General features: G+C 71.3%; 109 protein-coding genes (1 of these 109 running past the window's edge). 48 read left to right on the plus strand and 61 right to left on the minus strand.

The genetic code is table 11. The annotated features are described in order from the left end of the window. Positions 1-92: 92 nt before the first annotated feature. Positions 93-701 (minus strand): YdeI/OmpD-associated family protein, encoded by a 609-nt coding sequence (locus Q5425_RS08150; RefSeq protein WP_308671509.1) that lies wholly within the window; start codon positions 699-701, stop codon positions 93-95. 84 nt (positions 702-785) lie between these two features. Between Q5425_RS08150 and Q5425_RS08155 the strand changes: the two genes are divergently transcribed. Further along, the gene (locus tag Q5425_RS08155; protein ID WP_308671510.1) at positions 786-1,319 is read left to right on the plus strand and encodes a GNAT family N-acetyltransferase; all 534 of its coding nucleotides are present in this window, start codon (positions 786-788) and stop codon (positions 1,317-1,319) included. On the opposite strand, the gene Q5425_RS08160 is transcribed toward Q5425_RS08155, so the two are convergent. Then, positions 1,309-1,776, minus strand: a complete 468-nt coding sequence (locus tag Q5425_RS08160) for a nitroreductase family deazaflavin-dependent oxidoreductase (protein WP_308671925.1) — start codon at positions 1,774-1,776, stop codon at positions 1,309-1,311. The two genes, Q5425_RS08155 and Q5425_RS08160, sit on opposite strands and share 11 nt — an antisense overlap. 146 nt (positions 1,777-1,922) lie before the next feature. Between Q5425_RS08160 and Q5425_RS08165 the strand changes: the two genes are divergently transcribed. The 4 genes from Q5425_RS08165 (at position 1,923) to Q5425_RS08180 (ending at position 4,573) form a co-directional block, all read left to right on the plus strand. Beyond that, positions 1,923-2,531 carry a class I SAM-dependent methyltransferase gene (locus Q5425_RS08165; RefSeq protein ID WP_308671511.1) on the plus strand — a complete coding sequence of 203 codons (609 nt, stop codon included), beginning with the start codon at positions 1,923-1,925 and terminating at the stop codon, positions 2,529-2,531. A 115-nt stretch (positions 2,532-2,646) separates the two neighbouring features. Continuing rightward, a complete protein-coding gene (locus Q5425_RS08170; RefSeq protein WP_308671512.1) occupies positions 2,647-3,825 on the plus strand; it encodes a helix-turn-helix domain-containing protein in 1,179 nt (392 codons plus the stop codon). 56 nt (positions 3,826-3,881) lie between these two features. Then, positions 3,882-4,361: a DUF2975 domain-containing protein gene (locus tag Q5425_RS08175; RefSeq protein WP_308671513.1), complete on the plus strand. Its 480-nt coding sequence runs from the start codon at positions 3,882-3,884 to the stop codon at positions 4,359-4,361. Then, positions 4,361-4,573, plus strand: a complete 213-nt coding sequence (locus Q5425_RS08180) for a helix-turn-helix transcriptional regulator (protein WP_308671514.1) — start codon at positions 4,361-4,363, stop codon at positions 4,571-4,573. The genes Q5425_RS08175 and Q5425_RS08180 overlap by 1 nt, the downstream gene beginning before the upstream one ends. Here Q5425_RS08180 and Q5425_RS08185 read toward each other — a convergent pair. Continuing rightward, entirely contained in the window at positions 4,570-5,058 is a 489-nt protein-coding gene (locus Q5425_RS08185; protein WP_308671515.1) for a MarR family transcriptional regulator, read from the minus strand. The two genes, Q5425_RS08180 and Q5425_RS08185, sit on opposite strands and share 4 nt — an antisense overlap. 92 nt (positions 5,059-5,150) lie before the next feature. Here Q5425_RS08185 and Q5425_RS08190 point away from each other — a divergent pair, with 92 nt between their 5' ends. Then, positions 5,151-5,558, plus strand: a complete 408-nt coding sequence (locus tag Q5425_RS08190) for a RidA family protein (RefSeq protein WP_308671516.1) — start codon at positions 5,151-5,153, stop codon at positions 5,556-5,558. A 422-nt stretch (positions 5,559-5,980) separates the two neighbouring features. Here the strand turns inward: Q5425_RS08190 and Q5425_RS08195 are convergent, their stop codons facing one another. Beyond that, positions 5,981-6,478: a hypothetical protein gene (locus tag Q5425_RS08195; RefSeq protein ID WP_308671517.1), complete on the minus strand. Its 498-nt coding sequence runs from the start codon at positions 6,476-6,478 to the stop codon at positions 5,981-5,983. Between the two features lie 271 nt (positions 6,479-6,749). Between Q5425_RS08195 and Q5425_RS08200 the strand changes: the two genes are divergently transcribed. Then, positions 6,750-7,820 carry a DUF3068 domain-containing protein gene (locus Q5425_RS08200; RefSeq protein ID WP_308671518.1) on the plus strand — a complete coding sequence of 357 codons (1,071 nt, stop codon included), beginning with the start codon at positions 6,750-6,752 and terminating at the stop codon, positions 7,818-7,820. Here Q5425_RS08200 and Q5425_RS08205 read toward each other — a convergent pair. Continuing rightward, a complete protein-coding gene (locus Q5425_RS08205) occupies positions 7,817-8,512 on the minus strand; it encodes a class I SAM-dependent methyltransferase (RefSeq protein ID WP_308671519.1) in 696 nt (231 codons plus the stop codon). The two genes, Q5425_RS08200 and Q5425_RS08205, sit on opposite strands and share 4 nt — an antisense overlap. A 160-nt stretch (positions 8,513-8,672) precedes the next feature. Between Q5425_RS08205 and Q5425_RS08210 the strand changes: the two genes are divergently transcribed. Further along, positions 8,673-9,905 carry a glycosyltransferase family 4 protein gene (locus tag Q5425_RS08210; protein WP_308671926.1) on the plus strand — a complete coding sequence of 411 codons (1,233 nt, stop codon included), beginning with the start codon at positions 8,673-8,675 and terminating at the stop codon, positions 9,903-9,905. A gap of 906 nt (positions 9,906-10,811) precedes the next feature. Here the strand turns inward: Q5425_RS08210 and Q5425_RS08215 are convergent. Continuing rightward, positions 10,812-10,994 (minus strand): hypothetical protein, encoded by a 183-nt coding sequence (locus tag Q5425_RS08215; RefSeq protein ID WP_308671520.1) that lies wholly within the window; start codon positions 10,992-10,994, stop codon positions 10,812-10,814. A gap of 3 nt (positions 10,995-10,997) precedes the next feature. After that, positions 10,998-12,680, minus strand: a complete 1,683-nt coding sequence (locus tag Q5425_RS08220; protein WP_308671521.1) for a hypothetical protein — start codon at positions 12,678-12,680, stop codon at positions 10,998-11,000. A 70-nt stretch (positions 12,681-12,750) separates the two neighbouring features. On the opposite strand from Q5425_RS08220, the gene Q5425_RS08225 reads away from it, so the two are divergent. Beyond that, positions 12,751-13,953, plus strand: coding sequence for a polysaccharide biosynthesis protein (locus tag Q5425_RS08225; RefSeq protein WP_308671522.1), 1,203 nt, complete (start codon positions 12,751-12,753; stop codon positions 13,951-13,953). Positions 13,954-14,037: 84 nt separating this feature from the next. Here Q5425_RS08225 and Q5425_RS08230 read toward each other — a convergent pair whose 3' ends face one another. Next, complete coding sequence (locus Q5425_RS08230; RefSeq protein ID WP_308671523.1) at positions 14,038-18,054, minus strand: alpha-(1->3)-arabinofuranosyltransferase; 4,017 nt, start codon at positions 18,052-18,054, stop codon at positions 14,038-14,040. 93 nt (positions 18,055-18,147) lie between these two features. On the opposite strand from Q5425_RS08230, the gene Q5425_RS08235 reads away from it, so the two are divergent. Further along, positions 18,148-18,822, plus strand: a complete 675-nt coding sequence (locus Q5425_RS08235) for a class I SAM-dependent methyltransferase (RefSeq protein ID WP_308671524.1) — start codon at positions 18,148-18,150, stop codon at positions 18,820-18,822. Between the two features lie 29 nt (positions 18,823-18,851). Here Q5425_RS08235 and Q5425_RS08240 read toward each other — a convergent pair whose 3' ends face one another. Further along, positions 18,852-20,600 (minus strand): hypothetical protein, encoded by a 1,749-nt coding sequence (locus Q5425_RS08240; RefSeq protein ID WP_308671927.1) that lies wholly within the window; start codon positions 20,598-20,600, stop codon positions 18,852-18,854. A gap of 10 nt (positions 20,601-20,610) precedes the next feature. Next, positions 20,611-22,191 carry a substrate-binding and VWA domain-containing protein gene (locus tag Q5425_RS08245; protein ID WP_308671525.1) on the minus strand — a complete coding sequence of 527 codons (1,581 nt, stop codon included), beginning with the start codon at positions 22,189-22,191 and terminating at the stop codon, positions 20,611-20,613. Positions 22,192-22,453: 262 nt separating this feature from the next. Here Q5425_RS08245 and Q5425_RS08250 point away from each other — a divergent pair, with 262 nt between their 5' ends. Continuing rightward, the gene (locus tag Q5425_RS08250; protein ID WP_308671526.1) at positions 22,454-23,254 is read left to right on the plus strand and encodes a hypothetical protein; all 801 of its coding nucleotides are present in this window, start codon (positions 22,454-22,456) and stop codon (positions 23,252-23,254) included. Positions 23,255-23,257: 3 nt separating this feature from the next. Here Q5425_RS08250 and Q5425_RS08255 read toward each other — a convergent pair whose 3' ends face one another. Next, positions 23,258-24,658: a PLP-dependent aminotransferase family protein gene (locus tag Q5425_RS08255; protein WP_308671527.1), complete on the minus strand. Its 1,401-nt coding sequence runs from the start codon at positions 24,656-24,658 to the stop codon at positions 23,258-23,260. A 47-nt stretch (positions 24,659-24,705) separates the two neighbouring features. Here Q5425_RS08255 and Q5425_RS08260 point away from each other — a divergent pair, with 47 nt between their 5' ends. Then, entirely contained in the window at positions 24,706-25,164 is a 459-nt protein-coding gene (locus Q5425_RS08260; protein ID WP_308671528.1) for a carboxymuconolactone decarboxylase family protein, read from the plus strand. Between the two features lie 252 nt (positions 25,165-25,416). Here the strand turns inward: Q5425_RS08260 and Q5425_RS08265 are convergent, their stop codons facing one another. Both Q5425_RS08265 and Q5425_RS08270 read right to left on the minus strand, forming a co-directional pair. Next, positions 25,417-25,893, minus strand: a complete 477-nt coding sequence (locus Q5425_RS08265) for an SDR family oxidoreductase (protein ID WP_308671529.1) — start codon at positions 25,891-25,893, stop codon at positions 25,417-25,419. 158 nt (positions 25,894-26,051) lie between these two features. Further along, positions 26,052-26,774, minus strand: coding sequence for an SDR family NAD(P)-dependent oxidoreductase (locus Q5425_RS08270; protein ID WP_308671530.1), 723 nt, complete (start codon positions 26,772-26,774; stop codon positions 26,052-26,054). A 153-nt stretch (positions 26,775-26,927) separates the two neighbouring features. Between Q5425_RS08270 and Q5425_RS08275 the strand changes: the two genes are divergently transcribed. Then, complete coding sequence (locus Q5425_RS08275; protein ID WP_308671531.1) at positions 26,928-27,941, plus strand: sigma-70 family RNA polymerase sigma factor; 1,014 nt, start codon at positions 26,928-26,930, stop codon at positions 27,939-27,941. A 116-nt stretch (positions 27,942-28,057) separates the two neighbouring features. Here the strand turns inward: Q5425_RS08275 and Q5425_RS08280 are convergent, their stop codons facing one another. Then, entirely contained in the window at positions 28,058-29,518 is a 1,461-nt protein-coding gene (locus Q5425_RS08280) for an MFS transporter (protein ID WP_308671532.1), read from the minus strand. Between the two features lie 86 nt (positions 29,519-29,604). Here Q5425_RS08280 and Q5425_RS08285 point away from each other — a divergent pair, with 86 nt between their 5' ends. After that, entirely contained in the window at positions 29,605-29,979 is a 375-nt protein-coding gene (locus Q5425_RS08285) for a MarR family transcriptional regulator (RefSeq protein ID WP_308671533.1), read from the plus strand. On the opposite strand, the gene Q5425_RS08290 is transcribed toward Q5425_RS08285, so the two are convergent. From Q5425_RS08290 to Q5425_RS08320, 7 genes are all read right to left on the minus strand, one after another. Further along, a complete protein-coding gene (locus tag Q5425_RS08290; protein WP_308671534.1) occupies positions 29,976-31,280 on the minus strand; it encodes a trypsin-like peptidase domain-containing protein in 1,305 nt (434 codons plus the stop codon). The genes Q5425_RS08285 and Q5425_RS08290 overlap by 4 nt on opposite strands. Before the next feature lie 95 nt (positions 31,281-31,375). Next, positions 31,376-33,802 carry an FAD-dependent oxidoreductase gene (locus Q5425_RS08295; protein ID WP_308671535.1) on the minus strand — a complete coding sequence of 809 codons (2,427 nt, stop codon included), beginning with the start codon at positions 33,800-33,802 and terminating at the stop codon, positions 31,376-31,378. An 11-nt stretch (positions 33,803-33,813) separates the two neighbouring features. Beyond that, positions 33,814-34,656, minus strand: coding sequence for a formyltetrahydrofolate deformylase (purU, locus tag Q5425_RS08300; protein WP_308671536.1), 843 nt, complete (start codon positions 34,654-34,656; stop codon positions 33,814-33,816). Beyond that, the gene (locus tag Q5425_RS08305; protein WP_308671537.1) at positions 34,653-35,129 is read right to left on the minus strand and encodes a sarcosine oxidase subunit gamma family protein; all 477 of its coding nucleotides are present in this window, start codon (positions 35,127-35,129) and stop codon (positions 34,653-34,655) included. The genes purU and Q5425_RS08305 overlap by 4 nt, the downstream gene beginning before the upstream one ends. Then, entirely contained in the window at positions 35,119-37,653 is a 2,535-nt protein-coding gene (locus Q5425_RS08310; RefSeq protein ID WP_308671538.1) for a 2Fe-2S iron-sulfur cluster-binding protein, read from the minus strand. Before Q5425_RS08310 ends, Q5425_RS08305 begins: the two co-directional genes overlap by 11 nt. Next, a complete protein-coding gene (locus tag Q5425_RS08315) occupies positions 37,650-37,928 on the minus strand; it encodes a sarcosine oxidase subunit delta (RefSeq protein WP_308671539.1) in 279 nt (92 codons plus the stop codon). The genes Q5425_RS08310 and Q5425_RS08315 overlap by 4 nt, the downstream gene beginning before the upstream one ends. An 8-nt stretch (positions 37,929-37,936) precedes the next feature. Beyond that, positions 37,937-39,151, minus strand: a complete 1,215-nt coding sequence (locus Q5425_RS08320) for a sarcosine oxidase subunit beta family protein (protein ID WP_308671540.1) — start codon at positions 39,149-39,151, stop codon at positions 37,937-37,939. Positions 39,152-39,217: 66 nt separating this feature from the next. Between Q5425_RS08320 and Q5425_RS08325 the strand changes: the two genes are divergently transcribed. Next, positions 39,218-39,865 (plus strand): GntR family transcriptional regulator, encoded by a 648-nt coding sequence (locus tag Q5425_RS08325; protein WP_308671541.1) that lies wholly within the window; start codon positions 39,218-39,220, stop codon positions 39,863-39,865. On the opposite strand, the gene Q5425_RS08330 is transcribed toward Q5425_RS08325, so the two are convergent. Next, a complete protein-coding gene (locus Q5425_RS08330; protein ID WP_308671542.1) occupies positions 39,862-40,983 on the minus strand; it encodes an aromatic ring-hydroxylating dioxygenase subunit alpha in 1,122 nt (373 codons plus the stop codon). The two genes, Q5425_RS08325 and Q5425_RS08330, sit on opposite strands and share 4 nt — an antisense overlap. 128 nt (positions 40,984-41,111) lie before the next feature. Continuing rightward, positions 41,112-41,690, minus strand: coding sequence for a TetR family transcriptional regulator (locus tag Q5425_RS08335; RefSeq protein ID WP_308671543.1), 579 nt, complete (start codon positions 41,688-41,690; stop codon positions 41,112-41,114). 90 nt (positions 41,691-41,780) lie between these two features. Between Q5425_RS08335 and Q5425_RS08340 the strand changes: the two genes are divergently transcribed. The 6 genes from Q5425_RS08340 to Q5425_RS08365 all read left to right on the plus strand — a co-directional run bounded on the left by Q5425_RS08340 (position 41,781) and on the right by Q5425_RS08365 (position 48,688). Next, entirely contained in the window at positions 41,781-43,208 is a 1,428-nt protein-coding gene (locus Q5425_RS08340) for an aldehyde dehydrogenase family protein (protein ID WP_308671544.1), read from the plus strand. Positions 43,209-43,238: 30 nt separating this feature from the next. After that, on the plus strand, positions 43,239-44,807 hold the full coding sequence (locus tag Q5425_RS08345; protein WP_308671545.1) for an amino acid permease: 1,569 nt from the start codon (positions 43,239-43,241) through the stop codon (positions 44,805-44,807). A gap of 9 nt (positions 44,808-44,816) precedes the next feature. After that, positions 44,817-46,472: a choline dehydrogenase gene (gene betA, locus Q5425_RS08350; RefSeq protein WP_308671546.1), complete on the plus strand. Its 1,656-nt coding sequence runs from the start codon at positions 44,817-44,819 to the stop codon at positions 46,470-46,472. Positions 46,473-46,683: 211 nt separating this feature from the next. Beyond that, positions 46,684-47,004, plus strand: coding sequence for a bifunctional 3-phenylpropionate/cinnamic acid dioxygenase ferredoxin subunit (locus Q5425_RS08355; protein WP_308671547.1), 321 nt, complete (start codon positions 46,684-46,686; stop codon positions 47,002-47,004). Beyond that, entirely contained in the window at positions 47,001-48,134 is a 1,134-nt protein-coding gene (locus Q5425_RS08360; protein ID WP_308671548.1) for an FAD-dependent oxidoreductase, read from the plus strand. Before Q5425_RS08355 ends, Q5425_RS08360 begins: the two co-directional genes overlap by 4 nt. A 38-nt stretch (positions 48,135-48,172) precedes the next feature. Next, positions 48,173-48,688, plus strand: a complete 516-nt coding sequence (locus Q5425_RS08365; RefSeq protein WP_308671549.1) for a putative immunity protein — start codon at positions 48,173-48,175, stop codon at positions 48,686-48,688. Positions 48,689-48,870: 182 nt separating this feature from the next. Here the strand turns inward: Q5425_RS08365 and Q5425_RS08370 are convergent, their stop codons facing one another. From Q5425_RS08370 to pdhA, 5 genes are read right to left on the minus strand one after another with little or no spacing between them, the layout of a single operon-like run. Further along, positions 48,871-49,845 carry a hypothetical protein gene (locus Q5425_RS08370; RefSeq protein WP_308671550.1) on the minus strand — a complete coding sequence of 325 codons (975 nt, stop codon included), beginning with the start codon at positions 49,843-49,845 and terminating at the stop codon, positions 48,871-48,873. Continuing rightward, a complete protein-coding gene (locus tag Q5425_RS08375) occupies positions 49,842-50,390 on the minus strand; it encodes a hypothetical protein (RefSeq protein ID WP_308671551.1) in 549 nt (182 codons plus the stop codon). Before Q5425_RS08375 ends, Q5425_RS08370 begins: the two co-directional genes overlap by 4 nt. 55 nt (positions 50,391-50,445) lie before the next feature. Further along, entirely contained in the window at positions 50,446-51,621 is a 1,176-nt protein-coding gene (locus Q5425_RS08380; RefSeq protein WP_308671552.1) for a dihydrolipoamide acetyltransferase family protein, read from the minus strand. Continuing rightward, a complete protein-coding gene (locus tag Q5425_RS08385) occupies positions 51,614-52,609 on the minus strand; it encodes an alpha-ketoacid dehydrogenase subunit beta (RefSeq protein WP_308671553.1) in 996 nt (331 codons plus the stop codon). The genes Q5425_RS08380 and Q5425_RS08385 overlap by 8 nt, the downstream gene beginning before the upstream one ends. Beyond that, positions 52,609-53,685 (minus strand): pyruvate dehydrogenase (acetyl-transferring) E1 component subunit alpha, encoded by a 1,077-nt coding sequence (gene pdhA, locus Q5425_RS08390; RefSeq protein ID WP_308671928.1) that lies wholly within the window; start codon positions 53,683-53,685, stop codon positions 52,609-52,611. The genes Q5425_RS08385 and pdhA overlap by 1 nt, the downstream gene beginning before the upstream one ends. Positions 53,686-53,846: 161 nt before the next feature. Here pdhA and Q5425_RS08395 point away from each other — a divergent pair, with 161 nt between their 5' ends. After that, on the plus strand, positions 53,847-54,305 hold the full coding sequence (locus tag Q5425_RS08395; RefSeq protein WP_308671554.1) for an Lrp/AsnC family transcriptional regulator: 459 nt from the start codon (positions 53,847-53,849) through the stop codon (positions 54,303-54,305). Positions 54,306-54,311: 6 nt separating this feature from the next. On the opposite strand, the gene Q5425_RS08400 is transcribed toward Q5425_RS08395, so the two are convergent. Further along, complete coding sequence (locus tag Q5425_RS08400) at positions 54,312-54,476, minus strand: pentapeptide repeat-containing protein (protein WP_308671929.1); 165 nt, start codon at positions 54,474-54,476, stop codon at positions 54,312-54,314. Positions 54,477-54,970: 494 nt separating this feature from the next. Between Q5425_RS08400 and Q5425_RS08405 the strand changes: the two genes are divergently transcribed. The 4 genes from Q5425_RS08405 to Q5425_RS08420 all read left to right on the plus strand — a co-directional run bounded on the left by Q5425_RS08405 (position 54,971) and on the right by Q5425_RS08420 (position 61,876). Beyond that, positions 54,971-57,562, plus strand: coding sequence for an exo 1,3/1,4-beta-D-glucan glucohydrolase (locus tag Q5425_RS08405; RefSeq protein ID WP_308671930.1), 2,592 nt, complete (start codon positions 54,971-54,973; stop codon positions 57,560-57,562). Between the two features lie 119 nt (positions 57,563-57,681). Then, positions 57,682-59,310 (plus strand): DUF885 domain-containing protein, encoded by a 1,629-nt coding sequence (locus Q5425_RS08410; RefSeq protein WP_308671555.1) that lies wholly within the window; start codon positions 57,682-57,684, stop codon positions 59,308-59,310. Positions 59,311-59,370: 60 nt separating this feature from the next. Further along, entirely contained in the window at positions 59,371-60,066 is a 696-nt protein-coding gene (locus Q5425_RS08415) for a response regulator transcription factor (RefSeq protein WP_308671556.1), read from the plus strand. Beyond that, complete coding sequence (locus Q5425_RS08420; RefSeq protein ID WP_308671557.1) at positions 60,056-61,876, plus strand: HAMP domain-containing sensor histidine kinase; 1,821 nt, start codon at positions 60,056-60,058, stop codon at positions 61,874-61,876. Before Q5425_RS08415 ends, Q5425_RS08420 begins: the two co-directional genes overlap by 11 nt. Here the strand turns inward: Q5425_RS08420 and Q5425_RS08425 are convergent. The 7 genes from Q5425_RS08425 to Q5425_RS08455 all read right to left on the minus strand — a co-directional run bounded on the left by Q5425_RS08425 (position 61,866) and on the right by Q5425_RS08455 (position 68,729). After that, the gene (locus tag Q5425_RS08425) at positions 61,866-62,135 is read right to left on the minus strand and encodes a hypothetical protein (RefSeq protein ID WP_308671558.1); all 270 of its coding nucleotides are present in this window, start codon (positions 62,133-62,135) and stop codon (positions 61,866-61,868) included. The two genes, Q5425_RS08420 and Q5425_RS08425, sit on opposite strands and share 11 nt — an antisense overlap. 6 nt (positions 62,136-62,141) lie before the next feature. Further along, complete coding sequence (locus Q5425_RS08430; protein WP_308671559.1) at positions 62,142-63,197, minus strand: LacI family DNA-binding transcriptional regulator; 1,056 nt, start codon at positions 63,195-63,197, stop codon at positions 62,142-62,144. Positions 63,198-63,244: 47 nt separating this feature from the next. Continuing rightward, the gene (locus tag Q5425_RS08435; RefSeq protein WP_308671560.1) at positions 63,245-63,652 is read right to left on the minus strand and encodes an FAD-dependent oxidoreductase; all 408 of its coding nucleotides are present in this window, start codon (positions 63,650-63,652) and stop codon (positions 63,245-63,247) included. A gap of 212 nt (positions 63,653-63,864) precedes the next feature. Beyond that, complete coding sequence (locus Q5425_RS08440; protein ID WP_308671561.1) at positions 63,865-65,016, minus strand: 4-hydroxybenzoate 3-monooxygenase; 1,152 nt, start codon at positions 65,014-65,016, stop codon at positions 63,865-63,867. Positions 65,017-65,086: 70 nt separating this feature from the next. Further along, positions 65,087-65,842 carry an IclR family transcriptional regulator gene (locus Q5425_RS08445; protein ID WP_308671562.1) on the minus strand — a complete coding sequence of 252 codons (756 nt, stop codon included), beginning with the start codon at positions 65,840-65,842 and terminating at the stop codon, positions 65,087-65,089. Positions 65,843-65,887: 45 nt separating this feature from the next. Beyond that, the gene (locus Q5425_RS08450) at positions 65,888-67,660 is read right to left on the minus strand and encodes a glycoside hydrolase family 18 protein (protein ID WP_308671931.1); all 1,773 of its coding nucleotides are present in this window, start codon (positions 67,658-67,660) and stop codon (positions 65,888-65,890) included. Positions 67,661-68,171: 511 nt separating this feature from the next. Then, a complete protein-coding gene (locus Q5425_RS08455) occupies positions 68,172-68,729 on the minus strand; it encodes an AAA family ATPase (RefSeq protein ID WP_308671563.1) in 558 nt (185 codons plus the stop codon). Between the two features lie 283 nt (positions 68,730-69,012). On the opposite strand from Q5425_RS08455, the gene Q5425_RS08460 reads away from it, so the two are divergent. Then, positions 69,013-69,435 (plus strand): hypothetical protein, encoded by a 423-nt coding sequence (locus Q5425_RS08460; RefSeq protein WP_308671564.1) that lies wholly within the window; start codon positions 69,013-69,015, stop codon positions 69,433-69,435. Here the strand turns inward: Q5425_RS08460 and Q5425_RS08465 are convergent. Genes Q5425_RS08465 through Q5425_RS08480 form a run of 4 tightly spaced genes read right to left on the minus strand, consistent with a single transcriptional unit; the run spans position 69,413 to position 72,643 of the window. Next, positions 69,413-71,134 carry a serine/threonine-protein kinase gene (locus Q5425_RS08465; protein ID WP_308671565.1) on the minus strand — a complete coding sequence of 574 codons (1,722 nt, stop codon included), beginning with the start codon at positions 71,132-71,134 and terminating at the stop codon, positions 69,413-69,415. The two genes, Q5425_RS08460 and Q5425_RS08465, sit on opposite strands and share 23 nt — an antisense overlap. Continuing rightward, a complete protein-coding gene (locus tag Q5425_RS08470; RefSeq protein ID WP_308671566.1) occupies positions 71,131-71,919 on the minus strand; it encodes a hypothetical protein in 789 nt (262 codons plus the stop codon). The genes Q5425_RS08465 and Q5425_RS08470 overlap by 4 nt, the downstream gene beginning before the upstream one ends. A gap of 40 nt (positions 71,920-71,959) precedes the next feature. Next, on the minus strand, positions 71,960-72,253 hold the full coding sequence (locus tag Q5425_RS08475; RefSeq protein ID WP_308671567.1) for a hypothetical protein: 294 nt from the start codon (positions 72,251-72,253) through the stop codon (positions 71,960-71,962). Between the two features lie 15 nt (positions 72,254-72,268). Continuing rightward, a complete protein-coding gene (locus Q5425_RS08480) occupies positions 72,269-72,643 on the minus strand; it encodes a hypothetical protein (RefSeq protein ID WP_308671568.1) in 375 nt (124 codons plus the stop codon). Here Q5425_RS08480 and Q5425_RS08485 point away from each other — a divergent pair. The 5 genes from Q5425_RS08485 to Q5425_RS08505 all read left to right on the plus strand — a co-directional run bounded on the left by Q5425_RS08485 (position 72,618) and on the right by Q5425_RS08505 (position 78,103). Beyond that, positions 72,618-72,866 (plus strand): hypothetical protein, encoded by a 249-nt coding sequence (locus Q5425_RS08485; RefSeq protein ID WP_308671569.1) that lies wholly within the window; start codon positions 72,618-72,620, stop codon positions 72,864-72,866. The two genes, Q5425_RS08480 and Q5425_RS08485, sit on opposite strands and share 26 nt — an antisense overlap. 78 nt (positions 72,867-72,944) lie before the next feature. Beyond that, entirely contained in the window at positions 72,945-73,721 is a 777-nt protein-coding gene (locus Q5425_RS08490) for a metalloregulator ArsR/SmtB family transcription factor (protein ID WP_308671932.1), read from the plus strand. A 210-nt stretch (positions 73,722-73,931) separates the two neighbouring features. Continuing rightward, positions 73,932-75,089 (plus strand): EfeM/EfeO family lipoprotein, encoded by a 1,158-nt coding sequence (locus Q5425_RS08495; RefSeq protein WP_308671933.1) that lies wholly within the window; start codon positions 73,932-73,934, stop codon positions 75,087-75,089. Positions 75,090-75,258: 169 nt separating this feature from the next. Continuing rightward, complete coding sequence (locus Q5425_RS08500; protein ID WP_308671570.1) at positions 75,259-76,455, plus strand: Dyp-type peroxidase; 1,197 nt, start codon at positions 75,259-75,261, stop codon at positions 76,453-76,455. Between the two features lie 25 nt (positions 76,456-76,480). Then, complete coding sequence (locus Q5425_RS08505) at positions 76,481-78,103, plus strand: alkaline phosphatase family protein (protein WP_308671571.1); 1,623 nt, start codon at positions 76,481-76,483, stop codon at positions 78,101-78,103. A 76-nt stretch (positions 78,104-78,179) separates the two neighbouring features. Here the strand turns inward: Q5425_RS08505 and Q5425_RS08510 are convergent, their stop codons facing one another. The 3 genes from Q5425_RS08510 to Q5425_RS08520 are packed head-to-tail and all read right to left on the minus strand — an operon-like array spanning position 78,180 to position 80,841. After that, a complete protein-coding gene (locus Q5425_RS08510) occupies positions 78,180-78,374 on the minus strand; it encodes a ferredoxin (protein ID WP_013222786.1) in 195 nt (64 codons plus the stop codon). Positions 78,375-78,410: 36 nt separating this feature from the next. Beyond that, positions 78,411-79,607 (minus strand): cytochrome P450, encoded by a 1,197-nt coding sequence (locus tag Q5425_RS08515; RefSeq protein ID WP_308671572.1) that lies wholly within the window; start codon positions 79,605-79,607, stop codon positions 78,411-78,413. 10 nt (positions 79,608-79,617) lie between these two features. After that, positions 79,618-80,841: a cytochrome P450 gene (locus Q5425_RS08520; protein ID WP_308671573.1), complete on the minus strand. Its 1,224-nt coding sequence runs from the start codon at positions 80,839-80,841 to the stop codon at positions 79,618-79,620. Positions 80,842-81,021: 180 nt separating this feature from the next. Between Q5425_RS08520 and Q5425_RS08525 the strand changes: the two genes are divergently transcribed. Together Q5425_RS08525 and Q5425_RS08530 are read left to right on the plus strand one after the other, a co-directional pair. Next, positions 81,022-81,666, plus strand: coding sequence for a helix-turn-helix domain-containing protein (locus Q5425_RS08525; protein ID WP_308671574.1), 645 nt, complete (start codon positions 81,022-81,024; stop codon positions 81,664-81,666). A gap of 265 nt (positions 81,667-81,931) precedes the next feature. Then, on the plus strand, positions 81,932-82,606 hold the full coding sequence (locus Q5425_RS08530; protein ID WP_308671575.1) for a GH12 family glycosyl hydrolase domain-containing protein: 675 nt from the start codon (positions 81,932-81,934) through the stop codon (positions 82,604-82,606). A 36-nt stretch (positions 82,607-82,642) separates the two neighbouring features. Here the strand turns inward: Q5425_RS08530 and Q5425_RS08535 are convergent, their stop codons facing one another. The 5 genes from Q5425_RS08535 to Q5425_RS08555 all read right to left on the minus strand — a co-directional run bounded on the left by Q5425_RS08535 (position 82,643) and on the right by Q5425_RS08555 (position 86,853). Further along, the gene (locus Q5425_RS08535) at positions 82,643-83,524 is read right to left on the minus strand and encodes an aldehyde dehydrogenase family protein (protein WP_308671576.1); all 882 of its coding nucleotides are present in this window, start codon (positions 83,522-83,524) and stop codon (positions 82,643-82,645) included. Next, positions 83,517-84,950 carry an aldehyde dehydrogenase family protein gene (locus tag Q5425_RS08540; protein ID WP_308671577.1) on the minus strand — a complete coding sequence of 478 codons (1,434 nt, stop codon included), beginning with the start codon at positions 84,948-84,950 and terminating at the stop codon, positions 83,517-83,519. The genes Q5425_RS08535 and Q5425_RS08540 overlap by 8 nt, the downstream gene beginning before the upstream one ends. Next, positions 84,950-85,924, minus strand: a complete 975-nt coding sequence (deoC, locus tag Q5425_RS08545) for a deoxyribose-phosphate aldolase (protein ID WP_308671578.1) — start codon at positions 85,922-85,924, stop codon at positions 84,950-84,952. The genes Q5425_RS08540 and deoC overlap by 1 nt, the downstream gene beginning before the upstream one ends. Positions 85,925-86,018: 94 nt before the next feature. Further along, complete coding sequence (locus tag Q5425_RS08550; RefSeq protein WP_308671579.1) at positions 86,019-86,213, minus strand: hypothetical protein; 195 nt, start codon at positions 86,211-86,213, stop codon at positions 86,019-86,021. Between the two features lie 28 nt (positions 86,214-86,241). After that, positions 86,242-86,853 carry a DUF1707 domain-containing protein gene (locus Q5425_RS08555; RefSeq protein ID WP_308671934.1) on the minus strand — a complete coding sequence of 204 codons (612 nt, stop codon included), beginning with the start codon at positions 86,851-86,853 and terminating at the stop codon, positions 86,242-86,244. A gap of 85 nt (positions 86,854-86,938) precedes the next feature. On the opposite strand from Q5425_RS08555, the gene Q5425_RS08560 reads away from it, so the two are divergent. The 3 genes from Q5425_RS08560 to Q5425_RS08570 all read left to right on the plus strand — a co-directional run bounded on the left by Q5425_RS08560 (position 86,939) and on the right by Q5425_RS08570 (position 88,590). Then, positions 86,939-87,373, plus strand: a complete 435-nt coding sequence (locus Q5425_RS08560; protein ID WP_308671580.1) for a protein-tyrosine phosphatase family protein — start codon at positions 86,939-86,941, stop codon at positions 87,371-87,373. 5 nt (positions 87,374-87,378) lie between these two features. Then, positions 87,379-88,002, plus strand: coding sequence for a uracil phosphoribosyltransferase (upp, locus tag Q5425_RS08565; protein ID WP_013222797.1), 624 nt, complete (start codon positions 87,379-87,381; stop codon positions 88,000-88,002). Between the two features lie 222 nt (positions 88,003-88,224). Beyond that, a complete protein-coding gene (locus tag Q5425_RS08570; RefSeq protein ID WP_308671581.1) occupies positions 88,225-88,590 on the plus strand; it encodes a hypothetical protein in 366 nt (121 codons plus the stop codon). Here the strand turns inward: Q5425_RS08570 and Q5425_RS08575 are convergent. Beyond that, entirely contained in the window at positions 88,563-89,180 is a 618-nt protein-coding gene (locus Q5425_RS08575) for a TetR/AcrR family transcriptional regulator (protein ID WP_308671582.1), read from the minus strand. The two genes, Q5425_RS08570 and Q5425_RS08575, sit on opposite strands and share 28 nt — an antisense overlap. A gap of 84 nt (positions 89,181-89,264) precedes the next feature. On the opposite strand from Q5425_RS08575, the gene Q5425_RS08580 reads away from it, so the two are divergent. The 8 genes from Q5425_RS08580 (at position 89,265) to Q5425_RS08615 (ending at position 97,824) form a co-directional block, all read left to right on the plus strand. Beyond that, the gene (locus tag Q5425_RS08580) at positions 89,265-89,666 is read left to right on the plus strand and encodes a MerR family transcriptional regulator (protein ID WP_308671583.1); all 402 of its coding nucleotides are present in this window, start codon (positions 89,265-89,267) and stop codon (positions 89,664-89,666) included. A 50-nt stretch (positions 89,667-89,716) separates the two neighbouring features. Then, positions 89,717-90,640, plus strand: coding sequence for an aldo/keto reductase (locus Q5425_RS08585; protein WP_308671935.1), 924 nt, complete (start codon positions 89,717-89,719; stop codon positions 90,638-90,640). A 167-nt stretch (positions 90,641-90,807) separates the two neighbouring features. Then, entirely contained in the window at positions 90,808-92,349 is a 1,542-nt protein-coding gene (locus Q5425_RS08590) for an NAD(P)-binding domain-containing protein (RefSeq protein WP_308671584.1), read from the plus strand. Next, on the plus strand, positions 92,349-93,419 hold the full coding sequence (locus tag Q5425_RS08595) for an alpha-hydroxy acid oxidase (protein ID WP_308671585.1): 1,071 nt from the start codon (positions 92,349-92,351) through the stop codon (positions 93,417-93,419). The genes Q5425_RS08590 and Q5425_RS08595 overlap by 1 nt, the downstream gene beginning before the upstream one ends. Further along, the gene (locus tag Q5425_RS08600) at positions 93,416-94,645 is read left to right on the plus strand and encodes a cytochrome P450 (protein ID WP_396135137.1); all 1,230 of its coding nucleotides are present in this window, start codon (positions 93,416-93,418) and stop codon (positions 94,643-94,645) included. Before Q5425_RS08595 ends, Q5425_RS08600 begins: the two co-directional genes overlap by 4 nt. Next, a complete protein-coding gene (locus Q5425_RS08605) occupies positions 94,642-95,922 on the plus strand; it encodes a cation:proton antiporter (RefSeq protein WP_308671586.1) in 1,281 nt (426 codons plus the stop codon). Before Q5425_RS08600 ends, Q5425_RS08605 begins: the two co-directional genes overlap by 4 nt. Before the next feature lie 64 nt (positions 95,923-95,986). Then, a complete protein-coding gene (locus Q5425_RS08610) occupies positions 95,987-96,634 on the plus strand; it encodes a response regulator transcription factor (RefSeq protein WP_308671937.1) in 648 nt (215 codons plus the stop codon). Continuing rightward, positions 96,631-97,824, plus strand: a complete 1,194-nt coding sequence (locus Q5425_RS08615) for a HAMP domain-containing sensor histidine kinase (RefSeq protein WP_308671587.1) — start codon at positions 96,631-96,633, stop codon at positions 97,822-97,824. Before Q5425_RS08610 ends, Q5425_RS08615 begins: the two co-directional genes overlap by 4 nt. 234 nt (positions 97,825-98,058) lie before the next feature. On the opposite strand, the gene hisS is transcribed toward Q5425_RS08615, so the two are convergent. The 8 genes from hisS to Q5425_RS08655 all read right to left on the minus strand — a co-directional run bounded on the left by hisS (position 98,059) and on the right by Q5425_RS08655 (position 105,498). Continuing rightward, on the minus strand, positions 98,059-99,348 hold the full coding sequence (hisS, locus tag Q5425_RS08620; protein WP_308671588.1) for a histidine--tRNA ligase: 1,290 nt from the start codon (positions 99,346-99,348) through the stop codon (positions 98,059-98,061). A gap of 23 nt (positions 99,349-99,371) precedes the next feature. Then, positions 99,372-99,761 (minus strand): hypothetical protein, encoded by a 390-nt coding sequence (locus Q5425_RS08625; RefSeq protein WP_308671589.1) that lies wholly within the window; start codon positions 99,759-99,761, stop codon positions 99,372-99,374. 112 nt (positions 99,762-99,873) lie between these two features. After that, positions 99,874-101,049: an amidohydrolase family protein gene (locus Q5425_RS08630; protein ID WP_308671590.1), complete on the minus strand. Its 1,176-nt coding sequence runs from the start codon at positions 101,047-101,049 to the stop codon at positions 99,874-99,876. Between the two features lies 1 nt (position 101,050). Beyond that, positions 101,051-102,175, minus strand: a complete 1,125-nt coding sequence (locus Q5425_RS08635; RefSeq protein ID WP_308671591.1) for an MAB_1171c family putative transporter — start codon at positions 102,173-102,175, stop codon at positions 101,051-101,053. Next, positions 102,172-102,693, minus strand: coding sequence for a hypothetical protein (locus Q5425_RS08640; RefSeq protein WP_308671592.1), 522 nt, complete (start codon positions 102,691-102,693; stop codon positions 102,172-102,174). Before Q5425_RS08640 ends, Q5425_RS08635 begins: the two co-directional genes overlap by 4 nt. Beyond that, positions 102,690-103,118, minus strand: coding sequence for an XRE family transcriptional regulator (locus tag Q5425_RS08645; RefSeq protein ID WP_308671593.1), 429 nt, complete (start codon positions 103,116-103,118; stop codon positions 102,690-102,692). Before Q5425_RS08645 ends, Q5425_RS08640 begins: the two co-directional genes overlap by 4 nt. A 296-nt stretch (positions 103,119-103,414) precedes the next feature. After that, on the minus strand, positions 103,415-103,867 hold the full coding sequence (locus Q5425_RS08650) for an NAD(P)H-dependent oxidoreductase (protein WP_308671594.1): 453 nt from the start codon (positions 103,865-103,867) through the stop codon (positions 103,415-103,417). Next, positions 103,867-105,498: a phospho-sugar mutase gene (locus Q5425_RS08655; RefSeq protein WP_308671595.1), complete on the minus strand. Its 1,632-nt coding sequence runs from the start codon at positions 105,496-105,498 to the stop codon at positions 103,867-103,869. Before Q5425_RS08655 ends, Q5425_RS08650 begins: the two co-directional genes overlap by 1 nt. A gap of 30 nt (positions 105,499-105,528) precedes the next feature. On the opposite strand from Q5425_RS08655, the gene Q5425_RS08660 reads away from it, so the two are divergent. Beyond that, positions 105,529-106,692, plus strand: a complete 1,164-nt coding sequence (locus Q5425_RS08660) for a glycosyltransferase (RefSeq protein ID WP_308671596.1) — start codon at positions 105,529-105,531, stop codon at positions 106,690-106,692. 87 nt (positions 106,693-106,779) lie between these two features. Here the strand turns inward: Q5425_RS08660 and Q5425_RS08665 are convergent, their stop codons facing one another. Genes Q5425_RS08665 through Q5425_RS08675 form a run of 3 tightly spaced genes read right to left on the minus strand, consistent with a single transcriptional unit; the run spans position 106,780 to position 108,913 of the window. Continuing rightward, complete coding sequence (locus Q5425_RS08665) at positions 106,780-107,559, minus strand: purine-nucleoside phosphorylase (protein WP_308671597.1); 780 nt, start codon at positions 107,557-107,559, stop codon at positions 106,780-106,782. After that, positions 107,556-107,975 (minus strand): ABA4-like family protein, encoded by a 420-nt coding sequence (locus tag Q5425_RS08670; protein ID WP_308671598.1) that lies wholly within the window; start codon positions 107,973-107,975, stop codon positions 107,556-107,558. Before Q5425_RS08670 ends, Q5425_RS08665 begins: the two co-directional genes overlap by 4 nt. Continuing rightward, positions 107,972-108,913, minus strand: coding sequence for a hypothetical protein (locus Q5425_RS08675; protein ID WP_308671599.1), 942 nt, complete (start codon positions 108,911-108,913; stop codon positions 107,972-107,974). Before Q5425_RS08675 ends, Q5425_RS08670 begins: the two co-directional genes overlap by 4 nt. Positions 108,914-109,027: 114 nt before the next feature. Between Q5425_RS08675 and Q5425_RS08680 the strand changes: the two genes are divergently transcribed. Continuing rightward, positions 109,028-109,657 carry a MerR family transcriptional regulator gene (locus Q5425_RS08680; RefSeq protein WP_308671600.1) on the plus strand — a complete coding sequence of 210 codons (630 nt, stop codon included), beginning with the start codon at positions 109,028-109,030 and terminating at the stop codon, positions 109,655-109,657. Here Q5425_RS08680 and Q5425_RS08685 read toward each other — a convergent pair. Continuing rightward, positions 109,654-111,396, minus strand: coding sequence for a serine/threonine-protein kinase (locus Q5425_RS08685; RefSeq protein ID WP_308671938.1), 1,743 nt, complete (start codon positions 111,394-111,396; stop codon positions 109,654-109,656). The two genes, Q5425_RS08680 and Q5425_RS08685, sit on opposite strands and share 4 nt — an antisense overlap. Positions 111,397-111,534: 138 nt before the next feature. Between Q5425_RS08685 and Q5425_RS08690 the strand changes: the two genes are divergently transcribed. Continuing rightward, positions 111,535-112,064 carry the 5' end (the start) of a methylmalonyl-CoA mutase family protein gene (locus Q5425_RS08690; RefSeq protein ID WP_308671601.1) on the plus strand. Its footprint extends 1,306 nt past the window's final position, so 530 of the gene's 1,836 nt are visible here — the first part of the coding sequence; the start codon lies at positions 111,535-111,537; its stop codon lies off the right edge, out of view.

The following is a 112,064-nucleotide window of genomic DNA, read 5'->3' on the forward strand; positions in this document are numbered from 1 at the left end:
CCCGCCTTACCACTCACGACCGGCCGCGGGAGAGCTCGCAGCCACCCGCGGTGATCCTCCGCCTGGCGGGTCAGTGAGTGGTAAGGCGGGTTCTAACCCGCCTTACCACTCACGACCGTCCTTGCGAGCGGGTGGGCGGCCCGGCGGTTCTGCCGCGCCAGCTCGACCGTCGTCGCGATGCGGCGCCCGCGGGTCTCCGGCCGCTTGGCCTTCGCGATCCACTCCAGGATCAACCGCCGCGACGAGGGCGGGAAGCCCTCGAAGTTCCCCGAAGCCACCGCATCCGCCTCGAAGGCACGCCGCAGATCCGCCGGCACCACCCCGTCCTGAGCCTCGGCCAGCACGTCCCAGGTCCCCGTCCGCCGGGCGAGGTCCACCACCGCCTGACCCGCCGGCGTCATCAACCCCGCCGCGGTCAGCCGCGACACCCGTTCGCGGTTCACCCGGCTCCACGTGCTCGACGGCTTCCGCGGCGTGAAGCACAGGTACGTGCTCTCCGCGTCGCGCCGCAGCGCCTTGCTGTCGATCCAGCCGAAGCACAGCGCCTGCTCCATCGCCTCGTGGATCGCCACCCCGGGCCGCGCGCTCCCCTTGCGCCGGATCACCAGCCACACCGAGGTCCGGTCCGGAGCCGCCAGCCACCTCCGCCACTCCCCGGCCGATGTGACCTCCAGCACCGCGATCCCGTCGATCTTCTCCATGCCCTCATCGTCCCGGCTTAAGTGTTCATCTTCTGAGCACTTTCGCCCGGGAACAATCACCGGCCTTCCGACGTAGCGTCCTGTATGGAGACCCCGTTGAGCACCGACCGGCTCGTGATCCGGGACTGGACGGTGGACGACGCCGAAGCCGCGTTCGCCATCTACGGCGCGGAGGACGTCACGCACTGGCTGACCCCGGCCATGGACCGCGTGGGCGACATCGGCGCGATGCGCGCGGTGCTGCACGCCTGGCAGGAGGCGCAGCCGAACCTGCCGCCGCCGCGCGGCCGCTGGGCCGTGGAGCGCAAGGAGGACGGTGCGGTGATCGGCGGCCTCGGCATCCGGCTGCTCCCGCCGTTCGAGGAGGACCTCGAACTGAGCTGGCAGCTCAGCCCCGGCGTCTGGGGCAAGGGCTACGCGTCCGAAGCGGCGACCGCGCTCATCGAGTGGGCCTTCACCCAGGACACCGAAGAGCTGTTCGCCGTCGCGCGGCCGAACAACACCCGCGCGATCGCCGTCGCCAAGCGGCTCGGGATGAACTGGGTCGGCGAGACGGACAAGTACTACAACCTGCGGCTGCAGGTGTACCGGATCCGGCACACCGACCTCATCGGCTGACCGGCTCCAGCAGGAAGACGCGGATCTCGCGGTGGCCGGCCCGCACGGCGTACCGGTCGTACGCGGGCCAGTACGCCGCGACCGCGTCCCACATCTCCTGGCGCTCGTCCCCGGTCAGGAGTCGCCCGGTGACCTCGACGGTCCGGCCGCCGATCGCGACCGTCGCTGCCGGGTGGGCCAGCAGGTTCGCCGACCACGCCGGGTGGGCCTCGCCGCCCCAGTTCGAGCCGATCACGACGTAACCGCCGGCCCGCTCGACGTACAGCAGCGGCACCTGCCGGGGCTCGCCGCTGCGGCGGCCGATGGTCGTGAGCAGCAACGTCCGCAGCCCGACCGCCGCGCCGACGCCGACGCGGCCGCCGCTGATCCGCAGCAGCACCCGGTCGGCGGGCACGAGCGCCCGCCCGAGCACCGCGAACGCCCTGCTCTTGCCGAACCCGGCGAAAACACCTCGCAAACCGGTCACGGCCGAACCCTAGCGCCGCCGGACCGATGCGCACCGGGCCGCCCGCGAAGCGTCGCGAATGACTCATTCGCGACGTCGCAGGTCCCGAATGAGTCATTCGCGACGTTGGGGAGCCGGGTTTCTGGCAGGGTCCGCTCATGACCCGCCCCGAAACCGCCGCCGAGGTCTTCGACGCTCTCGGCACGGACTACGAACACGCCTTCCGCACCGCGACCGCGCAGCGGGCCGCGCTCACCGACCTGCTCGCGGCCCTGCCCCCGGAGGCGAAGGTGCTGGACCTCGGGGCGGGCACCGGGCGGCCCACCGCGGAACTGCTGGTCGCGGCCGGCCACGACGTCACCGGCTACGACGTCGCCCCGAAGATGGTCGAGATCGCGCGGAGCCAGGTGCCCGCCGCCCGCTTCGAACTCGGCGACATGCGCGAACTGTCCTTCGCGGACGGCACGTGGGACGCGATCACGGCGTTCTTCTCGATGCTGCAGCTCCCCCGGCCCGAGCAGGAAACCATGATCGGCCGTCTCGCGGCCTGGCTGAAGCCCGGCGGCCTGCTCGTCTTCGCCACCGTGCCCGCCGACGTCGACGGGTCGACATCGTCTTCATGGGGCACCCGGTCCGCGCGAGCAGCTTCACCGCCGCCGCGCTCGCCGGGCTGCTGCGCGGCGCGGGGCTCGAAATCGTCCGCGAGGACCAGGCGGAGTTCGTCCCCGACCACCCGGGCGCCGGGCCCGAGCCGCACGTGTACCTGACCGCCCGCAAGCCCGCCTGAGCCATCAAGACCCCACGACCTCGATCACCCGACGGACATGAATTTTGCTCAACTTCGTGCATGTCCCGGGCGGGGGACCCGAGCTAAAGTGAGGGATGGGCATCGAAGCTCTGGCCAAGCCGGTACCTCGCGAACACCGCGAGCTCGTGCGCGAGATGCTGGCCAGGCTGCCCGAGTTCGCCGATCGCCTCGCCCGGCTGCTCGGCGAGCAGGACGAGTTCTACCGGCAGGTGGAAGAGGCCGCCCCGGGCGAGCTGCGGCAGGTCTGCGAGGCCAACCTCGAACGCGCGCTGACGGCGCTGGCCGAAGGCCGCGGGCTCGCCCTCGACGCCGCCCGCAAGACCGGGCTCGTCCAGGCGCGCCAGGGCATCCCGCTGCCCGCCGTGCTGCGCGCGTTCCGGATCGGCGGCACCTTCGTCTACGAAGCCCTGCTGGAGCTCGCCGGCCCGGAGTTCCTCAACCCGACCCGGACGATCGAGATCAACTCCTACGTCTGGAAGGCGATCGACCTCTACTCCGACGCGCTGACCACGGCGTACGAGCAGGTCGCGGCCGAGCCGTCGCACGCGAACGCGCGGCTGCTGGACGACCTGCTGCGCGGCCGGCTCGTGAGCCAGGCGGACATGGAAGCCGCCGCACGGGAGCTGGGCCTGCCGACCGCGGGCATGTTCGTCGCCGTGGTGACGGAGCGCGTCGAGCCGGACGAGCACGACTCCGTCGAAGCGCTGCTGCGGGCGCGGCGCTGGCGGTCGGCGTGGCGGCCCGGCGGCGAGGCGGGCCTGGTCGCGATCGACCGGATCGAGGACCTCCGGCGGCTGCGCGAAGTGCTGGGGTCGCTGCCGCTGGCGGCCGGGATGAGCAGGCCGTTCACCGGGTTCCCCGACGTCCCGGACGCCCTGCACCGGGCCCGGATCGCCCGCCGCTCGCTGCCGTCGGCGACCGCGGGCGTGGTGGTGTTCGGCGATTCGCCGGTGACGACGCTGGTGGCCGCCGCACCCGGGATGGCCCGCGACGTCGTGCGGTCGGCGCTGGCCGGCGTGCTCGCCCTGCCGGGCGCGGAACGCAAGGTCCTGCTCGACACGCTGCTGGCGTGGTTCGCCGGCCACGGCTCCGCGAAGGACGCCGCGGACCGGCTGTTCGTGCACCCCAACACGGTCCGCTACCGGTTGCGGCGCGTGCAGGAGCTGACCAAGCGCCACCTCACCGACCCGGTGGACATCGGCGAGCTGTACGTCGCGCTCGAGTCGGTGCGCCTGGACCCGGAGCCGGATTGATCGCTTTTCGATTACTACCGATTGACTTTCGATAGGAACCCGGCGATAGTCGGCGCATGATGACCGAGAAATGGGCCGTTGCCGCGCTCAGGTTCTTCCTCGTGGTGCTGTTCGGCGTCCTCGTCGTGTTCCAGACGATGTCGCTACCGGGCGCGATCGCCTACCACGCCCAGCAGAACCCGCACGACGCACCGCTGCGCTGGCCGCTGACCGCCGTCGCGGTGTTCCTGGTGCTGTGCGTGCAGGTGGTGGTCGTCGCGACGTGGAAGCTGCTGACCCTGGTCAAGAAGGACCGGATCTTCACCACCGCGTCCCTGAAGTGGGTCGACGCGATCGTGTGGGCCGTCGCCGCCGCGTGGGTGGTGTTCGCCGGCATGCTGCTGCTCGTCGGCTTCAACGCGGACGACCCGGGGATGCCGATGCTGCTGTTCCTGGTCACCGTCGCGATCACGGTGATCGGCCTGCTGATGGTGGTCATGCGCACCCTGCTGCGGCAGGCCACCACGCTCCGGTCCGACCTGGAAGCGGTCATCTGATGCCGATCGTCGTGCGCATCGACGTCGAACTGGCCAAGCGCAAGATGAGCGTCGGGGAGTTCGCCGAGAAGGTCGGGCTCACACCGGCCAACATCGCCGTGCTGAAGAACGGCCGCGCGAAAGCGGTGCGCTTCAGCACCCTGGAAGCCATGTGCCGGGTCCTCGGCTGCCAGCCCGGCGACCTGCTCGAGTGGGTCGAAGACGAGCTTTAGCCCAGGTCGGCGGGCCGCACACGCAGCTTGGCGGCGATCCGGGCGAGCGCTTGCTGATCGGCGGCGGTGAGCGGGTCGAGCACGGCCAGGACACTGCGCACGTGCGTCGGCGCGGCCGCCTCGACCACCTCGAACCCGGCATCGGTGAGAGCGACCAGGGTGTACCGGCCGTCGTCGGGGTCGGGCGAGCGCCGCACCCAGCCGCGCTGCTCGAACCGCTTGACCACATTGGACAGCCGGGACAGGGAACCGTTGGCGAGGAAGGCCAGCTCACTCATCCGCAGGCGGCGCTCCGGCGCTTCCGAGACGTGACTGAGCGCGAGGTACTCGAACAGCGTCAGGCCCGCTTCGTGCTGCAACGGCGCCTCCAGCCGTCCCGGGAGCAGCAGGATGAGCGAGACCAGCCCGGTCCAGGCTTCCTTTTCGGCCGGGCTGAGCCAGCGCGGCCGGTCCGCGCCTGCGCCGCCCGGTGCGGTTTCGGCCATGACGGAACCCTACCCATCCGGTCGTGACTTCACGCTTGAAGTAAGTCCGTGGTACGTTGACTTCAAGCGTGAAGTCAATCGGAAGGTGTTCCATGTTCTTCGTGACCCCGGGCTACGGCCCGCGCCACCTGGCGGCCCTGCACTACAGCCAGGCGGTCCGGATCGGCGATCGCGTCGAGATCTCCGGCCAGGGCGGCTGGGACGACGAGACGAGGTTCCCGGAGGACCTCGAGAAGGAGATCGTCCAGGCGTTCGACAACGTGGAGCGCACCCTCGCCACGGCGGGCGCGACCTGGGCCGACGTGGTGGCGGTGGATTCGTTCCACATCCCCACGGCCGACGACACCATCGGCGACGACCACACGCGGGTGATGGTGGAGCAGTTCCGGCAGCGGATGGGCGACCGCGCCCCGATCTGGACCCAGATCGGAGTGGCGGCGCTGGGAGCACCGGGAATGCGCGTGGAGATCCGGGCGACCGCGGTCGTCGGCCAGGGCTGAGCAGTAGCCGCAGCCTGGGGTTCCCCAGGTCGCCGGGGACGGTCCCGCCTCAAGCGCCCCAATGTGGCGTTCGGTGCGTCCAACGCACCCAATGTGGCGTTCGGTGCGTTGGACGCAACCAACGCCACATTGGGGCGCATGGACCGGGTCGTGAGCGTCGGCCGCGCTGAGCCGGGTGGCCGCGCGCGCGTTCGGCCGAGCCGGGCGGGGCGGGCGGGCGCGCCGGACGGGGCGGGCGGGCGGGCGTGCCGGGCGGGGCGGGGCGGGGCGGGCGGGCGTGCCGGGCGGGGTGGGCGGCCGAGCCGGGCGGGCGGGCGGGCGGGCGACCGTGCCGCCGGGCGAGCGGCCGTGCCGGGCGGGCGGCACAGCCGGGCGAGCGGGCCGCCGGGCGGGCGGCGTGGGTGGGGCGAGGGGTGGGGGCGCTAAGCCGCGTCGGTCTCGACCAGGCGGGCCAGCTCCAACAACGTTCGCTCGAAGCCCGGGCCCGCGGTCAACGCCACCGTCAGCGGGCCGCCGCGCCGATCCCTTCCCACCGGCAAAGCCACCGCCGGCTCCGTCCACTGGGGACGGTCCATGACCGCCGAGACCACGACGTCCGGGCGGGGTGGGCGGTGGCGGCGGCCGCCCGCGTCGAGGTCGAGGACCACGTTTCCGTGCAGCGACAGCAGGGCCGCGACGTCCGCCACCGCGTCGCGCAGCTCGCGGTCGGCGATCGAGTCCGAATGGGCGCCGATCGCCGGGTGGGCCGGCTCGGCGTTGCGGGTCAGGCGGGGGACGATCGCGCCGAGGTCGCCCGAGGCGCACGTCAGCACCCGGATGCCGGGCACGCCCGCCAGGGGGTCGGCGAGCGTGATTCCCGCGCTCGCGGCCGCCGCCACGATCCGGGCCCGCCAGCGCGCGGTCGCCGCGATGGCGACCATCGAAGGGTCCTGGGGCAAAAGGGGATTTCTCCTTTGCGGTCCGGCGCGGCGGAGTGCGGATCGTCAGATGGTGGGCCCGCGCCCGTTGTGCCCGGGAACAAACATGTTTGGTCGATTGGTCCGAACGGGGGTGCCCGTACGACCTTCCGGTCGCCTCGGGTGTCTGTGACCGCCGGTCACACTTTGACGCGCGACGTGGCGCGGGCCACTATCCGTGCACCTGATTACCGCCGGGTAATTTGGGTGTCCGCAGTACGACCCAGGAGGACCGTTGCGACGAGCTTTCGGCCTGATCTTGCTGGCACTGGGGGTTTTCGCGGTCGCCGGTGCAGCGCTGCTGCCGACCTACGTCTACCCGAAGCTCGCCAAGGTGCCGCTCGACCAGGATTCGACGTCGGTGCTGGAAGGCACCGCGAGCAAGGTCCTCGCCGTGACCGACGACGGCTCCGGCCCGGTCACCGAGATCCGCGAGAACAGGCGGCTCACCGCGACCGCCCGCGTCCAGGCGAACTTCGCCCGGCCCGAGATGCACCAAGACACCGATTACGCGGTCTGGCTGCTCGCGGTGCAGGTCAAGGACGACGCCGACGGCACTGTGCTCAGCGCGAGCAAGCGCCAGGTCTGCTTCGACCGGCGCACCTCCGAGGGCTACGACCCGCGTGGCGCTGCCGACCCGAAGTGCACCCGGGAAAGCAGCTACGTCACCGACCTCAAGGAGAAGGCCGACAAGGAGGGCGAGAAGCCCCCCGAGGAGAACGACTACAAGGCCCAGCCCGGCCTGAACTTCAAGTTCCCCTTCGGCACCGAGCAGAAGGACTACCCGGTCTACGACGACAACACCGGCCAGGCCGTCACCGCCCGGTTCACCGGCACCGAGACGGTGAACGGGATCGAGACCTACAAGTTCGTCCAGAACATCCCCGACACCAAGCTCGAAACGAAGCAGGTGCCCGGCTCGCTCGTCGGCGCCACCGGTTCGAGCGTCGACGCGGACCTGTACTACCGCGGGGTCAACACGATGTGGGTGGAGCCGGTCACCGGGGTCGAGGTGAAGCAGCAGCAACAGCAGCACCAGGAACTGCGCCCCGCCACCGGCAGCCCGACCGTCGTGTTCGACGGGACGCTGACCTACAACGGCAAGACGATCGCGCAGATGGTCGACCAGATCGACGAGAACAAGGGCAAGCTGGAGTTCCTGTCCAGCACCGGCCCGCTCTGGCTCGGCATCGGCGGCGGCGTGCTGATCGTCGTCGCGCTGTACCTGCTCCTCCGCCGCCGCCCGGCCGCCCCGCCGGCCCCGCCGCAGCGCCGGCACCGGGTGCCGGTGGGCGCCGACCGCTAACGCCTTCGCAGCACCAGAACCAAATTCCAGGAAGCAATTTCCCGGAGGCCGGGAATCCGCACGATCCACATCGCCCAGCTCGGGTGGTACCGCGGATACCCGGCCACCAGGTCGGCGAGCGGCGTCGCCTTCGCCCAGCGAAGCGCGGCGCCGACCGAAACCGGGAACAGGCTTTCGCCGAATTTGTTCTTCGGCTGCTTGCCGAATTTCCGCCCGTAACGCTCCCGGGCGTAGTGACCGCCGAGGAAATGCCACGGGGCCGTCTCGTGGCCGCCCCACGGCGAATACCACGGCGTGAACGACGCGAACACCGTGCCGCCGGGCTTGGTCACCCGGCACATCTCGGCGAGCATGACCCACGGCTCGCTGACGTGCTCCAGCACGTTCGACGAGTAACAAACGTCCACGGATCCGCTGCGCACCGGCAGTTCCGTGCCGCTGGCGCGGATCATGTTCTCCCCCGGCTCACCGCGGGCGGACAGCTCGCCGACGTCCGGGTCGAGGCCGAGGTAGACCGCGCCCGCCGCGCGGAACGCGTCGGAGAAATAGCCCGGCCCGCCGCCGACGTCGAGCACCGTGCGGCCGGACAGCGGAGTGTGCGCCGCCAATTGCCGGACGGAGTCGGCGGCCAGCGCGGAATAGAAGCCGTCCGGGTCGGTCTGCTCGGTGAGGAATGTCCGGAAGAGGGTCACCGAACGACGGAGCGTGGCGCGATGCGGCTGCGCCGTCGCGGCGATAACCGGATTACCTACCATTGAACCGTCGCTTTCCCGAATACGTTCATCTACTGTGTACGCACCAGTAACCTAGCACCGTCGCTACAGTTTGGATAACCCGATGGAACGTCCTCGTGTGCTCCTCGTCAACTGGCGCGACACCGGCCACCCCGAAGGCGGCGGTTCGGAGCGGTACGTCGAGCGCATGGCCGAAGGCCTGGCCAGAGCGGGCTACCGGGTCGAGATCCAGTGCGCCGCCTACCCGGGCGCGACGGCGGGCGAATGGCGCGACGGCGTCCGCTACCGGCGGCGGGGCAACAAGTTCGGCGTCTACGCGCACGCGCTGCGCGCGATCCGCCGGGCCCGCGCCGATCTTGTGGTGGACGTCCAGAACGGCCTGCCGTTCTTCGCCCGGCTGGTCGCCGGCTGCCCGGTGCTGGTGCTCGTGCACCACGTCCACGAGGAACAGTGGATCAGCGCGCTCGGCGAGACGCTGGGCCGGATCGGCTGGTGGATCGAGTCGCGGCTGGCGCCGTGGCTGTTCCGCGGGTGCCGGTACGTCACGGTTTCCGAGGTCACCAAGGCGGAACTGGCGGAGCTGGGCGTCGAGCGCGAACGCGTCACGGTGGTCCCGAACGGCCTCGACGAGCCACCGCCGTGCGCGTCCGAACGGGACCGCGAGCCGATGCTGGTCGCGGTGAGCAGGCTGGTGCCGCACAAGCGGATCGAGCACGCCATCGACGTCGTCGCGCAGCTCGCGCGGCGCTGGCCGTCCCTGCGGCTGGAGGTCGTCGGCCAGGGCCCGTGGGACGACGTGCTGCGCGCCCACGCGGCTTCGCGCGGCGTCGCGGACCGGGTCGTCCTGCACGGCTGGGTCGACGAGCAGGCCAAGCACGAGATCCTCGCGCGGTCGTGGGTGCACCTGTGCCCGTCGGTCAAGGAGGGCTGGGGCATCGTCATCATGGAGGCGGCGGCGCACGGCGTGCCCTCGGTCGCCTACCGCGCCGCCGGTGGTGTCACCGAGTCCATTGTGGAAGGCCGGACCGGCCTGCTGGCCGACGACTTCGACGATTTCACCGCCCAGGTCGACCACCTGCTCGCCGACGGGCTGCGACGCGCGGAGATGGGCTTGGCGGGCGCCGAGCGGGCCGGGAAGTACAGCTGGGACTCCAGCGCCGGGCAGTTCGAGTCACTCGTGCGGGAGGTCTCCGGACGGCCGGTGCCCCGGCCGCGGACCCTGGTCCCGTACCGCGTCCCGGAACTCGCCCAAGAGCCGGGCGGCGGCGGGCGCGTCGAAGTCCTTGCGGCGGGCGCGCACGGTCACGGTGGTGGTGGCGCCGGTGGTCGCCGCGCCGAACGCCACGCCTGACCGCCCGCTCGCGGCGGGGTAGAACGCCAGCGACCGCACGGTGTCCCCGGTGTCGACGACGCCGAGGTTCGACACCAGGAACGTCGAGCCCAGCCTGCTCGCCAGCAGCCGGGTGCCCAGCCGGGCGAGCCGGCTGCTGCGGGCGGGGAAATCCGGCTCCGGCGGCTGAGCCTCGAGCACCTCGGCGACGTCCGCGCCGCGGCCGAGGCGCAGCCGGAAGAAGGCGCTGTCGTGCACCGGTTCCGGCGCGGCACCGGACCGCCGTGACGCGCCCAGCGCGGCCACGACCCGGGCGGTGCGGGCGCCGTGCGCGCGGTTCCAGCGTTCGGTGGTGCGGACGGCGGCCGCGACGAACCCCGCGGCACCCAGCCGCAGCCGCGGCTCGTGGCACGCCACGAAGACGTCTCCCGCGGCCTCGCGGTCGCGGTCGGGGGTGATCCGGCCCGGTGGCGCAAAAAGCGCCTCGGCGAGCCGCTGGAGAGCCGAAAGGGCAAAGGGTTTGCCGCCCGCCCGCTCGCCGATCCCCCGCGCGCCCGAGGAAACCGGGACGTCGAGGAGGATGCCGAGCAGGGCCAGCAGGCCGAGGCCGTCGAGAGCGCCGTGGTGCGCGGCGACGAGGAGGGTGGGTTCGCCGACGGCGACGCGCACCAGAGGCGCGCCGCGTTCGTAGGGCGCCGAAGCGAAGCGGTCCCGGACGGTCGCCAGGTCGCCGATCCGCTCGATTTCCGGCACCGCACCGAGGTGCGGGTACTGCTGGACCGCGGCCGCCAGCCGCGCACGGAGTTTCTCCGGTTCCGGCGCGGCCGCGCCGAGGTCCGCTTCGAGGAGGATGCTCCAAGAAACGGTGGGGTCGCCGTAGAGCCCGATGACGCGGTGCGCGTGGTCGGAGGCGAGCCGGGTCACGCGTCAGCGGTCCCCGTAGATCTTGAGCGGATGGTCGGCAGGGTTGTACTTCACCTGCGCGTTGAGCTTCTGCTGCACCGGAGCCGCCGTGTCCGGGTCCGCGCTTTTGATGAGGGCGAAACCGCCCGCGGTCGCCGCTCCGCCGCCGATGATGACGGCGACGATCGCGCCGATGACCGTGCCCACGTGTCACTCCTTCCGCGGCGGGGAAATCCTGCCGCGGCCCAATGTACGCATCGGTAACATGCGGCACAACAGTGCGACGCACAGCAATGTGAGCGCTACTCCGTTCGCCAGCAAGGCGGGCGTCCACGAGATCGCTTTCACCGCCGGCACACCCGGGGTCCGGTACAGCGTCAGCCATTCACCCGACCACACCCGCGTCGCGTCGGCGAGCAACCGCGGGTCGACGTAACCGGGTGTCCCGTGTTCGACGAGGATCCAGCCGATGCCGGCGGCGGTGAGCTCCCGCGCGGACGTCGCGGCCCGGACGTCGCCGATCCTCGGGTCTTCGCCGGCGATGCGTTCGGCGCCGACCTGCAGGGTGTCGTCCATCAGCACCGGTTTCGGCAGCACGCGCGGCGCCGGGTCGAGCTGGGTGCGGCCATCGTTCCAGGCGAACCCGCGGAACGCCGAGAGCGGCAACGCCAGCACGTCACCGGGCCGGTCACCGAGCTTTTCGGACACGACTCGCCAGTCGGCCGGGTACTGCGCGGTACCGAGCCGTCCCCAGCCGCCCCACGCCAGGTCCGGCATGGTCAGCAGCGGGAAAACGGCCGCCGCCGTCACCAGGGCGACGCGGCCCTGCGCGGTTTTCAGTTTCGCCGCGGCGGCTTCGACGGCCAGCGCGAACCCGACGGCGAGGGGCAGGGCCCACCACGCCACCCACTTCTGGGCATCACGCAGCAGTCCGGCGCCGGGCAGGTACCGCGTCGCGGCGGTGAGCAGCGCGTCCCCGCCCGGCAACGTCGCCAGCGAAGCCAGCAGAACGCCCAGGACGCCGAGAGCGGTCAAGGAGCGGACCGGCGCCTTCCCCCACCGCTGCGCCAGCGGCCACAGGCCGGCGATCGCGAGGGCGACGATGACGAGCGTCAGCACCGGGACCAGCGGCACGGCCCGGCTGCCGGGCACCGTTTCGGCGTTCCAGATGCCACCCAGCCCCAGCACGCTCAGCAGCGCGGGACCCCAGCTTTCGGCGCGGGCGCTGAACGCCGTGACGCCGTCCGGGTCGGAGAACGTGCCGCCGGCGTTGAGGAACGTCGGCACCAGCCAGGGCAGGTTCAGCGCGATGGCGAGCGGAACGGTCTGCCACAGCCGCCGGGAACCGGCGGCCACCACCATCACGGCGGCCGCGAGGATGCCGCCCGGCGGGGTCAGGACGGCCGGCGCGCAGGCGATCACCAGCTTCGGCAGGGAATTCGGTTCGTGCTTGCGCGCGGCGAGCCCGGCGAGGGCGATCCACGGCAGGCACGCGTACGTCAGCAGCAGCGGCCAGTGGCCGATGAACAGCCGTTCCGCGATGTACGGCGTCCAGGCGTAGGCCGTCGCGGCGACGAGCCGGGTGCCCAGGTGTTCGGTGGGGACGAGCCGTCCCGCCCCGAAGGCGGCGAAGAAGATGGCCAGGAGCAGGACGATTTTCTGGACGATGTCCCCGGGCAGCACGGTCGTGGCGAGCGCGACGGCCGCGTCGGCGGGAACGGACCGCGGGAGCGTGCTGCCGAGCCCGAAGGCGTCCGGCACGAAGTACTGCCGCGGCGCGAACACCATGTCGTAGCTCAGGACGAACCCGCGGCCGAGCAGCGGCGCGCAGACGGCGAACGCCAGCACGGCGGACAGCGCCGGGAGGGCGAGCCGCCTGCTCGGTGCGTCCACGGCCCTTCCTTTCCGTTGCGCGCGCGGTTAGGGTCCCTGGTCATTACCCGCCGGTAATGGGAGCCCGCCGTTGAGCGTAGACACCGAAGTCCCGGCGCGGACCGGCAACCGGGTCGCGGCGATCCTCGTCTCGCTCGCGCTCGCGGGCAACAACGCGGCCAGTTACGTGCTGAGCCTGGCGGCCGCGCGGATCCTCGCGCCGGGCGCGTTCGGCGAGCTGAGCTCGCTGCTGGCGGTGCTGGTGATCGGCGTCGTCCCGGCGATGGGCCTGCAGACGGTGGTGGCCCTGCGGGTGGCGCGCTCGCCGTCGCTTTCCCAAGGTTCCTTGTTCGCGCTCGGCCTGGTGACGAGCGCGATCGTCGCGACGACGGCGTTGACGCTGAGCCCGTTGCTGGTGCTGTTGCTGCACCTGGGTTCGCTGGCCCCGGCGCTGCTGGTGACGGCGGCGCTCGGGCCGTTGACGCTGCTCGGGGTGTTCCACGGTCTCCTGCAGGGCAGCCACCGGTTCGCGGTGCTGTCCGGGCTGATCGCGCTGGAGGGCGTCGGCAAGGTCGGCGGTTCGCTGGTGGGGCTGGTGGTCTCGGGGTCGCCGACCGGGGCGCTGGCCGGGGCGGCCGTCGGTTCGCTGGTGGTGGTCGTGGCGGGCTGGCAGCTCTGCGGCCGCCCGCGTCCCCGCTGGGCCGACCGCCACGGCGGCGAGGTGCTCCACACGGCGCAGGCGATGCTGGCGCTGGTGCTGCTGGTGAACCTCGACCTGGTGCTGGCCCGCCACACGCTGCCGGCGGGGGCGGCGGGCGAGTACGCGCTGGGGGCGATCGTCACGAAGATCGCGTACTGGCTGCCGCAGGCGGTGGGGGTGCTGGTGCTCCCCCGGTTCGCCGTGTCCGACCGGCGTCGCCGGGTCCTGCCGGTGGCGCTTCTGGTGTGCGGCGGCCTGGACGCGTTGGTGCTGCTGACGTCGCTGGTCCTGGGGCCTTCGTTGCTCGCCGTGATCGGCGGCGCGCGGTACGCCGGGAGCACGATGCCGGTGTGGCCGTTCGCGCTGGCGGGCTCGATGCTGGCGCTGGTCCAGATCCTGCTGTACGCCCGCCTGGCCGACGGCGACCGCCGCGTGACGGTGCTGATGTGGACGGCGGTGGCCGTGGAGGCGTTGCTGATCACGACGTGGCTCCACGGCTCACCCACCCAGGTGGTCACGGCCGCGGCCTGCACCGCCGGCGCGTTGGCCGCGGCCGGCGCCCTCCTGGAGCTCCGCCCGCGCAAACCGGCCTGAGCAGCCCCGCGCCCTCCGGCGGAAGCGTCACTTTCCCTATGAAAGTGACGCTTCCGAATCTGTAGTCAGGAGGGCTTCGGGAGGCTACGTCGTCGTGGGTTCCGTGGGGTTTTCCTTGCGGGTGAACCAGTCCACGCATGTGGACACCATCGCTGCCGCGGCCAGGAGCAGGGCCGCCTGGGTCACCGGGCCGTAGGCCCAGTCCTGGCCGTGGCCCAGTACCCGGCCCGTCACCGACACGGCCGCCGCCACCGCCATGCCGCCGAACGCCAGGTACCTCGGGGCCCGCTCCGAAAACTGGCGGGCCAGCAGGCACGCGATCAGCAGCACCACCGGCAGCATCCCGCCCAGCACCACCAGCAACCCGATCAGCACCACCGGTGTCCACGAACCGCCCGGGGAGATCGTGAAGCGACGGCGGTGGGCCGGCCACGCCACGCCCACCAGCAGCGCCAGCACCGCCGCCGCGCCGATCAGCAGGCTCAGGCGGTAGTGCGTGTCCGGGGTGAACGACAACAACACCACCCCGCCCGCGCCCGCCGGGACGATCCACGCCTGCTGCCAGCCGTCCACGCGGGTGCGCGTCAGCTGCTGACCGTCCAATGTGGCCACCCAGCCCGCGTTCGCGTTCTCCGGGACCGCCAGCACCGCCTCCGCACCCGGCCCGACCGTCACCGACCGCGACGTCGCGTCCCAGCCGCCCACCTGCACCGCCCGGTGTGCCGGCGGGGCCGCGGTGACGTGCGCCGGACGCAGCCACAGATCCTGGACCACGAACGACTCCGACCGGTCCGTCCGCAGCTCGTGCCCGCCCGCCGGCAGCGCGATGCCGCCCTCGGAGTCCCGGCACATCCCCAGCGCCAGCGGCCGGTGCGCGGTGATGTCGGACAGCTTGCCCTGCACCGACGTCCGGTAGTCGAGGCCGTCCAGGTGGACGTTCGGCCCCGACCCGCACGGCACGGTGAACGCCGGGTCCGGCGCCGGCAGCAGGTCCGGGCTGCCGGACAGCGCCAGGCTGCCGACGCCCACGACCGCACGGGCCGCGGGATCGTCGTCGTCGCCCGGCAGCACGATCTGCAGCTGGTCGGTGTCCAGCGGCTCGAACGACGCCGACCCACTCGCGTCGAGCTGCACGGTCCGCGTCCCCGACCGGCCGGCCAGCTCCACCTGCCGGGGCGCGCGAGCCCCGCTCGACGGCGGGACTTCGATGCGCAGTCCCGAAATCCGCTTCGGCGACGGCCACCCGAGGGTCAGCGTGGGCCGCAGGTCGGTGACGTCGGGGCGCCACGTCGTGCCCGGATCGCCGTCCACGGCCGCGAACCCCGCCGCTGCCGGGTCGCCGCCCAGCTGGGACGTCGACGCCACGGTGACGCCGGGCAGCGACACGGGGTTGCGCCCGCCGCCCGCCGGCAGCACCGAGCCGCCGACCAGGTACGTCTCCTCGGCCGACGTGCTGAACAACCGCCGGATCCCGTCGGGTTCCTCGCCGTCACGGGCGGCGGAGGCGTCGCACCGCACGGCGTCGCCGGCCGGCAGGCACGCGTACCGCGGCTGCGCACCGCGCGTGAACACGAACCCGGGCGCCGAGCCGGTCGGCAGGTCCGCGGGCACTTCCAGGGCCCGCTGCGGCTCGGTGCCGGGGATCTTCAGCTCCGCGATGCCGACGTTGCCGTCCTGGCGCCCCACCACCAGCGACAGCAGCGTGATCCGCACCTTGCGGGTGACCCCGGCGGCGACGGAGTACTCGTGCGGCCCGGCGCCGCGGATCACCTGCTGGTCGACCGAGCCGTTGTCGGTCGTGATCCGGATCCGCGTGGCCGGCCAGCCCACGCGCAGGTCGTCCACCAGCTGCAGCTCCACCGAGTTCACCAGCCGCGGGGTGTCCAGCTCCACCTCGAGCCACTGGCCGATCGGGCCGGTGAACGACGACGAGTGCCACGCCGTGCGCGGGTCGCCGTCGATCGCGGCGAACGGCTGGTGCCCCGGATCCGAGCCGCCGAAGGCGTCGGCGAACGAAGCCGCGGTCGACGCCGTCACCGAGCGGATGCCCCGGTAAGCGGCCACGGTCTGGTGCTCCGCCCCGGGGAACGGCAGCAGGTCGCCCGCGGCCCGCTGCTGGCGGTAGGCCTCACCGGCGGTCAGGGTCTGGCTGAGGTTGTCGCGGACGCCGCCGACGTTGCGTTCGGCCCGGCGCAGGCCGTCGGTCACCAGCCGCGGGCCGCCGGGCGACCCGCCGTCGCCGGTCAGCACCGTCGGCGTCGCCGGGCCGAGCTGGCCGGAGCCGATGAGCGGCAGCAGGTTCTCCGGACCGCCGCTCACCGTGGGGACGTCCTCTGTGGACGTCGCGGTGGCGAGCGGCACCGGCCGCTGCACCTCGTAGACCTCGAGTGGCCCGAACTCCGCCGCCTTCGCGATGCCCGGCGAGCCGGCCAGCCCGGCGCGCAGGGTCGCGATGGGCGGGGCCGTGGTCCGCTCGCGGTCGATGTCGTTGCGCAGCAGCAGGAACCGGTAGCCGGAACGCGCGAGCAGCGCGGCGAGCCCGGGGTCGCCGCGGCCGTCCGCCAGCGCCGCGTCGACGGAGTCCATCAGCCGCGTGTTCCCCTCGGACCCCAGCGGCACCTGGTTGCGGACCGCCCACGGGCTCCGCGCGATCGCCTGTGCGGGCTCGTCGACCGTGCGGCCCCAGTCGTATTCGCCGAAGCCGGTGGCCGGCAGCAGCAGCGTCCGCGCGTTCGGATCGGCCTTGGCGACGTACGCAAGAGCGTCGTACCAGTAGCCGGGCACCGCGTCCCAGCCCGGCCCGGACCGCAGGTTCAGCAGCCACGCCGGCGCGGCCATCACCAGCACCAGCAGCAGGCCCAGCGCGGGCCGCAGGAAGCGCCGCGGCGACTGCACCCGCACCGGGCTCGAAATGCCGTGCACGAACGCCAGCATCAGCGGCAGCCGCAGCACCGGCTCGAACTTGTGGACGTTGCGCAGCGGCGCGAGCGGCCCGTCGAGCAGGTGCCGGACCTGCTCGGCCAGCGGGCTGTCGAGCGTGCCGACGTAGCCGATGGTCAGCAGGGTCAGCCCGGTGGCCACGCCGAGCACGAGGAACCGCCGTTCCGGCAGGCCCCGCCGGGTCAGCCCGAAGAGGCCGACACCGGCGACGAGCCCGGTGGCGAGCATCAGCACCGGGTTGTCGATCAGCGACCAGCCGCCGGGCCACCACGGCGTGCCCTGCACGACGTAGGCGACCCACTGGTTGGTCCCGCGCAGCACCTCGAACAGCGACATCGGCGCGGTGGTGTTCGTCGCGGACTCGATGTAGTCGAGGAACGGCAGGCTGTACTCGCCGAGCAGCAGCAGCGGCAGGATCCACCACAGCGTCGCGCCGACGACGAAGACGAACCACCACAGGACGAGCTCGACGTGCACCCGCGTCCAGCGGCGGGTCAGCAGCCACAGTCCCGGCAGGACGAGGGCCATCACGACCATCGCGCCGTTGACGCCGCCCATGCACAGCACGGCCACCGCGGACAGCCCGGCGGCCCGCCGCGGCGAGCCGATCGCCCCGGCCCGCACGAGCGGCACCAGCACCCACGGCAGCAGCACCGCGGGCAGCATTTCCGCGGACAGCCCGCCGATTTCGGTCAGCATGCGCGGCGCGAGCGCGTACCCGAGCGCGCCGATCAGCCGTGTGCGCTCGGTCCCGATCTTCATCGCCCGCGCCAGCAGCAGCGCGCCGCCGAACGCGGCCGACAGCAGGACCGCGCCCCAGAGCCGTTGCGCGATCCACGCGGGCACGCCGGTGGCCTGGCAGAGCGCGAAGAACGGGCCCATCGGGAAGAGGTAGCCGTACGCCTGGTTCTGCAGCTCGCCCGCGGTGGCCTGCGGGTTCCACAGGTGCAGGGCCCGGCCGAGGAAGGCGAGCGGGTCGACGGCGAGGTCCAGTTTGGTGTCGAACGTCGTCTTCCCCGGCAGCTGCAGGAATGACAACGTGGTCAGGGCCAGCACGATCCAGGTGCTCGGCCGGCGGAGGAACGCACCGGGCGAGAACTTCCGGTCGCGTCCCGAAGGTGGGGCGTCGTCCCGGGTTCGTGCACGGGTGCCGGTTACCATCCGGTAGATACTAGGCGGAAACCTGGCTACCATGTGCCGACGATCCTCCCGAATTCAGGCAGGTGCGCCATCTCGTTCGAAGATGCCTGGGCCTTGGCCGAGCCGGTCAAGGGCTGGATGACGCGCGCGCAGGGCGAAGCGCTGTGGAACGCCGCGTGCCGGCTCGAAAAGGGTGACGTCATCCTGGAAATCGGCAGCCACCAGGGCCGGTCCACGATCGTCCTCGGCGCCGCCGCCCGCACGGCCGGGGCCACGGTGATCGCGGTCGACCCGTTCGTCGACGGCAGGCTGTTCGGCGGATCGCCGACGCGGCAGCTGTTCGAGCGCAACATCCGGCGGGCCGGGCTGGACGACGTCGTCGAGCTCGTCGCCGGTTACAGCACGGAACTGCGGCCTGACTGGGACCGCCCCATACAGCTGCTTTACATCGACGGCAAGCACGACTACTGGACCTACACCGACGACCTGCGCTGGTCGGCGCACCTGCCGCCGGGTGCCGAAATCCTGGTCCACGACTGTTTTTCCTCCATCGGCGTCACGCTCGGCACGATCGCGAAGGTCCTCTTCGGACGGCGTTACACCTATGTGGACCGGGCCACGTCGCTGGCGCGGTTCCGGCTGGCGCCACCGTCCACGGCGGACCGGCTGCGCGTGCTGGCCCAGCTGCCGTGGTTCCTGCGCAACGTCGGGATCAAGGTGCTGCTGCGGCTGCGGTTGCGGCCGGTGGCGAGGGTGCTCGGGCACGACAGCCCGTACGACCCCTACTGAGGTCGTGAGTGGTAAGGCGGGTTAGAACCCTACTTGCCACTCACGACGGGCTTGCCCACCTCGACCTTCGCGACGCACACCGGCGCGCCCGGGCTCGACAGCTGCACGCCGATGTGGTCGAACAGGCCGTCCACCGGCAGGTACAGCGTGTGCAGCCCGGCCTGGAACCACACCGGCGTCCGCTCGACCAGCCCTTCGCCACCGTCCGAAGTGTAGTAATCGAGCTTGAGCAGGTGCCGGCCGAGCACCGGGGTGTCCAGCGGGATGCGCACCGGCGTTTCGCCGATGGTGTTGCCGCAGTTCGGGACCGGGCCGGGCACGCCGCGGGAAACCGGGTCCACGCCGGTGATCCGGTGCGGGGTGCCGGTCGCGTCGAGCACGTGCAGCCGGCTCGACGGCTGGTCGAAGTGCGTGCCGGGCAGCAGGCCGACCACCCGGGACGCGCGCGAGTCCGCCCCGAACCATTCGTGCACCACATCGGACGGGACGAACGTGTCGTAGAAGACCAGCTCGGGATCTTCCGCGATCGCGGCGCGCACATTGCCGATGTACTGCCCGGAATGTTCGAACCGCAGCGGCGCGGAAAGCCGCGGAAATCCCACCGCGGAGCTGACGAGCAGGAGCACGCAGACAACGAGCGCGATCGGCCGGGCACGGTTGCCGCCGGACGGCGCAATTCCTCCGGGCGGCAGGAAGGCGAAAGCGCCGCAAAGGGCGGCCACCAGCACCAGGTCGGCGACGTACCGGGGGTCGTCGCCCGCCCCGGGGCCGACTTCGCGCAGCCGGGTCAGCGCGAGCAGGGCGACGTCCACGGCGAACACGGCCGCGAGCAGCGCCCAGGCGGCCCACGCCCGCCGTCCGCCGGTGCGCACTCCGGCGATCACCACGGCCAGTGCGGCCGCCAGCAGCAGGACGACCACCGCGAACGGCAGCGGCGCCCAGGTCGCACCCGCACCGGCGCCCGACCACGGCCCGCCGGCCAGTCCCGGCAGCAGGGTGTCGCCGAGCATCCGCCCGGTCAGGTCGGCGACGGTGCCGGCCGACATCGGCTGCGCACCCGCCCCGACCTGGCTCGACGTCACCACGAAGAAGACGGCCGCGAACCCGGCCAGCAGCACGGCGTGCCCCGCCCAGTAGCGGACGTGCTCCCGGAACGACCGGCCCAGCAGGACGGTCACCCCGGCCAGCAGCACCGGGATCACCGCGGCCTTCTCGTAGAAGGCCAGGCCGAACAGCGTCCAGGCGAAGGCGCCGAGCCACCAGCGCCCGCCGTCCTGGACGAACCGGACGTGGGCGTGCAACGCGCCGGCGGCGGCCAGCACCACCGGCACCAGCTGGACGCCGTAGGACCACCACAGCGTCGGGACCAGCAGCAACGTCGACGCCGTGAACACGGTGAACGGCACCAGGATCGCCCAGCGACGGCCGAAGCAGCGCACCAGCAAGCACCAGAACAGCACCGTCGCGACGGCCCGCATCAGCAGCAGCGGCGCCATCAGGAGCGGGAAGTCCAGCGGCGCCCACCACGTCAGCACCGCGGCGAGGAAGAACCCGCCGGGCTGCAGGTGCCCGTGGTAGTCCTGGAACAGGTAGCCGAGGTCGAACGGCCCGGCCGCGGCCGCCCGGTAGGTGACGACGAAGTCGTCCTGGGCGAGACTGCCGTGCAGCGCCGCCCACGCGTGCAGCGCGAACGGCACCACGCCGGCCACGAACGCGGCGATGACCAGAGCGGACGGTCTTCGGATCGCCCGTGGCGCGGGCTTCTCGGTCTCCAGCAGCACGGGGTCCTCACTTCTTGCACGCGGGCGGCTGGCACATGAGCTTGCTCAGTGCCTGGTAGAAGACGTCGGAGATCTTGCGCGGGTCCGGCGTGGTGAAGGACTCGCCGCCGGTCGCGGCGGAGACCTGCGCCAGCTCGCTCGCGTCGATGTCGGGACCGATGCCGATCCCGATCACGGGCAGCGGTTTGCGCGGGTCCTGCAGCCGGCCGAGCTCGGCGAGCAGGCCGGGCAGCCCGATCGAGTCGCCGTCCTCGTTGCGCCCGTCGGTGAGCACGACGACGACGTTGATCCGGCCGAGCTGCCAGCTCTGCCGGGCGTTCTGGTAGGCGGCGAGGATGGCGTCGTACAGCCCGGTCGCGCCGCCGGGCTTCGGCTTGACCGCCTGCAGCGTCGCCACCCCGCCCGCGGCGAGCTGCTGGGAGATCGGCCGCATCGGCAGCAGTTCCTTGTAGTCCTTGTCGCCGTCCAGCTTGGTCGAGAACAGCCACAGGCCGATCTCGGTCGTCGGCTTGAACAGCCCGAGCCCCTGCGTCGCGGCTTCGAGCGTGAGCGCCATCCGGCTGCGGCCGCTGCCGGGCACGGTGGCGGCCATCGAGCCGGACACGTCGAGCAGCACCTGGACGCGGGCGCTGAGGTTCGCCCCGGCCCACGCCTGCAGCACGCCGTACATCGCTTCGGGCGCGGGCGGTCCGGCCGGGCGCGGGGCCGCGTTCGTGCGGGTGTCGCGCGGCCGGTCGCCGAGCAGCTGCCCGGACGGCGTCCGGAACCCGCCGTCGGCGAACGTCTGGGTGGCGGTCTGGTCGAGCAGCAGCCGCAGGAACCGCTCGGCCGCCGAGCGGGAGGCCTCGGAGGCCCGCGGCAGCACGACGTAGGGGTAGTCGAAGCTCGGCACGCCGGCGGCGGGGTACGCGGCGACGAGCTTGCGGGCCAGCACGGACTGCTCCGACGCCGGCCACGCGGTGTAGGGCTCCTTCACCGCCGACAGCCTGCGGATCTCCTCGGTGAAGGCCGCGGCCGGGTCGGGGGCGTCCTTGGTGACCTGCTGCAGGCCGATCAGCGCGGCGATGGCGGCCGGGTCCCGGCCGGGGTCGGGCAGCCCGACCGGGCTTCCCGCGAGGACGTCCGACCAGGACGGTGACTTCGCCGGCCAGCCCGCCTGCTTCGCCACGTCGTCGGTGAGCGCCAGCACCACCGGCGAGCTCGCCACCGGCTGGCCGGACTCGGGGAGGTTCCACGCGCCGCCGTCGCGGGCCTGCAGCAGCCAGGTGCTGGACTCCGGCACCCAGACGTCCGGCCCGTTCGCGCCGTTGGCCTCCAGCGCCGTCGCGGTGGCCGTCGACGGGCTCGCGGTGACCTCGACGGCGTAGCAGTCCCGCTCGGGGACGGTCCGGGCGAGCGTCGTGAGCACCGGCGCGATGTCCGGCGCGGCCGTGACGAGCACCGCGGTGGTGGTGTCGCAGCCGCTGCCGGCCAGCCGGTCCTTCAGGTAGTCGACCCCGGCCCAGGCGAGCAGGGCGACCACGAGCAGCGCGCTCAGGACGACCACCCGTGCGTCGATCCGCCGGGCCCGCGCCGGGTGTGCCGCCATGCACGTCCCTTCCCTCGTGAGGTGGTGGCAGCTTGCCAGCCGGGTGAGCGGGAAGCCAGTACCGGAAGCGGAACGTCACCACCGGCGCGTGAGCCGGCGGTGAAGGAATTGCGTCGTGCGGCCGTTTTGGTGACGGACAATGCGGGAGCCGCATTTTTCGCTTAACGACCTTCAGACGCGGGTATCTGCACGATGGCGGATCGCGGAATGTGATTTCGCCGTCCCCGAAACGGCGATACGGCACCGAACGGAGACGCAACCCGTGCGCACGATGTACGACGCGGTCACGGCCGCGAACATCCCCGCCGATGCCCGGATGGTCGCCGGGTACATCGACAAGATCAAGCTGGAACCCTGGTCGGCCGCGGACTGGGGGCGGTTTCCCCACGCGGTCAAGGTCACCATCGTCAAGAAGGCCGGGACGAACGACGGGCACGTCCTCGACGTCGAGCCCGGCGACGCCACCCCGGCCGAGGCGCCTGGCTGGGTCCGGATGCGCCGCGCGGCGGGCGCGGACCCGACGATCTACTGCAACCTTTCGACCTGGCCGTCGGTGCGGTCGGCGTTCTCGTCCGCGGGCGTCGCGGAGCCGCACTACTGGATCGCGCACTACAACGGCGATCCCGCCATCCCCGCGGGCGCGATCGCCAAGCAGTACCTGGGAAACATCGCCCCGGGCTACGACGTGTCGTCCGTCGCCGACTACTGGCCCGGCGTGGACGGAACCGACCCCGTCTCGACTGGAGTGGAGATCATGGAACGCATCACCGTCACCCCGCCGAACGCCGAGGAGAACGCGGTGCGGGTGTTCCTGTCCGGCAGCCCCGGCGCGGCGGTCGTCATCCGGCCGCGCCTCGGCGGCGACGGCTTCTCGAAGCCGATGTGGGTGGGCAACATCTTCGCGTGGGGCAACGACCGCCAAGGCGTCGGCCACAACCCGGCCCAGACGGGCGGCTACAACGCCAGGCTCACTTCGCACCGGCGCTACGACCTGCCGGGCGCGGTGTGGGCCGACATCAACTACAGCTCGGCCGACCCGTTCGAGATCGACATCGTCGGGTAGCCCTCACGCGGGCGGCAACGCCCGGCACAGTGCGTCGAGAGCCGCCCCGTAGGCGTGTTCCGGCGGCGTCGCGTAGCCGACCACCAGCCCGTCCATTGTGGACATGGTGCTGTCCGGGTGCCGGAAGGCGGCCAGTCCGTCCAGCGCCAGCCCCTGCCAGGCCGCGGCCTTCAGCGCCGCCTTTTCGGTGCCCGGCGGGAGGCGGAGCACGGCGTGCAGACCGGCGGCGATCCCGGTGACCGTGACGTGCGGCGCCCGCTCGGCGAGCGCCGTCACGAGCCGGTCGCGACGGCGGCGGTAGCGCTGGCGCATCCGGCGGACGTGCCGGTCGTACGCGCCGGAAGCCAGGAACTCGGCCAGGGTGAGCTGGTCGAGCACGCCCGCCCACGCCTCGCGCTCGCCCTTCACGGCGAGCACGGGGTCGACGAGGTGCCCGGGCAGCACCAGCCAGCCGAGGCGCAGCGCGGGCGAGAGGCTCTTGCTGACCGAGCCGACGTAGACGACGTGCTCGGGGTCGAGGCCCTGTACCGCGCCGACCGGCTTGCGGTCGTAGCGGAAGTCGCCGTCGTAGTCGTCTTCGACGAGCACGCCGCCGGTCGCCCGGACGTGCCCGGCGACCGCCGTGCGGCGGTCGTGGTGCAGCGGGCCGCCGGTCGGGAACTGGTGCGCGGGCGTCAGCAGCACGGCCGGGACGGTCAGGTCTCCGACGCGCGCACCGTGCTCGTCCAGGGCCAGCGGGACCGTGCGGACACCCACGTCGGCGAAGAGCGAGCGGTGGAACGCGAGACCGTAGGACTCGACGGCGAGCGGCCCCGGCAGCACCGCCGGGAACAGCAGCCGCAGGGCGTGCGCGACCCCGGAGCACACGACGATCCGCTCCGGTGACGTCCGCACGCCACGGGCCCGTGCGAGGTACTGGGCGAGGGCTTCCCGCAGTTCCCGCCGGCCGCGCGGATCGCCGGGGCCGAAGGCGTCGTGGGGCGCCTCGTTCAGCGCGCGGCGCGCGGCGGCGAGCCATTCGGTGCGCGGGAACGACGTCGTGTCCGGCTGGCCTTGCCGGAGGTTGTGGACCGGCGCCGGCGCTCGCGGCGCCTTCTTCGGCACCCGCACGGGTTCGAGCGGCTCGGCGCGCTCGGCGACCCGGGTGCCGGAGCCCTGGACGGCGGTGAGCCAGCCCTCGGCGACCAGCTCGGCGTAGGCGTCGGCCACGGTGTTGCGGGCGAGCCCGAGATCGGCGGCCAGCGACCGGTAGGGCGGCAGCCGGGTGCCGGGCGCGAGCCGCCCGGCACGGACGGCGTCCCGCAGGGCGGTGATGAGCGCGGCTCGTTTGCCACCCGGGCGCGGCAGCTCCAGGTGCAGGTCGGCGCCGAGCCGCTCCCCGGAATTGACCCACTCTTTTGCCACAGAAATGCACCCTACAGGTGGGTCAACCGGGCCGTAGATTTCTGGTCATGACGAACCGAGTGAACTTCGCCAAGACCGCCCCGAAGGCCTTCAAGGCCCTGATCGGCTTCGACGCCGCCGCCCGCGCCGGGCTCGACCCCGCGCTGGTCGAGCTGGTCCAGATCCGCGCGTCCCAGCTCAACCGCTGCGCCTACTGCCTGCACGTGCACACGTCGGACGCCCGCAAGGCCGGCGAAAGCGAGGAGCGGCTGCACATGATCGCGGTGTGGCCCGAGGCCACGAGCTTCTTCAGCGAGAAGGAGCAGGCCGCGCTGGGACTGACCGAAGCCGTCACGCTCCTTTCGGAGGGCGGCGTCCCCGACGACGTCTACGCCCGCGCCGCCGGTCAGTTCGGCGAGGAGGAACTGGCCCAGCTGCTGGCGCTGATCTTCACGATCAACACGTGGAACCGCATCGCCATCACGACCGCGAAGGTGCCGGGCACGGACGAGCGGGCGGTCCGGTGAAGCGCCCCGATGCGGCCTTGGTTGCGTTCGACGCGCCCGTCCCCGTGGACCGAGACCAACTGTGGTCCGGCGGGGTGGGACACGGTTGCCGGCAACCCTGTCCCATCCGGCCGGATCGACCGTTCAGCAGCCACCTCGCGAGAGGCGCAGCAGGCGTTCGCCCCCACCTACCGGACGCGCGACCGAAGCACCTGCCTCGGCGAACGCGGTCCTGCCCGTGATGTCGGTCATGATCGCGCTCCTCCGGGCGGCTTAGTCGGGGATGGCTCCGAGGCTCATGTTGGCCATGGTTCCGGCGATACCGGTGGCCCGGTCCGAGGCGATGAACGTGACGACCTCGGCCATCTCTTGGAGGCTCGGCAGGCGTTTGCGGTGTGTCCGCTCGGCCACCATGGCCTGGAACTGCTCGCGAGCGATTCCGTGGGCCTTGGCGTGGATGCCGAAGACCTCTTCGATCGTGCCGCTGTCGGGCATGCCCTGGGTCCGGACGCCGGCCACGCGTACGCCGGACGGCGCAAGTTCGACGGAAAGGTCCCTGATCAGGGCTTCCCCGGCGGCCATGTGCCGGCCGGCCAGGCGTGCGGTCAAGAAGCCGGCGCGTACGTGCTCGTTGACGGGTCGCATGAACTCCTCGACGTCGAGCTCGACGAGCGGAACGCCCTGCAGCGTGGTGTTGCGGAGCCCGACGGCGTTGAACGAGATGTCGATGCGTCCCGCCTTCCCGATCACTGTGTCGAGGTGCTCGGCCTGCGCCCGGTGAGAAAGAGGCGTGCCCCCTCGCGCGCGAATGTTCTGGCGACGGCGTTACCGATGGCGCCGCCGGCTCCGTAGATCACGGCCGTCTTGTTCCGGAGCAGCAGACTCGTGCTCATGGGCATGCCCTTCCGCTACCGGTTCCCGGCCGCGCCGACGAGCGTCGCGTTCTGACGTTCGAGCGCCTTGATCGCCCCGCTGTTCCAGCTGTCGGCAAGCGTCTGCGAGAAGGGATCGGGGAAGATCTCGTCCTCTCCCTTGGCCAGCCCGTCGAGGATGGCTGCGGCTACCGACTGCGGTGACGACTTCGGGATCTCGAGGTCGCGCACCATGTCGGTGTCCACGGGACCGGGCAGCACGGCGTGGACGTCCACGCCCTGGCCGGCGAGAGTGGCACGCAGGGACTGCGTCAACGAGAAGGCAGCCGCCTTGGAGATCGAGTACGCAGGACTGATGGGCACGGCAGCCACCGCAGCCAAGGACAGCACGTTGACGATCGCGCCTTGCGACTCGACGAGCCGGGGCAGGAAGGCCTGCGTGACGGCGTAAGGTCCGAAGAGGTTGACCGCGAGGTGCCGCTCGAGGGCGGCTCGATCAGCCAGCTCTTCGTAGCCGTAGACGCCCGCGTTGTTGATCAGGACATCGAGCGAATCGACGGCCTCGGCGGCGAGGTTGATCCGGGCGGCGTCCGTCAGGTCCAGGACCAGCGGCGTGACGCGCTCGTCGGTGGGGTTCACGGCCTGCCGTGTGCCGGCGTAGACCCGTTCGGCGCCCCTGCTCAGCGCCTCCTCGACCAGCGCCCTTCCGATGCCGCGATTGGCTCCGGTGACCAGGACTGTCTTGCCCGTGAGTGTCATGCGTGCTCCTCATGAGGTGGAATCGAGCTGTCGATGGTGCAGACACCACGCTGCGGAGGAATTGGGCGGGCACGGTGCGCCCAGTTCTCGGCCGGCCCGGTGTCTGAACCGGAAAAGGGCCGGCAAGAACCGACACCGGGTGGGTGATGAGACGTGACAGGGAGCGAGCTGATCGCGAGGGCGCAGGCCGGCGACGGCGAGGCGTTCCGGCAGGTGACCGAGCCACATCGCCGGGAGCTGCACATGCACTGCTACCGGCTGCTCGGCTCGTTCCAGGACGCCGAGGACGCTTTGCAGGACACGCTGCTCGCGGCGTGGCGGGCACTCGACCGGTTCGAGGGGCGTGCCTCGATCCGCACCTGGCTGTACCGGATCGCCACGAACCAGTGCCTCAACGCGATTCGCTCGGCCGGCCGTCGCCCGGCAAAGGAGTGGGATGTGCCCGAGGTCGAACCGCCCGAGCCGAGCCGGCTCGGCGAAGTCGTGTGGCTGGAGCCCTACCCGGACGCTCTCCTCGACGGCGCGATCGCCGCGCCGCTCGGACCGGAAGCGCGCTATGAGCGGAAAGAGGCCATCTCGCTGGCGTTCGTCACTGCGCTCCAGCTCCTGCCGGCGCGCCAACGTGCCGTCCTGATCTTGCGCGAGGTGCTCGGCTACCCGGCGGCCGAGGTCGCCGGCATGCTCGGCGCTTCCGTCGATTCGGTCAACAGCGCACTCAAACGAGCTCGCGCCACGCTGGAACGGCGGCTCCCGCCGAGCGGGATGGCCGGTTCACCACCGGCGCCCGCCTCGCCGGCCGAAGAGGCACTCGTGGCGAAGTTCGCCCGCGCCTACGAATCCGGCGACGTCGACGCCCTGATCGGCCTGCTCACCGACGACGCTCGCGTCTCCATGCCGCCGATGCCGCTCGAATACCTCGGCCGCGACGCCGTCTCCGGGTTCTACGCCGCGCTCATGAGCGCCAACCGGAAGTACTACCTGGTGCCTACGCGCGCGAACAGCCAACCGGCGTTCGGTACTTATCTGCGCTCGGGCAGCGATGGCATCCGGCGTGGGACGGGACTCGTGGTCCTCACCTTGGCCGGCGATCGGATCAGCGCCGTGACCCGTTTCGACAACAGCGTCCTTCCGTGGTTCGGGCTTCCGCGGTCCCTGCCCGGCAACTGACCTCCTGCTGGTTGTCCGTGCCCGGGAACCCGAACCGACGCGGCCCGCCTACGACAGGCGGCCGTGGGAGTCCAGAACCCACGGCCGCCTGCCTTGACCAGCAGTAACCTTGTCGGTCAGTCCGCGAGGGCGAGCAGATCCTCTTCCACGACCGGTTCCACGGCGGTTTCCCGCTTCCGGGCCACCAGGCCACTGGCCGCGATGAGCAGGCCCAGCACCGCGATCCCGGTGACCACGCTCAGCGCGGGTGTCAGCCCGGTCAGCAGCGCGGCGGGCGAAGCCTCCCGGCCGCCGTTGGCCGTCAGGACCGCCGTGACCACCGCCAGCCCGATCGCGCCGCCGACCTGCAGGGATGTGTTCAGCAGCCCGCCGGCCAGGCCCTGCTCGTCGTCGGCGATGCCCGCCGTTGCCTGGATGTTGAGCGAGGAGAACGCCAGCGTGAAGCCGATGCCGAGCAGGATCATGCTCGGCAGGACCGCACCCGCGTAGCCCGAGTGCTCGTCGACGCGCAGGAACAGCGCGTAGCCGATGACGTGCGCGACCACGCCCGCGAAGATCGTGCGGGGCGTGCCCACCCGGTCGATCAGCGGCTCGATGCGCGGGGAGCCGAACGCCACGATCAGCGCCGCCGGCAGGAAACCGAGCGCCGTCTGCAGCGCGGACCAGCCCAGCACCCGCTGCAGGTAGAGCATCACGACGAACTGGAACCCGATGTACGCGCCGAAGAACAGCGCGCCGCCGAGGTTGGCCCTGGCCAGCGGGCCGGACCGCAGGATGCCCAGCCGCAGCAGCGGGTGGGTGCTGCGCTTTTCGATGATCACGAACGTCACCAGCAGCGCCGCCGCGACGACGAACGTGATCAGCGTGCGCGGTGCGGCCCAGCCGATTTCCGGGGCCTCGACCACGCCGTACACCAGCAGCAGGGAGCCGGCGGCGCCGGTGATCGCCCCCGGGAAGTCGTAGCCGCGGCCCTCTTCGCGCCGGTAGGACGGGATCAGCTTCCACGCCGCGACCAGTGCCACCAGCGCGATCGGCGCGGGCAGCAGGAACGTCCAGCGCCAGCCGACCTCGGTCAGCAGGCCGGAGAACACCAGCCCGGCCGAGTAGCCGCTGGCCCCGAACACGGCGAAGATGCCGATCGCCTTGTTGCGGGCCGGACCTTCCTGGAACGTCGTGGTGACGATGGACAACGCGGCCGGCGCGGTGAAGGCCGCGGCCAAGCCCTTGATGAAGCGGCTCGCGATGAGCAGTGCGCCGTCGTCGACGAGACCGCCGAGCAGCGAAGCCAGCGCGAACACCGCGACGGCAATGAGGAACACGCGGCGGCGGCCGAGCAGGTCGGCGGTGCGGCCGCCGAGCAGCAGCAGCCCGCCGTAGCCGAGCACGTACCCGCTGACGACCCACTGCAGCGCGTTGGTGGACAAGCCGAGGTCGGCCTGGATGGCGGGGAGCGCAACCCCGACCATCGACACGTCGAGCGCGTCGAGACCGATGACGATCGAAACGGTGAGCAGGACACCCCAGAGACGTGCGTCCCACCGGGTCGAGGTGGTGGACAAGGACACGGAAGAACTCATGGCGGCGATGTTACATGCACGCGCATCTAATGTCCAAGCATTTAATGCAGTTGCATCTGATGTGTGTGCATGCTAAGTTGGTCGCCGTGAGCGACGTCGCCGAGAAGGAACTGGTCCAGGAGTGGCACGACCTGCTGGCCCGCTACTCGGCCGTGTTCAGCACGCTCGAGTGCCGCCTGCAGGAGCGCCACGGCATCGGCGCGAACGAGTTCGAGGCCCTGGAGCGGGTCGCGACCGGCGAATCCAAGTGCCGGTCGGCCGACCTCACCGAGGCCATCCACCTCAGCCAGAGCGCCACGTCCCGCCTGGTCGCCCGCCTGGAGAAGGAAGGCCTGGTGGAGCGCGCGCTCTGCGAAGTGGACCGGCGCGGCATCTTCGTCACGATCACCGACGCCGGCCGGGAGAAGTACCTCGCGGCCAAGCAGACCCACCGCGAAGTGCTGCGGGAAACCCTGGGCTAACCGACCGGCCCTTCGATCGCCTTGACCTGCACCTGCTGCCGGCCACCGGCGGCGCCGGTCACCGACAGCGTCAGCTCGTCGCCCGGGTGGTGGGTGTCCATCACGTTCGTCAACGTCGTCGCGGAGTCGACCGGCTTGCCGTTGATGGCCGTGATCACGTCGCCGGCCGCGAGGCCCGCCTTCTGCGCCGGTCCGCGCTGGACCACCTCGCGGACCTTTGCGCCGCCCTGGCCGTCGGACACCGAGACGCCGATGAACGCCGTCTTGCCGATGTGGATCTTGTCCGACGCCTGGCCCGCGACGATCCGGTGCGCGATGTCGACGGCCTGGTCGATCGGGATGGCGAACCCCTGGCCGGCGCCGCCGCTGCGGCGCCCGTTCAGCTGGTAGCCGGTGGACGCGGCGGTGTTCACGCCGATGACCTGCGCGTCCGCGTTGACGAGCGGGCCGCCGGAGTCACCCGACTCGATGTTCGCCCGGACCTGGATGAGCCCGGTTAGCTGCTCGGACGACCCGCTGGACTCGTCCGAGGCGGTGATCGACTGGTCCAGCGCCGTCACCGTGCCGGGTGCGGGTACCGGGTCGCCGCCGCGGCCGCCGGCGTTGCCGAGACCGAGGATCTGGTCGCCGACCTGGACCGTGGACGAGTCGCCGATGGACGCCGTGGGCAGGCCGGACGCGCCCTTCAGCTGCAGGACCGCGATGTCCTCGGTGCGGTCGTAGCCGACCACTTCGGCCGGGTAGGTGTCACCGGTGCCGATGCTGGTGACCTTGATGCTGGTCGCCCCGGCGACGACGTGGTTGTTGGTCAGCACCTCGCCGTCGGCGGTGAGCACGATGCCGGTGCCCGCCGCGGCCGCGCCCTGCAGCCCGAGCTGGGTGTTGATGTTCACGATGGCCGGGTTGACCTTCGCCTTCACGGCGTCGACGTCGAGCACCGTCTTGGCCGCACTGGGCTGCCCGGAGAAGCCGAAGTTCTGGTTCCCGCCCGCGGTGGGGGCGGCCGCCCCGGAGATCAGGTGCCCGATCCCGAGCCCGGCGACCACCGCCAGCGCGATCGCGGCAACCGCGACGGTCAGCGCCCGCAGCGGGTGGCTCCGGCGCGGGGGTGGCTGGTAGGCGGGCTGCTGCGGGTAAGCGTAGATCGGTTGGGTGTACGGCTGTCCCCACTGGTCCCGGGGCTGGTCGTACTGCTGCCGGGGGTACCCGTTCTGCCCGTAGTACTCCGGCGGGTACCCGCCTTGGCCGTAGCCGTACGGGTACTCGCCGCCGCCTCGCGGTCCTCGGTCGTCCTCGCTCATGCGCAGCTCCAGCTCTCGGCCAGCCTCCGGCTCTTACCAGGAAACGCCCCTTTCCTGAGAATTTCCTTGCCCGGTTCCGTGGACTTGCTGTGGATTCACCGCCGGATCCGTTCCATGCCGGGGTCGACCAGCGGCTCGGCGGCCACCGTGGCCGCGACCCGGCGGCCGAAGTACTCGATCTCCACGCTGCGGCCGACGTCCGCCGTCGCCGGGAGCCACGCGTACGCGATCGGACGGCCGACGGTGTACCCGTACGCGGCACTCGTGACGTACCCCGAGGCCACGCCGTCGACGAACACCGGTTCCTTGCCCAGCACCACCGTGCGGCCGTCGTCGATCGTCAGGCACCGCAGCCGCCGCGTCGCGGTCCGGCCCTCGAGCGCGTCCCGGCCGAGGAACTTCCCCTTCGCCGGGCGCACCGCGAAGCCGACGCCGGCTTCGTACGGGTCGTGCTCGGTCGTCACGTCGGTGCCCCACAGCCGGTAGCCCTTCTCCAGCCGCAGGCTGTTGAACGCCGCGCGGCCGGCCGCGATGACGCCGAGGGGCCGCCCGGCCGCCCACAGCGCGTCCCACAGCCGCAGGCCGTTGTCCGCGCCGGTGTAGATCTCCCAGCCGAGTTCGCCCACATAGGACAGCCGCATGGCGACCACCGGCACCCCGGCGATCCGCGCCTTCAGAGCCCGGAAGTACTTCAACCCCGTGTGTGAGAAGTCTTCGCGCGACAACGGCTGCACGAGGTCCCGCGCCAACGGACCCCAGACGCCGACGCAGCAGGTCCCGCCGGTGATGTCCCGGACCCGCACGCCAAGGGGCGCGTGCTTGACGAAGTGGTCGACGTCGATGTTGCCGTTGATCCCGACCTGGAACAGCTCCGGTTCCAGCCGGGCGACCGTGACGTCGCTGCGGATGCCGCCGGCGTTGTCGAGCATCAGCGTGTAGGTCACCGAGCCGACCGGCTTGTCGAGCTGGTTGGTCGTCAGCGACTGCAGGAACTCCAGCGACCCGGGACCGCTGATCTCCACCCGCTTCAACGGCGTCATGTCGTACAGCGCGACGCCGTTGCGCGTGTGCCACGCCTCGGCCGCCGCGATCGGCGAGTGGAACTGCGCCGACCACGAGTCCCGCGCCGGCGGGAGCGCGTCGTGCGGGAGCTTCTTCAGCAGCGGCGCGTTGGCCTCGAACCAGTGCGGCCGCTCCCAGCCGCCCGCTTCCAGGAACACCGCGCCCAGTTCCCGCTGCCGTGCGTGGAACGGCGTCACGCGCAGGTCGCGCGGGGAAAGCTTGGGCTGCAACGGGTGCAGGATGTCGTAGACCTCGACGAAGTTCTGCTGCGCCGTTTCGTGCACGTACGACGGCGCGAGCTGGACGTCCTCGAAGCGGTGGACGTCGATGTCGTGGGTGTCCACTTCGGAATGCCCGTCGACGAGCAGCTGGGCGACGGCCTTCGCGATGCCCGCGGAGTGCGTCACCCAGATCGCCTCGGCCAGCCAGAACCCGCGGACGCCGGCCGACTCGCCGACCAGCGACTGGCCGTCCGGGGTGAAGGAGAAGATGCCGTTGAAGCCCTCCTCGACCTTGGTCCGGCGCAACGCGGGCAGCAGCAGCTTGCTTTCCTCCCACGACGGCGCGAAGTCGTCCTCGGTGAACGGCAGCATGGACGGCATCGCCGTCCCGGTCACCGACGGGTCCAAAGTGGACTCGTCGACCGGCATCGGGCGGTGGGCGTAGGAGCCGATGCCGAGCCGGTCGACGTGCTCGCGGAAGTACAGGTCCTGGTCCTGGTGACGCAGGATGGGCAGGCTCGCCTCGGCTTCTTCGGAGTTCCGGCCCACGAGTTCCGCGACCGGCCCGGTTTTGGCGTACTGGTGCGCCAGCGGCAGCAGCGGGACGTCCACGCCGGCCATCGCGCCGATCTCGCGGCCCCAGAACCCGGCGCACGACACGACGACGTCGGCCGGGAAGTCACCCTGGCCGGTCCGGACGCCGGTGACGCGCCCGCGTTCCTGGAGCACGTCGGTGACGCGGGTCGAGCCGATGAACTTCGCGCCCCGCGAACCCGCTCGGGCGGCCAGCACTTCGACCACCTTGGCGGCCCGCGCGAGGCCGTCGGTCGGCGTGTGCAGCGCGCCGAAGATCCGGGCACCGTCCAGGAGCGGCCACCGCCGGACGCACTCGCCGGCGTCGATGAGCGAGCCGGGAACGCCCCACGACGTCGCCCAGCCGTGCTTGCGCTTGAGGTCCTCCCAGCGCGCCGGGGTGGTCGCCACCTCCATGCCACCGACCTGGAGGAAGCAGTCCAGCTCCAGGAACTTCTCGACGGTGTAGCGCGCGAAGTCCGTCATCGCCTTCGACGGGTTGGTCTGGAAGACCAGGCCCGGCGCGTGCGACGTCGACCCGCCGGTGCGCGGCAGCGGGCCCCGGTCGAGCACGGTGACGTCGGTCCAGCCGCGGGCGGTCAGCTCGTCGGCCAGGTTCGCGCCGACGATGCCGGCGCCGATGATCACGACTCGCGGTGAAGGCATGGCGGGACTCCTTAGCGGAAGACGACGGTGCTGTTGCCGTTGAGCAGGACGCGGCGTTCGCAGTGCCAGCGCACCGCGCGGGAGAGGGCCAGGGCTTCGGCGTCGCGGCCGACGGTCACCAGCTCGCGCGGTGAATACGTGTGGTCGACGCGCTGGACCTCCTGCTCGATGATCGGGCCCTCGTCGAGGTCGGGCGTGACGTAGTGCGCGGTCGCGCCGACGTACTTGACGCCGCGGTCGTAGGCCTGGTGGTACGGCTTGGCGCCCTTGAAACCGGGCAGGAACGAGTGGTGGATGTTGATCGCGCGGCCTTCGAGCTTCTGGCACAGCTCGTTCGACAGCACCTGCATGTACCGGGCGAGCACGATCAGGTCCGCTTCGTGTTCCCCGACGAGGTCGAGCAGCCGCTGCTCGGCCTCGGGCTTGGTGCCGGGCGTGACCGGGACGTGCACGAACGGGACACCGGCCGCCTCGGTCATCGGCCGCAGGTCCTCGTGGTTGGAGACGACGACGGCGATCTCGGCGCCGAGGCCGCCCGCGCGCCAGCGGAAGAGCGGGTCGTTGAGGCAGTGCCCGAACTTCGACACCATGACCAGGATCCGCGGCGGGGTGCCGTCGGAGAACCCGAACTCCATGGCGAAGTCCCCGGCCACGGGGGCGAACGCGCGGGTCAGGTCGTCCACGGTGGGCTGTCCGGCGCAGGTGAACGACGTGCGCAGGAACAGCGAGCCGCGGACGTCGTCGTCGAACTGCTGGTGCTCGACGATGTCGCAGCCCTGCCCGACCAGGAACGTCGTGACGGCGTGGACGATCCCGGCGCGTTCCGGGCACTTGAGCGTCAAGGTGAAGGTCACGAGACGTACTCCAAGCTCGCGTCGGCCAGCCAGGCCGTCAAGTAGTCCGAGAACGACTGCCGCACGAGGATGGTGAAGCCCTCGTCCCGGACCATCAGCACGATCCCGGTCCGCGCGCACAGCGTCTGCACGCACGTACCCGGCGGCGACACCTCGAGGTCGATCGAGCACCCGTGCGCCAAAACGTCCCGGGCGTGCTCACCGCTGAGCCGCACAACGTTCCGCTGCGCCGACACGTCGACCACGGCCGAGCTTTCACGTGAAAGCTCGGCCTCCAGGTCGGAGCTTTCACGTGAAAGCTCGGGTTGGGCGAGGACGAGGTATTCGTCGGGGCCCATCCAGAGGACGTCGACGCCGTTGCCGCTGGTGAAGGTGCACGGGCCGGGCAAGGCGACGCCGAGCAGCGTGTCACCCGCCCGGAGGCGGACGGTGAACTGGGTGCGGAACGGTTCTTCGACCGCGTCAACCGTCACGGCGGGCTCCTTCCTTGTCGAAGAGCACGGATTCGGTCACGGTCACCGGCACGACCTGGTCCCCGACCGGCACGTAGAGCGTCTCGCCGATCCGCTCCCGGCCCGAGCGCACCAACGCGAGCGCGAAAGTGCGGCCGAGGGCGACGCTGTCGTAGCTGGAGGTGACGTGCCCGAGCATCCGCACCGGCGGTTCCGGCACGACCTCGGATTCGATGAGCTGCGAGCCCTCGGGCAGCAGCACCGATGGGTCGACCGGCAGCAGCCCGACCAGCTGCTTGCGATCGGGCCGGTTGTTCTCGGCACGGGCGAACGACCGCTTGCCGAGGAAGTCGGCCTTCTTCTTCGACACCACCCAGGACATCCCGAGGTCCTGCGGGGTGACCGTGCCGTCGGTGTCCTGGCCGATGATCGGGTAGCCCTTCTCGGCCCGCAGGACGTGCATGGTTTCCGTGCCGTACGGCGTGGCGCCCTCGTCCGCGATGGCCTCCCAGAGTGCGAGCCCGTACCAGGACGGGACGTTGATCTCGTAGGCCAGCTCGCCGGAGAAGCTGATCCGGCAGACCCGGGCCTTGATCCCGGCGACCTCGGCGTCCTGCCAGGTCATGAACCCGAAGGCGTCGTTCGAGACGTCGAGGTCCGGCGCCAGGCGGCCGAGCACCTCCCGCGACCGGGGGCCGACCAGGGGAATCGTGGCCCAGTGCTCGGTCACCGACGTGGCGAAGACGTCGAGGTTCGGCCACTCCGTCTGCAGCCACTCCTCCATCCAGTCGAGGACCTTCGCCGCGTTGCCGGTCGTCGTGGTGACCAGGAACCGGTTCTCGGCGATCCGGATGACCGTGCCGTCGTCGAGCACCATCCCGTCGACGCCGCACATCACCCCGTAGCGGATCCGGCCGATCTTCAGGGTGCTCATCAGGTTCGTGTAGAGCATGTCGAGGAACCAGCCGGCGTCCGCGCCCTGGACGTCGATCTTGCCCAGCGTGGACCCGTCCATGAAGGCCACGTCGGTGCGTGCCGCGCGGCATTCGCGCCGCACGGCGTCGTGCATCGGCTCACCGGGCCGCGGGTAGTACCACGGGCGCTTCCACTGGCCGACGTTCTCGAACTCGGCGCCGTGCTCGACGTGCCACGGGTGGATCGTCGTGACGCGCACGGGATCGTGCAGCGCACCGCGGTCCCGGCCGGCCAGCGCGGCGAAGGAAACCGGGGTGTACGGCGGCCGGAACGTCGTCGGGCGCTGGGTCGCGAGGTCGACGCCGAGGGCTTCGGCGGTGATGCCCGCGGCGAGCATCCCGGACGTCTTGCCCTGGTCGTGCGCGGTGCCGATGGTCGTGTAGCGCTTGATGTGCTCCAGCGAGCGCAGCCCGGCACCGGTCGCCCGCAGGACGTCGGACACCGTGGCGTCGCGCTGCAGGTCGACGAATCGCGTGTCCACTTCGGACTCCGGGGCGGGCACCTGCCAGAGCACCTTGGTCTCCGGCAGGCCCGCACCCGCGGCGGCGCCGACGACGCTCACGTGCGGGAGATCGCCGTCCGGGACGTACGCGCCCAGCCCGGCGTCGTACCGCAGCTTGCCGCGGGCCTGGCTGAACAGGTGCACGGCCGGGTTCCAGCCGCCGGACACGAGCAGCAGGTCGCACTCGACCCGCTCCCCCCGCAGCTCGCCCAGTTTCGCGAGGTGCGCGGCGGTGATGTGCCCGTCGGCACCGCCGTCGGTGCCGATGACGCCGTAGCCCTCGCGAGCGTCGGCGATCCGCACGACCTCGGCCCCCGCGCCGGCCAGTTCGGCGGCGGCGTCGAGCGCGGAGTCGTTGGTGGTGAACACGACCACCCGCCGCCCGGCCAGGACGCCGTAGCGGTTCAGGTACGTGCGCGCGGCACCGGCGAGCATGATGCCGGGCCGGTCGTTGTCCGGGAAGACGATCGGCCGCTCGTGGGCGCCGGTGGCGATGACGATCCGCTTCGCCCGGATCCGCCACACCCGCTGCCGCGAGATCCGTCCGGGCTCGCCCCGGCGCTCCAGGGCCAGCACGAAACCGTCGTCGTAAATGCCGAACGCCGTGGTGCGCGAGAGGAACCGGACACCCTCGGGAGCTTCGCCACCGGGCTGGTCGTCCACGAGCAGGACCCGGCCGGAGGCGGCGCGGGCGGCGGCGAGCCCGGCGGGGCCGGCGCCGATGACCAGGACGTCGCAGTGGGCGTGCTTGGTGTCGTACCGCGCCGGGTCCGGTTCGGTGGCGAGCCGTCCCCGGCCGCGCAGGCCACGGGCCGCCAGGCCGTCGTACAACTCGACGGTCGTCGCGCTCAGCATCGGCTCGGGGAACGGCTTCTCGATCTGCACCAGTGCGTTCGAGTCCTCGACGCCGGCGGCGACGATGCCGCGCGGCCGTCCGTGCCTGATGCTGGTCGCGACCTGGTGGATGCCGTTGGCCAGCAACGCGGAAGCCAGGGTGTCGCCGCGGAAACCGGTCAGCTCGCGGCCGTCGAAGGTGAACTTGAGCGGGACGCCGGACAGCCGGGTCATCGGATCACCGGCCGGGGTTCGTCGAGGCGGTAGACCGCCAGGAGGTCGTGGGTGCGGGTGTCGCGGACGGCGTTGAACCAGCGGCGACAGCCCGCGGCATGGCTCCACCGCTCGGGATGAGGCCCGCTCGGGTTGTCGCGGAAGAAAAGGAACTTCGCCCACTCTTCGTCGGACAGCGCCGAGGGATCCGGCGGGTAGGCGACGTGCGCTTGGCCGCCGTAGTGGAACTCGGCCTCTTCGCGCGGCCCGCACCACGGGCAAGGGATCAGCTGCATGAGGACTCCTAGTGCGCGACGGCGGCGGCGCCGTGTTCGTTGACGAGGGCACCGGTGGTGAACCGGTCGAGGGCGAAGGGCTCGGCGTACTCGTGCGGTTTGCCGCGGGCGACGGTCGCCGCGAAGACGTCACCGACGCCGGGAGTGGCCTTGAACCCGCCGGTACCCCAGCCGCAGTTGAGGAACAGGTTCTCCACCGGCGTGAGCCCGATGATCGGCGAGGCGTCCGGGCTGACGTCGACGATCCCCGCCCACGTCCGCAGCAGGTGCGCCCGCGCGAACACCGGGAACAGCTCCAGCGCGGCCGCCATCTGCTGCTCGATGATGTGGAACGAACCCCGCTGCCCGTAGCCGTGGTAGCTGTCGATGCCGGCGCCCATCACGAGCTCGCCCTTGTGGGCCTGGGAGACGTAGACGTGCACGGCGTTCGACATGACGACCGTCGGGTGGATCGGTTCCAGCAGCTCGGACACCAGTGCCTGCAACGGATGCGACGTCAGCGGCAGGTCGAGCCCGACCATGCGGGCCAGCACGGAGGTGTGCCCGGCCGCGCACAACGCCACCTTGCCCGCGGCGATCCGGCCCCTCGACGTCTCGACGCCGGTGACCCGGCCGTCCACTGTGGAGATGCCGGTGACCTCGCAATTCTGGATGAGGTCGACGCCCAGTTCGTGGGCCGCCCGCGCGAAGCCCCAAGCCACGTAGTCGTGCTTGGCGATGCCCGCGCGCGGCTGGAAGGTCGCACCGAGCACCGGGTAGCGGACGTCCGGCGAGGTGTTGACGATCGGGCAGATCTCCTTGACGCCGTCGGCGTCCACCCATTCGGCGTCGATGCCGTTGAGCTTGTTGGCCTCGACGCGGCGGACGCTGTCGCGGACGTCCTGCAGGCTGTGCGCCAGGTTCAGCACCCCGCGCTGGCTGAACAGGATCGGGTAGCCGAGGTCCTCTTCGAGGCCTTCCCACAGCTTCAGGGAGTGCTCGTAGATGCCGGAACTCTCGTCCCAGAGGTAGTTGGACCGGATGATGGTGGTGTTGCGGGCCATGTTGCCCCCGGCGAGCCAGCCCTTCTCCAGCACGGCCACGTTCGTGAGGCCGTGCACCTTGGCCAGGTAGTACGCGGTGGCCAAGCCGTGCCCGCCGCCGCCGACCACCACCACGTCGTACGCCTTGCGCGGCTCGGGGTTGGCCCAGAGGAAGTCCGGGTGGTCCGGCAGGTCGGTCATCGGGCACTCCGTCCGATCCATCTGATCGACTTCTGATATATCAATCGTCGATGTAGGCTAAGCGGCGTGCACCCCCAGGTCAATCCCCCCTCGCTGGCGGAACAGGCGTACCTCTTCCTCCGCGACCGGCTCGTCATGCTCGACATCCCGCCCGGCTCCCCCCTCAACGAGGAGGAGCTGGGCGGCACGCTCGGCATGGGCCGGACGCCGATCCGCGAGGCGCTGAAACGGCTGGAGTCCGAACGCCTGGTCGTCGCCTACCCGCGACGCGGGACGTTCGCCACCGACGTCAACATCTCCGACCTCGCGCACATCTCCGAGGTCCGGCGCACGCTGGAGCCGATGGCGACGGCCGCCGCGGCCGGGCGGGCGACCGCGGCCGACCGCGCCACGCTGACCGAGCTGCGCGCGCAGCTCGACGCGGGCGTCCCGGGCGGGGACAACGCCGAGCTGCTGCGCACCGACCTCGCCCTGCACCGGGCCGTCTACCGGTGCGTGCACAACCCGTTCCTCGAAGACACGCTGATCCGGTACGACAACCTCGCCACCCGGATCTGGTGCGTGTTCGTGCCCCGGCTGTCCGGGATGGCCGGCCACGTCGACGAACACGTCCCGCTCCTCACCGCGATCGTCGAGGGCGACGCCGAGAAGGCCGCCGCCCTCGCGCTCGAGCACGTCACCGGGTTCGAGGCCGCCATCCGGGCGCTGATCTAGACCGCCAAGCGGGCGCGGACCCAGTCGTGGAACGCGCCGATGTGGTGCTCGCTGGGCACGAGCACCCCGCCGTTGGCGTACGAGCGCGAGTCCATCGCCAGCTGGCAGCGTTCGCACGCCTCGAAGTCCTGCAGGTTGACGCGGTGGAACAGCTCCACCGACCGCGTCAGGTCCCGCCCGGACTCGACGACTTCGGGCCGGTAGAGCCAGTCGCAGCGCACCAGCGTGCGGTCCGGGGCCAGCGGGAACATCCGGTGCACGATCACGTGGTCCGGGACGAGGTTGACGAAGACGCCCGGTTTGACGGTGATCGCGTAGTACTTGCGGTCCTGGGCCTCGGTGACACCGGGGAGCCGGTCGACGCCTTCGCTGCCGTCGACGGTGAAGCCCTTGATCCCGTCGCCGAACTCGGCGCCGTGGCCGACGTAGTACTGCGCGGCGTAACCGCCGGCGAACTCCGGGAGGACCTCAGTGAGCTCCGGGTGGATCGTCGCGCAGTGGTAGCACTCCATGAAGTTCTCGATGATCTGCTTCCAGTTCGCCCGCACGTCGTACTCGATGCGCTTGCCGAGCGCGAGGCCCTCGATGCCGTAAGCGTCGATTTCGGTGGGTCCGCCGAGGCGTTCGGTGACGGCGCCGATCACGGTCTCCTCGAACGACGGCGGCTCGTCGGCCAGGCAGATCCAGGCGTAGCCGAGCCATTCGCGCAGGTGGAGTCTCGTCAAGCCGAACGCGGTGCGGTCGACGTCCGGCATCCCGGTGAGGTTCGGCGCGGCGATCAGCTTGCCGTCGAGGCCGTAGGTCCAGGCGTGGTACGGGCACTGGAAGGCGCGCTTGACCGTGCCGCTTTCCGACGTGCAGAGCCGGGCGCCGCGGTGGCGGCAGACGTTGAGGAACGCGTTCAGCTTCCCGTCCCGCCCGCGCGAGACGAGCACGCTCTCCTTGCCGATCCGAACGGTCTCGAACGAGCCGGCGGCCGCCAGGTCGGCGCTGCGCACGGCGCAGAACCAGTCCGCTTCGAAGATCTTCGCCTGCTCCAGCGCGAAGACCGCCGGATCGGTGTAGGAGCTGCCGGGCAGCGTGGCGAGCAGGCTCGGTGGCAGATCGGTTGTGGTCACCGGCGGGGTCCTTCCGCGGATCAGGACGGGAGCAGTTGCGCAGAACGCGTCTTGTTGCTCACTCCGGAACAGAGTGACTCCCGTCCCGACCGCCTGTCAACCCGGCTTTTTCAAGGACACACGGCGATTCAGGCCGCCGGGCCGTCGATCGCCCGCCGGAACAGTGTTTCGATCTCCGCGCGCGTCGGCCGCGGGTCGGCCAAGGCCGCCTGCATGAGGAGGCCGCAGAACAGGCCGGCCAGCAGCCGGCCGGTGAGCGGGTCGGTGCGGGCGCCGAAGAACGCGATCAGAGCGTCGTCCCAGGCCGCGCTCGCCTTGCGCAGCGCCGGCCGGTGCAGGGCGGCGACGTACAGGTCGTACTCGACGACGGTGTCGCGGTACTGCTCGTTGATGTAGCCCATCACCAGGTCGGCGAGCGCCGCGGCGAAATCCGCGTCCGGCGGGAGCGTGGATTCCCACTCCTTCAGCGCGTGGACGTTCTTCTCGGCCGCCTCGTGCAGAGCGACCTCCAGGAGATCGTCCAGCGTCGCGAAGTGGTAGGTCGTCGAGCCGAGCGGGACGCCGGCCGCCGCCGCGACCGAGCGGTGGGTGACCCCGTCGATCCCCCGCTGGGCGACCACCTCGATCGCCGCCTTGGCGATCCGCGCCCGCCGTTCGGGGTCGTTCGGACCGCGGCGCCGGGTCGCGCCGGGTTCGCTCTTCGCCATCGAGCCCCCTTGTGGACATCTGTACACACTTCGCGTACAAATGTACGCACTCACGGCAGCAGCAGCCACTACCGATCCGGGAAGGGCCGCATGAAGGACCGCCACATCGACGTGCTGAACCCGGCCACCGGCCAGGTCATCGAGACGGTGGCCGCGGCAGGCCGCGAGGAGGTCGACGCCGCCGTCAGAGCGGCGCGAAGGGCCTTCGACGAGGGCCCGTGGCGCCGCACCACCGCCGGCGAACGCAGTGCCTTGCTGCGCCGGACCGCCGAACTCCTGGTCCGCGACCGCGAGGAGCTGGCCCGCACCGAGAGCCTCGACACCGGCAAGACCCTCGGTGAAGGCCGCATCGACGTCGACGACGTCACCAACGTCTTCCGCTACTACGCCGACCTCGCCGACAAGGACGCCGGACGCCTGGTCGACGCGGGCAGCGCGACCGTCGTCAGCCGGATCGTGCACGAACCCGTGGGCGTCTGCGCGCTGATCGCGCCGTGGAACTACCCGCTGCTCCAGATGTCCTGGAAGGTCGCGCCCGCGCTCGCCGCGGGCAACACCGTCGTGCTCAAGCCCAGCGAGGTCACCCCGCTGACCACGATCAGGCTGGTCGCGCTCCTCGAAGAGGCCGGTGCGCCACCCGGGGTCGTCAACCTCCTGCTCGGCGACGGCCGCGTCGGCGCGGCGATGGTCGAGCACCCGGCCGTCGACCTCGTCTCCTTCACCGGCGGCTACACGACCGGCGAGAAGATCATGACGGCCGCCGCCAAGGGCGTCCGCCGGGTCGCCCTCGAGCTCGGCGGCAAGAACCCGAACGTGGTCTTCGACGACGCCGGCTACGACACCGCCTTGGACCACGCCCTGATGGCGGCGTTCGTCCATTCCGGACAGGTCTGTTCGGCGGGCGCGCGATTGATCGTCCAAGAGGGAATCCATGATCGGTTCGTCGCCGACCTCGCCGCGCGCGCCGACCGCATCCGGGTCGGTGACGGCCTGGACCCCGAGACCGAAACCGGGCCGCTCGTCTCGGCCCAGCACCGCGCCAAGGTCGAGGGCTGCATCAAAAGCGCCCTCGCCGAGGGCGCCACGCTCCGGGCAGGCGGCAAGCGACCCGAAGGACCGGAGTACAAAACCGGTTTCTTCCTGCGGCCCACCGTGTTCTCCGGCTGCACCCGGGACATGGCGATCGTCCGGGAAGAGGTCTTCGGCCCGGTCGTCACCGTGGAACGCTTCGCGGGCGAGGCCGACGCGATCGCGCTGGCCAACGACACCGAGTACGGGCTCGCCGGAGCCGTGTGGACGTCGGACGCGTCCCGCGCCCAGCGGGTCGCCGGGGCCCTGCGCCATGGCACCGTGTGGATCAACGACTACCACCCCTACCTGCCCCAGGCGGAGTGGGGTGGTTTCGGCAAATCGGGCATCGGCCGCGAACTCGGGCCGTCCGGACTGGCCGAATACCAGGAGAGCAAGCACATCTACCAGAACATCGATCCCGTTCCGCAGCACTGGTTCAAGGGCTGATCCCTCCCCCACCACGTGAGGACGCACGCGATGACCACTCAGGAAAAGCCGGCGGGCGGGGGGCCTGCTCCGGACGACAGCTCCGAACTCGAGAAGTTCGGCTACCGCCAGGAACTCGAGCGCTCGCTCGGGTCGTTCTCCAGCTTCGCTGCCGGGTTCAGCTACATCTCCATCCTCACCGGCGTGTTCCAGCTGTTCTTCTTCGGCTTCGGCTCGGGCGGACCGGCGTTCATCTGGACGTGGCCGCTGGTCTTCATCGGCCAGGCCGCGGTCGCGTTGTGCTTCGCCGAGCTCGCCGGCCAGTTCCCGCTCGCCGGCTCGGTGTACCAGTGGGCCAAGCAGATCGCGAAACCGGCGACGTCGTGGCTGGCCGGCTGGATCATGATCATCGGCGCGATCGTCACGGCGGCGGCCGTCGCGGTCGCCTACCAGATCATCCTGCCGCAGGTCTCCACCGCGTTCCAGATCGTCGGCAGCGACGAAGACGCCGGCCTGACCTCGACGCCCGGCGGCGCGCAGAACGCCATCATCCTGGCCCTGGTGCTCGTGGTGTTCGCCACGATCGTCAACATCATCGGCGTCAAGCTGATGGCGAAGATCAACAACTTCGGCGTCGCGGTGGAGCTCGGCGCGAGCGTCCTGCTCGTGATCGCGCTGGCCATCCACATCAAGCGCGGTCCCGGCCTCGTCTTCGACACCCACGGCACCGGCGAAGGTCACTCGCTCGGGTACCTCGGCGCGTTCCTGGTGGCTTCGCTGATGAGCGCGTACGTCTTCTACGGCTTCGACACCGCGGGTTCGCTGGCCGAGGAGACCACCCAGCCGCGGCGGCACGCGCCCCGCGCGATCCTGCGCGCGATCACCGCGGCGTTCATCGTCGGCGGGCTGATGATGCTCGTCGGGATGATGGCCGTCGGCGACCTCAACGCCGAGGAGCTCAGCACGTCCGGCATGCCGTACCTGCTGAAGAGCACCCTCGGCGAAGGACTCGGCAACGCGTTCCTGATCTGCTCGGCGATCGCGATCACCGTCTGCTGCCTCGCCGTGCAGACCGCGGCCATCCGGATGACCTGGGCGATGGCCCGCGACGGCCGCCTGCCGTTCAGCCGCGCGATGGCGAAGGTGTCGCCGCGGTCGAAGACCCCGGTGCTGCCCGCCCTGCTCACCGGCGGCCTCACCGTCGTCGTGCTGCTGATCAACCTCGGCAACCAGCGGGCGTTCTTCATCCTGACCTCGACGGCGATCATCCTGTTCTACATCCCCTACCTGATGGTCACCGGCCCGATGCTGGTGCGCCGCCTGCGCGGGCACTGGCCGCGCCCGGAGCACGGCCCGTACTTCAAGCTGGGCCGCTGGGGCACGCTGGTCAACCTGGTCGCGGTGGTCTACGGCGCGGGGATGACGGTCAACCTGATCTGGCCGCGGGCCGAGGTCTACGGCTCCGACCACTGGTACTTCCAGTGGGGCGCGGTGATCGTCACCGGGCTGATCGTGATCATCGGTGCGATCATGCTCTACGTCCGGCGGCGCACCTGGGGCTCGGCCCACACCAGCCCGGAGCACCTGCCCGGCGCGACCCCGGATTCCCTGCCCGGCTGAGGAGGACGCATGAGTACCGGAACCTACGACTTCGTCATCGTCGGCGGTGGTTCGGCGGGCTGCGCGCTGGCGAACCGGCTGTCCGCCGACCCGGCGAACCGGGTCCTCGTCCTGGAAGCCGGCCGGTCGGACTTCAAGTGGGACGTCTTCATCCACATGCCGGCCGCGCTGACCTTCCCGATCGGGTCGAAGTTCTACGACTGGGGCTACCGCAGCGAACCCGAGCCACACCTGAACCGGCGCCGCATCTACCACGCGCGCGGCAAGGTGCTCGGCGGGTCGTCCAGCATCAACGGGATGATCTTCCAGCGCGGCAACCCGATGGACTACGAGCGCTGGGCGAGCGATCCCGGGATGTCCACTTGGGACTACGCGCACTGCCTGCCGTACTTCAACCGCATGGAGAACTGCCTCGCCGATCCACCGGACGGCCAGTGGCGCGGCCACGACGGTCCCCTGGAGCTGGAGCGCGGCCCGGCGGCCAACCCGTTGTTCAAGGCCTTCTTCGACGCCGCCGAGGAAGCGGGGTACCCGCGCACCGACGACGTCAACGGCTACCAGCAGGAGGGCTTCGCGGCCTTCGACCGGAACGTCCGGAAAGGACGGCGGCTGTCGGCGGCGGGCGCGTACCTGCACCCGGTGATGGACCGGCCCAACCTCACGGTGAAGACCCACGCGTTCGTGTCGCAGATCCTCTTCGACGGCACGCGCGCGGTCGGCGTCGAGTATGCGCAGGGCCGGGGTGTGCCGGGCGAGGTGTACGGCAAGGAGATCATCCTCTGCGGCGGCGCGATCAACACCCCGCAGCTGCTGCAGCTCTCCGGCGTCGGGAACGCGGCGGAGCTGGAGAAGCTCGGCATCGACGTCGTGAAGGACCTGCCGGGCGTCGGCGAAAACCTGCAGGACCACCTGGAGGTGTACATCCAGTACGCCTGCAAGCAGCCGGTGTCGATGCAGCCGTCGCTGGCGAAGTGGAAGCGGCCGTACATCGGCGCGCAGTGGCTGTTCCTGCGGTCCGGGCCGGCCGCGACCAACCACTTCGAGGGCGGCGGGTTCGTCCGCTCCAACAACGAGGTGAAGTACCCGAACCTGATGTTCCACTTCCTGCCGGTGGCGATCCGCTACGACGGTTCGGCGCCCACGGAAGGGCACGGCTACCAGGTGCACGTCGGCCCGATGTACGCCGACACCCGCGGCTCGGTGAAGATCACCTCCACCGACCCGCGGCAGCACCCGGCGATCAAGTTCAACTACCTGTCGACCGAAAACGACCGCCGCGAGTGGGTCGAGGCCGTGCGGGTGGCACGGAAGATCCTCAACCAGCCCGCGCTGGAGCCCTACAACGGCGGGGAGATCTCGCCGGGGCCGTCCGTCGAAACCGACGACGAAATCCTCGACTGGGTCGCGAAGGACGCCGAAACCGCGTTGCACCCGTCGTGCACGACGAAGATGGGCGTGGACGACATGTCCGTCGTCGACCCGCAGAGCATGCGGGTGCACGGCACCGAGGGCCTGCGCGTGGTCGACGCGTCGGTGATGCCCTACATCACCAACGGCAACATCTACGCCCCGGTGATGATGACGGCCGAGAAGGCCGCCGACCTGATCCTCGGCAACACTCCCCTGGCCCCCCTCAAGCTCCCCTTCTACCGCCACGCCGAGTAGCCGACGCGGAGCTTTCACGTGAAAGCTCCGCACCCGGACCCGAGCTTTCACGTGAAAGCTCGGGTCCGGGGCTTCGGCGTGCGCGGAAACAGCGTTACGCGGCAGCGGGAGACTACCCTCGCGTATCCCCTTGACGCGGCTCGGGAGCGACGCTCAGACTTGTTGCGTATCACAGTTGATGTTCCCCCATGCGCAACTACTCGGAGGCGTCATGATTCGCGCGTGCACGGTGGACGAGCTGCCGCCCGGTGAGTCCGTCCGCATTCCCGGGCCGCCCGCCATCGCGGTGTTCCGCACCGAGGACGGGCAGCTGTACGCCATCGGCGACACGTGCACCCACCAGGACGCTTCCCTGGCTGACGGCTGGCTCGAGGGCTGTTTCGTCGAGTGCCCGCTGCACGCGGCGATGTTCGACCTGCGCACGGGCGTGCCGACCTGCCTGCCGGCGAAGGACCCGGTGCGCACGTACGCCGTGGTCGTCGACGAAGGCGTCGTCTACGTCGAGGGCGTGGCCGACGAGGACGCCGCGTGAAGCGCGTCGCGGTCGTCGGCGCTTCGCTCGCCGGGGTCCGCGTGGCGCAGGAGCTGCGCGCGCAGGGGTACGACGGCGGTGTCGTGCTGATCGGCGACGAGCCGCACCTGCCCTACGACCGGCCGCCGCTGTCCAAGGCCTTCCTGGCCGGGACGGCGTCGCGCGAGTCGCTGGAGCTGCTCGACACGGGCGACCTGGCGTCGCTGGCCCTGGACTTCCGGCTCGGCGTGCGGGCGACGGCGCTGGAGCCGGCCGAGCGGCGCGTCCTGCTGTCGGACGGCACGTCGGTGCACGCGGACGGCGTTGTCATCGCCACCGGCGGCCGCGCGCGCACGCTGCCGGGCTTCGAGGGCGCCCACACGCTGCGGACGGTCGACGACGCGCTCGCCTTGCGCGCGGCTTTGGTACCCGGGGCGCGAGTGGTCGTCGTCGGGGCCGGGTTCATCGGGGCCGAAGTGGCCTCGACCTGCCGGTCCCTCGGCCTCGACGTGGTCGTCCTGGAAGCTCTGGCCGCTCCGTTGGCGCCGGTGCTGGGCCCGGAGCTGGCGGCGGTCTGCGCCCGCCTGCACACCGACCACGGCACCGACCTGCGCTGCGGCGTGTCGGCGACGGGCATGGACGAGGCGGGCGTCCACCTGGCCGACGGTTCCCTCGTCCCGGCCGACGTGGTCGTCGCCGGCGTCGGGATGACCCCGGCGACGGAGTGGCTGGCCGGATCCGGGTTGGCGGTCGGCAACGGCGTCCACACGGACGCGGGGCTGGTCACGGACCTGCCCCAGGTGGTCGCGGTGGGCGACGTGGCCCGGTTCGGGGGACAGCGGCACGAGCACTGGACGAACGCGTCGGAGCAGGCGCCGGTCGCGGTGGCCAACCTCCTGGCCGGGCACACCTCGCGGACCTACACCCCCAGCGGATACGTCTGGTCGGACCAGTATTCGGGGACTTTGCAGCTGGCGGGCCACCCGCGTCCCGGCGACTTGCTGTCGTTCGTGGACGGCGACCCGGCGTCGACGTCGTTCGTGGCCACCTGGCAGCGCGACGGCTCGACGGTCGGAGTCTTCGCTCTGAACAACGCCAAGTTGTTCACCCGCCTGCGGCGCCAAGCCCTGCGCCGCCCGGCCGTCGTCTGAAAGTCTCAACCGGGCTTTCAAGGATACGCTTCACCCACATGGAGCTGAGTCTTGACGAGCTGCGGGTGTTGACGGGCTGGGCCGCCGGCTGCGCCGCGCGGGTCCTGCCGCTGTACGAATCCCGCGTCCCCGCCGATGCTCGCCCTCGCGCGGCGATCACGGCGGCGGAGGAGTTCGCCTCGGGCGGCCCGCGCACCAAGGTCTTGCGCACGGTGGCGTGGGCGGCACTGGCGGCGGCCGGCGAAACGGCCGATCCGGTGGCTTCGGCGGCGGCCCGCGCGGCGGTCGGCGCAGCGGGCGCGGCTTACCTCCACCCCTTGGCGTCGCCACACCAGGTGAAGCACATCGTGGGCCCGGCCCAGCAGGCGGCCATGGCCTGCGAGCTGTCCGGCGGCGACGCGGAAGCCGAGATCGCGTGGGCCCTCTCGCAGGCCCCACCCGGGGTGAGCACCCTCCTGCGCCGCTTCCCGCCGGGCAAACCGGGCCGGACCCGCCTGGGCGAGTTCCACCGACAACTCGAGTCCGTGCTCCGCAGCGGCATCCCCCGTGATTGAGGGGGCATCACCCGTGTCCGGAGGGGGCATCACCCGTGATTGGAGGGGCATCACCCGTGTCTGGAGAGGCATCACCCGTGTCTGGAGAGGCATCACGCTGATGCCCGCCCAATCACGCGAGATGCCCCTCTGATCACGCGTGATGCCCCTTCAGACACGCGTGATGCCCGGCTGGACACGGGCTAGAAGGCGAGTTCGTCCAGGTCGGATTCCAGACGGGCTCGCCAGGTCCACCGCCGCTCCGTCGGATCCGCGTCTCCCAGCGGCGGCGGGCCGAGCGGGAGGGCCGGATCGGTGACCCCGAACGTCACCCGGTACGCCAGCACCGACGCCGCCGTCCGGATCCACGTGTCGCCCGACGTGCCCGACGGTGGGGCGACGCCCAGCGCGTGCCCGAACCACAACGGCAGCAGTGCGTTCGAGCCCAGCGCGTCCGTGATGCGGGTCCGCAGCCGCACCTGCAGGTCCTGCCACGCCCGCTCGGCCCGCTCCAGCTGCGGCACCACCCGCGCCTCGACCGCGTCCGCCTCGCGCAACGCCAGCCGCGCCGTCTCCGCGGCCGCTGAAGCCGCCGGGATCTCCTCGTCCAGCAGCGTGCGGCGCCTGGTCGACAACGCCCGCAACAACGACTCCGCGTCACCTCGGGCTCGCGCGCCACGGTCCGTCGACGCCAGGACGCGGACCACCTCCAGCAGGTCGGCGTCGCACCGGGAAAGCGCCGCGCGCACCGCGTCCAGGTGCGCGATCTCCTCCGCGTACCGGGCCCGCTGCGCCTTCGTGACGAGCTCCTTGTGCAGGTCGTCCCAGCGCGCCGCCTCCGCCGCCAGCGCCCGGGTCTCCGCGCCGACGTCGTCGAGGTTCACCTGCGGGACCCCGTCGGACACGCGGACCGCGCGCTCCAGGACCCGGACCTGCTGCTGCAGCCGTTCCAGCTGCCGTCCGAGCAGGTCGAGCCGGTCATCCTGCCGGTTCGGGCCGCCGCTCTCGAGCCGCTCGGTCAGGTCGGCGACGTCCTGACCCAAGCGGTCGCCGGCGGCGCGCAGCCCGTCGACCGCCGCGAACAGCTCGTCGAGGTCGCGCCGGGTCGGGTCCGCGGACTCGAGGTACTCCTGAGAGAACTCCGGGTCGTCGCCGTAGGTGGCGTAGCCGTGGCTCACGGGAGCCGGCTTTCCCGCCACAGCAACACGATCGTGCTCGCGGCACCCAGCGCCGTCAGGATCGTCAAGACGACGGCGGCCGGCCACGGGAGCAGCGCTCCGGCCAGCAGCAACGCCGTGACGCCGCCCGCCCACGCCGCCCGGGTCCGCTCACGGATCACCGCACCGGCCCGGCGGACCGGGCCGAAGCCGATCCACAGACCCGCACCGAACAACGGCACCAGCACCGGCAGCCACAGCGGCGAAAGCACCTCGAACAGCACCAGCGCCCCGGCGACCAGCGGCACCAGCACCGGCGCGGCGGCGAACCAGACGACCGCGCGCTGCGTCGCCGCGTGCCGGGACTCGAGCTCGGCGTCGGCGAGCCGGTGCTTCGCCTCGTCGAACGCCACCTCGGCGTCGAGCAGCCGGTGGGCCGTCGCCACGAGCTCGTCCATCACCCCGACGTCCCCGGGCGGGGTCGCGAGCCCGTCCCGCAGGTCCTGCTTGAGCCGGGCGACGCGCCCCTCCGCCCGGTCGCGGTCGTGCTGGGCCGGTGTCGTCACGCAACCACTTTAGGTGCCACCACCGCGCCTACCGGCCAACTCGGCCGGTGAGTCGTCACAGGTCGCCGAGTGCGGTGACCGGCGACTCCACGCAGTCGGCGACGAACCGCAGGAACCCGCCCGCCGTGCCGCCGTCGCAGACGCGGTGGTCGAAGGCCAGCGTCAGCTCGCAGATCTTCCGGGCCGCCAGTGCCCCGTCGACGACCCACGGCCGGTCGATGATCCGGCCGATGCCGAGGATCGCCGCCTCGGGGTGGTTGATGATCGCGGCCGAGCCGTCGACGCCGAAGACGCCGTAGTTGTTCACGGTGAAGGTGCCGCCGGTGAGGTCCGCGGGCGCGAGCTTGCCGTCCCGCGCGGTCCGGGCGCGCTCGCCGATCGCCGCCGACAGCTCGCGCGTGGACAGCTCCCCGGCGTCCCGCACGACCGGCACCACCAGCCCGCGGTCGGTCTGCGCGGCGAAACCGAGGTGGATCTCGTCGAGCAGGACGATTTCGCCGCCTTCGACGCGCGAGTTCAGCGCCGGGTACTTCTTGAGCCCCGCGACGGTGAACCGCGCGATCAGGCCGAGCAGGCTGACCGGCCGATCCGGCTTGGCGTTCAACGCCGCGCGGGCGGCGACCAGCTCGGTCGCGTCGACGTCCACCCACACCGTGGCCTCGGGAATCTCCCGCCGGGACGTCGTGAGCTTGTCGGCAACAGCTTTGCGAACCCCGGTCAACGGGATGCGCTTGCCCTTCGCGACCGGCTTCTTCAGCGCCGCTTCGACGTCGGCGCGGCGGATGATCCCGTCCGGGCCGGTGGCGGTCACCTTCGCGAGGTCGATCCCGTTGTCCGCGGCCAGCTTCCGGACGAACGGCGAAATCACGCCGGGCGCCTTGGCCTTCGGGGCGGGCGCTTCGACGCGGCGGACGCGCTTGCGCCGGGTGGCCGGCGCGGTCCCGTACCCGATGAGGACGTTGCCGCTGCCGGACGAGGTCGTCACCCCGGGCTCGCCGAACCCGCCGACGCTCAGCAGCGGCGCGCCGACCGGCAGCAGCTGCCCCGGCTCGCCGTGCAACGCGGACACCACGCCGGCGAACGGCACCGGCACCTCGACCGCCGCCTTCGCCGTCTCCACCTCGACGACGACCTGGTCGACGTCGACGGTGTCGCCGACCTTGACCCGCCAGTCCACGATCGCCGCCTCGGTCAGGCCTTCGCCGAGGTCCGGCAGCAGGAAGTCAGGCACCGGCCACCACCGGCGTGTCGTCCCACTGCAGGCGCGCGATCGTGTCGAGGATCCGGTCGACGTCCGGCAGCTGGTGGCGCTCGAGCTTCGGCGCCGGGTACGGGATGTCGAGCCCGGTCACGCGAAGCACCGGCGCGTGCAGCTGGTGGAAGCACTGCTCGGTGACGCGCGCGACGACCTCGGCGCCGTAGCCGCCGAAGCCGGCGGCCTCGTGCACGACGACCGCCCGCCCGGTGCGGCGCACGGAAGCCGTCACGGTTTTGTCGTCGAACGGGGACAGGGAGCGGAGGTCGACGACCTCGACGTCCCAGCCCTCGGCCGTCGCGGCTTCCGCGGTTTCCAGCGCGGTGGCGACCATCGGGCCGTACGCGATGAGCGTGACGTCCTTGCCGTGCCGCCGGACCACGGCCTGGTCCATCGCGGGACCGCTGCGGGTGAAGGTGACCTCTTCGCTCGACCAGTAGCGGCACTTCGGTTCGAGGAAGATCACCGGGTCCGGCGACTCGATGGCGTCGCGAAGCAGGTCGTAGGCGTCCTGCGCGGTGCCGGGCGTGACGACGCGCAGGCCCGGGGTGTGCGTGTAGTAGGCCTCGCTGGAGTCGCAGTGGTGCTCGACGCCGCCGATGCCGCCGGCGTAGGGCACGCGGATGACCATCGGCAGCGAGAGCGCGCCGCGGGTGCGGTTGCGCAGCTTCGCCACGTGCGAGGTGATCTGCTCGAACGCCGGGTACGCGAAGGCGTCGAACTGCATTTCGACGACCGGGCGGAACCCGCCCATCGCCATCCCGACGGCGAACCCGACGATGCCCGCTTCGGCCAAGGGCGTGTCGAAGCAGCGGTCCTCGCCGAAGTCGGCGGTGATGCCGTCGGTGACGCGGAAGACGCCGCCGAGCGTGCCGACGTCCTCGCCGAACACGAGCACGCGGTCGTCGTCCTTGAGGGCGTCCCGCAGGGCCGCGTTGAGCGCCTGCGCCATGGTGGTCGTCATCAGGCCTCCAGTTCGGCTTCGAGTGCCGCCCGCTGCCGCCGCAGCTGAGGTGTCGGCTCGGCGTAGACGTGGTCGAACAGCGACAGCGGGTCGAGCTCGGGCTCGGCGTTCAAGGTGTCGCGGACGGACTGGGCGAACACCTCGGCGTCCGCCGCGAACTGCTCGACTTCGTTGTCATGCAGGAGGTTCTCGGCCTTGAGGTAGGTTTCGAGCCGCTTGAGCGGGTCCGCTTCGCGCCACTTCGCGACTTCTTCGGCGTCGCGGTAACGGGTGGCGTCGTCGGCGTTGGTGTGGGCGTCGATGCGGTAGGTGTGGGCCTCGACGAGGACCGGTCCCTTGCCTTCGCGCGCGTGCTTCACCGCGTCGCCGAGCACGGCCAGCACGGCGACGGCGTCGTTGCCGTCGACCTGCTCCGAGCGCATGCCGTAGCCGATGCCCTTGTACGCCAGCGCGGCGGCGGCGCTCTGCTTCTCGAAGGGCACCGAGATGGCGAAGCGGTTGTTCTGCACGAAGAACACCACGGGCGCCTTGAAGACGGCCGCGAAGTTGAGCGCCTCGTGAAAGTCGCCTTCGCTGGTGGCGCCGTCCCCGATGAGCGCGAGCGCGACGGCGTCTTCGCCGCGTCGCTGCATCGCGTGCGCGAGCCCGACGGCGTGCAGGGTCTGCGTCGCGAGCGGAGTGCACTGAGGCGCTACGCGCGTCTCGACCGGGTTGTAGCCGCAGTGCGCGTCGCCGCGAAGCAGCGTCAGCACTTCGCCGGGCTTCAGGCCGCGGGCGACGAGGGCGACCGAGTCGCGGTAGGTCGGGAAGAGCCAGTCCTGCTCTTCGAGCGCCAGCGCGGCGGCGACCTGGCAGGCCTCCTGGCCGGCACTGGAGGGGTAGACGGCGAGGCGGCCCTGCTTGGTGAGCGCGGTCGCCTGGACGTCGAACCGGCGGCCCAGGACCATCAGCCGGTAGGCCTCCTTGAGCTGGCCTTCCCCGGGCGCGGCGTACTCGCCGTGCTCGTCGGCGCGGCTCCCGTCTTCGGCGACGAACCGCACCGGGGTAGCGGACGGCAACAGGGTCTCCGAGGACATCACAGCCATGACGCACACCACCTCTCCCAGACATATGATGTTGAAATGGTGGTTCTCGGCGGTGTTGTGTACAAGAGTCAGCGAAAATGAGCGACAAACGGACCTCGGATGCGGCGTCTGACGACCAAACGTCCACCGGCGTCCTGGCTCACGCGGGTCTGGTGGGACGAACGGTCCCGTCCCTCGACGACGTCGACCGCGCCATGCTCGCGGAGCTGTCCGCGGACGGCCGCTTGGCGGTGCGCGCACTGGCGGAGCGCCTGCACATCTCGCGCACGAACGCGTACGCGCGCTTGGAGCGGTTGCTGGCGGAGGGGGTGATCACGGGCTTCGGCGCGCGGATCGACCCGCGCCGGGCGGGCCTGGGCACGTCGGCGTACATCATGGTGACGGTGGAGCAGACGTCCTGGCGCACGATGGCCACGGACCTGCACGAGATCCCGTACGTCGACCACGTGGCCCTGGTGGGCGGCGACTTCGACATCCTGCTGCTGGTCCGGACGCCGGACAACTCGACGCTGCGGGACGTGGTCCTGGAGCGGCTGCAGGCCCTGGAGGGGGTGCGCTCGACGCGGACCTGGCTGATCTTCGAGGAACTGCCGGGGTCCGTGCTCGGCTGAGGCCGGTCAGCCGAGGTCCTCATACTCCGGCCGCGGCTGCCACTCCGCCTCGCTGAAGATCACCTTGCCCGCGAACTTCGCCTTGTCGAACCGCGCGTCACCCTGGAACCGAGCCCGGCGGAACACTGTCGCACCGAAGAACGTGGCTTCGTCGAACCTGGCATCGGCCAGGACGCGGCACCGTCGAACCTCGTACTGTCGCTGAACTCCGCTTCCGCGAACCGTTCTGCAGTGAGCAGTCGTGGAACTCCAGGTCGATCAGCACCGCCCCGCCGAGGTCTTGCCCACGGCGATCGTCCGGTTCGAAAGCAGCCGGTTCCCCCTCTGGGCTTCCCCCATCCACCCAGGATCGCAGCTCAGCGGGCGCGTTCGGGAAGTTCACCCGGTCGGCAGCCGGTCGCGGCACTCCGACGAACGGGCAAAACCGCTGCCCCCGAGCACCCTTGCCCGCCACCACCTCACCGGCTAGACAGGAGCGCACGTCACCAGGTCGCCGGGCGACTCTTATTTTATGTCGAGAAATAACTACCTCGAAACCTATTGACGCCGTCCCCGTCGCCCGGTGAGGATCGGCCGGTCCGCCGTTCATCGCAGAATGGACCAGACCAATGGCCAGAAGATCCCGCGCGTGGTCCCGTGCGCGCCGAAGTTCGCTCGTCACCATGCTGAGCCTGAGCCTGCTGGGCGGGATCGCCCAGGCGACGCCGGCCCAGGCCGAGGCCCCGGCTCAACCCGTCATCGGCCAGCCCGCCAAGGACAAGGACGGCTGCGCCAAGATCGAGAAGAGCCTGCCGACCCTCGCGGACTGGCCGAAGGTCGACAGCAGGCTCAAGGGGAAGGCCGGCGACGAGCAGCGGATCGCCGAAATCCTCAAGGGCATGACCCTGGAAGAAAAAGTCGGGCAGATGACGCAGCCCGAGATCGCCGCCATCACCCCCGACGAGGTCCGCCAGTACGCCATCGGCTCGGTCCTCAACGGCGGCGGCTCGTGGCCCGGCGCGAACAAGCACGCCACCCAGCAGGACTGGCTGACCCTCGCCGACGCCTACTGGAACGCCTCCAAGACGAGCCGCACGAAGATCCCCGTCATCTGGGGCATCGACGCCGTGCACGGCAACAACAACGTCTACGGCGCCACCGTCTTCCCGCACAACATCGGCCTCGGCGCCGCGCACGACCCGTGCCTGGTCCGCGACGTCGCCGGCGCCACCGCGCGGCAGATCCGCGCCACCGGCCAGGACTGGGCCTTCTCGCCCACCCTCGCCGTCGTCCAGGACGACCGCTGGGGCCGCACCTACGAAGGCTTCTCCGAGGACCCGCGGATCACGCGCTCCTACGGCTTCGAGGCCATCAACGGCCTCCAGGACGGCGCCACCAAGCGCATCGGCTACAACGGCGTGATCGCCACGGCCAAGCACTTCATCGGCGACGGCGGCACGATCAACGGCCAGGACCAGGGCGTCAACCCCTCGTCCGAGGCCGACATGATCAACATCCACGGCCAGGGCTACTACGGCGCGCTCGCCGCCGGCTCGCAGACCGTGATGGTGTCGTTCAACAGCTGGACCAACGCCGACCTCGGCATCAACGAGGGCAAGCTGCACGGCAGCGACAAGGCGCTGAACCAGATCCTCAAGGGCAAGATGGGCTTCGACGGCCTCGTCGTGTCCGACTGGAACGGCATCGGCCAGGTCACCGGCTGCACGAACTCCTCGTGCCCGCAGGCGATCAACGCCGGCATCGACATCGTGATGGTGCCGAACGACTGGAAGGCGTTCATCACCAACACCGTCGCCCAGGTGCAGAGCGGCCAGATCCCGATGGCCCGCATCGACGACGCCGTCACCCGCATCCTGCGCGTCAAGCTGCGTGACGGCCTGTTCGAGTCGCAGAAGCCGTCCGACCGCTCCTACGCGAACTCCGACGAGGCGCTGAAGGACAACTGGCTGGCCCGCGACGCCGTCCGCGAGTCGCAGACGCTGCTGAAGAACAACGGCAACGTGCTGCCGCTCAAGCCGGCGTCGAAGGTCCTGGTCGTCGGCAAGAGCGCCGACAACATCCAGAACCAGACCGGCGGCTGGACGCTCAGCTGGCAGGGCACCGGCAACACCAACGCCGACTTCCCCAACGCCACCTCGATCCTGACCGGCATCAAGCAGAACCTGGGCGACGCCAACGTCACCTTCGACGCCACCGGCACCGTCGACCCGAAGGGCTTCGACGCGGTCATCGCCGTCATCGGCGAGACGCCGTACGCCGAGGGCGTCGGTGACCTGACCCGCAAGACCCTCGAGGCGGCGAAGCTCTACCCCGAGGACCTGGCCGTGCTGGACAAGGTCAGCGGCAAGGGCACCCCGGTCGTCACCGTGTACGTCGGCGGCCGCCCGCTGTACATGAACAAGGAGATCAACCGCTCCGACGCGTTCGTGGCGGCCTGGCTGCCGGGCACCGAGGGCGGCGGCGTCGCGGACATGCTGGTCAAGGGCAAGGACGGCACCGGCTACCAGGGCACGCTGTCGTACTCGTGGCCGAAGAGCGCGTGCCAGTCGCCGCTCAACCCGTGGTCGCCGGGCTACGACCCGCTGTTCAAGCTCGGCTACGGCCTCAAGTCCGGGCAGCGCGCCACGGTCGGCCCGCTGGACGAGACCCCCGGGCCGGCGTCCTGCACCTCGACCGGTGGCGGCGGGACCGCGACCGAGGACCTGGCGATCTTCGACCGCACCGACGTGCCGCCGTACACCAGCCAGATCGGCTCGGCGGAGAACTGGGGCGGCACCGCGATCGGCCCGGACGGCACGGCGGCGCACAGCGAGCTCAACACCGTCCCGACGGACGTCAACGTGCAGGGCGACGGCCTGAAGGCCACCTGGACGGGCACCGGCGCGGCCCAGCTCTACATGCAGAACACGGCGGGCACGAACGACCTGCGCGGCTACCTCAACGCCGACGCGGCGCTGGAGTTCGACACGATCGTGCAGCAGGCCCCGGCCAACCGGACGGTGATCAGCATGCACTGCGTCTACCCGTGCTTCTCCGAGGTGAACGCGACGAAGCTGTTCACCGACCTGGCGGGCGGCGCGAAGACGACGGTGAAAATCCCGGTGTCCTGCTTCAACAACGGGCTGGACTTCGAGCACATCAACACCCCGTTCCTGGTGTACACGGACGGCGCGTTCCAGGCGTCGTTCGCGAACGTGCGGTGGGTGCCGAAGGGGGCTCAGGATCCGGACGCGAGATCCTGTTCGAGCTTGACCTGACGGCGACCGGGCCGGGAGCGAACCTCGCTCCCGGCCCGGTTCGCGTTCGCCCTCCCCACCTGGCCGGGCTGATCCCGAATTCCTGGAACGGCGGCGCCGAACGCCGACAGAATGGGCCGATGACCTCCGAAGCGGCCACCCTCGCCGACGAACTCCTGCACGTCCTGGGTGCCTGGGCCCCGCTCGAAGCGACCTTCGACGGCATCCCGGGCCACGACGCCGAGCTGGCCGATCCGAGCCGGGCCGGGCACGCGCGGATCCGGGCGGAAGCTGCCGGCATCCTCGCCAGGGCGCGCGCCTCGGCCGACCCCGATCGCGTCACGCTCGGGGTGGTCGTGCAGCAGGCGGAAGCGGTGCTCGCGCGGGTGGACGCGAACGACGTGGAATTCACCCTCGCGGACCCGCTGTACGCCGTCGGGATGAACCACCTCGCCTTCCTGCCGCAGCTCGACCCGGCCGGCGAGCAGGCCGAGGAGGACTTCCTGACCCGGCTGGCCGCGTTCCCCGCGTTCTACGCAGCTCTGGCGCAGCGCCAACGCGACGGCCTCCGCGCCGGGCGGTCGCCGGTCGACCGGATGGCGCACAGCGCCGTCGGGTTCGTCGACCGGTTCCTGGCGCAGGAGACGCCGTTCCCCCAGCAGCTGACCGGAGACCGCGGGGAGCGCCTCGGGCGGCTGGTGGCCGAGGCCGTCCGGCCGGCGTTGACGCGCTACCGCGAGTTCCTCGCGACCGAGGTCGCCGGGCACGGCCGGCCCGACGAGCAGCCGGGGCTCTGCTGGCTCGAAGACGGCGAAGCGCACTACGCGGCCTTGGTGCGCATGCACACGACCACCGGCCACACCCCCGAAGAGCTGCACCAGCGGGGCCTCGACGTGCTCGCCGGGCTCGAAGCCGAGTACGCCGAGATCGGCGGCCGGGTGTTCGGGCTGACTGACCCGGCCGACGTGCGCCGACGGCTGCGCAGCGACGAAAGCCTCCGCTGGCGCGACGCCGGGGAGATGCTCGAAACCGCCCGGAACGCCGTCGCCCGCGCGACCGCCGCCGCGCCGGGGTGGTTCGGCCGGGTGCCGGCAGCCGGGTGCGTCGTCCGGGCCGTGCCGGCGGCCGAAGCACCGGTCACGGCGGCGGCGTACTACATGCCGGCCGCCCGCGACGGTTCGCGGCCGGGCACCTACTTCACCAACACCCACGAGGTGCACACGCGCGACCGGTTCATCGCCGAGACCGTGGCGTTCCACGAGGCCGTACCGGGCCACCACTTCGCGGAGTCGGTGGCGCGGGAGCTGACCGGCTTGCCGCCGCTGCGGCGCGTCGCCATGATCACCGCCTTCGGCGAAGGCTGGGCCCTCTACACCGAACGGCTCGCCGACGAGATGGGCCTGTTCTCCGACGACCTGATGCGGCTCGGCATGGTGGCCGAGGACTCGGTCCGCGCGGCCCGGCTGGTGGCCGACACCGGCGTGCACACGCTGCGCTGGACGCGGCAGCAGTGCGTCGAGTTCCTGCGGGCGCACACGGCCCTCAGCGAGGTCGAGGTGCAGTCCGAGACCGACCGGTACATCGAGAGCCCGGGTCAGGCCCTGGCCTACATGACCGGACGGCTGGAGATCGTGCGCCTGCGCCGGTACGCCGAGGAACGGCTCGGCGCCGCCTTCGACATCAAGGCCTTCCACGACGTCGTGCTCGGCGGCGGGCAGCTGCCGCTGAAGGTGCTGGAGGACGTCGTCCGGGCCTGGGTCGCGCGCTGAGGTGTGAAGATCCGGTCAGGATGCGGTGGCAACGGTGTCAGGACGCCTACCCTCGACGCCGTGTGCGCACGTGTACTGGTCGCCGAGGACGACGCGAAGCAGGCCGAGGTCCTCCGGCTCTACCTCGAAAGCGAAGGCCACACCGTGGTGCTGGCCCCGGACGGCCGGGCGGCGCTCGACGAAGCCCGTCGCGACCGGCCCGACCTGCTGGTCCTCGACGTCATGATGCCGAAGGTCGACGGCTTCGACGTCTGCCGGATCCTGCGGCGGGAATCCGACGTCGCGGTGCTGATGCTCACCGCCCGCGCCACCGAGGACGACCTGCTGCTCGGCCTCGACCTCGGCGCGGACGACTACCTGACCAAGCCCTACAGCCCGCGCGAGCTGATGGCCAGGGTCCGGACGCTGCTGAGGCGCACCGCGGCCCGGCGGGACCCGCCCGACACGGCGCTGCGCGCGGGCAGCCTGCGGCTCGACCCGGTGCGGCACGAGGTGTCGGTCGGCGACCGCCCGGTGGAGACCACGCCGGGCGAGTTCCAGCTGCTCGAGACGCTGATCCGGCAGCCCGGCCGGGTGTTCACCCGCCGCCAGCTGCTCGAACTGACCCGCGGCGACGACCGGTTCGTCAGCACCCGGATCATCGACGTCCACGTGCTCAACCTGCGCAAGAAGCTCGAACCGGACCCGCAGAAGCCCGTCTACCTGCGGACCGTCTTCGGCGTCGGGTACAAGCTGACGGCGGAAAATGACGCGTAGCCCGGGGCGCTCGGCCCAGCCGGGGGCGCAGCAGCCCAGCTTTCCCCGCCGACGCAGCCTGGTCGTCCGGCTCACCGGTGTCTCGCTGCTCATCGCGCTCGCCTCCATCGCGGCGACCGCGTGGCTCGCCGTGCAGACCACCACCCGCGCGATCCAGCAGGAGCAGGGCCAGGCCCTTTCCGGCGACGCGACGATCTACACCGAGCTGCTCGGCTTCGCCGCGGCGAACCACACGTGGGACCAGGTCGGCCCCCGGCTGCGGGCGCTGTCGGAGCAGACCGGCCGCCGGGTCGTGCTCACCACCCTCGACCGGCGGGTCCTCGGCGACTCCGGCGGCGCGCCGGTCACCCTGCCGGTCAAGGCCACCGCGTCGGTCGACCCGCTGCACGTCGACCCGGTGCTGCTGCCCGAGGCCGGCACGAGCGGCATCGACCCGCGCGCGGCGGGGCCGTTCCGGCTGCCGCCGGCCGAACATGAGGAAACCACCGCGCTGGCCACGAAGGCCGCCGCCTGCCTGGCCTCGGTCGGCCTCCCCAGCCAGGTGCGCGACTCGCCGAGCGGGCGGGCGCAGCTCACCGGGCTCGATCCCCTCTCCGCCCGCTACTTCGCGGGCAAGTGCGGGCTCTTCGACCTGGCCGTCCCGACGCCGACCGAGCAGGTCGCGCTGGCGGCCCTGAACGAGGCCGTCAACCGCTGCCTGGAGAGCCAGGGCGCCGAGTCGGTGAAACTCGGCCTCGACCTGGAAGTCCTCGGCGTCCCCGAGCAGCGGCCGATCCAGGGCTGCCTCGACGCGGCCCGCCGCGAACAGCTCACGCCGTACGTCGCGCCGCCCGCGTTGCTGTTCACGCTCGGCCCCGGCGGCTCGCCGCTGCCGACGTTCACGCTGTCACGGGAGAACCTCACCCGGATCCTCGCGGTGACCGGCGGCGTCCTGGTGCTGGCCGTCGCGCTGACCGCGCTCGTCGCGCGGCGGCTGTCCCGCCCGCTGCGGGCGCTGACCGAGGCGGCGAAGCAGGACCGGCCGGCGCCGGTGAAGTCCCGCGACGAGGTCGGCTACCTCGCCGCCGCGTTCAACGACCTCACCGCGCGGCGGGAACGCATCGAGGAGCAGCGCAAGGCGATGGTCAGCGACATCGCCCACGAACTGCGCAACCCGCTCAACGTCATCCGCGGCCGGCTGGAGGCCGCCGAGGACGGGCACCTGCCGTTCGACCGGGCCCTGACCGCGTCGCTGCTCGAAGAGACCGTGCTGCTGCAGCACATCGTCGACGACCTGCAGGACCTCGCCGCGGCCGACGCCGGGCAGCTGCGCCTGCACCCCGAGGCCGTCGACGCGGCGGAGCTGGCCGGCCACGTCGCCGCGGCGCACGCCGACCGGGCCGCGGCGGCCGGCGTCACGCTCACCGTCGAGGCGCTCGGCGAAGCCGCGTTGACGGCCGACCCGGTCCGGCTCCGCCAGGTGGTAGGCAACCTGGTGACGAACGCGATCCGGCACACCCCGCCCGGCGGCCGGGTGACGATCCGCATCTCGTCCACAGTGGACGCGGTGACGCTCGCCGTGGCGGACACCGGCACCGGCATCGCCGCCGAGGACCGGCCGCACGTGTTCGACCGGTTCTGGCGCGCCGAGAAGTCCCGCAACCGCCAGACCGGCGGCAGCGGTCTCGGCCTGGCCATCGTGCGCCACCTCGTGGCGGCCCACGGCGGCACGGTCGACGTCGAGTCCGAAGTGGACGTCGGATCGACCTTCACCGTCCGGCTGCCGAAGCCGGATCTCAGCGGCGCGGACGAGGTCCCGGCTAGCCTTTGAGGCCGCTCTGGGCGAGCCCTTCGACGAACTGGCGCTGCGCGACGACGAACACGACCAGCACCGGCACGACCGTGGTGGTCGCGGCGGCGAGCTGGACGTTCCAGAGGTGGCCGCCGTAGACGTCGACGTACTGCGTCAGCGCCAGCACGCTCGGCGCCCCGAAGACCGGGACGACGATCAACGGCCAGTGCGTGTCGGTCAGCCCGAGGTCGTCGACCAGCCGGAACAGCGGGATGATCGTGACCTCACCGGCTGTCAACAGCCGTCAGCGGGAGTGCTTTGTGGAGGGTGGCGCCACGGTGACGCCCTCGTGGATCCGGCACGGCAGCAGCAGCTGCCGGTGCTCCGGGTTCGCGAGCAGCCCGACGAGGACGCGCACGGCGTGCACGCCCATTTCGTGGCGCGGGATGCGGAACATCGACCAGTCCGTGGCCGTGCTCGGCACCGCGTGCACCGGCGGCTGCTGCGACGGGTCGGCGTCACCCAGCACCACGAGCGAAAGGTCTTCGGGCACGCCGAGGCCGAGGTCGTGCGCGCAGGCCAGGATGCCGTCGGCCGTCGCGGAGCTTTCGACGAGCAGCGCCGTGACCCCCTCGTCGCGCACCTGCCGCAGCGCGAGGGCCGGGTCCTCCTCGAGGAACACCAGCGGTGGCCGGCGGTGCTTGCGCGCCGCGGCTTCGTAGCCGGCGCGGCGGTCGAGCGTCGGCTCGTTCTCCTCGGTCACGCTGAGCAGCCCGATCCGGCGGTGCCCCAGCCCCCACAGCCATTCGTGGACCGCACGGGTGGCCGCGACGTAGTCGGCGCCGACGTAGCTGATCGGCCCGGTCGGCGACTCACGCCGTCCGACGAAGACGAAGGGGAACTGCTCCTCGACGAGCTGGGCGAGCTCCTGCGGATCGTTGTGCCGGCCCAGCAGGATCGAGCCGTCGGCGATGCGCAGCCGGTTCGTGCCGGACTCGTAGATACGGCGGCGCCCGTCGCGGCGGCCACCGCTGGTGAACAGCAGCAGGTCGAAGCCCTGTTCCTCGGCTTCCTCCTCGATGCCGAGCAGGAACGGCCGGTAGAAGTCGGCCACGCCGGACGGGAACACCGACTCGTAGGTGAACACGCCGAGGATCCGGTTGGACTTGCCGCGCAGCCGCCGGCCCATGATGTCCACGGTGTACCCGGTTTCGCGCAGCACCTGCTGCACGCGGTCGCGGGTCTCGGGGGTGATGCGGAGGCTGTCGGAGCCGTTGAGCACCATGGACACGACGGCCTGCGAGACACCGGCCAGGCGCGCCACCTTGGCCTGCGTGACCCGGCCCGAACCCGCCGTCATCCGGAACTCCATCCCGCTCGTCTCCGGCAGACCTTACCGGCGGCACGTCAGTACCCCCGCACTTCCGGCCACCGGCGTTCCACCCCGGCGGCGTCCAGCACGCGCGCGAAGTCCTCGAAGAGCCGGCCGTCTTCCCGCACGGCTTCCGGTTCGACGCCCTCGCGCACGGCGAACGCGGCGAGCAGCCCGGCGACCTCGCCGACGTTCCACTCCACCGGGTGCAGCCGGAGGCAGCCGTTCGTGAGGTGCGTGGTGCCGATGTTCTTGCCCGCGGGCAGGCGGTTCTTCGTCCGCACCGGCAGCAGCGCGCCGAGCGGGATCTCGTACGGCACGCTGGCGACGTCGATGTAGTTGTCCCCGGCCGTCGACGGGTGCAGGTCGATCCGGTAGCTCCCGATCCCCACGGCGTCCGCGCGGCGGACCCGGCCGTCGACCCCGAGGAGCTCGGTGAGCACGACCCGCCGTCCGTGCGAGGCCGCGGCCAGCGCGGCGGCGACCCCGCCGAGTCCCCCGACGTCAAGCCCCGCCCCCGAACAGCCCGTGCTCAGAGGGGCATCACCCGTGATTGGCGGGGCATCACGCCGATGCCCGCTCAATCACGCGTGATGCCCCTCCAGACACGCGTGATGCCCGCCCGATCACGCGTGATGCCCCTTCCGTCACACGGTTACAGGGGCAGGCCCGCGTAGTTCTCGGCCAGCTCGGTCCTCGCGGCTTCGGAAGTCACCGTGCGGCGGAGCTGGGAGAGCTGGAGCTGGGCGTCGAAGTCGTCGCCGTGGCGGTGCAGCATCGACGTCATCCACCACGAGAAGTGCGTGCACCGCCAGACCCGCCGCAACGCCGTCTCCGAGTACGCGTCCACGAGCCGGTCGTCCCCGCGGAACGACGCGGTCAGCGCGGCCGCCAGCAGCGAGACGTCCGCCACCGCCAGGTTCAGCCCCTTCGCCCCGGTCGGCGGCACGATGTGGGCGGCGTCCCCGGCCAGGTAGAGGTGCCCGTACCGCATCGGCGCCGAGACGAAGCTGCGCATCGGCAGCACGCTCTTCTCCGTGATCGTCCCGGTCTGCAACGTCCAGCCGGAAACACCCAGCCGTTCGGACAACGCCGTCCAGATCCGGTCGTCGCTCCACTGCGCGAGGTCCTCGTCCGGGGTCACCTGCAGGTAGAACCGGCTCACCCGCGGCGACCGCATGCTGTGCAGCGCGAACCCGTCCGGGTGCCAGGCGTAGATCAGCTCGTCGGCCGACGGCGCGACGTCGGCCAGCACGCCGAGCCACGCGAACGGGTAAGCCCGCTCCCAGAGCTGCGGCGACGGGATCGACGAACGGCTCGGCCCGTGGAAGCCGTCGCAGCCGACGACGACGTCGGCGTCGATCCGCCGCGCGACGCCGTCTGCGTCCACAAAGGTCACCGCCGGTTTCCCGGTGACGTCGTGCAGGGTGACGTCGGCGGCCGAGTAGTACGCCGGGCGGCCCGCCTTTTCGCGCGCCGCCATCAGGTCCTTGGTCACCTCGGTCTGGCCGTAGACGGTCACCGACCGTCCGATCAGGTCCACGAAGTCGACGTGGTGCCGGTTTTCGGGCCACTGCAGGTAGATCCCGCGGTGCTCCATGCCTTCGACGTCGAGCCGGGCGCCGAGGCCGGCCTGCCGCAGGAGCTCCACCGTGCCCGCCTCGAGGATGCCGGCGCGGATGCGGGCCTGGACGTACTCCGCGGTCTGCCGTTCGAGCAGCACCGAGTCGATGCCTTCGAGACCGAGCAGGTGGGACAGCAGCAGCCCGGCCGGGCCGGCGCCGACGATGACGACCTGGGTGCGCACGGGAACGTCCTTTCACGCGGAGTGCCCCGAGCATCTCCCGGCGCGGCCGGCACCACCACGACATTCTCATTCAATGAGAGGAATTCCCCATCGCCCGCGAGATGCCCCGCGCCGCGGCCTGCAACGCCGGGAGCTGCGCCCGCGCGTTCCGGTCGTTGGGCACGATCACCGACAGCGCCGCGACGACGTCGCCGCCCGGCCCCCGCAGCGGGACGGCGATGCCCGTGGTCTCTTCGTCGATGAAGCCCGCGCAGAAGGCGTAGCCGGTGCGCCGGACGTCGGCGAGGAACCGGCGCAGCCGCGCCGGCTCGGTCAGCGTCGTGCGGCGGAAGGCGCCGAGCGGGCCGGCCAGCACCCGTTCCTGCAGCTCAGCGGGGGCGTGCGCGAGCAGCACGAGGCCGGACGACGACGCGTGCAGCGGCAGCCGCCCGGCCACGCGCGTCACGTTGAGCGTCGCGCCGGGCGCCGAGAGCCGCTCGATGAACAGCACTTCGCGGTCCTCCAGCACGGCGAGCTGGGTGTGGTGCCCGACGACGGCGTGCAGGTCCTCCATGAACGGCATCGCCGCCTCGCGCAGCCCGAAAGTGGGCGACGCGCGGGACGCCAGCTCCCACAGCCGGACGCCCACGCGCACCCGCCGGTCGGGGTCGCGGCGCAGCCAGCCGTGCCCGACGAGCTCCTCGACCAGCCGCGACGCGGTGGCGACGTGCAGGTCCGCGCGCCGCGCGATGTCGGTGACGCGCAACGCCGGCGTGTCCGCCCCGAAGGTCTCGAAGATGCGGACGACGCGCGAGAGCACGGATTCGCCTTGGACCGGTTTCCCCACGTCGGCAGTGTGCCCCACCTCGGCGGCGGGGCACACCGCCGACGGTCACGGCAGGGCGTTCAGGAACGGCTCGTGGCTGTTCTGGAACTCCCAGCCGTAGTACTTGTCCCAGTTGATCGACCACGTCATCAGCCCGCGCAGGGCCGGCGAGGTCCCGCCGCGCAGCGTGTAGGAGCCGCAGCCACTGCCCTTGACCAGGCAATTCATCGCCGTCTGGACGTCCGCGGGTGACGTGTAACCGTTGCCGGCGCTGACGGCCGCGGGCAGGCCGACGGCGATCTGGTCCGGGCGCAGGCCAGGGAAGAACTGCCCGGTGTTCGCCACGCTGAAGCCGGCCTTGAGCATGTCGGTCATCGCGATGTGGAACTCGGCGCCGCCCATGGTGTGGTACTGGTTGTCGAGCCCCATGACCGGGCCGGAGTTGTAGTCCTGGACGTGCAGCACGGTGAGCGAGTCCCGCAGCGCGTGGATGACCGGCAGGTACGCACCGGTCCGCGCGTCACCGGCCCCCGAGCCGCCGTAGAACTGGTGGCCGACCTGCACGAAGAAGGTCTCCGGCGCCATGGTGAGCACGAACCCCGAGCCGTAGCGCGCCTTGAGCGTCTTCAGCGCCGAGATCAGGTTGACGATGACGGGCGTGGTCGGGTTGCGGAAGTCGGTGTCACCGGGGTTGAGCGACAGCGAGTGCCCCTCGAAGTCGACGTCGAGCCCGTTCAGGCCGTACTTGTCGATGATGGCCGAAACGGAGCTGACGAACTTGTCCCTGGCGGCGGTGGTGGTCAGCTGGACCTGGCCGTTCTGCCCGCCGATGGAGATCAGCACCTTCTTGCCCTGCGCCTGCTTGGCCTTGATCGCGGCGACGAAGTCCGCATCGCTCTCGACGTTCGGGCATTCGGTGGCGGGGCACCGGGTGAAGCGGATGTCCCCGGACGTGACGGAGGTGGGTTCCCCGAAGGCAAGATCGATGATGTCCCAGGCGGCGGGCACATCGGCCATCCGCACGTAGCCGGAGCCGTTCGCAAAGCTGGCGTGCAGGTAGCCGACGAGGGCGTGCTTCGGCAAGCCGGTGTCGACGCAGCCGGAGGTGCTCCCGGTGGCAACGGCGCTCTTCGGCGACTCACCGGCACTGTTGTAGGCGGCCACGGAGTAGCTGTGGGTTTCACAGGCCTTCAGGCCGGCGACGGTGGTGCTCGTCCCACTGACGGTGGCAACGGCGGCGGCACCTTCGTAGACGCGGTACCCGGTAACGGCACCGGCGCTCGCACCCCAGCTGAGGGCGATCGAGTTCGCGGTGACGGTCCCGATCTGCGGAGTGCCGGGGGCACCGGGCGTACCGGGGGTGTTCCCACCGGGGCCGTCGAGGACAACGTCGTCGGCGTAGTAGGTACCGGCGCCGTACCAGCCGTGGAGGTAGAGCTGGGCGGAGGTCTGGTTACCGGCGGTGAAGGTGAGCTGCAGCTGGTTGTAGGCGCTCGCGTTGCCGGACCAGGTCGAGGGCCCGCCGGTAACCCCGAGGTAGACGGGGTTCCCCCGCACCCAGGCGGAGACGGAGTAGGTGGTGTTGGGCTGAACGGAGACGGTCTGCGAGCACTGGGCGTAATCGGCACCAACGGGAGTGGCGGCGAGCGCATAGCCACCGCTGTGCACGGGAGCGCTCACGGCGGCGGCGTTGGCACAGGTCCAGCCGGAGAGCGAGCCGGCCTCAAAGCCCGGATTGGCAAGGAGGTTGGCGGCCCCAGCCTCGGCAGAGCCAAGGACCAGTCCGGCGAGCGCAAGAAGAAAGGCGGCAAGAGCGGCAGGAAGTCGGGAACGCCTCATCGGGTCCTCCAGTCGGGGAGAGACCCCAATTGTCTGGACCAATAAGCAAGTTGTCCAGACCAAAAGGTAGGGCGCTCGGGCCAAGGGTGGCGCACCCGCTAGGCGCGGCAGTCCCGGCCACACCCCCCCTGCCAACCCGATACGCAGCCACATCAGCGGCCGTCACGCCGTGTCAAGGCACGCTTTCCCGCCTTGACGCGGCGTGACGGCCGTTGAACAATCGAGCGTTCGGGTCGGCGGAGAGCACAGGACCGGCACCCACCAGCGGCAGACTCACCACCGAGCGCGACGCCCAGGCCACGGCCCGCCCTGACCACTCGCCAGCCACCTCAGCGACGCCCCCCATTGCTGAAGCCCACCCCGGGCCACCCACCAGCTCAGCGGCGCCCCCCATCGACACAGCCCACCCGCCACCTAAAGCGGCGCATCCCACCGCCGCACTCACCACCTAAGCGGCGCACCCACCACCACAGCTCACCCAGGCCACCCACCACCTAAGCGGCCCAACACCTCAACACCCCACCAGCAGTTTCGCCACCAACCGCGTCCGAGCCGCCCGGGGCCGATCAACAACCTGAACACTCCGCCACCCCAAGGGCACCCGACCGGCAAGAAGCTCCCCCCGCCACTTCCCCACCCGCCGGACGTGCCGCGCGAACGACCCCGCCCGCACCACCCGCCCCCGGCTGAGCTGCCCCGCCAGCGCCTCCTCCGCCGACACGTCGAGGAACAACAACCGCACCGATCGCCCGCTCAGCACCCCGACGAGCGCGAGCAGAGCACGCGTCGACCCCCGCGTCGACGGCTCGTGCACCACGATCGGCCCGTCCGCGCCGATCGCGCACCCGACGATCCGCAGCCGGTGCCAAGCGTGCACCACCGGCCGGTAGCACCGGTACGGCACCGACGACGGGACCACCGCCCGCAGCCGCTCGCGGACCTGGTCGGAGTCCAGCACCGGCAGCCCGGCCGCGGCGTGGCGGAGCATGGTCGTCTTGCCCGCTCCGGGCAGCCCCGCCACGACGAGCAGGTCGCGCGGGCCGAGCTCGATGACAGTGGGCTCGCTCATGCCCGGCCAACGTCCCGGCGATGGTAATGGTTCCTTTACCTTTTGCTCACGCACCGTGACAGGTCATCGTGGGTCACCACCTGTGCGGTGAAGACCACCCGGCCGGAGCAGCCGTTTTCACAGCCCGTGCCCCGTTTCACCCGGTCGCCTGAAAACCCATGCACAGCAAGGTATCCGAGGCTCCGGAACCGCTTCGGGTGAAGATCGCGCGGATCCCTTCCGGAGGTCCGGGAAATCCTTATCTTCTGAAGGGACGCTCGCCGAGAACAGGGGAAAACTCGTCATGACCCAGTCGCTGGAACTCCCGGTCCAGGAATTCTGTCTCGAGTGGACGCTCACGGGCGACGAAGGCGCCCGCGTCGGGATCACCCTCTCCGGGCAGGTGTCCCTGCTGGACAACAACCGGTTCTACAAGATCGACGGTGTCGTCTACGTCGCCGAGGGCGACGCGGCCATCCGCGCCGTCGGCAACCCCCGGATTTCCGTGCGCCGCAACGGGGTCGAGAAGAGCGGGCGGCAGTGGGGCTGGGAGATGTGTTCGGCCCGCAAGAGCCTCGGCGCGCTGAACACGATGGAGGGCTACTTCGTCCGCACCGGCTACTGGGCGCCCGCCGACCGCGCGATCCAGCTGAGCCTGTGCGCCGAACAGGGGTGGAACCGGCGCAAGAACTACAGCCCGCACGTCACCGTCCGGATGGTCGACTGACCACTGTGGACGCCCGCCGCCGCGCCGCCGCGACGACCAGCCCGGCCGCGAGCGCCCCCGCCACGGCGCACCCGGCGCCGAACCCCGGCGACGGTTCGTGCACCCGCAGCACCGACACGCACAGCCACACGGCGGCGCCGAACAGGACGCCCAGCACCGGCCCGCCGACCGACGCGCCGCGCCAGCGGTGGCCGTTGCGGATCGTCCGCAGGCCGGATTCGAGGTAGGCGAGGGCGAACAGCGCGAGGATGAGGCTGCCCGCGCCCATCGCGCTGGCGAGCGGGTGCTGGCTGGTGAGCAACGTGAAGGTCTGCGTGGACGAACCGGTCCGCACATCGGCCGTGACGGCGCCCCCGACGATCCACCGCGCGATCCCCGGCAGGGTGAGGCCGGCGGTGAAGCCATTGCCGTCGGGCTCGACCTCGGCCGCCGCCGACCCGAGCGGAATCCCGGCCGCGGAGAGATCAAGAGCGACCCGGCCGGGATTGCCGGGACCGGTGAAGGTCAACGGCTTGCTGAGATCAACCTCGACCGGCGCCGACACGGGGGCGCCGCCGAGGTTCAGGGTGGAGGACACCTCGTGGGGCAGCCGCGCGGGGTTGAGCAGGGCGAGAACGACCAGCACGATGGCCGCGGCCGCGGCGGCGAGCCGCAACCACAGGACAGCAGCCGAACCACTCGTCGAGTCCGGCTCGGGCGGCGGGCCCATCGGGCCGCCCGTCGCCCCCACCAGCGTGGCTCCCGGCCGTGCCACCGGGCGGGTCCGTTCGTCCCCCGGCGGCGAGGGCACCGTCGCCGAGTTCAGGCCCGCGATCACCCTCGGCGTCAGGTGCAGCACCGGCACCCCCGACCGCTCCAGCCACCCCGGCCCGTACACCACCGTCGCCGCGGCGGCCAGATCTGCAGCGAACGACTCCGCCTCCCGGTAGCGCGCGTCCAGCTCGCGCGCCAGGCTTCGCATCACCACCCCCGCGATCGGCGCCGGCACCCCCGAAATCGGCTGCGGGTCGGTGAACATGTGCTGGCGCATCATGCTGATCGCGCCGCGGGTGTTGTCGAACGGCAGGCGGCCCGACAGCAGCTCGTACAGCACCGTTCCCGCCGCGTACACGTCCGCCGCCGGGCTCAGCGCGTTGCCCATCGCCTGCTCCGGGGCGATGTACGCCGGTGTTCCCAGGATTTCGCCACCGTGCGTGACGAGCGTGGCGCCCTCGCTGATCACCCGTGCGATGCCGAAGTCGGCCACCTTCACCACGCCCTGCGTGCTGAACAGCAGGTTCCGCGGCTTGACGTCGAGGTGCAGCACGCCCGCCCGGTGCGCCGCGTGCAGACCGGCCAGCATCGCCAGCCCGATCGCGCACGCCTGCTCGCCGCTGACGCCGCCGCCGTGGAAGCGGCTGTGCACCGTCCCGCCGTCGAGGCGTTCCATCACCAGCAGGTGCTCGCGCCCGGTCCGCACGTAGTCGTACACCGGCACGATGTGCGGGTGGTCCAGGCTGGCGAGCACCCGCGCTTCGCGGTCGAAAAGCTCGCTGCTCGCCGCGTGGTTGAGCACGTCCCACGGCAGTTGCTTGATCGCGACGCTGCGGCCCAGCGTCCGGTGCACGCCGGCGAACACGACACCCATGCCGCCCTCGCCGATCGACGCCCCGATGTCGTACTGCGGCAGGGCGGCGACCAGCTCGGCCGGTGCGCTCATCGGGTGAATTCCTGCGTCGACGGGACCGGCAGCTGCACCGTGGCGTCACTCCCGGCGACCGCGGGCGGTGCCGGGTGCGGGGTCAGGTAGCCGAGCAGGAACGCGATCGCCGCCGCGCCGAGCACCACCGGGATCTCGATCGCCGGCTCGGGCGGGACCAGCCGCAGCACCGACAGGCTGATCACCGCGACCAGGCCGGTGCCGAACCCGGCGGGCAGGAACCGCAGGCCGCGGCGCCAGCGGTTGGGCGCCAGCCGGTGCCGGGCCAGCGCGAGCAACGCGCTCACCCAGGCGAGGATCGTCAGCACGAGCATGGCCAGGCCGAAGACGCCGTAGACCGACCAGAAGGAGCCGCGGACGTCGGCGACCGTCGTCACCTCGCCGAGCGTGGCGCGCCCGGCGTCGAGCAGCTCGACCGACGACGGCAGCAGCCCGGTCGCCTGCCCGCTCAGATCGGCGAGGTCGAGCACGAACGTCCGGGACACCGACCCGCGGGCCGGGACCTCGAAGGGCGCGGTTGTGTCGTAGGCGAAGAAGGTCAGCGCGAGGGCGACGCCCGAGAGCCGCACGCTGCGGACCTTCACCGGCGCGGTGCCGGGGTTCGTCGCCACGACCTGCAGCTCGATCTGGTTCGCCGGGTCGATCGGGATCGTGGCGTCCTCGATCGGCCGCTGGTCGATCGACACCTGCAGCCGGAGCGAGCCGGAGTCCGCCGAGGCCGGTGGCGCGCCCAGCAGCACCGCGCACAAACCCAACGCAACCCCCGCCGCGATGACACGTCCCATTGGGCATCCCCTACTTGCGTTATCCGACTGGTCCGGAATGCTACAGCGAGCACACACCGGGGAGGGACGTCCCAATGCGATTCGTGGTTCGGCTGTTTTTCGGCGCCGTGACCGGAACGTTGCTGCTGCTCGCGAGTGCGAGCCCGGGTGACGCACAGGTTCCGCCGTCGGTTGGTTTGAAACCGTCGAGTGGGCCGGCGGGCAGTTCCTTCACCATTTCCTGGAACGGTTTCCCGGCCTGCCGGATCATCAATTTCACCTGGGCGGGCGCGGCGCTCGGTTCGAAGGTGGCCCCGGCGACCAGCGGCCAGTTCCCCACCGCGGTCCCCGCCACGGCGAAGCCTGGCTCCTACGCGGTCACCGCGACCTGCACGAGCCAGCGGCAGACCGCCAGCGGCACCTTCGTCGTCACCGGGGTCGTCACCACCACGCCCCCACCGCCGGTGACGACCACCCCGCCCCCGCCGGTGACCACGCGTCCGACCCGGCCGGGCACCACCACGACCCCGCCCGCCCCGACGACGACACCCACCACCCCACCGTCGACGACAACCACACCGCCCACGACGACCGCGCCGCCCGGCACTCCCACGACGTCGAGCACCGCGCCGAAACCCGGCGAACTGCTGCTCGACCGGCCGAGCATCAAGCCCGGCGAGACGCTCTCGGCGTCCGGGAAGGGCTGCCTGCCGAGCCGGATGGTGACGCTGACCTCGGACGGCACCGAGGTCGGCACCGCCTACACCGACGGCGCCGGCGCCTTCACCGCGCCGGTCGAGTTCACCCGCATCGAGGCCGGGCGGCACACCGTGGTCGCCGAGTGCGGGGTACGGCTGACCGGCGCCGTCGAACAGGTCGTGACCCGGTCGTCCGGCGGGCCGACCAGCACCCTCGTCATCCTCGTCTTCTTCGTCCTCGCCGGGGTCACGGTGCTCCGCTTCCGGTGATCACCGGTTGACATGCACCCGTCCGGCTGCCTAGCCTCGAAAAGGCAGCCGGACGGCTGCATGTCCCCGGAAGGCGCGATGGACGAGGTCTTCAAGGCGCTGGCCGACCCCAGCCGCCGTCAGCTGCTGGACGTGCTCAACGAGCGCAACGGCCAGACCCTGCGCGAGCTGTGCGCGGGACTGGACATGGCGCGCCAGTCGGTGAGCAAGCACCTGGCCGTGCTCGAGGCGGCCGGGCTGATCACAACCACCTGGCGCGGCCGGGAAAAGCTGCACCACCTCGACGCCGCGCCGATCAACGCGATCGCCGAGCGCTGGATGACCCGCTACGACCGGCGGCGGGCCGGCGCGCTGGCCGACCTCAAACGAGCACTGGAGTCCGCACCGATGAACGATTTTGCGTACACCACCTACATCAACACAACCCCGGAAAAACTCTGGCAAGCGCTTACCGACCCGGCTTTCACGAGCCGGTATTGGGGCGTCTCTTTCGAGACGGACTGGAAAAAGGGCTCGCCGATGACGTGGTCCGAAAGCGGGGTGAAAACGAGCGATCCCGGGCAGGTCGTCCTCGAATCGGAACCCTTCCGACGGCTCTCCTACACCTGGCACACTTTCACGGCGGATTGGGCGAAATCCAACGGCGTCGACGAGGACACTTTCGCGGAATTGTCCCGCGAAAGCCGGTCGCGCGTCACGTTCACCCTGGAACCGCACGGGGAAATGGTGAAGCTGACCGTGCTCCACGACGGCTTCGACGCCGGCAGCACGGCGCGGGAGATGTGCAGCCAGGGCTGGCCCGCGCTGCTGTCCAGCCTGAAGACGCTGCTGGAGACCGGCGTCCCCCTTCCGTGACCCCGACCAATCGGTCGAATTTCCCGAATAAGACACAACTGGCACAACCAAACGTCTGAATCCTCCCCATTTTGTGGGCGTCCGGCTGAAGTCCGGGTGAATTTCGCCCGCTCGACGTCATCCGATGCGGTTTTCCGGGCGCTAGGCTCGCATAATCCGTGATCGTCGATGGTCCGATCGAGTGACGGGAGAGCGGGCGTGCCGGGGTCAATGCGTACCCGCTGGATCGTGGCGGCCGTGGTCGTGGCCGCCGCGGCGGCAGCCGTCGTGGCGTTCCGGCCGGACAACGCGGCCGCCGTCGACCCCGAGATCGCGGTTTCGCGCTCGGCGTGCGGCACCGGCTGGTCGGATCCGAAGCCGGGGCCGCAGACCTTCCGCCTGCACAACACCGGATCGGTGACCGCCGAGGTCGACCTGATCGACCCGGCGACCGGCGTGATCTACGGCGAGGTCGAGGGCCTCGGCGCGGCGACGACCCGGCCGTTGCAGGTGAACCTGGGCAACGGCAGTTACGCGTTCCGCTGCCTGCCCGAGGACGCGGGCGCGATCGTCGGGCCCGCCGTGCGGATCACCGGCGGGAGCGAGCGGAGCGGGCCGGCCGTCGCGCCGGTCACGCACGACGACCTGCTCGGCCCGCTCAAGGCGTACGAGCAGCACGTCACGACGGGCCTCGGCGAGCTGGTCGCGAACACCGGCGCGCTGAAGGACACCGTCCACGGCGGCGACCGCGCGGCGAGCGAGGCGGCGTGGCTGACCGCCCACCTGACGTACGAGCGGCTGGGTGCCGCTTACGACGCGTTCGGCGACTCCGACGGCGCGCTCAACGGCACGGCCGACGGCCTCCCGGCCGGCGCGGCGGACCCGGGTTTCACCGGCTTCCACCGCCTGGAGCAGGGACTTTGGCACGGCGAGGACCTGGGCGCGCTCGCCGCGGTCGCCGACCGGCTCGACACCGACGCCCGCGCGTTGCAGAAGTCCTTCGGCGACAGCCAGGTCGACGGGAACGACCTCGGGCTGCGCGCGCACGAGATCATGGAGAACACGCTGCAGTTCGAACTCACCGGCCGCACCGACTACGGCAGCGGCACGAACCTGGCCACGGCCCGCGCCAACCTCGACGGAACCCGCGCGGTCCTGGACGTCCTGCGGCCGCTGCTGGCACCGCGTTACCCGGCGCTGTCCAAGGTGGACAGCCGGCTGACGCGCACGCAGGCCGCGCTGGACGCCGCCCACCGCCCGGACGGCACGTGGATCCGGCCGGCCGAGCTGAGCCGCGAGCAGCGGCAGAAGCTCAACGCGGACGTGAGCGAATTGACGGAGCTGCTGGCCCCGATCGCGGCCATCGCCGAGCCGAGGAGGGTCTCCTGACGCGCAAGAACCGGCCCGGCCTGCCGAGCCTGGCCCCGCCACACCGCCATCACCGAGCCGAGGAGGGTCTCGTGACGCGCGAAACCCGGGCCCGCCTGCGCCGCACGAACTCGCCGCACAGCCCCGACCTACCCCGCCACACCTGGCCCGCCGAGCCCAGGAGAGTCTCGTGACCGACCTCCCCCGCCGTTCCTTCCTGCGCCGCGCCGCCATGGGCGCAGGCCTCACCGTCGCCGCCGGGGCCGGGCTCGGGGCCTCCTCGCCGGCCGTCACCGACGGCACCTCGCCCGTTCCCTTCCACGGCCCCCACCAGGCCGCCATCCTGCGCAAACCCCCCACGCAAACCATCGTCGCGTCCTTCGACGCCGTTGCCGAAGACAAGGCCGAGCTCACCGAGCTCTTCCGCGCCATCACCGATCGGGCCCGGTTCCTCACCACCGGCGGCTCCCCCGCGGCGCTCGGGATCACCGCGCCGCCCGCCGACTCCGGCGTGCTCGGGCCCGTCGTGCCCGGCAGCGATCTCGGTGTCATCCTCGGTGTCGGCGCGAGCCTCTTCGACGACCGGTACGGGCTCGCGAAACTCAAGCCCGCCAAGCTGAAGCCGATGACCACCTTCCCCAACGACGCCCTCGATCCCGCCCAGTGCCACGGCGACCTCAGCCTGATCCTGTCCGCGAACTCCACCGACACCGTGCTGCACGCGCTGCGCGACATCGCCCGCGCGACCCGCGGTGGCATGCAGCTGCGCTGGAAGCTCAACGGTTTCAGCTCCCCGCCACGGCCGGACGGCACGCCACGGAACCTGATGGGCTTCAAGGACGGCACGGCCAATCCCGAAGGCTCCGAATTGGACAGTCTGGTGTGGACCAGAGGCGAACCCGCGTGGACCGGCGGCGGGAGCTACCAGGTCATCCGGCTGATCCGGATGCTGGTGGAGTTCTGGGACCGGGTCTCGCTGGCCGAGCAGGAGAACATGTTCGGCCGCCGCCGGGACACCGGGGCCCCGCTCGACGGCACCGCGGAGACCGACGTCCCCCGCTACGCCGACGACCCGATCGGCACCGTCATTCCGCTGACCAGCCACATCCGGAAGGCGAACCCGCGCACGCCGGAGACCGACGCCGGCCGGATCCTGCGGCGCGCGGTGAACTACGACCGCGGCGTCGACAGCAACGGCAACCTCGACATGGGCCTGCTGTTCGTCTGCTACCAGCAGGACCTGGAGCGCCAGTTCGAGGCCGTCCAGACGCGGCTGGCCGACGAACCCCTGACCGACTACATCTCCCCGTTCGGCGGCGGCTACTTCTTCGCGCTGCCGGGCGTCACCGGCCCGGACGACCACTTCGGACGTTCCCTGCTCGGCTAACTCCCCACCACGAAAGGAATCCACAGTGGATACCAGACCCCGCCGGCGACGGCGCGGCCTGCTCGGTGCCGGGGCACTCGCCTCGGTGGCCGTACTGGCCGTCGCCACCGGGTCCGCGGCGAGCACCGCGGACGCCCAGCCGCTGCACCCGTTCCCGGCGCAGTGGATCCCCACGACGACGCCGATCAAGCACGTCGTGGTCATCTTCGGCGAGAACATCTCGTTCGACCACTACTTCGGCACGTACCCGAACGCGGCCAACACCGACGGCACCCCGTTCACGGCCGCGCGCAACACCCCGAAGGTCAACGGCCTCGACCACAAGCTGCTGACCGACAACCCGAACGCGTACAACCCGAAGCGGCTCTCGCCCGCGCAGGCGCTGACCTGCGACCAGAACCACAACTACGGCGCGGAGCAGGCCGCCTTCAACGGCGGCAAGATGGACAAGTTCGTCGAGAAGACCGAGACGGACAAGTGCACCGGGCAGCCGGTGCTGTTCGGCGAGCCGGGCCTGGTCATGGACTACTACGACGGCAACACCGTCACCGGCATGTGGAACTACGCCCAGCACTACGCGCTGAACGACAACTCGTTCAACACGGTCTTCGGCCCGTCGAGCCCCGGCGCGATCGACCTGATCTCGGGCAACACCCACGGCGTCCAGGCGGTCGACCCGGTGACGCACGAGCCGGTCAGCGACGCCTACGCGGTGCAGTCGCCGGACGCGAACGGCGTCGGCACGATGATCAACGACCCGGACCCGGCGTGGGACGACTGCTCGGGCAAGAACCACACGAGCAAGGACAACCTGGCCACGATGCACGGCCGCAACATCGGCGACCTGCTCAACCAGCGGCACGTCACCTGGGGCTGGTTCCAAGGCGGCTTCCGCCCGACGGGCTCGGCGAACGGCTACGCGGTCTGCGGCCAGACGCACACGAACGTGGGCGGCAACGCGGTCGTCGACTACAGCCCGCACCACGAGCCGTTCCAGTACTACCCGTCGACGGCGAACCCGAAGCACCTCCCGCCGTCGTCGGTGCAGGCGATCGGCCAGACCGACCGCGCGAACCACCAGTACGACACCTCGGACTTCGACGCCGCGCTGCAGGCCGGCTCGATGCCCGCGGTGAGCTTCCTGAAGGCACCGGAGTACCAGGACGGCCACGCGGGCTACTCGGACCCGCTGGACGAACAGCAGTTCGTGGTCGGCGAAATCAACAAGATCCAGCAGTCCCCGGACTGGCGCTCGACGGCGATCGTCCTGGCCTACGACGACTCGGACGGCTGGTACGACCACCAGAAGTCCCCGATCGTCAACGGTTCGCACGACGCTTCGCAGGACCAGGCGATCTGCACGGCCAAGCCGACGACGGCGGGCACGTACGCGGACCGCTGCGGCTACGGCCCGCGGCTGCCGCTGCTGGTGGTTTCGCCGTACAGCAAGGTGAACCACGTCGACCACACGCTGACGGACCAGACGTCGGTGCTGAAGTTCATCGAGGACAACTGGTTCACCGGCCGGATCGGCGACTCGTCGTTCGACACGCGCGCCGGGTCGATGACCGGGATGTTCGACTTCTGGTTCCCGAGGGCGAACCGGGTCACCCTCGACCCGAAGACCGGCGCCGTGGTCCACCACTAGCAAGCGGTCTGCCGCGGCCGGTCGTGAGTGGTAAAGCGGGTTAGAACCCGCTTTACCACTCACGACCGCCGGCGGATCACTCCTGGAGCGAGAGGGCCTGGCTCGGGCAGACGTGCACCGCTTCACGCGCCTTTTCGACCAGTTCCCCCTGCGGCTGGTCGTCGAGCACGATGACCGTGCCGTCCTCCTCGCTCTGGTCGAACAGCGAGGGCTCGGTGAGTACGCACTGACCGGCGCCGACGCACTTGCCGGTGTCCGCGATGATCTTCATGGTCCTCTTCTCCTGTGGTGGTTTGCCAGTTCGTCTCTACCAGGTCACCGGCAGCCGGTACAGGCCGTAGATGTTCGCGTCGTCCTTGAACGGCAGGTCGTCGACCGGCGCGGCCAGCGCGAGCTGCGGGATCCGGCGGAAGAGGGTGTCGAAGACGATCTGCAGTTCCATCCGGGCGAGGTTCTGGCCGAGGCACTGGTGCGGCCCGAACCCGAAGGCGACGTGGTGGCGCGCGCCGCGCTCGATGTCCAGCTCATCGGGGTTGGCGAACGCGGCTTCGTCGCGGTTGGCCGCGTAGCCCAGCGCCAGCACGCCTTCGCCGGCCCGGATCAGCTGCCCGCCGATCTCCACGTCCTCGACGCACAGCCGCGCCGTGGCGGCGTCGACGATGGTGAAGTACCGCAGCAGCTCCTCGACGGCGTCCAGGGTCTTGCCGGGGTCGGTCCGGACGAGCGCCAGCTGGTCCGGGTTCTCCAGCAGCCCGACCGTGCCCAGCGAGATCATGTTCGCCGTCGTCTCGTGCCCCGCGACGAGCAGCAGGAACCCGAGCGCGGCCAGCGCGGGCCGCCGGTAGGTGCCCTCTTCTCGCAGCTTGACGATCTGCCGGCCGAGCAGGTCGTCCGGCGGGTTCCGCTCCTTCTCCGCGATGAGGTCGCTCATGTAGCCGCGGACGGTCTCGACCGCTTCCCGCCGCTCCTCCGCCGGCGTGCTGCGGTTGATCAGCTTCGCCGTCTGGGTCTGGAAGAAGTCGTGGTCGGCGTAGGGGACGCCGAGCATCTCGCAGATGACCAGCGACGGGACCGGCAGCGACAGCGTCTCCACCAGGTCGCCGGGCTTCGGCCCGGCCAGCAGCGCGTCGATCCGCTCGTCGACGATCTCCTGGATCCGCGGCCGCAGCGCCTCCATCCGGCGCACGGTGAACTCGCCGAGCACGGCCTTGCGGGCCGGCCCGTGCTCGGGCGCGTCCATGGTGATGATGGTGCGCTCGTCCTCCGGCCGCCGGAAGCCGCCGCCCCGCACCAGCTGCGGGAAGTCCGGGTGCTGCCGGTCGGCGCTGAACCGCCGGTCGTTCAGCACGGTCCGGACGTCCTCGTGCCTGCTGACCACCCAGGCCTGCCCGCCGTCGGGCAGCCGCACCCGCGTGACCGGCTCCTCCTCGCGGATCTCGGCGTACGCCGGCGGCGGGGCGAACGGGCACGTGCGCGTCATCGGGAATTCGTGGAGCGCGGTCATGGCGTTCCCCTCACCAGGTCACGGGCAGGCAGTAGAGGCCGAAGATCGACGAGTCGTGCTTGAACGGCAGCTGGTCCACCGGCGCGGCCAGCTTGAGCTCCGGGATGCGGCGGAAGAGCGTGTCGAAGACGATCTGCAGCTCCATCCGGGCGAGGTTCTGGCCGAGGCACTGGTGGGGCCCGAACCCGAAGGCGACGTGGTGGCGCGCGCCGCGCTCGAGGTCGAGCTCGTCGGCGTTCTCGAACGCGGTTTCGTCGCGGTTGCCGGAGTAGCTCAGCCCGAGCACGCCTTCACCCGCGCGGATCAGCTGCCCGCCGATTTCGACGTCCTCGGCGGCGACGCGCGAGGTCGCGAACTCGGCGATGGTGAAGTACCGCAGCAGCTCCTCGACGGCGTCGAGGGTCTTGCCGGGGTCGTTCTTGATGATCGCGAGCTGGTCCGGGTTCTCCAGCAGCGCGACGGTGCCCAGCGAAATCATGTTCGCGGTCGTCTCGTGGCCGGCGAGGAGCAGCAGGAAGGCGAGCGAGACGAGCTCGTCGTGGGCGACGTCGCCGTGCTCTTCGCGCTGCTTGAGGATCTGCCGGCCGAGCAGGTCGTCGGTCGGGTTCGCCTCTTTTGCGGTGACCAGCCGGTCGAGGTACCCCTGCAGCTCGTCGACGGCCTTCACCCGGACATCCTGGCCGACCTCCCGGTTGAGCAGCGTCGAGCTGCGCACCTGGAAGAAGTCGTGGTCGGCGTACGGGACGCCGAGCTGCTCGCAGATGACCAGCGACGGCACCGGAAGGCTCAGCGCGGAGACCAGGTCGGCGGGCTTGGGGCCGGCCAGGATCGCGTCGATGTGCTCGTCGACGATCTGCTGGATCCGCGGCTGCAGCGCCTTCATGCGCTTGACGGTGAACTCGCCGACGACCTCGCGGCGAGCGGCGCCGTGCTCCGGGGGGTCCATGTTGATCAGCGACGCGGTGAAGTTGGTCCGCCGGACCGGCCGGCCTTCCCGCGTCAGGAACGGGAAGCCGGGGTTGAACCGGTCGGAGCTGAACCGCGGGTCGGTCAGCATCTGCCGGACGTCCTCGAGCCGCGTCAGCGCCCACGCCTCCTGACCGGACTGCAGCTTGACGCGCTGGACCGGCCCGGCTTCGCGCAGCTTCTCGTAGGCGGGCGGCGGGGCGAACGGGCAGGTGCGGGGCAGCGGGAAGGTCTCGTCCCGCGTCGCGGGTTCGGCCAATTCAGTCATTTCGGACCCCCTAAATCGGACGGAAAGTATGCGGAGGATTACATTCCGGTTCTGTGATCCAAGGTACCGAAGCGGAAGGACATCGTCCACCTGGTGCCGGCTACCCGTTCGAGGAGGCAGTGCGTGGCCCCTTGACCGTGCGAGAATCACCCCGCGCGATTTCAGCGGAAGGCGAACGGCATGACGGCAGATCCCGAGACCACCCTGCGGGCGGACGCGCGGCGCAACCGCGACCAGATCCTGGCCGCCGCGAAGAGCATCTTCGCCGTTTCCGGTCCCGAGGTGCCGATGGAGGAGATCGCCCGCGCGGCCGGCGTCGGCGTCGGCACGCTCTACCGCCGGTTCCCGGACCGCGACGCGCTGGTCCGCGCCGTCGCGATGGACAACTTCGAGCGGGTGCTGATCGACGCGCGCGTGATCGCCGCCGAGGAGACGTCGTCGTGGCGCGCGCTGGAGCGGCTGCTGCGGCAGTCGGTGGAACTGCAGCTGAGCGTGCAGCTGGCGATGGTGTCGCACCGGGCGCTGGTGATCCTGAAGAGCGACCCGGAGGTCCGCCGGCTCCGCGACGAGATCCTGGCCGTCCTCGACGGCTTCGTCGTCGGCGCGCAGGCCGAGGGCAAGCTCCGCGACGACGTCGGCGCCGGCGACATCGCGATCCTGTTCGCGACGCTGCTGCGCCAGGTGCGCGCGAAGTCGTCGCAAGTGGCCGAACTGGCGGCCCGCCGGTGCGTCGGCATCATGATCGACGGCCTCAGCGCGCGGCCGGGCAGCGAACTGCCGGGCAGCCCGATCACTTCCCACGACCTCGAGCCCGAGGGCGAGTGATCCGGCCGGTTTCCGTGTTAGGGTTCCGCCTCGTTCTGCCGGAATTGCAGCTGCGGGCGGGAAAATGCGACGAAGAATGCTGGCCGTGTTGTTGGCGATTTCCTTCCCGGTGATTACCGGATGCGGCGGCTCGCCCGTCGACGGCGTGGCGGCCGCGCCGGCGCCACCGCCTGCTCCGGTGCCCACGTCTTCGGTCGCGGTGTCTTCGGCCGCGCCGTCCACCCCGGCCTCTTCGACGTCCCGACCTGCGCCTCCGTCGACTCCGGTGCCCCCATCGACCACGCCGGTCCGGAGCTGCCGCACCCCGGAGTTCACCACGAGCGACCCCGACGGCGGCTGGCCGGACGGCGGTTACTACGTCCACAACAACATGTGGAACGCCGCCGAAGCGGGCCCGGAAACGCTGCGCGCGTGCGCGTACGACAACTGGTACGTCGAATCCACCCAACCCGATTCGACGTCGGTGAAAACCTATCCGAACGTGCACAAGGACATCAACAACCTGAACGGAAAACCGTTCAACGACTATTCGGTGATCAAATCCACCTTCGCCGGCCGCGGCCCGGGCACCGGCATCTACGACGTGGCGTACGACCTCTGGCTGAACGGCGTGGGCAACAGCCCGGGCGTCACCGAGGTCATGGTGTGGACGGAGAACCGCAAGCAGGTCCCGGCGGGCGACAAGCTGACGACGTACACGGCGGCCGGCTTCACCTACGACGTCTGGGCGGAGGACGAGGGGTACGTGGCGTTCGTTTCGCGGTCGACGCAGTATTCGGGGAGCGTGGACCTGAAGGCGATGATCGCGTGGGCGATCGGCAAGGGCCTGATCCCCTCGAACCCGACGGTCAACCAGATCGGCTACGGCATCGAGTTCTGCTCCACGGGCGGTGGGAAGGCGCGGTTCACGCTCTCGGACTTCTCGGTGACGATGAGCTGAAGGCCGCCGCCCGGGCGGCGGCCCCCGCTCGTGCCCTCAGACGCCCAGCGGGTGCCAGACCGTCTTCGCTTCCAGGTACCGCCGCAGGCGCGTCAAGCCCGGCGCTGCCGTCCAGTCCGGCTCGGTCTCCGGGACCGTCAGGACCCTCTTCACCGTGTTCGCCGCTTCCCGGGCCAGCCCCGGGCGGTCCGCGGGGGTGGCTCCCGTCAGGTCCAGGGCGTTGACGTCGCCGTGCGAGGCCAGCCAGGGACCCAGTTCGGCCGCGTGGCCGGTGAGGATGTTCGCCACGCCGCCCGGGACGTCCGAGGTGGCCAGGACCTCCGACAGCGTGATCGCCGGCAGGGGCCGTTCCGCGCTCGAGACCACCACCGCCGCCGAACCCGTCGCCAGCACCGGGGCCAGGACCTCGACCAGGCCGAGCAACGACGACTGCTGCGGCGCCAGGACGCCCACCACACCCGTCGGCTCCGGGACCGTGAACGAGAAGTACGGGCCCGCCACCGGGTTCGCCGAACCCAGCACGGAGGCGATCTTGTCCGTCCAGCCCGCGTACCAGACCCAGCGGTCGATCGCCGCGTCCACCACGGCCTCGGCCTTCTTCTCGGCCAGGCCTTCCGAGGCCGCGACCTCGGCGGTGAACTGGCCGCGGCGGCCCTCCATGACCTCGGCCACCCGGTAGAGCACCTGGCCGCGGTTGTACGCCGTCGCGGCCGCCCAGCCGGGGAACGCCTTGCGGGCTGCCACCACCGCGTCGCGGACGTCCTTGCGCGACGCGTGGGCCGCGTTCGCCAGGAACTTGCCCTTGCCGTCGGTCACCGGGTAGACCCGGCCGGACTCCGAGCGGGGGAACTTGCCGCCGATGTACAGCTTGTACGTCTTGGCGACGGAAATCCGGTCAGACTGCGTTGAATCAAACACTGAGGTACGCCTCCAGCCCGGTGCGGCCGCCTTCGCGCCCGAAGCCGGATTCCTGGTAGCCGCCGAACGGGGCGGCGGGGTCGAAGCGGTTGAAGGTGTTGGCCCAGACCACGCCGGCGCGCAGCTGGTTCGCCATCCACAGGATCCGGGAGCCCTTTTCGGTCCAGATGCCCGCCGAAAGGCCGTACGGCGTGTTGTTCGCCTTCGCCACGGCCTCGTCCGGCGTGCGGAAGGTCAGCACGGACAGCACCGGGCCGAAGATCTCCTCGCGCGCGATCCGCATCGACTGGTGGACGTTCGCGAACACCGTCGGCGCGAAGAAGAACCCGCGGTCCGGGACCGGGCACGGGCTGGTCCAGCGCTGTGCGCCCTCGGCGTCGCCGGCCTCGACGAGCCCGCGGATCTTCGCCAGCTGCTCGGCGGAGTTGATCGCGCCGATGTCCGTGTTCTTGTCGAGCGGGTCGCCGAGGCGCAGCGTCGAGACGCGGTAGCGCAGCTTCTCGAGCACCTCTTCGGCGACGGACTCCTGGACCAGCAGCCGGGAACCCGCGCAGCAGACGTGGCCCTGGTTGAAGAAGATGCCGTTGACGATGCCTTCGACGGCCTGGTCGAGCGGCGCGTCCTCGAACACGATGTTCGCCGCCTTGCCGCCCAGCTCCAGCGTCAGCTTCTTCGCCGTGCCCGCGACCTGGCGCTGGATCGCCTTGCCCACCTCGGTCGAGCCGGTGAACGCGATCTTGTCGATGTCGCCGTGCTCCACGATGGACGCACCGATGTCGCCCGCCCCCGGGAGGATGTTGACGACGCCGGGCGGCAACTCGGCCTGCTGGCAGATCTCCGCGAACACGAGCGCGGTCAACGGCGTCGTCTCGGCCGGCTTGAGGACGACGGTGTTGCCGGTGGCCAGCGCCGGCGCGATCTTCCAGGCCAGCATCAGCAGCGGGAAGTTCCACGGGATGATCTGGCCCGCGACGCCGAGCGGGCGCGGGTTCGGCCCGTACCCCGCGTACTCCAGCTTGTCGGCCCAGCCCGCGTGGTAGAAGAAGTGCGCGGCCGCCGTCGGGACGTCGGAGTCGCGCGACTCCTTGATCGGCTTGCCGTTGTCGAGGCTTTCCAGCACGGCCAGCTCGCGCGAGCGCTCCTGGATCAGCCGCGCGAGGCGGAAGAGGTACTTGGCGCGCTCGGTGCCGGGCATCTTGGACCAGACACCGGTGTAAGCCTTGCGCGCGGCCTTGACGGCGGTGTCCACATCGGACTTCGACGCCGTGCCGACCTCGGCCAAGACCTCTTCGGTGGCGGGGTTGATCGTCTTGAGCGGCTCACCCGAGCCGTCGACGAACTCGCCGTTGACGAAGGGTTTGTAGGAGTCCTTCAGGTTCGCGATGGCGCGCGACTCCGGCGCCGGTGCGTACTCGAAAACAGGCATCAGTCCACCGTCACGTAGTCGGGGCCGCTGTAGTGGCCGTCCACCTGGGTGCGGCGCTGCAGCAGCAGGTCGTTGAGCAGGCTGGACGCGCCGAAGCGGAACAGGTCCGGGGTCAGCCACTGCTCGCCGGCGACCTCGTGCACGGCGACCAGGTACTTGATCGCGTCCTTCGTCGTCCGGATGCCGCCGGCGGGCTTGACACCGCGCAGCTCGCCGGTCTGGGCGTGCCAGTCGTGGACGGCCTGCAGCATGACGTGGGTGACCGGCAGCGTCGCGGCGGGGGAGACCTTGCCGGTGGAGGTCTTGATGAAGTCGCCGCCGGCCAGCAGCGCCAGCCACGACGCACGCCGCACGTTGTCGTAGGTCGCCAGCTCGCCGGTCTCGAGGATGACCTTCAGGTGCGCGTCGCCGCAGGCGGCTTTGACGGCCTGGATCTCCTCGAACACGTCCATGTACCGGCCCTCGAGGAAGGCACCGCGGTCGATCACCATGTCGACCTCGTGCGCGCCCGCGTCGACGGCGATCTTCGTGTCGGCCAGCTTGATTTCGCGGGAGGTGCGCCCGGCGGGGAAGCCGGTGGCGACGCTCGCGACGTGTACCCCGCTGCCCTTGAGCGCTTCGACGGCGGTGGCGACCATGTCCGGGTACACGCAGACGGCGGCGACGCGCGGGGTGTCCTGGCGTTCGGGGTCGGGCCGCACGGCCTTCGCGGCGAGCGCCCGGACCTTGCCGTGGGTGTCGGCGCCCTCCAGCGTGGTCAGGTCGACCATGGAGATGGCGGTGTCGATGGCCCACCGCTTGGCGTCCTTCTTGATGCTGCGCGTGCCGAGGCCCGCCGCGCGCTGCTCGACGCCGACCTGGTCGACACCGGGCAACCCGAGCAGGAAGCGGCGCAGGCTCGCGGCGTCGCGAGTCGCGTCCACCAGCGGTGCCGGGGTGGCCGGCGCCGCTGACGTGCTGGTCGTGGCTGTCATGCGCCTGAGTCTAGGCGGCGGGTCCGACAGTGTGGTCCCGACAGCGCGGGGTCCGGAGGTGGGTCACCCGGTGTGACGCCTTGGGCGGCGAGGGTCAATACCGACGGCAGATGTCCGAGCCGGGGAGCAGGCACCAGCCGTCGGGCGTGGCGGCGACCGGGGCCGGCGCGGTGCAGGGCCCCGGGCCCTTGCACCAGCCCGGCGGGGTCGCCGCGGAGGCGGGGACGGCGGTCAGGACGGCGGCCGAGGCGAGCAGGCCCGCCGTGACGATCCGGGTGAGAGTGCGCATGAGGCCACGCTAGCGGTCCGGCGGCCCGTCAGGACTCGATTTGCGGCGGTTCTGACCGCTTCGCCGGCTTCCGGTACACGACGACCCCGCCCCAGAAGCCGAGCCCGTTGATCTTCACCGTCGGGGCCGTCGGTGGGGCCGGGGGTGCTCCCGACTTGTCCTCCAGCACGAACCCGCCCATGAAGCCGATGCCCGTGACGTCCACGTTGATGTCGTCCGGGACCGTGATCTGGATGCCGCCCATGATCGCGACCGCGGTGATCGTGCAGTGCTTGTCCGCGAAACGGGCCTGCCGCAGGTCGATCTCCGCGCCGCCCCAGAACGCGAAGCTGTTGTGCTGCGGGGGCAGGACCCAGCTGCCCTTGCGGACCGCGCCGGACAGGACGCCGATCGACACCGGGCTGCCCGGGTGGCCGCCGATGCGCTGGTCCGGGAAGCCCAGTGCCCGCGTCGTCGCCGGTTCCAGGGTGGCCGAGGCGGACGGCAGGTCCGCCGTCACCGGCTTCAGCTCGCCGAGCGTTTTCGCCGCGTAGACCGCCGTGAGCCGCTCTTCCAGCTCGTTCACCGTGATCCGCCCCTCCGCGAGGGCGTTGTGCAGCACCTGGGCAACACGTTCGCGGTCCGCGTCGGAAGCCCGCATCTGGTCGGGCGTCAGTTCGCTCACCCGGCGCAGCTTATCGGCGAAAACCACCCAGCGTGTCCATCTTCCGGAGGACACTGACCCGATGGGATCAACGACGGTCGAGTTCCCGGACGGCGTCCGGGTCCGCGGCCGCGGGCTGGGGCGCCCGCGACCGGACGAAGCCGAGCCCGATTTCGGGCTCTACCTGGGCACGAGCCGGCTGCGGCGCAAGCACGGCGGGGGCATCACCTGGCCGCACGAATGGGTCACCTGGCCCGACTTCCTGCTGCCGGCCGACCCGCGGAAAGCGAGGCGGCAGATCAAGGCCCTCCACGAACGGGCGAAGACCGAGACCGTCGAAGTCGCCTGCTACGGCGGCGCCGGCCGGACCGGCACGGTCATGGCCTGCCTGGCCACCCTCTCCGGCGTCCCGGCCGGAGAGGCCGTCGCCTGGGTGCGGGCGCACTACCACGAGCGAGCCGTCGAAACGCCCTGGCAGCGCGGCTGGGTGAGGAGCTTCGCGAAACAGCTAGATTGACCCGCATGGATGTGCACGTCGTCGACCACCCCCTCGCGAAGGCCCGGCTCTCCACGATGCGCGACGCGCGCACCGACAGCGCCGCGTTCCGGGCCGCGCTGCACGAGCTGACCGTCATGCTGGTCTACGAAGCCACGCGCGACGTGCCGGTGAAGATCGAGAAGATCCACACGCCGGTCGCCCGCACCGACGGTTACAAGCTGGCGAAGCCGCCGCTGCTGGTGCCGGTGCTGCGCGCGGGGCTGGGCATGGCCGACCAGGCGCACAAGCTGATCCCGGACGCGCAGATGGGCTTCGTCGGCCTCGCGCGCGACGAGGAGACGCTCAAGCCGACGCCGTACCTGGAGTCGCTGCCGGAGTCGCTCGCCGACCGGCCGGTCATGGTGCTCGACCCGATGCTCGCCACCGGCGGCTCGATGGAGTACACGATCCGCCTGCTCACCGACCGCGGCGCCGACGACGTCACGGCCATCTGCGCGCTCGCGGCGCCGGAAGGCCTGGCGCACCTGGAGAAGACCGGCCTGCCGGTCCGGGTGGTCACGGCGAGCATCGACGAGCGCCTCAACGACTCGGGCTTCATCGTCCCGGGCCTGGGCGACGCGGGCGACCGCCAGTACGGCGCCGTCTAGCCCGGCCCGTCCCGAAGCGGCGGTGGATCGCCCCGGCCGCCGCCGGAGGGAACTCGACCTGACCGACCCGCAGTTCCCTCAGGACGGCACCAGGTGGTTCACCGTCAGCGCCGCGAACGCCGGCGTCGGGAACCAGCGCGGCAACGCGCTGGCGAGCCGGCGCAGGGCCCCTGCTCGAAACGGACGAATACCGGGTGGTCCGGGCCGCCGAGGGACCGGGTCGTGGTCTGCACGACCGAGCCGGACCACCAGCGGCCGGGGAAGACGAAATCCAGGGCCTACCCCGACTTCGCCGGCCCCCCGGTGCCGGCGGCGCGCACGCTGGCCGTGGACACCCTGGGCCATCCGGAAACCGGCGCCCCGCCGGGGACGTCCCGCCGGCCGTTCACCGCGGCGCTGCCACTGACGGCGGTGAAGGTGGTCATCGACTTCGGCATCGGGACGAGCGTCGAGGCCGACGTCGTCGACGGCATGGTGGCGGTGGGGGTTCCGGCGAACATCGGCTGGTTACCGGAGGCGACGGTGCACGTACGGGCGCGCGACGCGCTCAACCGGACCGTCTACGACGGTTCGCTGCGGCTGATCTGAGCCCGCAGCCAGCCGGAGGCGTTCGCGCGCAGGGCGGCTTCGTACGCGCCCGTGACGTCGAACTCCTCCGGCAGGTTGCCGGTGAGCTCCAGCGATACCAGGCCGTGCACGATGCCCCAGCAGCCGACCGCGATGGTCTCGGGCGGGACGTCGATGAAAACGCCGTCGGCGACCGCGCGGCGGATGATCCGTTCCAGGGGTTCCAGCGTCTTCCTGGCCAGCTTCTCGGCGTCGTCGTTCGGCTCGAACCCGGGGACCGACCTGGTGAACATGATCCCGTACAGGTGGGGGTCGGCCAGCGCGCTCGTGCGGTAGGCGCTGCCGAGCGCGACGAGGTCCTCGACGGCGTCGCCGGTCAGCGGGGTCCCGGCCATCCGGGCGCCGAAGCGCCGGAAGCCCTCGGTGTAAAGGGCGTTCACCAGATCGGGTTTGCTGCCGAAGAGGGAGTACACGGCGGTGGTCGACGTCCCCGCGTCGGCGGCCAGCTTGCGCAGCGAAAGCGCCTTCGGCCCGTCGGCCGCGATGAGCTCGCCGGCCCGGTCGAGCAGCTTGAGCCGGAGCGCTTCGTCGTGCGTACGGGGTCGCGCCATGCCGCCCACCGTATCGGAACAGTGTTATGGCAGACCAGGTGAAGATTTGACCTGGAGTGCACTCCAGGTCGTACTGTCGGGCGCATGAGCTACTCGATAGCGGAAGCCGCTCGACGTAGCGGACTGTCCATCGACACCCTCCGGTACTACGAGCGCATCAAACTGCTCGACCCACCCGCGCGGGACACCGCGGGCCGCCGGGCTTATTCCGACGAAGACCTCAGCTGGCTGGGCTTCCTGACCAAGCTGCGCACCACCGGGATGCCCATCAAGAGCATGCGCGAGTACGCCTCGCTGCGCCGCCACGGCGTCGCGAGCGCGGGCCGCCGCAAGGCCTTGCTGGTGGAACAGCGCCGGTCGGTCGCCGAACGGATCGCCGAGCTGCAGGGCTGTCTCGACATCCTCGACTACAAGATCGAGAACTACGCCCAGGTCGAGCGCAACGTGCTCGGCGTGGAACCCGGTATGGAGGAGATTTCCGCGTGAAGAACAGGAAGCTGGGCGGCCTGGAAGCCGGCGCCCAGGGGCTCGGCTGCATGGGGATGAGCCAGGCCTACGGCGTCCGCGACAACGACGACGAGTCGATCGCGACCATCCACCGCGCGCTCGAGCTCGGCGTGACGTTGCTGGACACCGCGAACGTCTACGCCGACGGCGTCAACGAGGAGCTGGTCGGCCGCGCGATCGCCGGCCGCCGCGACGAGGTCGTGCTCGCGACGAAGTTCGGCATCGTGTGGAACGACGGCGCGATGGGCGCCCGCGGTGACGCCGCGTACGTGAAGCAGTCGTGCGACGAGTCGTTGCGCCGGCTCGGCGTCGACCACATCGACCTCTACTACCAGCACCGCGTCGACCCGGACACGCCGATCGAAGAGACGTGGGGCGCGCTCGCCGAGCTGGCCGAGGCCGGGAAGATCCGGTACGCCGGGATCTCCGAGGCCAGTGCCGCGACGATCCGGGCCGCGCACGCGGTGCACCCGGTGACGGCGCTGCAGAGCGAGTGGTCGCTGTGGACCCGGGGCATCGAAGGCGAGATCCTCGAGACGTGCCGGGAGCTCGGCATCGGGATCGTCCCGTTTTCGCCGCTGGGCCGGGGCTTCCTCACCGGCGCGGTGACGTCGGTGCAGGACCTGCCCGAGGACGACATGCGCCGCGGGCTGCCGCGCTTCGCCGAGGGCAACTTCGAGCGCAACATGGCCATCGTCGAGGCGTTGCGCGCGCTCGCCGAAGCGAAGGGCGTGACGGCGGGCCAGCTGGCGCTGGCGTGGGTGCAGGCCCAGGGCGAGGACGTCGTGCCGATCCCGGGGACCAAGCGCCGCAAGTACCTCGAGGAGAACGTGGCGGCGGCTTCGCTGGAGCTGACGGCCGAGGACCTGGCGGCCATCGCGGCGGCCGCACCCGCCGACGCGATCGCGGGAGAGCGCTACCCGGAGCGCCTCGCCCGAGCCGCCGGCAAGTGAGCAGTCTGCCGCAGCTCGTCGTGAGTGGTAAGGCGGGTTCTAACCCGCCTTACCACTCACGACCGGTTGGGCACGGGCGTAACTTTCTTCTTCTGAGGCTTTTCTGAGATCTCCGGAGCAGGCTCGGCGCCGATCATGCGGTCGGTGCCGAGCTCCAGGAGGTCGTCGTGGCGGAGGAAGTGCTCGATTATCTGGTCGTCGGGGCCGGGCCGGCCGGGTTGCAGCTGGGGCAGCACCTCGGCCACGCCGGGCACCGGTACCTGGTGCTGGAGGCCGGGTCCGCGCCCGGCCACTTCTTCGAGACCTTCCCCCGGCACCGGACCCTCATCTCCATCAACAAGAAGCACACCGGGTACGCCGACCCGGAGCTGCGCATGCGGATGGACTGGAACTCGATCCTCGCCGACGGCGACGACGACCAGCTCGTCTTCACCGACTACAGCGCGAAGCTCTTCCCGGACGCTTCGGACTTCCTCCGCTACATCACCGACTACGCGGCGAAGCACGAAGTCAATGTCCGCTACGACACCCGGGTGACGCGCATCCGGCGTGATCCGGAAAGCGCTGTCTTCATCCTCACCGCCGGTGACGAAGAGTTCAAAGCCCACCGGCTGATCATGGCCACCGGCGTCACGAAGCCGTACATCCCGCAGTTCCCCGGCGTCGAGCTGATCGACCAGTACGCGGACGTCGGCGTCGACTCCGCCGAGTTCACCGGCCAGCGCGTGCTCGTGCTGGGCAAGGGGAACTCCGCCTTCGAGACGGCCGACAACCTCATCGAGACGGCCGCGGTGGTGCACGTCGGCGGCCCGCGGCCGGTGAAACTGGCCTGGCGCACCCACTTCGTCGGCCACCTGCGCGCGTACAACGCGGGCATCCTGGACATGTACCAGCTCAAGCTCCAGCACGCGATCCTCGACGGCGACGTGCGCGAGGTCCGCAAGGACGCCGACGGTTACCACGTCAAGTTCGCCTTCGCCCGCGCCGACGAGGTCGTCAAGGAGATCCGCTACGACCGCGTGATCGGCTGCACCGGCTTCCGGTTCGACGCGGAGCTCTTCGACGAGGACTGTCGTCCGCAGCTGACCATCAACGACCGCTTCCCGGCGCAGACACCGAGCTGGGAGTCGGTCAACGTGCCGGGCCTCCACTTCGCGGGCACGATCACGCAGGTCCGCGACTTCAAGAAGGCCACCAGCGCGTTCATCCACGGCTTCCGCTACGGCGTCCGCGCGCTGGCCAAGGTGCTGAACGAGCGCTACCACGACGTCCCGTGGCCGCACACCGAGCTGCCCGCCAAACCGGACTCGCTGACCGACGCGGTCATCACCCGGATCAACCGGACTTCCGCGCTGTACCAGCAGTTCGGCTTCCTCGGCGACGTCGTGGTCGTGGACGGCGACACCGCCCGCTACCTCGAAGAGGTGCCGGTCGACCGGGTGCTGGAAGACCCGCCGGCCGACGCCTACGTCGTCACCCTCGACTACGGCCCGGACCACGACAAGGTCGACCCGTTCGACTTCGTCGCGCGTGCCGCCCAGGACAAGGCCAACGACCACGGCGAGGGCCACTACCTGCACCCGATCGTCCGGCACTACCGCCGCGGCGAGCTGGTCGCGACCCACCACGTCACCGAGAACCTCGAGAACGAGTGGGACAAAGAGGTGCACGTCGAGCCGCTGACCGCGTTCTTCACGCGGGAGCTCTGATGCGGACGATCGCGGAGTTCGAAGCCGCGGCCCGCGAGCGCCTCGACCCGGCGCACTACGACTACTTCGCGGGCGGCGCGCAGGACGAAATCACCCTGCGGGAGAACGAAACGGCGTTCCAGCAGCTGCGGCTGGTGCCCCGGGTCCTGCGCGGCAGCGACAAGCGCGACCTGAGCGTGACGCTGCTCGGCACGCCGTCTTCGATGCCGATCCTCGTCGCGCCCACGGCGTTCCACCGGCTCGCGCACCCCGACGGCGAGCTCGCCACCGCACGGGCGGCGGCGCGGGCGGGCACGATCATGATCGTCAGCATGGCCGCCACCACGGCGGTCGAGGACATCGCCGCGGCGGCCCGCGAGGTGACCCCGGACCCGGGCCTGTGGTTCCAGCTCTACCTGCAGCCGGACCTGGAGTTCACCGAGGCGATCGTGCGGCGGGCCGAAGCGGCGGGCGTCAAGGCGTTCGTCGTCACCGTCGACTCGCCCGTGCTCGGCCGTCGCGAACGCGACGACCGCAACGCCTTCCACGACCTGGCGCCGGGCCTGGCCGTGGAGAACCTGCGCAACCTGGGCGAGAACCGCAGCGGCGGAAACGCCAGCCACGTCCGCGAGATCGTCATGTCGGCCGGGCTGAGCTGGGACCACATCGCGTGGCTGCGCTCGAAGACCAAGCTGCCCGTGCTGATCAAGGGCCTGCTCCACGCCGAGGACGCGCGGCTGGCCGTGCACCACGGCGTCGCCGGCATCGTCGTGTCCAACCACGGCGGCCGCCAGCTCGACACCGTGCCCGCCACCATCGACGTGCTGCCGGAGATCGCGGCGGCCGTCGGCGGTGCCCTGCCGGTGCTGCTGGACGGCGGGATCCGCCGGGGCACCGACGTCGTCAAGGCGCTGGCACTGGGCGCGGACGCGGTCGGCGTCGGCCGCCCGGTCGTGTGGGGGCTCGCGGCGGCCGGCCGCGAAGGCGTCTCGGAAGTGCTGGAACTGCTGCGCGCCGACTTCGACCAGGCCCTCGCCCTGTGCGGCGGGCGGCTGCCGACGGAGCTGACTTCGGACCAGGTGCGGCGGTGATCGGCAACGTGCTTTCCTGGCTGCCCGAGCGCGTCGTCGCGCTGCGGATGCGGATCTTCGCGCTGGTCAACGGCCAGGACGCGGTGACGATCCCGGGTCCGCAGGTCGGCGTCGCCGACTTCCGGCGCGTCTACGCCGACCCGGCGGCGAACGGCCGCAGCCGCGGCGCCGCGCTGTCCGACCTGTTCTGGTACTGGCTGTCGCCGGGGCCCGAGGTGCACCAGGAACACCTCGAAGCCGGGCCGCGCTACGACGAGGTCGCCAAGTGCACCCGCCACATCCTGGTCAAGCCCAAAAAGGACTCCGAGGAGCTGACCCGGCGCGTCGCCCGCCACATCCTGGACGGCGTCCGCCCCGGGCTCGTCCGGCTGCGTGACGAGCTGATGCCGATCTGGGCCGAGCTGTACTACGAGCTGGTGTTCGACGAGCCGTGCCCGCCGCGGGCCCGCGAGCTCATCGTGGCGCACGCGGACGACGTCGCCTCGGCGCTGAAGTGCGTGCGGCCGCGGAACATGCGCCGCCGGGCGCGGCTGACGAAGTACCTCAGGCAGCGCCTCGCCGACGTCCCGCACCCGCTCCCGGAGTCCCTGACCCCGGAAGAACAGGCCTACTACCTGCAGGGCACGTTCTTCACCACCGCCGTCGTGCAGATGTCGGAGGCGATGGCGCACCTGCTGATGATCATCGCGCAGAACGCCGACCTTCAGCAGCGGCTCGTCGACCACCCCGACGACATCGACCGCGTCATCGACGACGGGTTGCGCGAGTACCCGCTGTTCGGCATCGCGCACCGGATCTCCACCGCCGACATCGAGCTGGACCAGCTCACCATCCCGGCCGGGACGGTGCTGTGCTTCAGCTACCCCGGCTTCGCCGAACAGTCCACGAAGGACGAGTTCATCCCGTTCGGCGTCGCGCAGAACCGCGCCTGCCCCGCCCGGGGACTCGCGCCGCCGACCATGCGGGTCGTGACGCAGGAAGTGCTGCGCCGCTTCAGCCTGGCCTCCACGGCCGGGCACACGCGGTCGATCCCCAACCGCGGCCCGGCGCTGCTCACCCCGATCGGGGCCCGCCGGCGGCGCGCGCCGCTGGTGTGGCTCGCGGTCCGCGACCGCTGGGAAGACGTCTGGCGCAGCTTCGCCCAGCTCGTGTTCGGCACGTACATGGTCCTCGACGCCCGTCGCCAGGCCCTTTGCTCGACCTACTTCGCCGGAGGCAACCGATGAGCCCGACCGAAGCGGCACCGGTCTTCTTCCTCGCCGTTGTGGTGATCCTCGTGGTGGTCCGGCTGGTCTGCCTGGCCGCGGTCAAGCTCGGCCAGCCACCGGTGGTCGGCGAGATGATCGCCGGGGTGCTGCTCGGCCCGTCGCTGTTCGGGCTGCTGCTGCCGGACGTGCAGGCGGCGCTGTTCCCGGACGGCATCCGCTCGCTGCTCTACGTCGGCGGCCAGATCGGCCTGGTCATCTACATGTTCGGCGCCGGCTACGAGTTCAACCTGAGCAGCGTCGTGAAGTCGCGCAAGTCGGTCGCGGCCATCTCCTCGGCCGGGACGGTGGTGCCGCTGGCCCTCGGCATCGGGGTCGCGGTGCTCGGCACGTCGTGGGTCGACATCGGCAAGGACGGTGTTTCGCTGGTGACCTCGGCCGCGTTCGTCGGGGTGGCGGTGGCGATCACGGCGTTCCCGATGATGGTCCGGATCATCACCGAACGCGGGATCGCCTCGACCAAGTTCGGTTCGCTGGCCCTGGCCTGCGGCGCGCTCGACGACGTCCTCGCGTGGCTGCTGCTGGCCGTCGTGCTCGGCATGCACGCGGGGTCCGCCGGGCCGGTCGCGCTCGCCCTCGGCGGTGGGCTGCTGTTCGCGCTGCTGGTGTTCATCGTCGTGCGGCGGCTGCTGAACCGGATGATGAGCAGCGACCGGGTGACCGTCGACCAGCGCGTGCTCATCACCGCGATGACGTTGTTCGCCGCGGCCTGGTTCACCGACACCATCGGCCTGTACGCGGTGTTCGGCGCGTTCACCGTCGGGGTGGCGTTCCCGCGCGGTCTCGCCTCCGACGCCGTGCTGGCGAAGATCATGCCGATCGGCCGCATCGTGTTCGTTCCGCTGTTCTTCACCTACTCCGGCCTCAACACGCGGTTCGCGCTGCTCGCCGACCCGAGGTTGCTCGCCTTCGCGCTGGTGACGGTCGTCGTCGCGGTCGTCGGCAAGCTGGGCGCGTCCTGGGGCGCGGCCCGGCTGGCGGGGGAGCCGCCGGCGATCGCGACGCGCGTCGGCGTGCTCGTCAACGCGCGCGGCCTGATGCAGCTGATCGCGCTGAACATCGGGCTGGCCGCGGGGATCGTCTCGTCGGCGTTGTTCACGGTGCTGGTGCTCGTCGCGCTGGTCACCACGATCATGACCGCGCCGCTGCTCAGCTGGCTCGACCGGCGCGATGCCCGCAAGGGGACCATCGACATACTCCTGACGGCCGAACCCGTCCCGGTGACCGGGAAAAGTTGATTCTTCAATTTCGGAAAATCACTGCCAGTATGGATCTGTGCGCGATGCGGTGGCGAAACCGAGGGTGCTGCTGGTCGAAGACGACCGGGAACTGGCGGGCATGCTGGACGAGCTGCTCACCGACGTTGGCTACGAAACCGAGGCGGCGCACGACGGCCAGCGCGGGCTGCACCTCGGGCTCACCGGGCGCTACGACGTGATGATCATCGACCGGCGGCTGCCGGTGCTCGACGGGCTGGAGCTGCTGCGGCGGCTGCGGGCGCGGGCGATCACCACGCGGGTGCTGGTGCTCTCGGCGCTGGGCGAGGTGGCCGACCGCGTCGCCGGGCTCGACGCCGGCGCGGACGACTACCTCGTCAAGCCGTTCGAGGCCGAGGAGCTGCTGGCGCGGCTGCGTGCGCTGGGCCGCCGCGACCTCGACGGCGCCGAGTGCCTGCCGCTGGGCACGGCGGCGCTGGACCTGCGGCGCCACGAGGTCGTGCTGCCGCGCGGCGAGCGGATCACGCTGTCCGGGCGGGAGTTCGAGCTGCTGCGGACGCTGGCGCAGCGGCCCAAGGCGATCCACCCGCGTGCGTCGCTGCGGACGAACGTGTTCGCCGACTCGACCGGCGAGTCCATTGTGGATACGTACGTGTACTACCTGCGGCGCAAGCTCGGCCGCGACGTCGTGCGGACCGTGCACGGTCTCGGGTACCAGCTCGGTGCGGTATGAGCCCCGACCCCGAGGAGCGGGCGCTGCGGCGGGCGCGGTGGGCGATCACCGCGCAGATCGCCGTCGTGGTGTCGCTGCTCGTGGCCGTCGCGGGCGCGGTCGCCTACGGGCTCCTGCTGTCGCAGCAGCACGCCGACGCCGACCGGACGCTGGCCAGGACGATCCAGCTCGGCCCCGGCACGACCCCGCCCGGTTGCGTCTGGCTGTTCACGCCGTCGGCACACGCGCCTTCGGGGCCACCGCCGGCGGGCATGCCGATCCCCGAGCTGAACGCGTTGGTGCCGTCGCCCGGTGACGTCCACACCGAGCGGCGCTCGATCGACGGGATGACGCACACGATCCGGGTGGAGAACCGCGGCGGCGTCGTCTCGCAGGCGATCTTCGAGGAGCTCTACCAGATCCAGGACCGCGCGTCGCTGGTGTTCGGGCTCGGCGTCGCCGAGGTGCTCGCGCTGCTGGCGGCCCTGGGATCCGGGCGGGTGCTGGCCCGCCGGGCGATCCGGCCGCTGGAAGACGCCCTGCGCCGGCAGCGGACGTTCGTCGCGGACGCGTCCCACGAGCTGCGGGCCCCGCTGACCCGGCTGCACACGCGCGCGCAGCTGCTGGCCCGGCGGTCGTCCGGCCGCGAGGCGGCCGAACTGGACCAGCTGGTGCGCGGCACGCGGGAGCTCGGCGAGGTCGTCGAGGACCTGCTGCTGTCCGCGCAGGCGTGCGGCGAACGGCCGTCGCTGGAGCCGGTCGAGCTGGGCGTGCTGGCCGAGGAGGCCGTCGCGGCGGAGGCGGTCCGCGCGGGCGAGAGCCAGGTCCGCCTGGCGGTGAAGCGCGAGCGGCGGCCGTACGTCGTCCAGGGTGTGCCGACGGCGTTGCGCCGGGTGCTGTCGGCGTTGCTGGACAACGCGCTCGGCCACACCCCACCGGGCGGCTCGATCGAGGTGTGGCTCGGCGTACCGGACGAGCGTCACGTCGAGCTGCGGGTCCAGGACACGGGGGTGGGCTTCCCGCCGGCCGACGCGGACCGCATCTTCGAGCGGTTCGCCCGCGGCTCCGACGGCGACAGCCGCCGCTTCGGCCTGGGCTTGGCCCTGGTCCGCGAAGTGGTGACGGGCCACGGCGGCACGATCGCGGCCGCCACCCGCCCCGGCTCCGGAGCAACATTCACCCTCCGCCTCCTCCGCGCCGACCCCTCCTGATCAGAGCCGTAACTCGCGTGATTGAGCGGGCATCACTCGTGATTGGAGGGGCATCACCCGTGATTGAGCGGGCATCAGCGTGATGCCTCTCCAATCACGCGAGATGCCCCGCTGATCACGTGAGATGCCTCCCCAATCACGCGAGTTCCGGCCTCAATCACGCGAGTTCCGGGTTCAGTCACGTGAGTTCGGGGTTTGGGGAGGGGCGAAGCGGGCCAGGGGAGTCGAACCGATTTACGCCAGCAGCGCGCGGACCGTCGCGGGGGCGTCGGCGACCGCGACCGGGTTCTGCTCGCGCGTCGCCAGGCTCCGGACCGTCACGTTCCCCGCCGCCCAGTCCTCCTGGCCGACGATCACCACCGCGGCCGCGCCCGCCTTGTCCGCGCGGGTCAGCTCTTTGCCCAGCTTGCGGTGCTCGATCGGCGTCGACGTCCGGAGCCCCGCGGTGCGCAGGGACGCCGCCACCGAACGGGCCGCGTCCGCGAGGTCCTCGGTCACCGGGATCACCATGACGTCGACCTCGCTGCGCGGGGACGGCGTCAGGCCGTGCGTGTCGAGGAAGTCGATCAGCGTCACGTCGCCCATGCCGAACCCGATGCCCGGGATCTGCTGCGGCGTGAACATCGACGCGAGGTCGCTGTAGCGGCCGCCGCCGAAGAGCGCGCGGCGGTTCTCCGGCGAGGTGTCGAAGACCTCGAACACCGTCGACGTGTAGTACGCCAGCCCGCGCACGATCATCGGCTCGTACTTCACCAGGTCACCAGCACCACTGCGAAGCACGCGCACCAGGTTCGACTGCTCCCGCACCTCGGCCGGCAGCTCGTCCAGCAGCGCCTCGCCCGCGTCGAGCGTCTCGGCCAGCTTCTCGAACTGCTTGTCCGAGAGCCCGATCTCGCCGGCGCTCTCGGCGAGCTTCTCGCGCGGGTACTTCTCCCAGCGGTCCACCAGGGCGAACACCTGCGCCAAGTGGTCCTCCGACACACCGGCGACGTCGGTGAGCGCCGAGGACAGCAGGTTCCGGTCGTTGACGCGCAGCACGAACATGTCCGGCGTCGCGCCCAGCGCGGCCATCATGTCGTGCACCAGCTCGAAGATCTCAATCTCGCAGTTGGCGCTGTCGGAGCCGAAGATGTCCGCGTTGATCTGCCAGTGCTCGCGGACGCGCCCGCGCTGCGGGGCCTCGTAGCGGTGGCAGTTCGGGTGGCTGTACCAGCGGACCGGGAAGGACAGCGACTTCGCGCTCCCGGCGATCATCCGCGCCACCGACGGCGTCATCTCCGGGCGCAGCGCCAGCCGCCGCCCGCCTTTGTCGGTGAGCGTGTACAGCTGCTTGTCCGCGATCTCCTGACCGGACTTCCGCTCGTAGATCTCGGCCGACTCGAGGATCGGGCCGTCGTAGCGGAGGAAACCGCGGCGCTCGAGGACGTCGTAGAGATGACCGAACACCTGGGTACGCACGGACATTTCGGCGGGCAGGAAGTCCCGGGTCCCCTTGTAGGGCGCGGTCGGCAGGTATTCAGGCACGTCGTCAGCTTAACGACCGGTGCTCAGGCGAAGGCGACCCCGTACGCGGTGAGCAGCGTCGCCGCGGCCAGGAGCACCGCGCCGACGGACGTCACGCGCCCGCCGAGCGTGCCCCGGTTCGGCAGCAGGTGGAGGAAGAATCCACCCGATTGGGCGAGGACGCCGAACAGCAGCAGGAGGCAGCCGATCCACAACGCCGGGTCCGGCAACGTCGTGCGGCTCAGGATTTGCAGCGCGACCAGGGCGAGGACCAGCAGGACGCCGGCGTGGGCGTGGCCGGCCCGGAACATCGCCCGTTGGTGGTCGGTGAGCTTGCGGTCGCGCAGGACGCCCATCAGCGCGTAGCCGCCGTACATCACGGTCGGCAGCGAGACCAGTGCGATCACCGTGAACAGCTGGGTCGGTCCGTGCATCAGGGAGCTCCTTCGAGGTGGGTCGCCTAACAGTAACACTGTTTTAAAACACCGTCACAAGATCCGCACTTTCACGTGAAAGTGAGCTGGAGGAGCTACCTCCGGATAGCTTTCACGTGAAAGCTGCGAGGTGGCCTTGGGCGAGGACCAGGAGGGGGTTGCGGAGGGCGGCGAGCGAGGCGAGGGGGTCGCCTTCGACGACCAGGACGTCCGCCGCGAGCCCGGGTTCGAGCCGGCCGGTCACCGAGGCGAGGCCCAGCCCGGCTGCGCTGTCCTCGGTCGCGATCTCCAGGATCCGGCGGCGGGAGAACCCGAGCCATTCGTAGAGCTCCAGCGCGCCGGCCGGGTCGTCGAACACCGAGCCCGGCAGGCCGGCGTCGGTGCCGGAAAGCAGCCGGACGCCGTGTTCTTCGAGCCACGGCAGCCGTCCGTACATCGCCTGCGCGACGTTGTCGCCGAGCTTCTCGACGATCACCCGCCAGTTGCGGCTGCTCGTCGAACACGCCGAGATTCCGTCGGCCGCCATCCGTTTCGCCACGTGCTCCCGGCGGTCGAACGACTTCGGCCCGGTCAGGAAGCTGCAGTGCTCGACCGTCGACACGCCGGCCTCGACGGCGGCCTCGATCGCGTCGGCGCCGTGGGCGTGCGCGGCGACCGGCAGCCCGTGCGCCGCCGCGTGCGCGACGATCAGGGCAATCTGCCGGGCGTCGAACTGCGATTCCCACATGTCCGCGCCGCCCTCGGTGATCTGGCCGCCGCTGGCCATCACCTTGATCACGTCCGCGCCCGCAGAGGCGTTCGCGTCGATCAGGGCGCGGATTTCGCCGTCGGAAGCCGTTTCACCGCCGAAAAAGTGGCAATGACCACCCGGCACGGTGATCGGCGGCCCGGACACGAGCAGCCGCGGCGCCGCGGACCCCTCGAACGACCGCCGGACGGCCGCGCCGAGGTGCCCGCGGTCCCCGAGGTCCCGCACGGTCGTGACGCCGCTGCGCAGCATCGCCGTGAGCCGCGAGCGCGCGCCGTCCAGCAGGTCTTCGCTTTCGGAGAGGCGGGCCGGCATCTCGCGCGAGGCGTCGAAAGCCAGGTGCACGTGGACGTTGAACAGCCCGGCCAGCGCGGTCCCGGTGGGGAAGTCGTGCCGGGCCGCGTCCGGTGCGGCCTGCGCGACGACGTCCGCGCGCGGACCCGCCGCGACGATCACGCCGTCCCGGACGAGGACGGCGCCGTCGCGCACCGGCGCCGAAGGCCGCGGCAGCACCCGGCCGGCGGTGATCAGGGTGTCCACGTCACTTCCCGTTCCGCATCGCGGCCGACAGCGCGAGCAGCGGCCGGACGTCGGATTCGATGTCGTCGGCCCCCGCGGGCAGGACCTGCTTGGCGCGGCCGTCGCTGGCCTCGCCGTCCGCGTGCCGCCGCAGCGCCGCCTTCAACGCGGCCGCCGCGGCGGCGGGATCGGTGGCGACGACCTCGCCGAAGCCGGCGTCCAGGTACGGCGACAACTGCACCAGGCCGTCCCGGATCTCGATGACCCGCCGGTAGTGCACGCGGTGGGTGCCGCGCGGGGAGAGCCGGTCGCCGCGCCGCGGCGGGGTCCGCAGCACGATGCTGGGGAACGCCTCGACCAGGACCGTCCACAAGGGAGCCAGCGCCTGGTGCTCGCGCCGGTGCTGGCGGCGGCGCCGCAGCGCCGAAACCCGCGCCCGCAGCCCGGGGTAGGTGACGCCGGCGAGGAAGAGCATCCCGCCGGCGATCACGAACGGCACGCCGAGCAGCAGCAGGACCTTCACGACGGGCCCGAACACCCACGCCACCACGATGTACAGCGCGCGGAAGATGCTGCCCGCCGCCGCGCTGGCCATGCCGATCGCGCTCAGCCGCAGGCCGATCCGCAGATTTCGGTCGGCCACCCGCAGATACCGCACGATCCAGGCCGTGCAGGCGATGAGACCGTAGATCAGGTACAGCCCGGCGCCGAGGTAGAAGGCCGCGACCCCGCTGTCGTGGATCGTCGCGGGCCCCAGCGGCAGGCCGCGCAGCTCCGGCCGCGTCAGGCTCATCGCGACGACCATCAGCGTGATCGCCGCCGCCAGCGGGACCAGCTCGACCACCACGCGGCGGTACCGGCGGGGACCCAGCGCCGAGCCGAGGAAGAAGATCACCAGCGCGCAGACGGCGCACGCCAGCAGGGCGTTGTTGGCCACCCGCGCCGCACCCCGGCCGAGGACCGCGTCCACATCGTCGGAGATCACCGGCTGCTGCAGCAGGAACGCCGCCGCGAATCCGGCCACGCACGCGGTGACGGCCCAGTTCGGCACCGTCGGCGCACGCGCGACCTGGTAGATCCGCCACGCCAAAGCGGCGGCGAACAGCACCAGCGCGATCAGGTTCACGGGGCTGAAAAGTGTGCTCACAACCACCCTTGGTGATCGCCGAGCGCCCCCTGGATCCGGCGGAGATCCCGGTCAGCGGCGCGCCGGGGGATCGTGTAGTTCAGGACCGACGCCCATTCGAGGATGATCGTCGCGACCGTTTCGGCTTCCCACTCGTGCGCGTCATCGTAGGACGAGCGGCGCAGTGCGCGGTGTACGGCATCCGGGTCAAGATCCGGAGCGGGGCCGCGCAGGAAGTCCGCCGGCTCGGCGTCGCCGTGCGGGTGATGGTCGGCCAGCATGTGGCCGAGCTCGTGCAGGATGATGTGGTCCTGGTGCGATTTTGTCGTTTCGGCCTGGTAGAAGATGTAGTCGGCGGACGACGTCGCGATCCAGCAGCCGAACGGCCCCGGCACTTCGAGCGGGTAGGCCAGCAGCCGGATCGGCCTCCCGCGCCGCTCGCCCAGCCGCGCGCACAGCACCTCGACGTCCAGCGGCGGCCCGATGTCGAGCTCCTTGAGCAGCTTCCGGCAGCGGCGGCGCAGCTCGCGCTCCGTCATCGGACGGTGCTTCCCGGGCCCCGGCCTTCGCTGTCCTCCGGGTGCCGGCCCTCGCGCTCGGCCCGCTCGTAGCGTTCGACGAGCTCCAGCAGGTCCATCACCTGCCGCCGGCCCTGCGGGGACAGCTCCTGGGCCCGCATCGCCATCAGCTGGGCCTCACCCGCCGGAGCCGCGGCCGCTTCTTCATCGAAGAAGTACGTCACCGGCACGCCGAACAGCCGTGCCAGCGCCTCGACGTAGTGGATCTTCGGGTTGACCCGCTTGCCCGTGGCGAGCTGCTGCAGGTAGGCGGGCGACATCGCCGGGCCGCCCGCCCGCTCGACGGCGGCGGAGATCTCCCGGTAGCTGTGCGGTGCGCGGCCGTCCACCCGAGCAGCCTCGATCAGGGCGCTCAGCCGCTCCGCGAAGGTGCGTTCCCGTGCCATCTCCACCCCCTGGGATTCCAGCCGCGAAATTCTAACCGGAAACCCACTGTACGCACATGTTGACAGCTGGCGTATGCAGTGGTTTACAGTTGGCTCGCCTCTCGCCTGGCGGTCCGTGCCCTGGGGGTGCACGGAATGGTCCAGGCGAGAGGTTGTCGTGCCTTCGACTCGTCATGATCGGCCCTGTGTAGTACGCTTCACAGGTCAAGGTTGATCGCTCCTCGGGGCGAACCCTTGGCCACGGCCTGTTGCCGGAGGTCGACCCCCAGGGCTTCCGGTGACAGGCCCCTTACGTTTCAGCTCATCAGCGTGGCGGCCAGCGTGCCGCCCAATTCGGTGCACGCTTCGAGGGTCTTTTTATCCGGTTCACCCGTGGTGACGACGGGTTCTGCCGCTTTGGCCCACGCCAAGCCCGTCGTGATGGCCAGCAGTTGCCGTTCCGTGCCCGAAATGTCGCTGTTGCCGTGAATCCAGTACCCGAACGGGCGACCGCGCGTCTCATCCAGGCACGGGTAGTAAATCGTGTCGAAGAAGTGCTTCAGCGCACCGCTCATGCTGCCCAGATTCGCCGGCGTGCCCAGCAGGTAACCGTCCGCCTCGAGGACGTCGGGGACGGTGGCCGCCAGCGCCGCGCGGCGGACCACCTCGACCCCTTCGATGTCCGGGTGCGTCGCGCCCGCCACGACGGCTTCGAACAGCGCCTGCGTCGACGGCGACGGCGTGTGGTGCACGATCAGCAACCTCGGCATCAGGCGAGCAGTTCCTCGACGTCCGCCCGCAACGCCGTCAGCCGTTCCTGCGCCGCGCGCCGCGCTTCGGCCAGCGAGTCCGTCACCGGGGCCACCACCTGCAGGTACGCCTTCAGCTTCGGTTCGGTCCCGGACGGCCGCACGACCACGCGGACGCCGTCGCCGGTCAGGCGCACGACGTCGGCGTCCGGCAGCAGGTCTTCGAGGGCAACGCCGACGCCGCCCAGCCGCGACGGCGGGGTGGCCCGCACCTTCGCCATCAGCTGCCCGCGGACCGCGAGATCGGTGACCCGCAGCGAAACCTGGTCGGTCAGGTGGACGCCGTGGCGCTGCGCCAGCTCGTCGAGCACGTCCAGCGGCGTGCGGCCCTGTGCCTTGAGCTGCGCGGCGAACCCCGCGGCCAGCGTCGCGGCGGCGATGCCGTCCTTGTCGCGCACGAAGCCGGGGTTCACGCACAGCCCGAGCGCTTCTTCGTAGGCGAACACCAGTCCGTCGCCGGCCCGCACCAGCCACTTGAAGCCGGTCAGCGTCTCGGCGTACCGGGCACCTTCGGCCTTGGCGATCTCGCCGAGCATCGACGACGACACGATCGTGGTGGCCACCAGCGGGTCCGGCAGCACCGTTCGGTCCACTGTGGACAGGAGGTACGAGCCGAGCAGCACGCCGGTCTCGTCGCCGCGCAGCATCCGCCACCGCCCGTCCCGCTCGCGCACGCCCAGCGCACACCGGTCGGCGTCCGGGTCGAGCGCGATCGCCAGGTCGGCGTCCACATCGGACGCCAGCGCCAGCAGCAGGTCCGTCGCGCCCGGCTCTTCGGGGTTCGGGAACGAGACGGTCGGGAAGTCGGGGTCCGGCGCGGCCTGGGCGTCCACCAGATGCAGGTCGGTGAAGCCGGCCCGCTCGAACGCCGCGCGCAGCGTGTCGGCGCCGACGCCGTGCAACGCCGTCGCGGCCACCCGCACCGCGCCTTCGTGCCCCATCGGCAGCGTCGCGACTTCGTCGAGGTAGCGGGGCAGCAGGTCGGCGACCTCGGCGCCGGGCGCCCGCGGCACGTCGACGGCGGACGGCGCGGCCTCGATGGCGCGCTCGATCTCGCCGTCGGACGGCGGGACGATCTGCCCGCCGGTCGCGTCGTAGAGCTTGTACCCGTTGTCCGCCGGGGGATTGTGCGACGCGGTGATCTGGATCCCCGCCACCGCGCCGAGCCGGCCGACGGCGAACGCGAGCACCGGCGTCGGCAGCGGACGGGGGAACACCTTGACGTCGAAGCCGGCCGCGGCCAGCACCTCGGCGGCCGCGGTCGCGAAGGCTTCCGAGCCGTGGCGCGCGTCGCGGCCGACGACGACCAGCGCGCCGGCGTGCCCGTGCGCCTTCAGCCACTCCGCGACCCCGGCCGTCGTGCGGGTGACGACGGCGACGTTCATCCCGTTCGGCCCGGCGCGCACCGGGCCGCGCAGGCCGGCGGTGCCGAACTCCAGGGGGCCGGCCAGCCGGTCGGCCAGGTCTCCGGCGGCCCCGGGGTCGCTGTCCGCCCGGGCCAGGACGGCCTCGAGTTCGGCGCGGGTGGCGGGGTCCGGATCGGCGGCGATCCAGCGGGAAGCGGCGTCACGCAGAGTGGAATCCGATGTCACCGCGTCAGCCTACGGGCTATGGTCGGGTAGGTGCGCTTACTGTTCACCTCACTGGGGTCCTTCGGTCACACCTTCCCGCTCGTCCCGCTGGCGGTCGCCGCGCGCGAGGCGGGCCACGACGTCGTCTTCGCCACCTCGGAAGACTTCCTGCCACAGCTGACGAAAGCCGGGCTCGAGACGGCGGTCGCCGGGCTCGCCATCCGGGACGCGTTCGGGCAGGGGTTCGGCCAGGTGTTCGGCGAAGCCGGCCCGCCCGGCCCGCCGGGGGACATCCCGCGGGAAATGCTCTTCCCGGTCGTCGCGAAGGTGTTCGGCGAGCTGATGCCGAAGCGGTTCATGGCCGACCTGCTGCCGCTGTTCGAGCACGTCCGCCCCGATCTGGTCGTGAGCGAAGCGGGCAACTCGGGCGGCGCGTTCGCCGCGCTGAAGGCCGGAATCCCGCTGGTGTCGCACGGTTTCGGCCGGGTGGCGGGCGACGACCCGATGGCCACGCAGATCCGGGACGCGATCCGCGCACATGGCGCCGAACTGGGGATCGAGATCGGCGACGGCCTGGCGTTCGGCGGCTCGTTCATCGACATCTGCCCGGAGTCGGTGCAGGACCCCGGTTTCCTGGCGCGCACGCGCCGGGTGCCGCTGCGTCCGGTCGGCTGGAGCGAGCCGGGCGAACTGCCGCCGGGCGTGCTGGACAAGCGGCGTCCGCTGGTCTACCTGACGCTGGGCACGGCGATGGGGCACGCGGGGGTGCTCACCGAGGCGATCGCCGGTCTGTCCGGTTTGGACGTCGACGTCCTGGTCGCCACCGGCCCGTCGCTGCCGGAGGACGCGCTGGGCGAGGTCCCGGCGAACGTCCGGCTCGAGGCGTGGGTCCCCCAGGCGGCGCTGCTCCCGCACGTCGACCTGGTGGTCCACCACGGCGGCAGCGGCACAACGCTCGGCGCGTTCGGCGCGGCCCTCCCGCAGCTGCTGCTCCCGCAGGGGGCGGACCAGTTCAGCAACGCGGACGCGGTCCTCGCGGCCGGGGTGGGCGACCGCCTGCTCGGCGCCGAAGTCACCGCCGACGCCGTCGCCACCAAGGCCCGTCACCTCCTCACGGACCCCACAGTCCGCGACGCGGCCCGCGTCCTGTCCGCCGAAGTGGCGTCAATGCCATCCCCAGCCGAGGTCGCCGCCGCCCTCCCCACCCTGGCCTGAAGCCCCAAAAGCGCACTTTCACGTGAAAGTGAGGCGGAGTAACGACCTCCGGATCACTTTCACGTGAAAGTGCGGCCTTCGACGGGGTCAGGCGCGGGTGACCAGTTCGCGTAGCAGGGAGCCCATTTGGGTGGCGGCCGCGCGGCCGGCTTCCAGGACTTCTTCGTGGTTCAGCGGCTCGCCGGTCATGCCCGCGGCCAGGTTCGTCACCAGGGACAGGCCGAAGACCTCGACGCCGGCCGCGCGGGCGGCGATGGCCTCCAGCACCGTCGACATGCCGACCAGGTCCGCGCCCATCGTGCGCAGCATGCGGATCTCCGCCGGCGTCTCGAAGTGCGGCCCGGTCAGGCCCGCGTAGACGCCTTCTTCGAGCGACGGGTCGATCTCGCGGGCGATGCCCCGCAGCCGTGCCGAGTACAGGTCCGTCAGGTCGACGAAGTTCGCGCCGACGATCGGCGAGCGCGCGGTCAGGTTCAGGTGGTCCGAGATCAGCACCGGCTGGCCCACGTGGAAGCCCTCGCGCAGGCCGCCCGCCGCGTTCGTCAGCAGCACCGACCGGACGCCGGCCGCCGCCGCGGTGCGCACGTTGTGCACCACCCGGTCGACGCCCTTGCCCTCGTAGAAGTGCGTCCGCCCGAGCATCACCAGGACGTTCTTGTCCCCGACCTTCAGCGAGCGGATGGTGCCGCCGTGGCCCACCGCGCCGGGCGTGGTGAAGCCGGGCAGCTCGGCGAACGGGATCTCCGTCTCGCACTCCCCGATGACGTCCGCCGCCGGGCGCCAGCCCGAACCCAGGACCACCGCGATGTCGTGCGCATCCACGCCGGTGCGCTTGGCGATGGCGCTCGCGGCCTCGTGTTCACTCATGCGAGGGAGCGTATCCGGACGGCTCTCACCACGAGGAACGCCACCAGCCCGAACGGCGAGAGGAAGATCGTCAGGGCCAGGACCGGGCTGACGATCCACGGCGAGATCCCGCGTTCACGGCCTTCGAAGTACATCCACCGCGCGATGAACAGGTCGAACGCGATGAGGTGCGCCCAGACGAGCCCGGCGCCCCACGGCGTGGCCAGCAGCGTCTGCAGGACGCCGAGGTCGGGCCGGAGCATCGCCCGCCCCCACTCGCCGAAGTGCGGCAGCGCGAGCCCGAAGTAGCACACGAGCGGCAGCAGCGGCACCCACGGCGACGCCATGATCCGCGGCGTCCGGCGCCACTGCGGGGCCAGGATCATCAGCGCCCAGAACGGCGCCGCCAGCGGGAACGCCAGGTCGAAGAGGCTCATCGGACGCGCACCGTAGCCCACGCCCCCAGCCCGACCGCCGCGACCAGCAGCGCGGCCGCGCCCAGCGTCGTCGCGTCCGGGTGCACGATCGGCTGTGCCCGCAGCGCCTGCCACGTGACCAGCGCGGTCAGCCCCGCGTACCCGGCCGCGCCGAGCAGGACGAGCCGGGCGCGGACGACGTCGTCGCGCAGCCGCGGGAACCGCGAGGCCAGCGCCAGGAGCCCGATGGCCAGCAGCGGGAGGGCCTGCAGCGCGTGCATGCCGACGAAGTGCGGGATCCGCAGGTCGCCCGCCTCCGTGCTCCAGCCGAGGATCGGCAGGCCGGGGCCGCCGTCGGCGAGCCCGACGGTGTGCGCGCCGACCATGTCCGGGCGTCCGCCGGTCTTCCACTGCGCGAGCTGCTGCGCGGTCGGCGACGTCATCAGGATGCCCAGCGAAATCCCCGCCAGCGACAGCACGGCCCCGGCGCGCACCGCCCAGGAGCTCGCCCGGTCCGGCACCTTCGTGAACACCACCAGAACGGTCAGCACGAGCGTCGCGACCCACAGCCCCATGATCATCTTGCCCATGACGTTGTAGATCAGCGCGTCCTGCGGGGTCGCGTTGTTGAAGTGGCTCGCGTGGCCGCGTGCCGCCTGGAACACCAGCAGGACGTACTCGGCGGCGAAGATCAGGACCAGGAGGTTCGTCAGCCAGGCCGCCGTGCGGCGGAAGCGGGGCAGCAGTGAGACGAGCCGGCTCCAGGTGGCGAAGTAGAGCGCGCCGGACACCGCGAACTTCAACGGCTTCGCCCAGATCGGCGCGCCGGCCAGGGTCCGCTGGTCGAGGAGCAGGGCAGCGACGCACAGCACCGCCAGCACCCCCAGCGCGACGGCCGCGAACGCGGACGGCCGGTGCCACCCGTTCGTTCTGCTCCGGAGATCGGCAAGGATGGTCATGGTTCCCTCCCAGAATGGATAGTCAAGCTCTCCGTTATGGGAAGTTAAGCTATCCATGCTGAGCTGTCTTCAGGGTTGCCCCGGAGACCGACCCCGGGATCGGAGCGCAAGCGCATGCGCATGGCCGAATTGAGCGCCGAATCGGGCGTGCCGGTCGCGACCGTCAAGTACTACCTGCGCGAAGGGCTGCTCCCGCCCGGCGAGCGCACCAGCCCGAACCAGGCCCGGTACTCCGCGGCGCACGTCCAGCGGCTGCGGCTGATCAAGGCGCTCACCGAGGTCGGCGGGCTGACGCTGGCCTCCGTCGGCGTCGTGCTGACCGCGATCGACGGCGACGCGACCCCGCACCGGACGATGGGGTTCGTCCAGGACGAGCTGGCCGGGCCGGTCCCGAAGGTGTCCGCCGAGGCCGCGGCGTGGGCGACCGGGCTGCTCGAGGACCTCCTCCGCCGCACCGGCTGGAAGCTGCACGATCCCGGGCAGCCCGCGTTCGCCAACCTCGTCGCCGCGCTGGCCACGGCGAAGGAGCTCGGGCACGGCAAGCTGACCGAACGGCTCGAGGAGTACGCGGAGCTGGCGATGCGCGTCGCGGAGCTCGACCTCGCGGTGGTGACCGGCCTGACCTCGGTCGACAAGATCATCGAGGCGGGCCTGGTCACCACCGTGCTCGGGGACCGGATCTTCGCCGGGCTGCGCCACCTGGCCCAGGAGGAGGTGTCCCGGAAGGTCCTCGGCGGCGGCTAGTCCGAGACGCTCAGGGTGGGGGCGACCCGGTCGAAGACGTCCTCGCGGCCCGAGTTCTCCTGCTCGGCCGGCACCGTGACGGACAGGAGCCACAGGCTGGTGCCCGCCTGGGTCAGGTTCATGAACGTCACGCGGGTGCCGCCACCGCCGTCGCTCTCCGGCAGGGTGCCGCCCTCGGCGAGGCGGTAGGTCAGCGTCGTGCCCTTGCCCCCCGGCAAGGGCGACGGCGGGAACAGGAAGAACGCGTCCGCCGGGTAGGACGTCTTGAGCCAGTTGATGTACTCGTCGTCGCTGGGGAACTGGGCGAAGTACTTCGCCAGCCGTTCCACCCGGAGCGACCGGCGGCCGTCGGGCGAGACGTACTGGACGGCCGTGTTCGCCCCGAACTTCGTGGTGGTGTGCGGGGCGACGAACTTCTGCCACCCCTCGGGCACCTGGAGGCCGAACTGCCCGCCGTTGCCGGTCACGTAGCTCGCGTCGCCGGACTGCTGCACCAGCGACGGCGCCGGCACGTCGGTGGGGCCGTTCGGCGTGCTGCGCGGTGCGGCGTCCGGCGGCAGCAGCGATTGGCCGCCGACCGCCCTGGCCAGCGCGAACCCGCCGCCCGCGGCGAGGAGGAAGAGCAGGATCGCCACCGCGACGAGCACGGCGGTCGCCGTGGAGCTGCGCCGCGCCGGCCGCGGCGGCGCGACGAACACCGTCGGCGGGTCCGAGGCGGGGGGCGGGGACGGCGCCGGGGCGGGCGGCCGCAGGAACGGCAGCGGGCCGGGGTCGGTGGCGAGCTCGCTGCTCGACGCCTCGGCCTTCTTCTCGGCCTTGGCCGCGCCCTTCTCGGGCAGGACGGTCTTGAGCACCTGCGTGTCGCTCGCGTCCGGCTGCGCGGACGTCTTCTTGCCGTCCGGGGTGTGGAACAGCTCGGGCCCGAACAGGTCGAGCGGCGTCTTCGTCTGCAGCGGGTACAGCCGGTGCCGGACCTCCCGCAGCGTGATCCGCCGGCCGGGTTCCTTCCGCATCAGCGCGCCGATGACGTCGGCCAGCGGGCCGGCCTTCGGCTGCGGCACCTTCCCGTTGACGACCTTGCCGACCGTCTCCAGCGGGTCGCCGTCGGCGTCGTACGGCGGTGCGCCCTCGACCGCGGCGAACAGCGTCGCGCCGAGGCCCCAGAGGTCCGCGGCCGGCGTGACGGCGCCGCCGGAGGCCACCTCCGGGGCGATGTAGGCGGGCGAGCCGAGCATGATCCCGGTGCGGGTCATGGTCGCCTCGGAGACGTTGCGGGCGATGCCGAAGTCGGTCAGCTTGATCCGGCCGTCGCTGGCCACCAGGACGTTGCCCGGCTTGACGTCACGGTGGGTGATCCCGGCGGAGTGCGCGGCCTCCAGCGCGGACGCCACAGCGATGCCGACGGCGGCGGCCTGCCCGACGGTCAGCGGCCCGTGGTCGCGCAGGATGTGCGCCAGGCTGCGCGAAGGCAGCAGCTCCATCACCACGAACGGCTGGTCGTCCTCGCGCGCGACGTCGTGCAGGATGATGACGTTGGGGTGGGACAGCACGGCGATCGCGCGCGCCTCGCGCAGCGTGCGCTCCCGCAGTTCGTCCGCCTGCGACGCCGGGATGCCCGGCGGCACCTTCATCTCCTTGACGGCGACCTGCCGGTGCAGGAACTCGTCGTAGGCCGACCAGACGGTGCCCATCGACCCGGAGCCGAGCACCGAACGCAGCCGGTAGCGACCGGCGACCACTCGTGTCTCTTCGCTGGAGGGGGGCACGGGCCAATTGTGTCGTACGCGCGGCACCGGCCCCTAACCTGCCCGGGCCGCCCCCCTAGCGCGACCAGACTCACAGGTCGAGCGCGGCGAGTGCCTCTACCATCACAGGTTATGACTGATGTGGCCGGTCCGGAGTCAGTGCCGATTCCCGAACTCGACCTGGCGGCCGAGTTCCCCCAGGCGACGCGGGAGCAGTGGCAGGAGCTGGTCGCGGGCGTGCTGCGCAAGAGCGGGAAGCTGCCGGAGGACTTCACGGGCGCCCCGGAGAGCAAGCTCGTCACGCGAACCTACGACGGGATCGAGATCCAGCCGCTGTACACGGCCGAGGACGTCCCCGGCGACATCGGTTTCCCCGGCCTGCCGCCCTACGTGCGCGGTTCCCGGCCGGACGGCCAGGTCGGCACCGGCTGGGACGTCCGGGCCCGGTTCACCGGCGACGACGCCCGCGCGGTCAACCAGGCGATCCTCGCCGACCTCGAAGGCGGCGTGACGTCGATCTGGCTGTCGGTGCTGCCCGGGTCGGTCGCCGACGCGCTCAACGAGGTCTACCTCGACCTGGCCCCGGTCGTCCTGGACGCGGGTCCTTCGTACGAAGCGGCGGCGGAGGCGTTGTTCGAGCTGTTCGCCGAGCGCGAGATCCC

It is taken from the genome of Amycolatopsis sp. A133, assembly GCF_031082405.1.
Classification (GTDB): Bacteria; Actinomycetota; Actinomycetes; order Mycobacteriales; family Pseudonocardiaceae; genus Amycolatopsis.

What these genes read in the sequence shown, in the direction of transcription:
- Q5425_RS08315 (WP_308671539.1), bottom strand. Translation starts at nt 37,928, where the DNA reads ATGCAGCTGATCCCTTGCCCGTGGTGCGGGCCGCGCGAAGAGGCCGAG.
- Q5425_RS08165 (WP_308671511.1), top strand. Translation starts at nt 1,923, where the DNA reads ATGACCCGCCCCGAAACCGCCGCCGAGGTCTTCGACGCTCTCGGCACG.
- pdhA (WP_308671928.1), bottom strand. Translation starts at nt 53,685, where the DNA reads ATGTCCTCGGAGACCCTGTTGCCGTCCGCTACCCCGGTGCGGTTCGTC.
- Q5425_RS08320 (WP_308671540.1), bottom strand. Translation starts at nt 39,151, where the DNA reads ATGACCGACCTGCCGGACCACCCGGACTTCCTCTGGGCCAACCCCGAG.
- Q5425_RS08555 (WP_308671934.1), bottom strand. Translation starts at nt 86,853, where the DNA reads ATGCGGGCTTCCGACGCGGACCGCGAACGTGTTGCCCAGGTGCTGCAC.
- Q5425_RS08520 (WP_308671573.1), bottom strand. Translation starts at nt 80,841, where the DNA reads ATGACTGAATTGGCCGAACCCGCGACGCGGGACGAGACCTTCCCGCTG.
- Q5425_RS08365 (WP_308671549.1), top strand. Translation starts at nt 48,173, where the DNA reads ATGGAGCTGAGTCTTGACGAGCTGCGGGTGTTGACGGGCTGGGCCGCC.
- Q5425_RS08580 (WP_308671583.1), top strand. Translation starts at nt 89,265, where the DNA reads ATGAGCTACTCGATAGCGGAAGCCGCTCGACGTAGCGGACTGTCCATC.
- Q5425_RS08605 (WP_308671586.1), top strand. Translation starts at nt 94,642, where the DNA reads ATGAGCCCGACCGAAGCGGCACCGGTCTTCTTCCTCGCCGTTGTGGTG.
- upp (WP_013222797.1), top strand. Translation starts at nt 87,379, where the DNA reads ATGGATGTGCACGTCGTCGACCACCCCCTCGCGAAGGCCCGGCTCTCC.
- Q5425_RS08665 (WP_308671597.1), bottom strand. Translation starts at nt 107,559, where the DNA reads ATGAGTGAACACGAGGCCGCGAGCGCCATCGCCAAGCGCACCGGCGTG.
- Q5425_RS08170 (WP_308671512.1), top strand. Translation starts at nt 2,647, where the DNA reads ATGGGCATCGAAGCTCTGGCCAAGCCGGTACCTCGCGAACACCGCGAG.
- Q5425_RS08515 (WP_308671572.1), bottom strand. Translation starts at nt 79,607, where the DNA reads ATGACCGCGCTCCACGAATTCCCGATGACGCGCACGTGCCCGTTCGCC.
- Q5425_RS08260 (WP_308671528.1), top strand. Translation starts at nt 24,706, where the DNA reads ATGACGAACCGAGTGAACTTCGCCAAGACCGCCCCGAAGGCCTTCAAG.
- Q5425_RS08310 (WP_308671538.1), bottom strand. Translation starts at nt 37,653, where the DNA reads ATGACCCGGCTGTCCGGCGTCCCGCTCAAGTTCACCTTCGACGGCCGC.
- Q5425_RS08550 (WP_308671579.1), bottom strand. Translation starts at nt 86,213, where the DNA reads ATGCGCACTCTCACCCGGATCGTCACGGCGGGCCTGCTCGCCTCGGCC.
- Q5425_RS08340 (WP_308671544.1), top strand. Translation starts at nt 41,781, where the DNA reads ATGAAGGACCGCCACATCGACGTGCTGAACCCGGCCACCGGCCAGGTC.
- Q5425_RS08680 (WP_308671600.1), top strand. Translation starts at nt 109,028, where the DNA reads ATGCGCATGGCCGAATTGAGCGCCGAATCGGGCGTGCCGGTCGCGACC.
- Q5425_RS08490 (WP_308671932.1), top strand. Translation starts at nt 72,945, where the DNA reads ATGGACGAGGTCTTCAAGGCGCTGGCCGACCCCAGCCGCCGTCAGCTG.
- Q5425_RS08270 (WP_308671530.1), bottom strand. Translation starts at nt 26,774, where the DNA reads ATGACACTCACGGGCAAGACAGTCCTGGTCACCGGAGCCAATCGCGGC.
- Q5425_RS08190 (WP_308671516.1), top strand. Translation starts at nt 5,151, where the DNA reads ATGTTCTTCGTGACCCCGGGCTACGGCCCGCGCCACCTGGCGGCCCTG.
- Q5425_RS08640 (WP_308671592.1), bottom strand. Translation starts at nt 102,693, where the DNA reads ATGACGGAGCGCGAGCTGCGCCGCCGCTGCCGGAAGCTGCTCAAGGAG.
- Q5425_RS08525 (WP_308671574.1), top strand. Translation starts at nt 81,022, where the DNA reads ATGACGGCAGATCCCGAGACCACCCTGCGGGCGGACGCGCGGCGCAAC.
- Q5425_RS08470 (WP_308671566.1), bottom strand. Translation starts at nt 71,919, where the DNA reads ATGGGACGTGTCATCGCGGCGGGGGTTGCGTTGGGTTTGTGCGCGGTG.
- Q5425_RS08175 (WP_308671513.1), top strand. Translation starts at nt 3,882, where the DNA reads ATGATGACCGAGAAATGGGCCGTTGCCGCGCTCAGGTTCTTCCTCGTG.
- Q5425_RS08420 (WP_308671557.1), top strand. Translation starts at nt 60,056, where the DNA reads ATGACGCGTAGCCCGGGGCGCTCGGCCCAGCCGGGGGCGCAGCAGCCC.
- Q5425_RS08585 (WP_308671935.1), top strand. Translation starts at nt 89,717, where the DNA reads ATGGGGATGAGCCAGGCCTACGGCGTCCGCGACAACGACGACGAGTCG.
- Q5425_RS08155 (WP_308671510.1), top strand. Translation starts at nt 786, where the DNA reads ATGGAGACCCCGTTGAGCACCGACCGGCTCGTGATCCGGGACTGGACG.
- Q5425_RS08430 (WP_308671559.1), bottom strand. Translation starts at nt 63,197, where the DNA reads ATGACGGCGGGTTCGGGCCGGGTCACGCAGGCCAAGGTGGCGCGCCTG.
- Q5425_RS08540 (WP_308671577.1), bottom strand. Translation starts at nt 84,950, where the DNA reads ATGCCTGTTTTCGAGTACGCACCGGCGCCGGAGTCGCGCGCCATCGCG.
- Q5425_RS08335 (WP_308671543.1), bottom strand. Translation starts at nt 41,690, where the DNA reads ATGGCGAAGAGCGAACCCGGCGCGACCCGGCGCCGCGGTCCGAACGAC.
- Q5425_RS08650 (WP_308671594.1), bottom strand. Translation starts at nt 103,867, where the DNA reads ATGCCGAGGTTGCTGATCGTGCACCACACGCCGTCGCCGTCGACGCAG.
- Q5425_RS08180 (WP_308671514.1), top strand. Translation starts at nt 4,361, where the DNA reads ATGCCGATCGTCGTGCGCATCGACGTCGAACTGGCCAAGCGCAAGATG.
- Q5425_RS08195 (WP_308671517.1), bottom strand. Translation starts at nt 6,478, where the DNA reads ATGGTCGCCATCGCGGCGACCGCGCGCTGGCGGGCCCGGATCGTGGCG.
- Q5425_RS08345 (WP_308671545.1), top strand. Translation starts at nt 43,239, where the DNA reads ATGACCACTCAGGAAAAGCCGGCGGGCGGGGGGCCTGCTCCGGACGAC.
- Q5425_RS08575 (WP_308671582.1), bottom strand. Translation starts at nt 89,180, where the DNA reads ATGGCGCGACCCCGTACGCACGACGAAGCGCTCCGGCTCAAGCTGCTC.
- Q5425_RS08150 (WP_308671509.1), bottom strand. Translation starts at nt 701, where the DNA reads ATGGAGAAGATCGACGGGATCGCGGTGCTGGAGGTCACATCGGCCGGG.
- Q5425_RS08410 (WP_308671555.1), top strand. Translation starts at nt 57,682, where the DNA reads ATGACCTCCGAAGCGGCCACCCTCGCCGACGAACTCCTGCACGTCCTG.
- Q5425_RS08485 (WP_308671569.1), top strand. Translation starts at nt 72,618, where the DNA reads ATGGTGACGCTGACCTCGGACGGCACCGAGGTCGGCACCGCCTACACC.
- Q5425_RS08455 (WP_308671563.1), bottom strand. Translation starts at nt 68,729, where the DNA reads ATGAGCGAGCCCACTGTCATCGAGCTCGGCCCGCGCGACCTGCTCGTC.
- Q5425_RS08560 (WP_308671580.1), top strand. Translation starts at nt 86,939, where the DNA reads ATGGGATCAACGACGGTCGAGTTCCCGGACGGCGTCCGGGTCCGCGGC.
- deoC (WP_308671578.1), bottom strand. Translation starts at nt 85,924, where the DNA reads ATGACAGCCACGACCAGCACGTCAGCGGCGCCGGCCACCCCGGCACCG.
- Q5425_RS08465 (WP_308671565.1), bottom strand. Translation starts at nt 71,134, where the DNA reads ATGAGCGCACCGGCCGAGCTGGTCGCCGCCCTGCCGCAGTACGACATC.
- Q5425_RS08625 (WP_308671589.1), bottom strand. Translation starts at nt 99,761, where the DNA reads ATGCACGGACCGACCCAGCTGTTCACGGTGATCGCACTGGTCTCGCTG.
- Q5425_RS08295 (WP_308671535.1), bottom strand. Translation starts at nt 33,802, where the DNA reads ATGCCTTCACCGCGAGTCGTGATCATCGGCGCCGGCATCGTCGGCGCG.
- Q5425_RS08675 (WP_308671599.1), bottom strand. Translation starts at nt 108,913, where the DNA reads ATGACCATCCTTGCCGATCTCCGGAGCAGAACGAACGGGTGGCACCGG.
- Q5425_RS08385 (WP_308671553.1), bottom strand. Translation starts at nt 52,609, where the DNA reads ATGACGACCACCATGGCGCAGGCGCTCAACGCGGCCCTGCGGGACGCC.
- Q5425_RS08670 (WP_308671598.1), bottom strand. Translation starts at nt 107,975, where the DNA reads ATGAGCCTCTTCGACCTGGCGTTCCCGCTGGCGGCGCCGTTCTGGGCG.
- Q5425_RS08645 (WP_308671593.1), bottom strand. Translation starts at nt 103,118, where the DNA reads ATGGCACGGGAACGCACCTTCGCGGAGCGGCTGAGCGCCCTGATCGAG.
- Q5425_RS08495 (WP_308671933.1), top strand. Translation starts at nt 73,932, where the DNA reads ATGCGTACCCGCTGGATCGTGGCGGCCGTGGTCGTGGCCGCCGCGGCG.
- Q5425_RS08450 (WP_308671931.1), bottom strand. Translation starts at nt 67,660, where the DNA reads ATGAGGCGTTCCCGACTTCCTGCCGCTCTTGCCGCCTTTCTTCTTGCG.
- betA (WP_308671546.1), top strand. Translation starts at nt 44,817, where the DNA reads ATGAGTACCGGAACCTACGACTTCGTCATCGTCGGCGGTGGTTCGGCG.
- Q5425_RS08230 (WP_308671523.1), bottom strand. Translation starts at nt 18,054, where the DNA reads ATGGTAACCGGCACCCGTGCACGAACCCGGGACGACGCCCCACCTTCG.
- Q5425_RS08510 (WP_013222786.1), bottom strand. Translation starts at nt 78,374, where the DNA reads ATGAAGATCATCGCGGACACCGGCAAGTGCGTCGGCGCCGGTCAGTGC.
- Q5425_RS08280 (WP_308671532.1), bottom strand. Translation starts at nt 29,518, where the DNA reads ATGAGTTCTTCCGTGTCCTTGTCCACCACCTCGACCCGGTGGGACGCA.
- Q5425_RS08615 (WP_308671587.1), top strand. Translation starts at nt 96,631, where the DNA reads ATGAGCCCCGACCCCGAGGAGCGGGCGCTGCGGCGGGCGCGGTGGGCG.
- Q5425_RS08355 (WP_308671547.1), top strand. Translation starts at nt 46,684, where the DNA reads ATGATTCGCGCGTGCACGGTGGACGAGCTGCCGCCCGGTGAGTCCGTC.
- Q5425_RS08185 (WP_308671515.1), bottom strand. Translation starts at nt 5,058, where the DNA reads ATGGCCGAAACCGCACCGGGCGGCGCAGGCGCGGACCGGCCGCGCTGG.
- Q5425_RS08460 (WP_308671564.1), top strand. Translation starts at nt 69,013, where the DNA reads ATGACCCAGTCGCTGGAACTCCCGGTCCAGGAATTCTGTCTCGAGTGG.
- Q5425_RS08290 (WP_308671534.1), bottom strand. Translation starts at nt 31,280, where the DNA reads ATGAGCGAGGACGACCGAGGACCGCGAGGCGGCGGCGAGTACCCGTAC.
- Q5425_RS08245 (WP_308671525.1), bottom strand. Translation starts at nt 22,191, where the DNA reads ATGGCGGCACACCCGGCGCGGGCCCGGCGGATCGACGCACGGGTGGTC.
- Q5425_RS08595 (WP_308671585.1), top strand. Translation starts at nt 92,349, where the DNA reads ATGCGGACGATCGCGGAGTTCGAAGCCGCGGCCCGCGAGCGCCTCGAC.